The 112,424-nt window shown below is 67.9% G+C and carries 99 protein-coding genes and 1 pseudogene (2 of these 100 running past the window's edge); 43 read left to right on the plus strand and 57 right to left on the minus strand.

Translation table 11 applies throughout. The features are described from left to right. The 3 genes from AC27L4_RS29095 to ilvN all read left to right on the plus strand — a co-directional run. On the plus strand, positions 1-178 hold the 3' portion of the coding sequence (locus tag AC27L4_RS29095; protein ID WP_487146115.1) for a dihydrofolate reductase. 338 nt of this gene lie to the left of the window's left edge; the window shows 178 of its 516 coding nt (coding positions 339-516); its start codon lies beyond the left edge, outside the window; the stop codon is at positions 176-178. Positions 179-423: 245 nt separating this feature from the next. Then, complete coding sequence (locus AC27L4_RS29100; RefSeq protein WP_487146116.1) at positions 424-2,187, plus strand: acetolactate synthase 3 large subunit; 1,764 nt, start codon at positions 424-426, stop codon at positions 2,185-2,187. 101 nt (positions 2,188-2,288) lie between these two features. After that, positions 2,289-2,825: an acetolactate synthase small subunit gene (ilvN, locus tag AC27L4_RS29105; RefSeq protein ID WP_487146117.1), complete on the plus strand. Its 537-nt coding sequence runs from the start codon at positions 2,289-2,291 to the stop codon at positions 2,823-2,825. 74 nt (positions 2,826-2,899) lie between these two features. Here ilvN and AC27L4_RS29110 read toward each other — a convergent pair whose 3' ends face one another. Beyond that, positions 2,900-3,655, minus strand: a complete 756-nt coding sequence (locus tag AC27L4_RS29110) for an SDR family NAD(P)-dependent oxidoreductase (RefSeq protein WP_487146118.1) — start codon at positions 3,653-3,655, stop codon at positions 2,900-2,902. Positions 3,656-3,783: 128 nt separating this feature from the next. Between AC27L4_RS29110 and ilvC the strand changes: the two genes are divergently transcribed. Then, complete coding sequence (ilvC, locus tag AC27L4_RS29115; RefSeq protein ID WP_487146119.1) at positions 3,784-4,803, plus strand: ketol-acid reductoisomerase; 1,020 nt, start codon at positions 3,784-3,786, stop codon at positions 4,801-4,803. A gap of 467 nt (positions 4,804-5,270) precedes the next feature. Here the strand turns inward: ilvC and folP are convergent, their stop codons facing one another. The 10 genes from folP to flgF all read right to left on the minus strand — a co-directional run bounded on the left by folP (position 5,271) and on the right by flgF (position 15,145). Next, positions 5,271-6,566 (minus strand): dihydropteroate synthase, encoded by a 1,296-nt coding sequence (folP, locus tag AC27L4_RS29120; protein ID WP_487146120.1) that lies wholly within the window; start codon positions 6,564-6,566, stop codon positions 5,271-5,273. A gap of 3 nt (positions 6,567-6,569) precedes the next feature. Then, positions 6,570-7,400 carry an aminotransferase class IV gene (locus AC27L4_RS29125; protein ID WP_487146121.1) on the minus strand — a complete coding sequence of 277 codons (831 nt, stop codon included), beginning with the start codon at positions 7,398-7,400 and terminating at the stop codon, positions 6,570-6,572. Next, positions 7,397-7,981, minus strand: a complete 585-nt coding sequence (locus AC27L4_RS29130) for an anthranilate synthase component II (RefSeq protein ID WP_487146122.1) — start codon at positions 7,979-7,981, stop codon at positions 7,397-7,399. The genes AC27L4_RS29125 and AC27L4_RS29130 overlap by 4 nt, the downstream gene beginning before the upstream one ends. Then, complete coding sequence (pabB, locus tag AC27L4_RS29135) at positions 7,978-9,351, minus strand: aminodeoxychorismate synthase component I (protein ID WP_487146123.1); 1,374 nt, start codon at positions 9,349-9,351, stop codon at positions 7,978-7,980. Before pabB ends, AC27L4_RS29130 begins: the two co-directional genes overlap by 4 nt. 391 nt (positions 9,352-9,742) lie before the next feature. Continuing rightward, positions 9,743-10,951, minus strand: a complete 1,209-nt coding sequence (locus AC27L4_RS29140) for an MFS transporter (RefSeq protein WP_487146124.1) — start codon at positions 10,949-10,951, stop codon at positions 9,743-9,745. 14 nt (positions 10,952-10,965) lie between these two features. After that, positions 10,966-11,568, minus strand: a complete 603-nt coding sequence (locus tag AC27L4_RS29145; protein ID WP_487146125.1) for a TetR/AcrR family transcriptional regulator — start codon at positions 11,566-11,568, stop codon at positions 10,966-10,968. Between the two features lie 247 nt (positions 11,569-11,815). After that, positions 11,816-12,598 carry a flagellar basal body L-ring protein FlgH gene (flgH, locus tag AC27L4_RS29150; protein ID WP_487146126.1) on the minus strand — a complete coding sequence of 261 codons (783 nt, stop codon included), beginning with the start codon at positions 12,596-12,598 and terminating at the stop codon, positions 11,816-11,818. Between the two features lie 11 nt (positions 12,599-12,609). After that, on the minus strand, positions 12,610-13,575 hold the full coding sequence (gene flgA / locus AC27L4_RS29155) for a flagellar basal body P-ring formation chaperone FlgA (RefSeq protein ID WP_487146127.1): 966 nt from the start codon (positions 13,573-13,575) through the stop codon (positions 12,610-12,612). A gap of 10 nt (positions 13,576-13,585) precedes the next feature. Continuing rightward, positions 13,586-14,374: a flagellar basal-body rod protein FlgG gene (flgG, locus tag AC27L4_RS29160; RefSeq protein WP_487146128.1), complete on the minus strand. Its 789-nt coding sequence runs from the start codon at positions 14,372-14,374 to the stop codon at positions 13,586-13,588. Positions 14,375-14,386: 12 nt separating this feature from the next. Continuing rightward, positions 14,387-15,145 (minus strand): flagellar basal-body rod protein FlgF, encoded by a 759-nt coding sequence (gene flgF, locus AC27L4_RS29165; protein ID WP_487146129.1) that lies wholly within the window; start codon positions 15,143-15,145, stop codon positions 14,387-14,389. A 358-nt stretch (positions 15,146-15,503) separates the two neighbouring features. Between flgF and AC27L4_RS29170 the strand changes: the two genes are divergently transcribed. The 5 genes from AC27L4_RS29170 to AC27L4_RS29190 all read left to right on the plus strand — a co-directional run bounded on the left by AC27L4_RS29170 (position 15,504) and on the right by AC27L4_RS29190 (position 22,261). Then, a complete protein-coding gene (locus AC27L4_RS29170; RefSeq protein WP_487146130.1) occupies positions 15,504-16,031 on the plus strand; it encodes a flagellar basal body-associated FliL family protein in 528 nt (175 codons plus the stop codon). 1 nt (position 16,032) lies between these two features. Next, positions 16,033-17,232, plus strand: coding sequence for a flagellar motor switch protein FliM (gene fliM / locus AC27L4_RS29175; RefSeq protein WP_487146131.1), 1,200 nt, complete (start codon positions 16,033-16,035; stop codon positions 17,230-17,232). Positions 17,233-17,288: 56 nt separating this feature from the next. After that, a complete protein-coding gene (locus AC27L4_RS29180; protein WP_487146384.1) occupies positions 17,289-17,771 on the plus strand; it encodes a DUF6468 domain-containing protein in 483 nt (160 codons plus the stop codon). Then, the gene (locus AC27L4_RS29185) at positions 17,768-18,547 is read left to right on the plus strand and encodes a MotE family protein (protein WP_487146132.1); all 780 of its coding nucleotides are present in this window, start codon (positions 17,768-17,770) and stop codon (positions 18,545-18,547) included. Before AC27L4_RS29180 ends, AC27L4_RS29185 begins: the two co-directional genes overlap by 4 nt. A gap of 150 nt (positions 18,548-18,697) precedes the next feature. Then, entirely contained in the window at positions 18,698-22,261 is a 3,564-nt protein-coding gene (locus AC27L4_RS29190) for a hypothetical protein (protein ID WP_487146133.1), read from the plus strand. A gap of 10 nt (positions 22,262-22,271) precedes the next feature. On the opposite strand, the gene AC27L4_RS29195 is transcribed toward AC27L4_RS29190, so the two are convergent. The 3 genes from AC27L4_RS29195 to AC27L4_RS29205 all read right to left on the minus strand — a co-directional run bounded on the left by AC27L4_RS29195 (position 22,272) and on the right by AC27L4_RS29205 (position 26,142). After that, positions 22,272-23,438: a benzoate/H(+) symporter BenE family transporter gene (locus tag AC27L4_RS29195; protein WP_487146134.1), complete on the minus strand. Its 1,167-nt coding sequence runs from the start codon at positions 23,436-23,438 to the stop codon at positions 22,272-22,274. 92 nt (positions 23,439-23,530) lie between these two features. After that, positions 23,531-24,346: a flagellar type III secretion system pore protein FliP gene (fliP, locus tag AC27L4_RS29200; protein ID WP_487146135.1), complete on the minus strand. Its 816-nt coding sequence runs from the start codon at positions 24,344-24,346 to the stop codon at positions 23,531-23,533. A gap of 224 nt (positions 24,347-24,570) precedes the next feature. Next, positions 24,571-26,142 carry a hypothetical protein gene (locus AC27L4_RS29205; RefSeq protein WP_487146136.1) on the minus strand — a complete coding sequence of 524 codons (1,572 nt, stop codon included), beginning with the start codon at positions 26,140-26,142 and terminating at the stop codon, positions 24,571-24,573. On the opposite strand from AC27L4_RS29205, the gene AC27L4_RS29210 reads away from it, so the two are divergent. The 10 genes from AC27L4_RS29210 to AC27L4_RS29255 all read left to right on the plus strand — a co-directional run bounded on the left by AC27L4_RS29210 (position 26,135) and on the right by AC27L4_RS29255 (position 34,163). Next, positions 26,135-26,290 carry a hypothetical protein gene (locus AC27L4_RS29210; protein ID WP_487146137.1) on the plus strand — a complete coding sequence of 52 codons (156 nt, stop codon included), beginning with the start codon at positions 26,135-26,137 and terminating at the stop codon, positions 26,288-26,290. The two genes, AC27L4_RS29205 and AC27L4_RS29210, sit on opposite strands and share 8 nt — an antisense overlap. 248 nt (positions 26,291-26,538) lie before the next feature. Continuing rightward, a complete protein-coding gene (gene flgB / locus AC27L4_RS29215) occupies positions 26,539-26,946 on the plus strand; it encodes a flagellar basal body rod protein FlgB (RefSeq protein ID WP_487146138.1) in 408 nt (135 codons plus the stop codon). A 2-nt stretch (positions 26,947-26,948) separates the two neighbouring features. After that, positions 26,949-27,359 carry a flagellar basal body rod protein FlgC gene (gene flgC, locus AC27L4_RS29220; RefSeq protein ID WP_487146139.1) on the plus strand — a complete coding sequence of 137 codons (411 nt, stop codon included), beginning with the start codon at positions 26,949-26,951 and terminating at the stop codon, positions 27,357-27,359. A gap of 11 nt (positions 27,360-27,370) precedes the next feature. After that, entirely contained in the window at positions 27,371-27,694 is a 324-nt protein-coding gene (gene fliE, locus AC27L4_RS29225; RefSeq protein WP_487146140.1) for a flagellar hook-basal body complex protein FliE, read from the plus strand. Between the two features lie 110 nt (positions 27,695-27,804). After that, positions 27,805-28,071 carry a flagellar biosynthesis protein FliQ gene (gene fliQ, locus AC27L4_RS29230; RefSeq protein WP_487146141.1) on the plus strand — a complete coding sequence of 89 codons (267 nt, stop codon included), beginning with the start codon at positions 27,805-27,807 and terminating at the stop codon, positions 28,069-28,071. 9 nt (positions 28,072-28,080) lie between these two features. Beyond that, the gene (gene fliR, locus AC27L4_RS29235) at positions 28,081-28,845 is read left to right on the plus strand and encodes a flagellar biosynthetic protein FliR (RefSeq protein ID WP_487146142.1); all 765 of its coding nucleotides are present in this window, start codon (positions 28,081-28,083) and stop codon (positions 28,843-28,845) included. Positions 28,846-28,849: 4 nt separating this feature from the next. Further along, positions 28,850-29,929 carry a flagellar biosynthesis protein FlhB gene (gene flhB, locus AC27L4_RS29240; protein ID WP_487146143.1) on the plus strand — a complete coding sequence of 360 codons (1,080 nt, stop codon included), beginning with the start codon at positions 28,850-28,852 and terminating at the stop codon, positions 29,927-29,929. 54 nt (positions 29,930-29,983) lie between these two features. Next, positions 29,984-31,105 carry a PQQ-dependent sugar dehydrogenase gene (locus AC27L4_RS29245; protein ID WP_487146145.1) on the plus strand — a complete coding sequence of 374 codons (1,122 nt, stop codon included), beginning with the start codon at positions 29,984-29,986 and terminating at the stop codon, positions 31,103-31,105. A gap of 170 nt (positions 31,106-31,275) precedes the next feature. Further along, positions 31,276-33,849 (plus strand): cell cycle histidine kinase CckA, encoded by a 2,574-nt coding sequence (gene cckA, locus AC27L4_RS29250; RefSeq protein WP_487146146.1) that lies wholly within the window; start codon positions 31,276-31,278, stop codon positions 33,847-33,849. Positions 33,850-33,908: 59 nt separating this feature from the next. After that, on the plus strand, positions 33,909-34,163 hold the full coding sequence (locus tag AC27L4_RS29255; protein ID WP_487146147.1) for a hypothetical protein: 255 nt from the start codon (positions 33,909-33,911) through the stop codon (positions 34,161-34,163). Between the two features lie 60 nt (positions 34,164-34,223). On the opposite strand, the gene AC27L4_RS29260 is transcribed toward AC27L4_RS29255, so the two are convergent. Next, the gene (locus AC27L4_RS29260; RefSeq protein WP_487146148.1) at positions 34,224-36,617 is read right to left on the minus strand and encodes a transketolase; all 2,394 of its coding nucleotides are present in this window, start codon (positions 36,615-36,617) and stop codon (positions 34,224-34,226) included. A 162-nt stretch (positions 36,618-36,779) separates the two neighbouring features. Here AC27L4_RS29260 and AC27L4_RS29265 point away from each other — a divergent pair, with 162 nt between their 5' ends. After that, the gene (locus AC27L4_RS29265; RefSeq protein ID WP_487146149.1) at positions 36,780-37,244 is read left to right on the plus strand and encodes an Lrp/AsnC family transcriptional regulator; all 465 of its coding nucleotides are present in this window, start codon (positions 36,780-36,782) and stop codon (positions 37,242-37,244) included. A gap of 170 nt (positions 37,245-37,414) precedes the next feature. Here AC27L4_RS29265 and drmB read toward each other — a convergent pair whose 3' ends face one another. The 14 genes and pseudogenes from drmB to AC27L4_RS29335 form a co-directional block, all read right to left on the minus strand. Beyond that, positions 37,415-39,280, minus strand: coding sequence for a DrmB family protein (gene drmB / locus AC27L4_RS29270; protein WP_487146150.1), 1,866 nt, complete (start codon positions 39,278-39,280; stop codon positions 37,415-37,417). After that, positions 39,277-42,816, minus strand: a complete 3,540-nt coding sequence (drmA, locus tag AC27L4_RS29275; protein ID WP_487146151.1) for a DISARM system helicase DrmA — start codon at positions 42,814-42,816, stop codon at positions 39,277-39,279. The genes drmB and drmA overlap by 4 nt, the downstream gene beginning before the upstream one ends. Then, complete coding sequence (locus AC27L4_RS29280; protein WP_487146152.1) at positions 42,813-43,328, minus strand: hypothetical protein; 516 nt, start codon at positions 43,326-43,328, stop codon at positions 42,813-42,815. Before AC27L4_RS29280 ends, drmA begins: the two co-directional genes overlap by 4 nt. Before the next feature lie 7 nt (positions 43,329-43,335). Beyond that, positions 43,336-44,451 (minus strand): helix-turn-helix domain-containing protein, encoded by a 1,116-nt coding sequence (locus AC27L4_RS29285; RefSeq protein WP_487146153.1) that lies wholly within the window; start codon positions 44,449-44,451, stop codon positions 43,336-43,338. Positions 44,452-44,519: 68 nt separating this feature from the next. Then, entirely contained in the window at positions 44,520-45,176 is a 657-nt protein-coding gene (locus AC27L4_RS29290) for a hypothetical protein (RefSeq protein WP_487146155.1), read from the minus strand. A gap of 9 nt (positions 45,177-45,185) precedes the next feature. Continuing rightward, positions 45,186-46,052: a hypothetical protein gene (locus AC27L4_RS29295; RefSeq protein ID WP_487146157.1), complete on the minus strand. Its 867-nt coding sequence runs from the start codon at positions 46,050-46,052 to the stop codon at positions 45,186-45,188. Beyond that, a complete protein-coding gene (locus tag AC27L4_RS29300; RefSeq protein WP_487146158.1) occupies positions 46,049-49,942 on the minus strand; it encodes an Eco57I restriction-modification methylase domain-containing protein in 3,894 nt (1,297 codons plus the stop codon). The genes AC27L4_RS29295 and AC27L4_RS29300 overlap by 4 nt, the downstream gene beginning before the upstream one ends. Positions 49,943-49,947: 5 nt before the next feature. Further along, on the minus strand, positions 49,948-53,181 hold the full coding sequence (drmD, locus tag AC27L4_RS29305) for a DISARM system SNF2-like helicase DrmD (protein ID WP_487146159.1): 3,234 nt from the start codon (positions 53,179-53,181) through the stop codon (positions 49,948-49,950). 49 nt (positions 53,182-53,230) lie between these two features. Continuing rightward, positions 53,231-54,451 (minus strand): ATP-binding protein, encoded by a 1,221-nt coding sequence (locus AC27L4_RS29310; protein ID WP_487146160.1) that lies wholly within the window; start codon positions 54,449-54,451, stop codon positions 53,231-53,233. Between the two features lie 223 nt (positions 54,452-54,674). Beyond that, positions 54,675-55,097, minus strand: a pseudogene (locus AC27L4_RS29315) (DUF1284 domain-containing protein); the annotation flags it as partial. Further along, complete coding sequence (locus tag AC27L4_RS29320) at positions 55,094-55,660, minus strand: biotin transporter BioY (protein WP_487146161.1); 567 nt, start codon at positions 55,658-55,660, stop codon at positions 55,094-55,096. The gene AC27L4_RS29320 and the pseudogene AC27L4_RS29315, both read right to left, overlap by 4 nt. Before the next feature lie 203 nt (positions 55,661-55,863). Then, positions 55,864-57,276 (minus strand): calcium-binding protein, encoded by a 1,413-nt coding sequence (locus AC27L4_RS29325; RefSeq protein ID WP_487146162.1) that lies wholly within the window; start codon positions 57,274-57,276, stop codon positions 55,864-55,866. Positions 57,277-57,428: 152 nt separating this feature from the next. Continuing rightward, complete coding sequence (locus AC27L4_RS29330; protein ID WP_487146163.1) at positions 57,429-58,886, minus strand: pre-peptidase C-terminal domain-containing protein; 1,458 nt, start codon at positions 58,884-58,886, stop codon at positions 57,429-57,431. Between the two features lie 143 nt (positions 58,887-59,029). Further along, positions 59,030-60,448, minus strand: coding sequence for a M10 family metallopeptidase C-terminal domain-containing protein (locus AC27L4_RS29335; protein WP_487146164.1), 1,419 nt, complete (start codon positions 60,446-60,448; stop codon positions 59,030-59,032). A 259-nt stretch (positions 60,449-60,707) separates the two neighbouring features. Between AC27L4_RS29335 and AC27L4_RS29340 the strand changes: the two genes are divergently transcribed. Beyond that, on the plus strand, positions 60,708-62,324 hold the full coding sequence (locus AC27L4_RS29340; RefSeq protein WP_487146165.1) for a fumarate hydratase: 1,617 nt from the start codon (positions 60,708-60,710) through the stop codon (positions 62,322-62,324). 56 nt (positions 62,325-62,380) lie between these two features. Here the strand turns inward: AC27L4_RS29340 and AC27L4_RS29345 are convergent, their stop codons facing one another. The 5 genes from AC27L4_RS29345 to AC27L4_RS29365 form a co-directional block, all read right to left on the minus strand. Continuing rightward, positions 62,381-63,739 carry a calcium-binding protein gene (locus tag AC27L4_RS29345; RefSeq protein ID WP_487146166.1) on the minus strand — a complete coding sequence of 453 codons (1,359 nt, stop codon included), beginning with the start codon at positions 63,737-63,739 and terminating at the stop codon, positions 62,381-62,383. A gap of 143 nt (positions 63,740-63,882) precedes the next feature. Next, positions 63,883-64,890, minus strand: coding sequence for an arginase family protein (locus tag AC27L4_RS29350; RefSeq protein ID WP_487146167.1), 1,008 nt, complete (start codon positions 64,888-64,890; stop codon positions 63,883-63,885). Positions 64,891-64,941: 51 nt separating this feature from the next. Continuing rightward, positions 64,942-65,673 (minus strand): amino acid ABC transporter ATP-binding protein, encoded by a 732-nt coding sequence (locus AC27L4_RS29355; RefSeq protein ID WP_487146168.1) that lies wholly within the window; start codon positions 65,671-65,673, stop codon positions 64,942-64,944. Positions 65,674-65,694: 21 nt separating this feature from the next. Beyond that, positions 65,695-66,432, minus strand: coding sequence for an amino acid ABC transporter permease (locus tag AC27L4_RS29360; protein WP_487146169.1), 738 nt, complete (start codon positions 66,430-66,432; stop codon positions 65,695-65,697). Positions 66,433-66,460: 28 nt separating this feature from the next. Then, on the minus strand, positions 66,461-67,285 hold the full coding sequence (locus AC27L4_RS29365; protein WP_487146170.1) for a transporter substrate-binding domain-containing protein: 825 nt from the start codon (positions 67,283-67,285) through the stop codon (positions 66,461-66,463). A gap of 190 nt (positions 67,286-67,475) precedes the next feature. On the opposite strand from AC27L4_RS29365, the gene AC27L4_RS29370 reads away from it, so the two are divergent. After that, complete coding sequence (locus AC27L4_RS29370; RefSeq protein WP_487146171.1) at positions 67,476-68,063, plus strand: helix-turn-helix domain-containing protein; 588 nt, start codon at positions 67,476-67,478, stop codon at positions 68,061-68,063. A 14-nt stretch (positions 68,064-68,077) separates the two neighbouring features. On the opposite strand, the gene AC27L4_RS29375 is transcribed toward AC27L4_RS29370, so the two are convergent. Both AC27L4_RS29375 and AC27L4_RS29380 read right to left on the minus strand, forming a co-directional pair. After that, positions 68,078-69,382 (minus strand): NAD(P)/FAD-dependent oxidoreductase, encoded by a 1,305-nt coding sequence (locus AC27L4_RS29375; RefSeq protein WP_487146172.1) that lies wholly within the window; start codon positions 69,380-69,382, stop codon positions 68,078-68,080. Positions 69,383-69,626: 244 nt separating this feature from the next. Next, positions 69,627-69,974, minus strand: coding sequence for a hypothetical protein (locus tag AC27L4_RS29380; RefSeq protein ID WP_487146173.1), 348 nt, complete (start codon positions 69,972-69,974; stop codon positions 69,627-69,629). A gap of 255 nt (positions 69,975-70,229) precedes the next feature. Here AC27L4_RS29380 and AC27L4_RS29385 point away from each other — a divergent pair, with 255 nt between their 5' ends. The 4 genes from AC27L4_RS29385 (at position 70,230) to AC27L4_RS29400 (ending at position 75,991) form a co-directional block, all read left to right on the plus strand. Then, positions 70,230-71,345: an IS110 family RNA-guided transposase gene (locus tag AC27L4_RS29385; protein ID WP_487141059.1), complete on the plus strand. Its 1,116-nt coding sequence runs from the start codon at positions 70,230-70,232 to the stop codon at positions 71,343-71,345. Positions 71,346-71,859: 514 nt separating this feature from the next. Continuing rightward, positions 71,860-72,936 carry a recombinase RecA gene (gene recA, locus AC27L4_RS29390; protein ID WP_487146174.1) on the plus strand — a complete coding sequence of 359 codons (1,077 nt, stop codon included), beginning with the start codon at positions 71,860-71,862 and terminating at the stop codon, positions 72,934-72,936. 182 nt (positions 72,937-73,118) lie between these two features. Then, positions 73,119-75,770, plus strand: a complete 2,652-nt coding sequence (alaS, locus tag AC27L4_RS29395) for an alanine--tRNA ligase (protein ID WP_487146175.1) — start codon at positions 73,119-73,121, stop codon at positions 75,768-75,770. 2 nt (positions 75,771-75,772) lie between these two features. After that, entirely contained in the window at positions 75,773-75,991 is a 219-nt protein-coding gene (locus tag AC27L4_RS29400) for a hypothetical protein (RefSeq protein ID WP_487146176.1), read from the plus strand. 187 nt (positions 75,992-76,178) lie between these two features. Here the strand turns inward: AC27L4_RS29400 and AC27L4_RS29405 are convergent, their stop codons facing one another. Further along, positions 76,179-77,390, minus strand: coding sequence for an NADP-dependent isocitrate dehydrogenase (locus tag AC27L4_RS29405; RefSeq protein ID WP_487146177.1), 1,212 nt, complete (start codon positions 77,388-77,390; stop codon positions 76,179-76,181). Between the two features lie 140 nt (positions 77,391-77,530). Then, a complete protein-coding gene (locus AC27L4_RS29410; protein ID WP_487146178.1) occupies positions 77,531-77,767 on the minus strand; it encodes a hypothetical protein in 237 nt (78 codons plus the stop codon). A gap of 161 nt (positions 77,768-77,928) precedes the next feature. On the opposite strand from AC27L4_RS29410, the gene AC27L4_RS29415 reads away from it, so the two are divergent. The 4 genes from AC27L4_RS29415 (at position 77,929) to AC27L4_RS29430 (ending at position 81,661) form a co-directional block, all read left to right on the plus strand. Next, positions 77,929-78,705, plus strand: a complete 777-nt coding sequence (locus AC27L4_RS29415) for an RNA methyltransferase (protein WP_487146179.1) — start codon at positions 77,929-77,931, stop codon at positions 78,703-78,705. A 211-nt stretch (positions 78,706-78,916) separates the two neighbouring features. Continuing rightward, positions 78,917-79,735 carry a glutamate racemase gene (murI, locus tag AC27L4_RS29420; protein ID WP_487146180.1) on the plus strand — a complete coding sequence of 273 codons (819 nt, stop codon included), beginning with the start codon at positions 78,917-78,919 and terminating at the stop codon, positions 79,733-79,735. 186 nt (positions 79,736-79,921) lie between these two features. After that, positions 79,922-80,539: a 30S ribosomal protein S4 gene (rpsD, locus tag AC27L4_RS29425; protein WP_487146181.1), complete on the plus strand. Its 618-nt coding sequence runs from the start codon at positions 79,922-79,924 to the stop codon at positions 80,537-80,539. A gap of 387 nt (positions 80,540-80,926) precedes the next feature. Next, positions 80,927-81,661 carry a glutathione S-transferase family protein gene (locus AC27L4_RS29430; protein WP_487146182.1) on the plus strand — a complete coding sequence of 245 codons (735 nt, stop codon included), beginning with the start codon at positions 80,927-80,929 and terminating at the stop codon, positions 81,659-81,661. A gap of 99 nt (positions 81,662-81,760) precedes the next feature. On the opposite strand, the gene AC27L4_RS29435 is transcribed toward AC27L4_RS29430, so the two are convergent. Continuing rightward, a complete protein-coding gene (locus AC27L4_RS29435; RefSeq protein WP_487146183.1) occupies positions 81,761-82,708 on the minus strand; it encodes a LysR family transcriptional regulator in 948 nt (315 codons plus the stop codon). A 103-nt stretch (positions 82,709-82,811) separates the two neighbouring features. Between AC27L4_RS29435 and AC27L4_RS29440 the strand changes: the two genes are divergently transcribed. Beyond that, positions 82,812-83,708: a DMT family transporter gene (locus AC27L4_RS29440; protein ID WP_487146184.1), complete on the plus strand. Its 897-nt coding sequence runs from the start codon at positions 82,812-82,814 to the stop codon at positions 83,706-83,708. A gap of 105 nt (positions 83,709-83,813) precedes the next feature. Here AC27L4_RS29440 and grxD read toward each other — a convergent pair whose 3' ends face one another. From grxD to AC27L4_RS29460, 4 genes are all read right to left on the minus strand, one after another. Continuing rightward, the gene (grxD, locus tag AC27L4_RS29445; protein ID WP_487146186.1) at positions 83,814-84,155 is read right to left on the minus strand and encodes a Grx4 family monothiol glutaredoxin; all 342 of its coding nucleotides are present in this window, start codon (positions 84,153-84,155) and stop codon (positions 83,814-83,816) included. 30 nt (positions 84,156-84,185) lie between these two features. Then, entirely contained in the window at positions 84,186-84,422 is a 237-nt protein-coding gene (locus tag AC27L4_RS29450; protein ID WP_487146187.1) for a BolA family protein, read from the minus strand. A 22-nt stretch (positions 84,423-84,444) separates the two neighbouring features. After that, positions 84,445-86,691 (minus strand): phosphoribosylformylglycinamidine synthase subunit PurL, encoded by a 2,247-nt coding sequence (gene purL, locus AC27L4_RS29455; RefSeq protein WP_487146188.1) that lies wholly within the window; start codon positions 86,689-86,691, stop codon positions 84,445-84,447. Between the two features lie 161 nt (positions 86,692-86,852). Continuing rightward, positions 86,853-87,611: an outer membrane protein gene (locus AC27L4_RS29460; protein ID WP_487146189.1), complete on the minus strand. Its 759-nt coding sequence runs from the start codon at positions 87,609-87,611 to the stop codon at positions 86,853-86,855. Between the two features lie 490 nt (positions 87,612-88,101). On the opposite strand from AC27L4_RS29460, the gene AC27L4_RS29465 reads away from it, so the two are divergent. Beyond that, complete coding sequence (locus tag AC27L4_RS29465; RefSeq protein WP_487146190.1) at positions 88,102-88,338, plus strand: Lrp/AsnC ligand binding domain-containing protein; 237 nt, start codon at positions 88,102-88,104, stop codon at positions 88,336-88,338. 179 nt (positions 88,339-88,517) lie between these two features. Here the strand turns inward: AC27L4_RS29465 and AC27L4_RS29470 are convergent, their stop codons facing one another. The 6 genes from AC27L4_RS29470 to purC all read right to left on the minus strand — a co-directional run bounded on the left by AC27L4_RS29470 (position 88,518) and on the right by purC (position 92,038). Next, positions 88,518-88,982 (minus strand): hypothetical protein, encoded by a 465-nt coding sequence (locus AC27L4_RS29470; protein WP_487146191.1) that lies wholly within the window; start codon positions 88,980-88,982, stop codon positions 88,518-88,520. Between the two features lie 33 nt (positions 88,983-89,015). After that, positions 89,016-89,711, minus strand: a complete 696-nt coding sequence (gene purQ / locus AC27L4_RS29475; RefSeq protein WP_487146192.1) for a phosphoribosylformylglycinamidine synthase subunit PurQ — start codon at positions 89,709-89,711, stop codon at positions 89,016-89,018. Between the two features lie 31 nt (positions 89,712-89,742). Continuing rightward, positions 89,743-90,378, minus strand: a complete 636-nt coding sequence (locus tag AC27L4_RS29480; protein WP_487146194.1) for a hypothetical protein — start codon at positions 90,376-90,378, stop codon at positions 89,743-89,745. Positions 90,379-90,388: 10 nt separating this feature from the next. Continuing rightward, positions 90,389-90,631: a phosphoribosylformylglycinamidine synthase subunit PurS gene (gene purS, locus AC27L4_RS29485; RefSeq protein ID WP_487146195.1), complete on the minus strand. Its 243-nt coding sequence runs from the start codon at positions 90,629-90,631 to the stop codon at positions 90,389-90,391. 83 nt (positions 90,632-90,714) lie between these two features. Further along, positions 90,715-91,266 (minus strand): hypothetical protein, encoded by a 552-nt coding sequence (locus AC27L4_RS29490; protein ID WP_487146196.1) that lies wholly within the window; start codon positions 91,264-91,266, stop codon positions 90,715-90,717. A 7-nt stretch (positions 91,267-91,273) separates the two neighbouring features. After that, a complete protein-coding gene (gene purC, locus AC27L4_RS29495; RefSeq protein ID WP_487146197.1) occupies positions 91,274-92,038 on the minus strand; it encodes a phosphoribosylaminoimidazolesuccinocarboxamide synthase in 765 nt (254 codons plus the stop codon). 278 nt (positions 92,039-92,316) lie between these two features. On the opposite strand from purC, the gene AC27L4_RS29500 reads away from it, so the two are divergent. The 3 genes from AC27L4_RS29500 (at position 92,317) to AC27L4_RS29510 (ending at position 95,602) form a co-directional block, all read left to right on the plus strand. Beyond that, positions 92,317-92,640 (plus strand): DUF1476 domain-containing protein, encoded by a 324-nt coding sequence (locus tag AC27L4_RS29500; protein WP_487146198.1) that lies wholly within the window; start codon positions 92,317-92,319, stop codon positions 92,638-92,640. 254 nt (positions 92,641-92,894) lie between these two features. Next, positions 92,895-93,689: an HpcH/HpaI aldolase family protein gene (locus AC27L4_RS29505; protein ID WP_487146199.1), complete on the plus strand. Its 795-nt coding sequence runs from the start codon at positions 92,895-92,897 to the stop codon at positions 93,687-93,689. 65 nt (positions 93,690-93,754) lie between these two features. Continuing rightward, positions 93,755-95,602 carry an ABC transporter ATP-binding protein gene (locus AC27L4_RS29510; RefSeq protein WP_487146200.1) on the plus strand — a complete coding sequence of 616 codons (1,848 nt, stop codon included), beginning with the start codon at positions 93,755-93,757 and terminating at the stop codon, positions 95,600-95,602. 25 nt (positions 95,603-95,627) lie between these two features. Here the strand turns inward: AC27L4_RS29510 and AC27L4_RS29515 are convergent, their stop codons facing one another. Next, positions 95,628-96,179, minus strand: coding sequence for an RBBP9/YdeN family alpha/beta hydrolase (locus tag AC27L4_RS29515; protein ID WP_487146201.1), 552 nt, complete (start codon positions 96,177-96,179; stop codon positions 95,628-95,630). A gap of 42 nt (positions 96,180-96,221) precedes the next feature. Then, complete coding sequence (purB, locus tag AC27L4_RS29520; RefSeq protein ID WP_487146202.1) at positions 96,222-97,529, minus strand: adenylosuccinate lyase; 1,308 nt, start codon at positions 97,527-97,529, stop codon at positions 96,222-96,224. A gap of 351 nt (positions 97,530-97,880) precedes the next feature. Between purB and AC27L4_RS29525 the strand changes: the two genes are divergently transcribed. From AC27L4_RS29525 to AC27L4_RS29540, 4 genes are all read left to right on the plus strand, one after another. Next, the gene (locus AC27L4_RS29525) at positions 97,881-98,924 is read left to right on the plus strand and encodes an ABC transporter substrate-binding protein (RefSeq protein ID WP_487146386.1); all 1,044 of its coding nucleotides are present in this window, start codon (positions 97,881-97,883) and stop codon (positions 98,922-98,924) included. Positions 98,925-99,075: 151 nt separating this feature from the next. Further along, on the plus strand, positions 99,076-100,140 hold the full coding sequence (locus AC27L4_RS29530) for an ABC transporter ATP-binding protein (RefSeq protein WP_487146203.1): 1,065 nt from the start codon (positions 99,076-99,078) through the stop codon (positions 100,138-100,140). Next, a complete protein-coding gene (locus tag AC27L4_RS29535; protein WP_487146204.1) occupies positions 100,137-101,312 on the plus strand; it encodes an ABC transporter permease in 1,176 nt (391 codons plus the stop codon). Before AC27L4_RS29530 ends, AC27L4_RS29535 begins: the two co-directional genes overlap by 4 nt. Further along, on the plus strand, positions 101,309-102,133 hold the full coding sequence (locus AC27L4_RS29540; protein ID WP_487146206.1) for an ABC transporter permease: 825 nt from the start codon (positions 101,309-101,311) through the stop codon (positions 102,131-102,133). Before AC27L4_RS29535 ends, AC27L4_RS29540 begins: the two co-directional genes overlap by 4 nt. 16 nt (positions 102,134-102,149) lie before the next feature. Here the strand turns inward: AC27L4_RS29540 and AC27L4_RS29545 are convergent, their stop codons facing one another. From AC27L4_RS29545 to AC27L4_RS29560, 4 genes are all read right to left on the minus strand, one after another. Further along, positions 102,150-102,638, minus strand: coding sequence for a hypothetical protein (locus AC27L4_RS29545; protein WP_487146207.1), 489 nt, complete (start codon positions 102,636-102,638; stop codon positions 102,150-102,152). Beyond that, entirely contained in the window at positions 102,635-103,375 is a 741-nt protein-coding gene (locus AC27L4_RS29550; protein ID WP_487146208.1) for a DUF2259 domain-containing protein, read from the minus strand. The genes AC27L4_RS29545 and AC27L4_RS29550 overlap by 4 nt, the downstream gene beginning before the upstream one ends. A gap of 66 nt (positions 103,376-103,441) precedes the next feature. Beyond that, entirely contained in the window at positions 103,442-104,119 is a 678-nt protein-coding gene (gene rpe, locus AC27L4_RS29555; protein WP_487146209.1) for a ribulose-phosphate 3-epimerase, read from the minus strand. A gap of 116 nt (positions 104,120-104,235) precedes the next feature. After that, on the minus strand, positions 104,236-105,225 hold the full coding sequence (locus AC27L4_RS29560) for a P1 family peptidase (RefSeq protein WP_487146210.1): 990 nt from the start codon (positions 105,223-105,225) through the stop codon (positions 104,236-104,238). Between the two features lie 240 nt (positions 105,226-105,465). Between AC27L4_RS29560 and AC27L4_RS29565 the strand changes: the two genes are divergently transcribed. From AC27L4_RS29565 to AC27L4_RS29580, 4 genes are all read left to right on the plus strand, one after another. After that, positions 105,466-106,200 carry a cytochrome c biogenesis CcdA family protein gene (locus AC27L4_RS29565; protein ID WP_487146388.1) on the plus strand — a complete coding sequence of 245 codons (735 nt, stop codon included), beginning with the start codon at positions 105,466-105,468 and terminating at the stop codon, positions 106,198-106,200. Between the two features lie 318 nt (positions 106,201-106,518). Continuing rightward, positions 106,519-107,313 carry a DUF899 domain-containing protein gene (locus AC27L4_RS29570; protein WP_487146211.1) on the plus strand — a complete coding sequence of 265 codons (795 nt, stop codon included), beginning with the start codon at positions 106,519-106,521 and terminating at the stop codon, positions 107,311-107,313. A gap of 103 nt (positions 107,314-107,416) precedes the next feature. Continuing rightward, positions 107,417-107,818 carry a GFA family protein gene (locus AC27L4_RS29575; protein ID WP_487146213.1) on the plus strand — a complete coding sequence of 134 codons (402 nt, stop codon included), beginning with the start codon at positions 107,417-107,419 and terminating at the stop codon, positions 107,816-107,818. A gap of 155 nt (positions 107,819-107,973) precedes the next feature. Continuing rightward, positions 107,974-109,185, plus strand: a complete 1,212-nt coding sequence (locus AC27L4_RS29580; protein WP_487146214.1) for an IS481 family transposase — start codon at positions 107,974-107,976, stop codon at positions 109,183-109,185. A 276-nt stretch (positions 109,186-109,461) separates the two neighbouring features. Here AC27L4_RS29580 and AC27L4_RS29585 read toward each other — a convergent pair whose 3' ends face one another. Beyond that, entirely contained in the window at positions 109,462-111,192 is a 1,731-nt protein-coding gene (locus AC27L4_RS29585; RefSeq protein ID WP_487141143.1) for an IS1634 family transposase, read from the minus strand. A 141-nt stretch (positions 111,193-111,333) separates the two neighbouring features. Continuing rightward, on the minus strand, positions 111,334-112,424 hold the 3' portion of the coding sequence (locus AC27L4_RS29590; protein WP_487146215.1) for an IS701 family transposase. Its footprint extends 325 nt past the window's final position; only the last 1,091 of its 1,416 coding nucleotides appear in the window; its start codon lies beyond the right edge, outside the window; the stop codon is at positions 111,334-111,336.

A 112,424-nucleotide genomic window follows, 5' to 3' on the forward strand; every position in this document is an offset into this window, starting at 1 on the left:
CGAGGCGATGGCGCGGGCCGACATGCTGCTGATCACCGAGATCCAGCTGGAGGCCGAGGGCGACGCCATGTTCCCGCCGATCGATCCGACGCGCTGGCGCGAGGTCGAGCGCGTCCCGCATCCGCGCGGCGAGAAGGACGATGCGGCCTTCGACGTGGTGACCTGGCTGCGTCATTGACGCGCCGCGAAAAAAGCGTGGTCTGTCGCTTGACCCGCTGGCCCTGAGGCATTACAACCTCGCAACTTTCGCAAATGGGAGCGCTCGCGTGCGCAACATCCTTATCGTAGCTTTGGCGTCATCGGTGGAGCGGGGATAGGCCCCGGATCTCCAGAGATGACGCACATGGGCCCCTCGAGGGCCTTTTTTGTTGCCCGAACGACAGCTTGACGACGAAGCCTCAACGAAATCCAAGGACGACGACGATGTCGACGATGCAGATGACCGGTGCGGAAATGGTGGTGCAAGCCCTGGTGGACCAGGGCGTCGAGCACCTGTTCGGCTATCCCGGCGGCGCCGTCCTTCCGATCTATGACGCGATGTTCCAGCAGGACAAGCTGCGCCATGTCCTGGTGCGGCACGAGCAGGCAGCCGTGCATGCGGCCGAGGGCTATGCGCGCTCGACCGGCAAGGTGGGCTGCGTGCTGGTGACGTCCGGCCCGGGCGCGACCAATGCCGTCACCGGCCTGACCGACGCGCTGATGGATTCGATCCCGCTGGTGTGCATCACCGGCCAGGTGCCGACGCACCTGATCGGCTCGGACGCCTTCCAGGAGGCGGACACCGTCGGCATCACCCGTCACTGCACCAAGCACAACTATCTGGTGAAGCGGATCGAGGATCTGCCGCGCATCCTGCACGAGGCCTTCCTGATCGCCTCGAGCGGGCGCCCGGGACCGGTGGTGGTCGACATCCCCAAGGACATCCAGTTCAAGTCCGGCACCTATTTCAAGCCGACCGAGAACATCCACAAGACCTATCGCCCGCGCATCGAAGGCGACATGGACAAGGTGCGCGCCGCGGTGGCGCTGATCGCCGGCGCGAAGAAGCCGGTGTTCTACACCGGCGGCGGCGTGATCAATGCCGGTCCGCGCGCCTCGGCGCTGCTGCGCGAGTTCGCCAAGCTGACCGGCTATCCCGTCACCTCGACGCTGATGGGGCTCGGCGCCTTCCCGGCCGCCGATCCGCAGTGGCTGGGCATGCTGGGCATGCACGGCACCTACGAGGCCAACTGGGCGATGCACGACTGCGACGTGATGATCAACATCGGCGCGCGCTTCGACGACCGCATCACCGGCCGGGTCGATGCCTTCTCGCCGGGCAGCCGCAAGATCCACATCGATATCGACCCGTCCTCGATCAACAAGAACGTCAAGGCCGATATCGCCATCGTCGGCGACGCCGCGCATGTGCTGGAGCAGATGCTGACGGTCTGGCGCGAGACCAGGCCGACCGTGGACCGAGCCGCCCTGAAGGCCTGGTGGGACGAGATCAACCACTGGCGCGGCCGCAAGTCGCTGAACTATCGCCGGTCGAGTTCGGTGATCAAGCCGCAATACGCGGTCGAGCGCCTCTATGCCCTGACCAAGGACCGCGACCCCTATGTCACCACCGAGGTCGGCCAGCACCAGATGTGGGCGGCGCAGTACTTCCACTTCCAGGATCCGAACCGCTGGATGACCTCCGGCGGCCTCGGCACCATGGGCTACGGCCTGCCGGCGGCGATCGGCGCGCAGATGGCCCATCCCGGCGCGCTGGTGATCGACATTGCCGGCGAGGCCTCGATCCTGATGAACATGCAGGAGATGTCGACGGCGGTGCAGTATCGCCTGCCGGTGAAGATCTTCATCCTCAACAACGAGTACATGGGCATGGTGCGCCAGTGGCAGGAGCTGCTGCATGGCGGGCGCTATTCGGAGAGCTACTCGGAGGCGCTGCCCGATTTCGTCAAGCTGGCCGAAGCCTATGGCGGCGTCGGCATCCGCTGCTCGGATCCGGCCGAGCTCGACGCCAAGATCCAGCAGATGATCGACACGCCCCGCCCGGTGATCTTCGACTGCGTCGTCGACAAGCAGGAGAACTGCTTCCCGATGATCCCGTCGGGCAAGGCGCACAACGAGATGATCCTGAGCGACGCGGCCGAAGACATCGGCTCGATCATCGACGCCAAGGGCAAGCAACTGGTGTAAGGCGGTCCGTCTCCCCCGCCGCTGGCGGGGGAGACGGGTCGAAGCTGTTCCGAATGACCTTTCATACCCCTCTCCGCCGTTCACGACCGACTGGACAGAGCATGACCGGATCCGCCTATTTCATGGCTTCCTCCTCCGCCGCCCTCGAGACCCACACTCTGGTGGTCGAGGTCGACAATGAGCCCGGCGTGCTGGCCCGCGTGGTCGGCCTGTTCTCCGGGCGCGGCTACAACATCGAAAGCCTCACCGTGTCCGAGACGCAGCATGCCGAGCACGTCTCGCGCATCACCGTCGTCACCACGGGCACGGCCGGCGTGATCGAGCAGATCAAGGCGCAGCTCGAGCGCCTCGTGCCGGTGCACAAGGTGGTGGATCTGACGGCCGGCGGCCGGGCGCTGGAGCGCGAGCTCCTGCTGATCAAGGTGCGCAGCAAGGGCGAGGACCGCGTCGAGGCGCTGCGCCTCGCCGACGCCTTCCGCGCCCGCGTCGTCGACGCCACCACGGAGAGCTTCGTGTTCGAGCTGACCGGCAAGGGCGAGAAGCTCGACCAGTTCATCGAGTTGATGCGGCCGATCGGGCTGGTGGAAGTCTCCCGCACCGGCATCGCCGCGATCGCACGCGGACCGGAGGGGCTGTGACGACGCAGGCCCGGAAACGCGGATGGGCAGCCGGCAGCGCCGGCGCCCTGCGCGGTCCGGCTCGGGGCATGGCCTCAATACATCCCTATCCCGCCATTCACCTCGATGATCTCGCCGGTGAGGAAGCTCGCCGCGTCCGAGGCGAGGTAGAGGCAGGCGCCGGCGACGTCGGCCGGCGTGCCTTCGCGCTTCAGCGGCGTCTGGGCCACGGTGGCCTGGCGCTTGTCCGGCGTGGAGAAGCGATCGTGGAAGCGCGTGCCGATCAGGCCGGGCGAGACGGCGTTGACGCGGATGCCGCTGCCCGCCACCTCCTTGGCCAGCGCGCGGGTGAAGGTGTGGATGGCGCCCTTGGCCGCGGCGTAGTGGGCCGCGCTGGTGCCGCCATTGTGCGCGGCGATCGAGCCCATGGTGACGATGGCGCCGCTGCGGCGGGCGATCATGCCGGGCAGGGCGGCCTTGCATACCATCACGGTCGACAGCACGTTGACCTCGAATGCCTCCTGCCACAGCGCCATGGTGGTCTCGACGGTCGGCGCCCGGGCGATCAGGCCGCCGGCATTGGCGACGAGCGCATCGATATGGCCGAAGGTCTTTTCCGTCTCGGCGACGACGCGGGCGCATTCCGCTTCCTTGGTCAGATCCGCCTGCATGGCAAGGACGCGCCCGCTGCCGAAGGCGGCGGCGATCTCGGCCGCTCCGGCGGTGCTGGTGGCATAGGTCAGCGCCACCCGGGCACCTTCGCCGGCGAAGGCCTCGACGATGCCCCGGCCGATGCCGGAGGCGCCGCCGGTGACCAGAACGACGCGATCCTTGAAATCGAAAACGGACATCGGACGGCTCCACGACTTGGGGAATGGGTTTGGGCTGTTGCCAGCGGCACGGCGAACCGCTATTCGCCCCAGGACATTTCGAGACTCGGAAATTTTATGACAACCGCAGGCCTGGAAGGATAAGAACCATGCGCGTCTACTACGATCGCGATGCCGATCTCAATCTCATCAAGACCAAGAAGGTCGTCATCGTCGGCTACGGGTCGCAGGGCCGCGCGCACGCGATGAACCTGAAGGACTCGGGCGTCAAGGACATCGCCATCGCCCTCAAGGCCGGCTCGACCACGGCCAAGAAGGTCGAGGCCGATGGCCTGAAGGTGATGACCGTCGCCGAAGCCGCCAAGTGGGGCGACCTCATGATGATGGCCGCGCCGGACGAGCTGCAGGCCGACATCTACAACGACGAGATCGCGCCCCATATCCGCGACGGCGCCGCCATCGCCTTCGCCCACGGCCTCAACGTCCACTTCTCGCTGATCGAGCCGAAGAAGACCGTCGACGTCGTCATGATCGCGCCGAAGGGCCCGGGCCACACCGTGCGCGGCGAGTACCAGAAGGGCGGCGGCGTGCCCTGCCTGATCGCCGTCCATCAGGACGCCTCGGGCAATGCCCACGACCTCGCCCTGTCCTATGCCTGCGGCGTCGGCGGCGGCCGCTCGGGCATCATCGAGACCACCTTCAAGGAAGAGTGCGAGACGGATCTCTTCGGCGAGCAGGTGGTGCTGTGCGGCGGCTTGGTCGAGCTGATCCGCGGCGGCTTCGAGACGCTGGTGGAAGCCGGCTATGCCCCCGAGATGGCCTATTTCGAGTGCCTGCACGAGGTGAAGCTGATCGTCGACCTCATCTATGAGGGCGGCATCGCCAACATGAACTACTCGATCTCCAACACCGCCGAGTTCGGCGAGTATGTCACCGGCCCGCGCATCGTCACCGACGAGACCAAGGCGGAGATGCGCCGCGTGCTGAAGGATATCCAGACCGGTGCCTTCACCTCCGAATGGATCCGCGAGTGCCGCGCCGGCCAGCCCAAGTTCAAGGCCACGCGCCGCCTCAACGACGCCCATCCGATCGAGGCGGTCGGCGAGAAGCTGCGCGGCATGATGCCATGGATCGCCAAGAACAAGCTGGTCGACAAGGCTCGCAACTGATCGAGGTTTTCGGCGGGGCGCCTTTCCATGGCGCTCCGTCCGATTGCGGCTCGCGACCTGCGGTCAAGGCAAAAACCCTCTCCAGCCGGAGAGGGTTTTTGTTTGGAGTTATGTCGACGGGCTCCGAAAAGTCTGCGCGTTGCCACGCACAGTCCGAGACGGGGCGCTGATGGGCCTCCTCCGCCCAAGGCGGGGAAGGTGGCCCGACGAAGTCGTCGGATGGGGGCGGTCCGCAAGGCTTGGCCTTGGCCGCACCGCCGTCGCGCCATCTCTTCGAAGGCCGCGTCCTGCCCGCCGCACCCCACCCGTCGCCGCTTCGCGGCGACACCCTGCCCACCTTCGGTGGAGAGGGCTGGTCCGTGCCCGATCCTGCTACGGATCAGCGACGGCTTTCCTGCGACGAGCAAGGCGGCAGCCGGCAGAGAACACAAACTGTGCCGGGCACCCGTGCCCTATCCTCCGCGCCGCTACGCCATCGCCTTGCCTTCGATCGCGCTCCACACCGCCAACGCCTGGCGGGTCTCCGCCACGTCATGCACCCTGACCGCGTCGGCACCGCGGCCGGCGGCGGCGAGGGCGGCGGCGATGGATCCGCCGACGCGGTCGATGGCCGGGCCGTCGCGGTCGACCCGGCCGATGAAGCCCTTGCGCGAGGCGCCGACCAGCACGGGCTGGCCGAGCGCCTTGAAGCGCGGCGTGGCGTCGAGCAGGGCGAGGTTGTGCTCCAGCGTCTTGCCGAAGCCGATGCCGGGGTCGAGCCAGATGTCGCCCGGCCGGATGCCGTCGGCCACGGCCCGGTCTCGCGCCCGCGCCAGGGCGTCGGCGACCTCGGCGACCACGTCGGCATAGGTCGGGTCGATCTGCATGGTCTGCGGCGTGCCCTGCATATGCATCAGGATCACGGGAACTCCGGCATCGGCGACGATGCGGCGCGCCTCGGCGCCGGCCAGCGCGGTGATGTCGTTGACCATGGTGGCGCCGGCCGCGAGCGCCGCCCGCATCGTGGCGGGATGGCGGGTGTCGACCGAGACCAGGCGCCGGCGCCGGGCCGCCTCGGCCGCCACCGCGGTGATGACCGGCAGGATGCGGGCCTGCTCCTCACCCGGCGGGAGCGGGGCGGAGCCGGGGCGGGTCGACTCGCCGCCGATGTCGAGGATGTCCGCGCCCTCGCCGAGCAGGGCCAGCGCATGGGCTATCGCTTTGTCGGTGCTGTCGAAACGGCCGCCGTCGGAAAAACTGTCGGGGGTGACGTTGACCACGCCCATGAGGAGCGGCGCCGGCGCGAGGGCGCGGACATTGGCCCGGTCGGCGCGGGCGAGCAGCGTCTCGACCGTCTCTCCTGATACCGGATGGCGCCAGCCCGGCGCGATATCGGCCAGCGGCGCCAGCACGAAGGCGCGCTCGTGCATACGCGGATGCGGCAGGACGAGCTCCGGGGTGTCGAGACTGAGGTCGTGATAGGCCGCGAGGTCGAGATCGAGGGTGCGCGCGGCGTTGCGTTTGCTGCGCCGGCGCCCGAACAGGGCTTCCACCTCGAACAGCACCTGCAGCAGCGCCTGCGGCGAGCGATCGGTCTCCACCGCGATCATCTGGTTGGCGTACCAGGGCTGGTCCGAACGGGGCACCGGCTCGGTGAGGAAGACGCGCGAGCGCGCCGCGATGGTCAGCCCCCGCGCCGCGAGTTCGGCGACCGCGCGCCGGAGCGTCTCGCGCGGTGCGCCTTCGGACGAGGGGAGGTTGGCGCCGAGCGCGACGAGGATCATGGATCAGCCGTTGGCAGGAGGGAGCAGGATGTCGAGGAGGCGCGGCACCAGCGGCGACTGTGCCAGCGCAGTCCCGTCGATGGCGGTCACCGGCCGCAGGAAGCGTACCGAATTGGTGGCGACGACGGCGTCGGCGCCGAGGAGGTCGTCGAGACGGAGCGGCACCTCGATCGCGGCGAGGCCGAGCTTTCCGGCCGCCTCGACGAGGAGGCCGCGCATGATCCCGTCGAGGCAGCCTTCCCCGATGGGCGGCGTCAGGAGCCTGTCCCCCTTCAGGGCGAAGAGATTGGCGATGGTGGTGCAGGCGATGCGGCCCTGCGTGTTCAGGATCAGGGCGTCGTCGGCGCCGGCCGCGGCGGCCTCGCGCGCCGCGAGGATGGCGTCGAGATAGGCGAGCGACTTGATGCGCGACAGCGGCGATCGCTCGTTGCGCGGCGCCGAGGCGAGGATCAGCCGGGCAGGCTGGCCGGCCAGCCCGGGGCTCCAGGGCTGGGCCGTGACCAGCAGCGTCGGGCGTGCCGCCTCGGCCGGCCACAGGCCGCGCACGCCCTGGCCGCGCGTCAGCGTGGTGCGCAGGATGGCGTCCCGGCCGGCGAGCTCGGCCGTGACTTCGCCGATCGCCGCCTCGATCGCGGCTGCCGTTGCCGGAATGCCGATGGCGTCGGCGGCGGCGACGAGGCGGGCGACATGCCGGTCGAGGGCCAGCGCCGTGCCGGCCCGCACCGTCAGCGTGTCGAACACGCCGTCGCCGAGCTGCAGGCCGCGGTCCATGGCGCCGATGCGGGGCCCGCCGCCGCCGGCCGGCTCGATGATGCGATGAATCAGAAAACTCATGCAGCCCGCTGGAATATCTCGACCTGGTTCAGGAAGGCCCGGATCAGGGCATGGCCCTGCGGGGTCAGGATCGATTCGGGATGGAATTGCAGGCCGAAGGTCGGATGGCTGCGATGGGTGAGGGCCATGATCTCGCCGTCCTCGCTGCGCGCCGTCACATCGAGCGGCTCGTCGCCGTCGAGCTCGACGATCAGCGAGTGATAGCGACCGGCCTCGATCGGCGCGGGCAGGCCGGCGAACAGGCCGGTGCCGTCATGGAGGATGCGCGAGGGCCGCCCGTGCATCGGTGTCCTGGCATGCACCACCCGGCCGCCGAAGGCCTCGCCGATGCACTGGTGGCCGAGGCAGATGCCGAGGATGGGCATGCGGCCGGAGAAGGCCCGCACCAGCTCCAGCGAGGCGCCGGCGTCCTTGGGCGCGCAGGGGCCGGGCGAGAGCACCAGGCCGCAGGCGCCGGCAGCCTCGACATCGGCCGGCGTCACCGCGTCGTTGCGCACCACGCGGGCCGGCTCGCCCAGCTCCTCGAAATAGCGGGCGACATTGAAGACGAAGGAATCATAGTTGTCGACGAGGAGGATCATGCCGCGTCGTCCGCTGCTTCGCCGTCCGCCGCGAAGGCTGCGAGCACGCGCTCGGCCTTGGCCAGCGTCTCCTCATACTCCGCAGAGGGATCCGACAGGAGCGTGATGCCGCCGCCGGCGCCCACCGAGATCTCCCGGCCGTCATAGGCGAGGGTGCGGATGGCGATGTTGAGATCGGCGGAGCCGTCGAAGCCGATCCAGCCGATCGAGCCGCAATAGATGCCGCGGTCGCGCCCCTCCAGCTCGGCGATGATCTCCATCGCCCGGATTTTCGGCGCGCCGGTGATCGAGCCGCCCGGGAAGGTCGCGGCGATCAGGTCGAAGGCGTCGCGGCCTTCGCGCAGCCGGCCGGTGACGACCGAGGTGAGGTGGTGCACAGAGGCATAGGTCTCGACGCCGCAGAGCACCGGCACGGCGACGCTGCCGGGCTCGCACACCCGGGACAGGTCGTTGCGCAGGAGATCGACGATCATCACGTTCTCGGCCCGGTCCTTCTCGCTCTCCGACAGGAGTTGGGCCCGGGCGAAATCCTCGCGCGGATAGGGCGTGCGGCGGGTGGTGCCCTTGATCGGCCGGGCCTCGACGCCGCGGCCGTCGAGCTTGAGGAAGCGCTCGGGCGAGGATGAGGCGATGAAGCGGCCGCCATCGACCAGGAGGGCGGCGAAGGGGGCGGGATTGGCGCGGCGGAGCGCCCGATAGACCGTCACCGGGTCGGGCGCGGCCTCGGGTTCGGCGATGAAGCGGTGCGACAGGTTGGCCTGGAAGATGTCGCCGTCGCGGATGTACTGGATCACCCGAGCCACCTCCGCCTCGTAGGCGGGGCGGCTGCGGCTGTCGCGCCATGCGAAGGCCGGCAGGCGCCGGCGTGGCGGCGGCTCGGCCCGCAGCCTCTCGCGGAAGGCCGCGGCGGCCGCCTCGTGCGGCGCGACGACGAAGGCGCGGCGCTGCAGCCCGTCGAGGGCGAGCAGCGTGTCGTAGATCGGCAGGTCGACCTGCGGCATGGGCCGCGCGGCCTCGGTCTGCGGCAGGCGCTCGAACAGCAGGCCGGCCTCGTAGGCGAGCGCTCCGATCGCACCGCCCTGGAAGGGCGGGCCGCCATCGGCACGTTCGCGCCGGTGTCCCTCGATCAGGCGGCGCAGCGCCGACATCGGCGCTTCGTCCAAGGCCGTGTCGTTCCAGCGGGCGACGCCGTCCTGGACACGGAAAACCCCGACGGGGTCGGCGGCGACATAGGACCACCGGCCGAGCGTCGGATGCGGCATGGCGCTGTCGAGGAAGGCGAGGCGCGGGCGTGCAGACAGGCGCGCCGCCGCCTCCATGGGATCGATCCACGGAATCTCGATCAGAATCGGTGCTCGGGTCAGCTTCATATGCGCCGGATGCCGTCTCTCGATGGCCTTTGACAATACCCGCTGAGGGAAAGGGTGTGGAACGCGCCGACCGGTCCCTTGGCCCGACGCCGTCCCACCGCACCGATCTCGGCGCCCCGCGCTCCTCAACCCTGTGGGAGCGCCGCGGATGCTTATGCATAGCGGTTTTTGGCGCCGCTGTCCCGCACTTGTCGCAGCGTGACGTGCGGCCGATCCGGCCGTGAGCGGCGACCGGTCCGGGCGAGGGACGGGTGCGGCTTGTACCGGGCGTCAAGGGGCCGAGCGCCTGGGCGCCCGGGCGATGCGATCGCCGCGCCCGGCGCCGATTCCGGCGGCGATGTCCGCCTCGATCGCGCCGGACAGAAGGCCCGCCTCCGGCGCGGTGCCGCGTTCACGCCGGCTGCAGTTGCCGGCGCTGGCGCGGGAGCGGCGGAAAGGCGAGGGCGACGCCGGCGGCGCCGAGCCCGACCGCAACGGAGCCGATGAACAGCCACGCATAGTTGTGGAAGGTATCGAACACCCAGCCACCGGCCAGCGGGCCGATCGCCATGCCGAGGCTCGACAGCAGGGTGGCCGCCCCGAAGACCGCACCCATCCGGGCCTGGCCGAAATATTCGCGTGCCAGCACGGCGTAGAGCGGCATCACGCCGCCATAGGCCGCGCCGAAGATCGTCGCCAGGGCGTAGAACTCGCCGAGCCGGCTGACGGCGAGATAGGTGCCGATCGCCGCCGCCTGGACGGCGAGGCCGGCGACGAGGACGGGCTTGACGCCGAGCCGGTCGGCGAGCACGCCGAGGAGCACGCGCCCGCCCAGGCCGGCGAGGCCCTCGACGCTGTAGATGCTGACCGCGGCCATCGGCGAGATGCCGCAGATCATGGCATAGCTGACCATGTGGAAGATCGGGCCGGAATGGGCGGCGCAGCAGGCGAAGAAGGTCAGGCCGAGCACGAGGAATTGCGGCGAGCCCAGCGCCTGCGCCAGGGACGGGCCGGCCTCGCCCGATCCAGCCGCCGGCACCGCGTCGGCGGGCGCGGATTGCGGCGGCCGCCGGACGCACAGGGCGGCGGGGACCAGCAGGACCCAGGCCGCCACGCCGATGACCAGCATCGCCGTGCGCCAGTCATAGGCGCTGATGAGCCAGCGGGCGAAGGGCGAGATGGTGAGCGGCGCGACCCCCATGCCGGCGGAAACCAGCGACACGGCCAGGCTACGATGGCTGTCGAACCAGCCGGTGACGGCCGATATCATCGGCGCGAAGAAGGCGCTGGCCGCCATGCCGACCAGCACGCCGTAGACCAACTGGAAAGCGGTGAGGGCGGTGGCGCGGCTGGCGAGCACCAGGGCGAGGCCGAGCAGCAAGGCGCCCGTCAGCACGACCGGGCGAGGGCCGTAGCGATCGCTCACCGAGCCCCAGCCGAAGCCGCACACGCCCATCACCAGGAAGTTGAGCGTCATGGCGCTCGATATGCCGGCCCGGGACCAGCCGGTATCGGTCGACAGGGGATCGAGGAACACCGCCAGCGAGAACATGGCGCCGATGGCGACGCAGCCCATCAGCGCCCCGAGCCCGACGATGATCCAGCGGTACCGAATTCCCATGGCGTCCTCCCCGATCAGCTTGCCTGCGGACGGCGGAACAGCAGATCCACATATCGGCGCAGATGGTCGATGCAGTCGCGAGCCGCGTCGGCGCGGCCCTGCCCCTTGGCAAGGATGAAGGAACCCTGGACCACGGCCTGGATGTGCAGCGCCAGGCTTTCGGCGGTCCAGCCCGCAGCGATGCCATGCCGGCGGACGGCGTCGTCGATCCTGACGGCCAGCGCCGCGACATGTTCGGTCGTGACGCCCTGGCAGGCGTCCCGCAGGGCGGGGTGGGTCGTGTAGATCTCCTGGATCATCGTGCCGGAAAAGCAGGTCCACTGCGGCAGGTCGCCGGTCATCAACGACTTGCGCAGGTCGAGATAGGCCATGAGCCAGTCCAGCGGGTCGGCGTGTTCCTCGGCGTCGATCGCGACGAGCAGGGCGTCGGCTTGTTCGCGCCACCGCTCGACGGCGGCCATGGCGAGGTCGTCCTTGCTGTCGAAATGATGGAAGAAGCTGCCCTTGGTCACGCCCGCGGCGGCGCAGATATCGTCCACCCGGGCGGCGTTGTAGCCCTTGGTGCGGACGACGGTGAGGGCCGCGTCGATCAGCCTGGACTTGGACTGGCGATCCATGATCCCACCCCTTTGCCGAGACCATACCGATTGGTTGGTATGATGTCAAATGGAAGCCGGCTACGCGTATATCGGCGGGCTTGCCCGAGCGGCGGTATCGGCGCCCGAAGCGGGTGAAGCAGGACGGCGCGGGCCGGGGGGGGCTTCCGGCCCGCGCCTTGCGTCTGCCGCATGCCGGGGAGCGGGCGCGCGGCGTCGATCGGCAGGCTCGCCGGGAGCGGGCTTGCCTGCCGGGGAGCCCCGGGGATCAGAAGGGCAGGAGGATGTCCATCACCTGCTGGCCGTAGCGCGGCTGCTGCACGTCGGTGATCTGGCCGCGGCCGCCATAGGAGATGCGGGCCTGGGCGATCTTGGTGGATTCGATGGTGTTGTCGGATTCGACGTCCTCCGGCCGCACCACGCCGGCGACGATCAACTCGCGGATTTCGAAGTTGACGCGCACCTCCTGCTTGCCCTCGACCACCATGTTGCCGTTGGGCAGGATCTGGGTGATGACCGCACCGACATTGGTGGTGAGGGCTTCCGAGCGCCGCACCGAGCCGGCGCCGGTGCTGGAACTGTCCGAGGTGGCTGCCAGCATGCCGCCCGCGTCGGTGCCGTTCGGCACCAGGTCGCCCTCGACGCCGAACAGGCTCTTGGCGCCCAGGTTCTCGCTGTTGGCGCGCGAGCGAGAGGTGGTGTTGTTGATGTTGGCGCTGTCGCGGATCACCACCTTGACGGTGAGGATGTCGCCGACCCGCATGGCCCGCTGGTCCTTGAAGAAGCCGCGCGACCCAGAGCGCCACAGGGAGTTGGCCTGGAAGATCGGCTTTTCCGGCGTCGGCATCGGCAGCGACACCGGCTTGTAGCCGGGCTGGGCCGTCGGGTCGTCGATGGCGGTGAGGTTCGGCGCCTTGCCGACATTGGCGAGGCGGTCGGCGGCACCGCAGCCGGCAAGGGCGAGGGCGGCGAGGCCGGCGAGGCAGAGCCGGGTCGACAGGGCGCAGGCCCGGACCGGGCGCGAGGGAGAGGGGAGGCTGATCTTCGACATCGGTCCGGCTTTCAGTTGAGGGCGAGGCGGGCGCGGGTGACGGCCGAGACCCGGCCCGGGCCCGTGATGGTCGCCTGCACGATGCGGTTGGATTGCCCGTTGAGGACGGGGATGGCGTCGCCCTCGGCGCCTGTGTCGAGCGCCTTGGCGCGGACGGTCAGGACCATGCCCGGCACTTCGTAGGTCAGCGTCACGGCGTCGTTGCGGGCGATGATGTTGGGCTTGGTCAGGTCGTTCGCCTGCACGGGCTGGCCGGGGCGCACGGACCGGCGCAGCGCCTGGCCGATCGCCTCGGCGGGAGCCTCCACGGCGCCGCTCGCGGCCTGCGAGCGCGGCAGGCGCTCGACGACGACGTCGGTGCTGCGCAGCACCTCGCCGCGGTTGACGGCGCGGGCATAGACCGGGACGGCCAGGGTCTCGATGCCCTGGCCGCGGACCCGCAGCGGCGCGCGGGTCAGGAGGGGGGAGCCGGCAACCGTGAGCGTCGCGTCGAAGCGGCCGGTGACAGGGCTCCAGGCGAGCTGGGCCACTTCGAGGCTGCCCGTGGTCGTGGGCTCGATATGGGCGGCGGCGATGCCCGGATCGAGCGTCACCGTGAGGTCCGCCGCGTCGCCCAGGCCATTGCGGCGGGCGATGGCGCCGGCGACCGCCTGGCGGATCTCGTCGAGGTCGAGCCTGCGGCTGGCACGGGTGACGCTGACCTCGGCGAGCCCGTTGGCGTCGACCGCCGCGAGGCCCTTAGCGCGGGCGGCGGCGAGGACCCGTCCGGCCTGGATCGTGCCGGTGCCGCCGAGGTCGGGCGCGCGGAACACCGGCTCGGCGGCCGCGGTTCCGGCATTGTCGACGAGGTCGCCGAGCCGCACCAGCTCAGAGGAGACGGTGACATCGGCGCGCAGCGTCGGCTGCGGCGTCGTCTGCGCCAGCGCCGGGACGGCCAGGGTGGCGAGGAGGGTGCAGGCGAGGGCTCTTGCGATCATCGGCGTGCTCCTAGCGCAGCATGCTGGAGGTCGACTGCAGCATCTCGTCCGCGGCCGAGATGACCTTGGAGTTCATCTCATAGGCGCGCTGGGCGGCGATCAGGTCGGAGATCTCCGAGACCGAGTTGACGTTGGCCTGCTCCAGATAGCGCTGCAGCAGGTTGCCGAGCCCGTCGGTGCCAGGCGTGGCGGTCTGCGGCTGGCCGGAAGCGGCAGTCTCCAGGAACAGATTGTCGCCGATCGCCTCCAGGCCGGTCTTGTTGACGAAGCGCGAGAGCTGGATCTGGCCGAAATCCGTGGACGTGGTCTGGCCGGGCACCGTGCCCGAGACCACGCCCTGCTGGTTGATGGTGATGTCGCGGGCATTCTCGGGGATGGTGATGCCGGGATCGACGACATAGCCGTCGGCCGTGACGAGCTGGCCCTGGGCGTCGCGCTCGAACGAGCCGTCGCGGGTATAGGCGGTGCGCCCGTCCGGCATCTGGATGCGGAAGAAGCCTTCGCCGCGGATGGCGAGGTCCAGCTCCTTCTCCGTCGGCGACACGTCGCCCTGGCTCATCACCCGCGGCGTCGCCGCGGTGCGCACGCCCGAGCCGATCTGGATGCCGGCCGGCACCTGGGTGTTCTGATCGGAGGTGGTGGAGCCGACCCGGCGCAGCGACTCGTAGAGCAGATCCTGGAACTGGGCCCGCTGGCGTTTGTAGCCGGTGGTCCGCATGTTGGCGATGTTGTTGGAGATGACCTCGACGTTCAGCTCCTGGGCCATCATGCCGGTGGCGGCGGTGTGCAGGGCGCGCATGGCGTGGGCTCCTCAGGCGGGCAGGTCGGCGAGGCGCTCGACGGCGGTCTTCCGCAGTTCGTCGTTGCGCTGGATAAGGCTGGCGAGGGAGGTGTAGGCGCGGTTGATCTCGATCAGCCGCGACATCTCCAGGATCGGCTTGACGTTGGATGTCTCGACCATGCCCTGCGCCACGTTGATCTCGGCGGGGCCGAGAGCCTGCGGCGCCTGGCCGGCTTCGGCGCGGAACAGGCCGTCACCGTCGCGCTGCAGCCGCTGCGGATTGTCGAAGCGCACGACCTTCAGGCGGCTGCGGATGCCGTCCTTGTCGGAGACGGTACCATCGCGGGCGAGGTCGAAGGTCGGGTTGTCGGGGTCGAGGGTGATCGGTCCGGCCTCGCCGAGCACCGCCTCGCCGCTCGCCGTGACCAGGCGGCCCTGGGTGTCGATCTGGAAGGCGCCGTCGCGGGTGTAGCGCTCGCCCTGGCCGTCCGGCGCCTGCACGGCGAAGAAGGCGTCGCCCCGGATGGCAAGATCCAGCGGGTTGCCGGTCTGCTGCAGCGAGCCGGTCTCGAAGTCGCGATAGCTGGCCCGGTCCTGCACGTAGGAGAGGTGCCGGTCCGGCGCGGGAAAGCCGTCGGCCGATGCCGTCGGCATCAGGTACTCCGCGAACTGCACGGCCTCGCGGCGAAAGCCATGCGTGTTGGCGTTCGCCATGTTGTTGGCGACGACGTCGAGCTCGCGGCTCAAGGCGACCTGGCGCGACAGCGCCACAAGAAGCGTGTTCTCCATCGAACCGCCCCGCTCCCTTCGTGGAATCGGCGTGCCTCTCCCAAGGCCCTCCGGTTCCGTTGCTCCCCGATCCGGTCGCGTCTCCCAACGCATTCGGATCGTGTTAACCATGGCATGTGCCGTGCCACTTTGACGGATCGAGGAATATCAATGGGTTGCGGGGCCTGTCGGCTGCGAGGAGGGCAGGGCGATCACGCCGGCCGGCAAGTTCGACCAGGCAGATTTTGCCGCCCTGGGACAAGAATTAAACGGGCGTTAACCATTTGGGCCGAATGTCGATGCCAGCGCAGCCTCGCGCCGGTCCGACAGCCCGAGCGGCGTTTTCCACCAGTCACATACGCCCCCGGAGCCGGTCCCGATGGCCAAGAAACCCAAGAAGCCGGAGGCGGAAGCCGAGGACGGCGCCGAGCCCGGTGCCAGGCGCAAGGGCGGCCTCGCCGGCCTGCTGCGCAACAGGCTGGTGCTCGCGGGCTTCGCCCTCGTGGTGCTCGGGGGCGGCGGTTTCGCCGCCATCAAGGCGGACCTGATCGGCGGCCGTGGCGAGGAGCAGGCCGAGGCCGCGTCCAAGCCCGCCGCCGCCAAGCCGGTGCGCTACCTCGACCTGCCGGAAATGCTGGTTAACCTCGATGCCAAGGACAAGGTCCAATACCTCAAGGTCAAGATCTCGCTGGAGGTCGCGGACGAGAAGCTGGTCGAGGAGATCAGGCCGCTGATGCCGCGGGTGCTCGACACCTTCCAATCCTACATGCGCATCCTGCGCCCGTCGGATCTGGAAGGCTCGGCCGGCTTCTTTCGCCTCAAGGAAGAGCTGACCAAGCGCGTCAACGTCGCCGTGTCGCCGGCCAAGGTCGACGCGGTCGTGTTCCAGCAGATGGTGGTGCAATAGCATGGCCGGTCCCGGCAAGGACGACCTGATGGCCGAATGGGGCGCCGCCCTGGCCGAACAGCAGGGGGCGCGCGCGAACCAGGACGACCTCGCGGCCGAGTGGGGCTCGGCGCTGGCCGAGCAGGGCGTGTCGCCGCCGGGCGCCACCGACTGGGCGGCGATGGCCGGCGACGGCCCCGTTTCCAAGGGCGGCGCCGACCGCATCCTCAACCAGGACGAAATCGACAGCCTGCTCGGCTTCTCGGTGGAGGAGCTCGTCAGCGGCTCGCAGTCCGGCATCCGGGCGATCATCGATTCGGCGATGGTCTCCTATGAACGCCTGCCGATGCTGGAGATCCTGTTCGACCGCTTCGTGCGGCTGCTGACGATCTCGCTGCGCAACTTCACGTCCGACAATGTCGAGGTGTCGATCGACCGCATGACTTCGGTGCGCTTCGGCGACTACCTCAACTCCATCCCGCTGCCGGCGATCATCACCGTGTTCAAGGCCGAGCAATGGGACAATTTCGGCCTGGTCACCGTCGATTCCAACCTGATCTACTCGATCATCGACGTGCTGCTCGGCGGCCGGCGCGGCACCTCGGCGATCCGCGTCGAAGGCCGTCCCTACACCACGATCGAGCTCGGCCTGGTGCGGCGGATGATCGAGATCGTGCTGGCCGACGGCGAGCAGGCCTTCGGCCCGGTTTCGCCGGTCAATTTCACCTTCGATCGCATCGAGACCAATCCGCGCTTTGCCCAGGTCTCCCGCCCGGCCAATGCCGCCATCCTGGTGCGCCTGCGCGTCGACATGGAGGATCGCGGCGGCTGCATGGAGATGGTGCTGCCCTATGCCACCATCGAGCCGATCCGCGACCATCTGCTGCACAGCTTCATGGGCGAGAAGTTCGGCCGTGACCCGGTCTGGGAAAGCCATCTCGCCACCGAGATCTGGCAGGCGACGGTGGATGTCGACGCTGTGCTGTACGAGCAGGACCTGCCGCTGCGCGCGATCCTCGACCTCAAGGTCGGCGACACGCTGCCGATCACCATCAAGCCCGACACGCTGGTCAGCGTGCGCTGCGGCGACATCCTGCTGTCCGAGGGGCGCATGGGCCGCATGGGCGATTCGGTCGCGGTGCGCCTTGCCCGGCCGCTGAAGAAATCCAAGACCACCATGGCCATCTTCGACATGGCCGATGCGATGCGGAAGGACATGTGATGTCGACCTCGCTCATGGGGCTGGCGATCGAGGCTCTGGTTGCCGTTCTTCTCGCTATGACAATCGGTTATTGCTGGGTTCTCAACAAGAGGCTCACCAGGCTTCGCGCCGATGAGAGCATCTTGCGCAACATCGTTGCCGAGCTGGTCGGAGCAACGGAGCTGGCCGAGAGGGCCATCACCAACCTCAAGACCATGGCGACCGATTGCGACCGCGCGCTGACGCAGCGCCTGGCAGCTGCCGAGGGCGCGGCGGCCGAGATCGCCATCCAGATCCGGGCAGGCGAGACGGTGCTGAACCGCATTGCCCTGATCACCGAAGCCGCCCGCAACCAGCGGAGCCTGGCACAGGAGGTGGAGCCCGAGCTTGCCATGCCCCAGCAGGTCGCGCATGCGCCCGTGGCCTTCGCCATGCCCGAGGCGGCGCCGATGCATCCTCTCTACCGCGAGCAGAGCGGCGCCTCCGCCCGCGCCGCCGCGGCCGTCGCCGAGGCGCTGGCCCAGCGGGCTCGGGCCCGCACCCGCGGAGCCGCGGCATGACCCGGCTGCGGCTCCTGCCGATCGTGATCCTGGCGCTGGGCTGCCTGCTGGCGCTGAAGACGGCCGACATCCTCGGCCGCTTCGGCCTGGAGGTCGGCGGCCCGGTGGAGGCCCATGCCGGCGACGGCTTCGGCCGCGTCATCGCCGACGCGCGCAGCATGCCGCCCGACGTGACCGGGTCGGTCGGAGCCGGGAAGCCCGATGCGGCGCCCGAGACGGTGGCGGCTGCCGACACGCCGCCGCCCGCCTCCGCCTCGCCGGTGATCGAGTCGGCGGAGACGGCCGAGCCGCTGCTGCCGCCGGCCTCCGCATCGCCTTCCGAGCGGGCCGTCCTGGAGCGGCTGCAGCAGCGCCGCCAGCAACTCGACCAGATGCGCCACGACCTCGACATGCGCGAGAACCTCCTGAAGGCGGCGGAGAAGCGGATCGAGGACAGGGTGGAGGAGCTGAAGAAGCTCGAGGCCGGCATCGCCGCCGCCGAGCAGAAGAAAGCCGATGCCGATGCGGCCCGGGTCAAGGGCCTCGTCGTCATGTACGAGGCGATGAAGCCCAAGGACGCCGCCCGCATCTTCAACCGGCTGGACACCGCCATCCTGGTCGAGGTGGTCAGCGCCATGAAGCCGGCCAAGGTTGCCGACGTGCTGGCGGCCATGGATGCGGACGCCGCCCAGCGCCTGACCGTGGCGCTCGCCAGCAAGGATGAGGGGAAGCCGGGAGGCGACGTGCCCGCCGCTCTCGACCTGCCGAAGATCGAGGGGCGGCCGCCCAAAGGTTGAAGGCGTCCTGCCCGGCCGGGAGGGCGGCCGGCTTTTCGCGCCGGCGTTAATCCGGCATTGACGGGGCTTTCCTATGGTCGGGCCGTCCCCGACGCCGGGTCCGGTCGGGGACGCGCTTGGAGCGCCTTGCTCGCGACCTCAAGGGACGGCATGACCGGACGCGTCGCGCCACGTTCCGGCACTGCGACGCGCGTTTTCGCGCGGGATGCCGCGCGCCTCCTCGGCAGCCTCGGCCTGTGCGTGTTGCTCGCCCAGGCCCCGGGGCCAGCCTGCGCCGCGCCGTCCGGCACGGTCGCGACCGGCAGCGTCGAGGCCAGGCCGTCTTCCGGCTATCTGCGCCTGGTCTTCCAGTTCGACCACATGCCCGAGGTCACGACACGGGTCGCCAACAATATTCTGGTCATCGATTTTGCCGGAAGGGTCGCCGTGCCGCTCGAGCCGATCCAGGCGGCGATCGGCGACTACGTGTCGGGCATGCGCCTCGATCCCGACGGCCGGGCGGTGCGCCTGGCACTGTCGCAGCGTTTGACCGTCAACGCCATGCCGGCCGGCGAGCGCCTGTTCGTCGATCTGCTGCCGGCGAGCTGGCAAGGGCCGCCGCCGGGCCTGCCGCCGGAGATCGTCGCCGAGCTGACCGCCAAGGCCCGCGAGGCCGAGCGGCTGGAACGCGAGGAGCAGGCCCGGGTCGCCGCTGCCCGGAACCGGGTGCGGCCGATCGACGTCAGCGTCGCCCGCCAGCCGACCTTCACCCGGCTCGCCTTCGAGCTTGGCGCTCCGGTCCCGGTGCAGCTGGAGCGCAGCGGCCAGACGGCGAAGATCGTCTTCGACGCGGCGTTGAAGACGGACCTTGCCGCGATCAAGGCCGAGCTGCCGCCGAATCTGGCCGCGATCGACGCGACGGAGGGCGATGCGCACCTCGCCGTCAGGCTGCGCCTCGCCGACGGCGCCGACATGCGCACCTTCTGGGACGGTGGCGACTATGTCGTCGACCTGACGGGGGCCGCGGCGGCGCCCGTGGATGTCGCCGCAACCCTCGCCGCCGCGGCGGCGAAGGTCGAGCCGCCGGCAATGCCCGCGCCCGCTGTGCCGGCCAAGGCCGAGCCGCCCGCCGGCCCCATGCCTGCTGTTCCCGCCGAAACGCCGCAGCCGGCTGTGCCAGTCCAGGTGCCGGCCCGGCCTGAACCGGTGTCGCTGCCCGATCCGGCGCCCAGGCCGGCGGCGGTCGATTTCCCGGACGGCCCGACTACGCCGGCTCCGGCGGCACGTCCGTCGGTCGACCGGCCCGTGCCCGCGGTGGCGGAGCCGGCCGACACCGGCCCGTTGCGTCCGGTGGTGGCGCGGTCGGGCGAGACGGTGCGCCTCGCCTTTCCCTTTGCCGAGGCCACGCCCGCGGCGATGTACCGTCGCGGCGACACTCTCTGGCTGGTTTTCGACACCGGTCGCAGGATCGATGTCGGGGCGGTGGCGGCTGCGGCTCCGGATATCGTCGCCGCTGCGGCGGCCACCGCCGCCGACGGCGCCGTGATCGTGCGGCTGACGCTCAAGGTGTCGCCGCTGGTCACCACTTCGCCGGACGGCGCGGGCTGGACCGTGTCGATCGGCAACGACATCCTCGGTGCGGCGCAGCCGGTGGCTCTGCGACGCGCGACCGATGCCGGCGGCCGCACGGCCGTGACGGCGATCGTGGCAGGACTCGGCTCCGTCCATCGCATCGAGGATGGCGATGTCGGCGACACCGTCTTCGTCGTCACCGCCGCCGCGCCGGCGCGGGGCTTCCTCAAGCCGCAGTCCTTCGTCGAGTTCCGCACCCTGGTCACGGCGCACGGCCTGGCCTTCGTGCCGACCTCCGACGACGTCGTCGTCACCGCCGGCATCGACATGGTGACGGTCAGCCGGGACGGCGGGCTGACCCTGTCGGCGAACGGCGTGCCGGCGGCGCCGGCCGCCGATCCCGGCCATCGCAGCTCGGTCGTCGATACCGGCCAATGGGCGCGGGAGATCGAGGCGCCGTTCGAGGCGCGCCAGCAGGTCCTGCTCAAGGCCGCGGCCGAGGCGTCCGAGGCCGGGCGGCTGGCGGCGAGGACGGACCTCGCCCGCTTCTATCTCGCCAAGGATTTCGGGGCGGAGGCCGCTGCTGTGCTCGACGTGGCCGGAGCCGAGGACAAGCGGGCGGGGCGCGACCCGGAATTTGGCCTGCTCCGGGCGGCTTCGCTCGTACTGATCGGCCGGGGCGAGGAGGCGACCGCGCTGCTGGCGGAGCAGGGACTGGCCGCCTCGCCCGAGGGCGCGCTCTGGCAGGGGCTGGCGGCGCTGGCCCGCCATGACCTCCCGGCGGCCCGCGCCGCCTTCCAGCGCGGCGAGGGCGCGATCAGCCTTTATCCCAGGCCGGTGCAGGCACGCTTCCGGCTCGGCGCCTACGAGGCGGCGATCGCCGCTGGGGACGCCGGCGATGCGCTGGCGCAGAAGCAGGCGCTGGACGGGCTCGACGTCGAGGCAGCGTCCGGACCGCGCCGTGAGCTGCTCGACGGGCGCTTCGCCGAGCTGACCCAACGCAAGGCCGAGGCACTGGCATTCTACGACAAGCTCGCCGACGGTCCGGCCTCGGCGGCTGCGGCCGAGGCCCGGCTGCGTGCCCTGCCGCTGCGCCGCGACGTGGGCAAGATCGGCGACAAGGGGCTGCTCGACGGGCTCGAGACCCTCGCCGCGACCTGGCGCGGCGACACGGTCGAGGTACAGACCCTGAAGGCGCTGGCCGACGAATATCTCAAGGCCGGCAAGGACCGGCAGGCTTTCGACACCATGCGCGTGGCGCTGGAGCGCTTCCCGCTGTCGGAGGCGACGCGCAGCATGCAGGATCGGCTGCAGCGTCGCTTCGTCGAGCTTTTCCTCGACGACGGCGCGCTGAAGCTGCCGCCCGTCGATGCGCTGGCGCTGTTCTACGATTACCAGGACCTGACCCCGAGCGACCGCCGCGGCGACGAGATGATCCGCCGGCTGGCCGATCGGCTGGTCGAGGTCGATCTGCTCGACCAGGCCGCCGAGCTCCTGCAGCACCAGGTCGACAACCGCCTGAGCGGCGCAGGGCGGGCGCAGGTCGCGGCCCGCCTGGCCATGATCGACCTGATGAACCGCAAGCCGGTCCAGGCGCTGCAGGTGCTTGCCGCCACCCGCCAGCCCGGCCTGCCCAAGGACTTGATGACCGCCCGGGTGCTGCTGGGCGCGCGTGCGCTGGCCGAGACCGCCCGCTACGACCTGGCCCTGGAGATGCTCGACCAGCTCGACGGCCCGGACGTGGCTCGCGTCAGGGCCGATGTGCTCTGGCAGGCCAGGCGCTGGCCGGCAGCAGCGGAAGCCTTGGAGAACCAGCTCGGCGACAGCTGGCAGGGCCCTGGCCCGCTCACCGACGTGCAGCGCAACAGCGCCCTGCGCGCCGCCATCGCCTATTCCCTGGCCGACGACAGGATCGGGCTCGACCGGTTGCGTTCGAAGTTCACCGCCCGCATGGCCGATTCCGCCGATGCCGCGAGCTTCGAGGCGGTGACGGCGCCGATCGAGGCGCGGGGCGCCAATTTCTCCGACATCGCCCGCGGGATCGCCGCGGCCGACACGCTCGACGCCTTCCTGAAGGATTATCGGGCGCATTACCTTGCCGCGCCGCTACCGGCCGAGCCCTCGGCCGCCGTGGTCGACCCGCAACGGCCCAACGCGGGCTGAGCGCCGCCGTTCAGGCCTCGTGCGGGCGCCGCGCGGCATAGATCATGTGCACCGCGACCCCGGCGATCAGACCCCAGAAGGCCGAGCCGATGCCGAAGGCGCTGAAGCCGGAGGCGGTGACCAGGAAGGTCATCAGGGCCGGCACCCGCTCCTTCTCGTCCTGCACGGCGCCGTGCATCGCCGAACCGAAGGCACCCGTCAGGGCCAGGCCCGCCACCGCCTCGACCAGGATGGGCGAGGCATGGGTGACGAGCACCGTCGCGACCGCGGCCAGCGCGGCGAGGGCGACATAGGCGAACCCGGCCACCACCGCGGCGACATAGCGGCGCCTGTGGTCGGGATGGGCATCCGGTCCGGCGCAGAGCGCGGCGGTGATGGCGGCGAGGTTGACGGTCGGGGCGCCGGCAAAGGCGCCGAGCGCCGAGGCCGCGCCGGTCAGAAGGAAGATCGGGCGGGTCGGCGGCCGGTAGCCGAAGGTGGACAGCACAGTCAGGCCCGGGATGTTCTGCGAGGCCATGGTGACGACGAACAGCGGCAGGGCGATCGAGACCATGGCCTGCCAGTCGAACACCGGGGTGACCCATTCGAAATGCGGCAGCGCCGCATAGGACATGCCGCCCGGCGAGGTCAGGGCCAGGGCGGCGATGGCGACCACCAGGGCGGCCGGAGCCGCCCAGAGCCGCCAGAAGCGCCCGACCACCACCCAGACCACGATCACCAGCAGCGCCACGCTTGGCACCTGCGTCAGGGCCGCGAAGGGGGCCAGGCATAGTTTCAGCAGGATGCCGCCGAGCATGCCGTTCGCCACCGGTCGCGGGATCATCCCGATGAGCCGCCCGAGCGGCGTCCACAGGCCGGTGAGCATGATCAGACCGCCGGTGGCGATGAAGGCCCCGACGGCGGCCGGAAAGCCGCCCGGCAGGACGCCCAGCGTCGTCAGCAGCGCCATGCCCGGCGTGGACCAGGCCGCCGAGATCGGCATCCGCGTCCACAGGCTCAGCACCACGCCGCATAGGGCCTGGGCCAGGCACAGCACGGCCAGGCCGGAGATGATCTGGCCTTCGCTGGCTCCGACGGCCGAGAGGCCGTGGATGACGACGGCCACGGTGGAGGCATAGCCGACGATGGCGACGAGCATGCCGACGCCGATGGACTGGGGAGATGCGTCGGAAACCATGGCGCGGGCAGGGAGCGGAGGGACGGGCGCGAACCGGCGCATCGCGCCGGAACGGAGGGGAGGCTCCCGTGTGCCGGCCGGGCCGGCGCCTGTCAATTGCCGAAGCTCCGCACCAGGGAGCCTGCGACCAGATTCCAGCCGTCGACGAGCACGAAGAAGATCAGCTTGAACGGCAGCGACACCGTCACCGGCGGCAGCATCATCATGCCCATCGACATCAGCACCGAGGCGACGACGAGGTCGATGATCAGGAAGGGCAGGAACAGGAGGAAGCCGATCTCGAAGGCACGCCGCAGCTCCGAGATCATGAAGGCCGGAATGAGCACGCGCAGGCTCACGCCCTGCGCCGTCTCCGGGCGCGGCTCCTTGGCCATGTCGAGGAACAGCGCCAGGTCCTTCTCGCGCACATTCTTGAGCATGAACTCGCGGAAGGGCTGCGTCGTGCGCTCGAAGGCCTGGGTCTGGTCGATCTGCCGGGCAAGAAAGGGCTGGATGCCTTGGTCATAGGCCGCCTGGAAGGCCGGAGCCATGATGAAGCCGCTGAGGAACAGCGCCAGCGACAGCACCACCGCGTTGGAAGGCGCCGTGTTCGTGCCGATGGCTGTGCGCAGCAGCGACAGCACCACCGCGATGCGGGTGAAGGAGGTCACCATCACCAGGATCGACGGGGCGATCGACAGGACGGTGACGAGCGCCACCAGCTGCAGCGCGCGCTCGGTGACGCCGGTGCCTTCCGGCAGGCTGAGGGTGAGGCTTTGCGCCGCCGCCGGCCCGGCCAGGAGGAGCAATGTCAGCAGGCTGCAGCCGGCGATGCGGAACGCGCCGGCCCGCCGCTCGCCCACCCCGGCGCGATGGCCGCCGGCGCTGCATGCGTCCGGGCAGGCAGGCTGCCGTTCAGGCCTCACCATGGCCGCGAGCATCTGCAGCCGCGCGGCAAGGCCCTGGCGCTCCGGCGCAAATGGCCGACCGCGCCGGCATGGCCGGATGAGGGACCTTCACAGCGCATGCCGACCGGCCGGCGACCCTGCATCGAACATTGCCCCATCCCGACGCCTGTTGGAGAGGCCCGGCCGTGATTGCGGAAGGTTGCGCCCCGCCGCGGGATTGCCGCGAGGCGCCGATGGCCGGCGACCTATGACTTGGGCGGACCCGGGCTGCGGCCGAGCAGGCTCGCCATCTCTTCCTCGAGGCTGGCGAACGGGTCGGGCGCGGGAGCCGGGGCCGGCTGGGCGGGCGGCTTGGCTGCGGTCTCGGCCGGCGGCTCGCGCCGGAATTGCGGGATCGGCGGCAGGGTCGGACGGTTCGGCTTGACGGGTTCCGGCGTCGCTGGAGCGGCAGGCGGCGCCGGCGGTTCTGCCGGCGTATCCGGCACGGGCTCGATCCGCGGGGTCGGGCGAAGCTGCGGCAGCTTCAGATCCGGCAGCTTGAGGTCGGGCAGCTTCAGCTCCGGCACCCGCAGTTCCGCCAGGGCGGGCTTGGCAGGCTGCTGCGCCGCGGGGACTGCGACTTGAGGAGGGGCTGGCTGAGAACCCGCCGGCGCCGGAGCTGCCGGCGTCGCAGCAACCGGTGCCGGCGCGGCCGGCGCCGGAGCAGCTTGCTCGGCCGGCCGGGCCTGGGGGGGCGCCGGCCGTACCAGGGTTGGCTTTGCCGGCGGGCTGGCGGGCTTCTGCCCGCTGAGCTGCGGCGGGGCCGGCCTGGCGGGAGCCGGCCGGGCCGCAGCGGGCGCCGGCTGGTCCTGGGCTGTGGCCGGCGGCGCCGGCCTGACCGGCGGCGCGGGGCGGGCCGACGCAGGCGGTTCCTGAGCCGCAGCCGCGGCCGGTGCAGGCCTGGCCGGCTGGACGGGCGGGTGGGCGGGAGCGGCCGTCTGCTGGTCCTGGGCCGCCGGAGCCGCGCGCATCGCCGCGACGCGCCCGGGCGCCGGCCGTGCCTGCGCGGATTGCTCCTGGGTTGCCGGGGGGGGCGACGCCGGCCTGGCGGGCTGCGGCGCGGGCCTGGCCGGCGCCGGCGGGACCGGTTGCTCGGCGACGGGCGGAGCCTGCGGTTCCGGCTTGTCGGTACCGGCCGTCCGCGTCTCCAGTGGCAGGTCGAACTCATCCTGCATGGTCTCGGCTGGCTCGATCACCGCCGGCTCGGCGACGGGCGACTTCGCCATGGCCGCCGGCCTTTCGGCCACAGGCGGCCTTTCCGCCCGCGGCGGCGGCGCCGGCTCGTCATCGGCGAACAGGGCGGCTTCGAGGTCGGCGGTGTCGATCACCGGACCCGCGGCAGCGGCTTGCGGCGGCGGCGTGTCTTCCGGCCGGGGGGGGCGGGCCGCGGCCGGCGGCATCGCCGGAGGCGGCGCGGGCCGGCGCGCGCCGTCCTGGGGCCGCTCCAGCCCGCCGAGCTCGAGCGGGCGCTCGGCCCGTGGCGGCATCTCGGCCGGCGCCGCCTCGGGGCGCAGCTGCTGCGGCGGACGGGCGCGTGGAATGGTCGATTCGATGACGACGTCGTTCGGGCCGCCGATCATGATCAGATGCTCGACATTGTCCCGGCGGATCAGCACCAGCTTGCGCCGTCCGTCCACCGAATGCGCATCGAGCACGCCCAGGCGTGGCTGACGCCCGCGCGCGCCGTTGCCGGCGAGCCGGGGACCGGGCAGGAGGAAGCGCACCACGAACCAGAACAACCCCAGCAGCGCGAAGATCACGACGAATGCGATGAGCATCTTCGCCGATGTCGGCAGGGATGTGCCGAACAGTGAATCCAACAAGTCCATCGAACACGTCCTTCAACAGGCCGGCAGCCGTTTAGACGGAAAGCTCGGCGATTTTGCGTACAATCCCGCAGAATCGGCGTCCCTAACAAATGCTTAAACACGAAGAATCGTCGCCCCGTAAGAGCCTTGTCCACGAACCAATCCATGGACGCCGTCGCCGCACCGACGGCAGGGTCTCTCATCTCTTGGATGCGATGTTTTTTGTAATTTATTGATATTGATGTTTTTTTCAAAAATTCCCTGCGCTGTCAATGCCGAAATCGGACACGGGATTAACCTGGGATTAACCATGCGGCCGGCATTTTTTGCCGACCGGATCGAGGGGAATCCGGTGGGGAGGAAGCCATGACGTTCGCGGATATTCCGCTCGTCGACATGCTGAAGACCAGGATGCGCTGGCTCGAATCGCGCCAGAAGCTGCTGGCGGAGAACGTCGCCAACGCGGATACGCCCGGCTACGGCCAGCGTGACCTCAAGCCGCTCGGCTTTGCCGAGCTGCTGGCGGGCGGCGGCTCGTCGGGGCAAGTCCTGCCCGTCCGGACCAGCGCCATGCATATCGCAGCCGCCGGCACCGGCGACGCCCGCTTCGATCCGGTGCGCGAGCACAGCTTCGAGACCACGCCCGACGGCAATTCGGTGGTGGTCGAGGACGAGATGATGAAGGTCGCCGAGACCCAGCAGGACTATCAGCTGGCATCGATGCTCTACGCCAAGAGCCTCGGCCTCCTGAAGATGGCGGTGAAGCGGGGCTGACCATGGATCTGATGCGCTCCATCGGCATCGCCGCGTCCGGCCTGAAGGCCGAATCCGGCCGCATGCGCGTGATCGCCGAAAACCTCGCCAACGCCGATTCCACCGCCGCCACGCCCGGCGGCGATCCCTACCAGCGCAAGGTCGTGACTTTCGGCTCGATGGTGGACCGCGACCTCGATGCGACCGTGGTGACGCTGGGGCGCATCCGGCGCGACGAGTCGGCCTTCAGGGTCGAGCACGAGCCGGGCAACCCGGCGGCGGACGACAAGGGCTACGTCAAGCGGCCCAATGTCAATCCGCTGATCGAGCAGATGGACATGCGCGAGGCGCAGCGAGCCTACGAAGCCAATCTCAACGTCATCGGCGCGGCGCGGCGCATGATCGCCCGCACCCTCGATATCCTGCGCGGCTGAGGAGGCCGACGATGACCGCACCCGCCATCGCCGCCGGCGCCTATGCCGCCGCAGCGCAGAAATATGCCGCCGCCGCAACACCGGCGCAGAGGCCGGCAACGGCCGGCGCCGGACCGGACACCTCCTTCGCCAGCCTGCTCGGCCAGGCTCTCGGCACGGTCAGCCAGATCGGCCAGACGGCCGACGCGGCCGCGATGAAGGCGACGGCCGGGCGTACCGACATGATCGACATCGTCACCGCCGTGGCCGAGAGCGAGACGGCGATGCAGACGCTGATCAGCGTGCGCGACCGGGTGATCTCGGCCTATGAAGAGATCATGCGCATGTCGATCTAGGCCCGATTCGGGACGGCGGTCCCGAGGCCGGGCGGGGATCGCCGATGCGCCGTGGATGGTCCCGGCACGCCGGTCGGGATCGGGCAGGAGCCGCGGCAGCGGGGCATGGCATGACGGGTCCGGAAGTCCTCGACATCTCGCGCGACGCGATCGTCACGCTGCTGAAGGTCGCGAGCCCGATGATGATCGTCGGCCTGGTGGTCGGCGTCGCCATCTCGCTGCTGCAGGCCCTGACGCAGATCCAGGAGCAGACGCTGGCCTTCGTGCCGAAGATCCTGCTGATGTTCGTGGCGTTGATCCTCATGCTGCCGTTCATGAGCGACGCCCTCGGCGGCTACATGACCCGCGTGGCGGCGCGCATCGCCGCCGGCGGCTAGGATGCGGCGGTGACGCTGACCTTCGACCTCCTGCCGCAGGTGGCCGCGGTCTTCATCCTGATGCTGGCGCGCATCGGCACCATGACCATGCTGATGCCGGCGCTGGGCGAGGCCAGCGTGCCGTCGCGGATACGCCTGGCCGTCGCGCTGATGCTGACGCTGCTGTTCTTCCCGCTGGTCAACGCCTCCTACCGGATCGAGATGCAGCTGCCGGTGCTGATGCGCCTGCTGGCCGCCGAGCTCGCCGTCGGCTTCGTCATCGGCGCCGCCGGCCGGCTGCTGATGAGCAGCCTGCAGACCGCCGGCACCGTGATCGCCAACCAGCTCGGCCTCGGCTTCGTCACGACGGTCGACCCGACCCAGGGCCAGCAGGGGGCGATCTTTTCCGGCTTCCTGGGCCTGCTGGCGGTTACGCTGATCTTCGCCAGCGACCTGCACCATCTCGTCATCGCCGCGCTCTTCGACAGCTATACGCTGTTCGCGCCGGGGACCCTGCCGCCGGCCGGCGACGCCGCGCAGATGATCCTGCAGACGGTGGCGGGGGCGTTCCGCATCGCCATCCAGATCTCGGCCCCCTTCCTGGTGTTCGGGCTGATCTTCAACGCCGGCCTCGCCGTCCTCTCCAAGCTGATGCCGCAGATGCAGGTGTTCTTCATCGGCCTGCCGGCGACGATCATGCTGGGGCTCCTGCTGCTCGCCCTGGTCATCGCCGCGATGATGGCGGTCTGGCTCGGCTATCTACAGGACGGCCTGCAGGCCTTCGCGGGGCGATGAGGCCATGGCCGACAGTGACGACGCCGGCGAACGCACGCTCGAGCCGACCCAGAAGAAGCTCGACCAGGCGATCGAGCGCGGCGACGTCGCCAAGAGCCAGGAACTGAGCACCTGGTTCGTGCTCGGCGCCGGCACGCTGGCCTTCTTCCTCTTCGCCAAGGGCGCCGCGTACGACCTGGCGCAGGCCATGCGCGGCTACCTCGCCAATGCCGGGCGGATCGTCGTCGAAGGGCCGGTGCTGATGGCTGCGGCGCGCCAGCTCCTGCTGGCGGCGGGGGCCGCGATCGGCCTGCCGCTGCTGATGCTGCTGGTCGCCTCCATCGCCGGCAACGCCGTGCAGCACCGGCTGGTGTGGAGCTACGACCCGATCACTCCGAAACTGTCGAAGATTTCGCCGATGGCCGGGTTCAAGCGCCTGTTCGGCCAGGCCGCCTGGGTGAATTTCGGCAAGGGCCTGGTCAAGCTGGCCGTGGTCGGCGCCGTGCTGGTCTTCGTGCTCTGGCCGCAGCGCGCTTCGGTGGCCGGCCTGCTTTCGGTCGACGTCGCCGGCATCGCCCCCTTCGCCTTCGGGCTGACGCTGCAGCTCCTGTCCTCGGCGCTGGTCATCCTCGCCTTCGTCGCCGTCGCCGACTTCGTCTACCAGCGCCATTCCTGGTACGAGCGCCAGCGCATGACCGTGCAGGAGCTCAAGGAGGAGTTCAAGCAGAGCGAGGGCAATCCGGAGGTCAAGGCCAAGATCAAGCAGCTGCGTCGCCAGCGCGCCTCGCGGCGCATGATGGCCAACGTGCCCAAGGCCACCGTGGTGATCACCAACCCGACCCACTTTGCGGTGGCGCTGCAATACGAGCCCGGCATGGCCGCGCCGGTGTGCCTGGCCAAGGGCGTGGATGCGGTGGCGCTGCGCATCCGCGAGGTCGCGGCCGAGCACGGCGTCGCCGTCGTCGAGAATCCGCCGCTGGCCCGCGCCCTGCACGCCGGGGTCGAGGTCGACCGCGAGATCCCTGCCGACCATTACCGCGCGGTGGCGGAGGTCATCTCCTATGTGATGAAGCTGAAGGCACGCCGCGGCTGGCGTCCGGCTTGACCGGCGGGCCGGCAACCCCACTTCCTGGGAAGCCACCCCGAACGGAGACCGACCATGCGCCGCTTCGCCCTCGCCGCCGTGCTGTTCTCGGGCCTGTCCGCCACGGCCGCCGCCGGCGAGACGATCGCCACCGTCGGCGACGCCGCCAAGGTCGCGGTCTTCGCCCAGGGACTGGAGCATCCCTGGGGCCTCGCCTTCCTGCCGGACGGGCGCGCCCTGGTGACCGAGCGGCCCGGACGGTTGCGCGTCGTCGGCAAGGACGGCTCCCTGTCGGAGCCGCTGCGAGGCGTGCCCGCCGTCTTCGCCGAAGGGCAGGGCGGCCTGCTCGACGTGGCGATCGGCCCCGATTTCGCCGCCAGCCGCCGGATCTATCTCTCCTTCGCCGAGGCCGGTCCGGGCGGGGCCGGCACCGCGGTGGCCAGCGGCCGGCTGGCGGACGCCCGGCTCGAGGATGTCAAGGTGATCTATCGCCAGGTCGGCAAGGTCGACAGCAAGAACCATTTCGGCTCGCGCCTGGCCTTCGCGCCGGACGGCACGCTGTTCGTCACCCAGGGCGACCGTTATTCGCAACGCGAGCGGGCGCAGGATCTGTCGAGTCTTATCGGCAAGATCGTGCGCATCAATCCGGACGGGTCGATCCCCAAGGACAACCCCTTCGTCGGCAAGTCGCCGGCGCGCCCGGAAATCTGGTCATACGGCCACCGCAACGTTCAGGGCGCGGCGATCGATCCGAAGACCGGAAGGCTGTGGACGGTGGAGCACGGCGCCAGGGGCGGCGACGAGCTCAACCACCCCGAGGCCGGCAAGAACTACGGCTGGCCGGTGATCACCTATGGCCGCGACTATTCCGGCGCCAAGATCGGCATCGGCACGGCGGCGCCGGGCATGGAGCAGCCGGTGTTCTACTGGGATCCCTCGATCGCGCCGTCCGGCCTGATGTTCTACACCGGCGACCGTTTCCCGGCCTGGACGGGCAGCCTGTTCGTCGGCGCGCTGAACGGCCACCTGCTGGCCCGTCTCAGCCTCGACGGCGACAAGGTGGTGCGGGAGGAACGCCTGCTCCAGGACCTCGGCCGGCGCATCCGCGACGTCCGCCAGGGACCGGACGGCCTGATCTATCTGCTGACCGACGAGGAGGACGGCCAGATCCTGCGCATCGAGCCGATGGCCGGCTGAGAGGTCGCGCCAAGGCTTGCGCAAGCAAGTCGGGCCGGCGGCGTCAAAGTTCAAACGGCCTTAACCGATTCTGAATCTTGTCCTGACAATGCTCTTGCAGTCTATTCCGATCCGCCGCGACGAATCATGGTCTTGCGGATATTTCTGGAACGTCTCGGCGAGAGGTTGTCATGGCGAACGGCGAGGGCGGTGGCGGCCAGGGCTTCGCCATCGACCGCAGCGAGCGGGCGAGCAGGATCAAGCCGGCGCTCGTGGCGGCGCTTGCCGCCGCCTTGCTGACGGCCCTCGCGGCCTCGACCTTCCTGGCCAAGGAGCAGGCGGAATCCCTGGTGCTGGGCCTGCTGGCCATCCTGGCCGCGGTCGGAGTGGTGTCGCTGTGCATGCACGCCTTCGGCTTCGTGCATTTCGGCGGCGACGGCCAGGCGCGCAACGACCTGACCAAGGACCTCGCGGACGACTCGCCCGAGGGGCTGGTCGTCACGGACCGGGAAGGCCGGGTCGTCTACGCCAACGCCACCTACCTGAAGATGACCGGCGCCAATGACGACAAGGACGTGCGGCCGGTCGAGCGCGCCTTCACCGGCGATCCCGACGTGTCCGAGCCGGTCTATCGCCTGGCCCAGGCGGCGCGCGGCGGCCAGAAGCTGACCGAGGAGTTCCGCATCGCCGCCACGCCGCCGGCGGGCAGCGCCTCCTGGTACCGGGTGCGGGTGCGCCCGATGAGCCATCCGGCCCGGGCCGGGACGACGGTGTGGAACGTCGCCGACATCACCCGCGAGCGCGAGCGCCAGGAAAACGCCTTCCTGGAGTTGCAGCACGCCATCGACTATCTCGACCATGCGCCGGCCGGCTTCTTCTCGGCCGAGCCGTCGGGCGACATCGCCTACATGAACGCGACGCTGGCCGGCTGGCTCGACTTCGACCTGGCCCAGTTCGGCAATGGCGGCCTCAGGCTCGCCGACATCCTGCCCGGGCACACCGGCGCGCTGGTCGCCGCCACCACGGGCGAGCCCGGCAGCGTCAAGACCGAAATCATCGATGTCGACCTGCGCCGGCGCAACGGCACCATCCTGCCCGTGCGCCTGTTCCACAAGATGGCCTTCTCCGCCGACGGCCATCCCGGTGCCTCGCGCACGCTGGTGATCTATCGCGGGCCCGGCGGCGACGTTTCGGAAGGGTTGCGCGCCGCCGAGGTGCGCTTCGCCCGTTTCTTCAACAACAGCCCGCTCGCCATCGCCACCATCGACAAGGAAGCGCGCATCATCCGCACCAATGCCGCCTTCATGCGGCTGTTCCGCGGCGCCATCAAGGGCGAGGCGCAGGGCAGCGCGCTGATCGAAGGCGTGGCCGAGCGTGAGCGCGAGGCGCTCGGCGGCCTGCTGCGCCAGGCGACCGCCGGCCATGGCGGCCTGGAGCCGCTGGAGGCGGTGCTCGCCGGCGAGACGGCGCGCTCGGCCCGCTTCTGGTTCGCGCCGGTCGACGGCGGCGAGGAGGACCGCGAGGCGGCGATCGTCTACGTCGTCGACACCAGCGAGCAGCGGGCCCTGCAGGAGCAGTTCGCCCAGAGCCAGAAGATGCAGGCGGTGGGCCAGCTCGCCGGCGGCGTGGCGCACGATTTCAACAATGTGCTCGGCGCGATCATGCTGGCCGCCGACTTCCTGATCGCCAGTCACGGCCCGGGCGACCCGGCGTTCCAGGACATCATGTCCATCAAGAGCAACGCCAACCGCGCCGCCAACCTGGTGCGCCAGCTCCTGGCCTTCTCGCGCCGCCAGACCCTGCGCCCGCAGGTCCTGAACCTCAATGACGCGGTGTCGGATCTCTCGCTGCTGCTGCGCCGCCTGCTCGGCGAGAAGGTCTCGCTCGATGTCGTGCACGGCCGCGACCTCTGGCCGGTCAAAGCCGACGTCAACCAGTTCGAGCAGGTGGTGATGAACCTCGCGGTCAATGCCCGCGACTCCATGCAGAACGGCGGCAAGGTGCTGATCCGCACCCTCAACCTGCCCGCGGCCGAGGCCGCGGCCTATGAGAAGAACGACCTGCCGCGGGCGGATTTCGTGGTGGTCGAGGTCGAGGACAGCGGCACCGGCATCCCGCCCGCGATCATGGACAAGATCTTCGAGCCCTTCTTCACCACCAAGGAGGTTGGCAAGGGCACGGGCCTGGGCCTGTCGACGGTCTATGGCATCGTCAAGCAGACCGGCGGCTGGATCCTGGTGGATTCGGTCGAGGGCAAGGGCACGACCTTCCGCATCTTCCTCCCGCGTCACATCGAGACGGTGCAGCCGGTGCTGCTGCCCGAGGAGGGCGTGCCCGCGGCCGCGGCTGCCGAACTGCCGGCCGCCGAGAAGCCCAAGGAGATGACCGATCTCACCGGCCGTGGCCGCATCCTGCTGGTCGAGGACGAGGATGCGCTGCGCGCTCTCTCGGCCCGCACCCTGGTGGCACGCGGATTCGAGGTGATCGAGGCGAGTTCCGGCATCGACGCGCTGCAGGCGCTGGAGGACGCCGGCGGCAATGTCGACCTCGTGGTCTCCGACGTGGTCATGCCCGAGATGGACGGCCCGACCCTGCTCAAGGAGCTGCGCAAGCGCAACGCCAGCGCCAAGATCATCTTCGTCTCCGGCTATGCCGAGGAAGCCTTCGAGAAGAACATGCCCAAGGGCGAGGTCTTCGCTTTCCTGCCCAAGCCCTTCTCGATGAAGCAGCTGGTCGAGGCGGTGAAGTCGAACATGGTGGCGTGACGGGGGAGCTTCGGCTCGCCCGACGCCCCATGCCTCCCTTGCCGAAGACGGACCGCACCATGACCCATCGCCTGTATGAGCTGCTGCAGGAACTCGATCGGCTTAGCCTGTGGTACCGCCTGGACCGGCATAGGCCGGACACCGTCATGGTGACGGTGACCGCCGTCGGCGAGCGTCTGGAGGTCGACGTTTTCGAAGACGGTCACATCGAGTTCTCGCGCTTCAGCGGCGACGAGGGTTGCGCAGGCGGATGCGAGGAACTCCTGGAGTTGCTGGCTTGCTTGGCTGCGGACGAGAGCCCGGGGACGAGCTGAGAAGGCCGTGCGCCTTGTCCTGCCTCTCCGTCGCCCCGCTACGCGTCGTCTGAACCGGAGTTACGGCAGCGCTCGCAGATGCCGCACAGGGCGGCCGGCGGCCACCGCCTGGGCGGCGTGGGCGATGGCGTTCTGGTCGATGCCGAAATGGCGGAACAGGTCCTGCACCGTGCCGGTCTGGCCGAAATGCTCGACGCCGAGCGCCTTGACGCGGTGGCCGTAGACGCCGCCGAGCCAGGCGAGCGTCGCGGGATGGCCGTCGAGCACCGTCACCAGGCCGCAATCGCGCGACAGCGGCGCGAGCAGGCGCTCGACATGGCTCGCCGCATGAGCGGCGCCGCGCTGGCGGGCATGCTCGGCCGCGTGCCAGCCGGCGTTGAGCCGATCGGCCGAGGTCACCGCCAGCACGCCGACGTCGCGGCGATCCTCGCCGATCAACCCGGCCGCCGCGATCGCCTCCGGCGCCACCGTGCCCTGGTAGGCGATCACCACCTGGGCGTTCGGCCCGGGCCGGCGCAGCCAGTAGCCGCCGTTGACGACGTCGGCGGCAAAGTCCGCATCGGCGCCGCGCCGGACCTGGTCGATCGGTCGGGTGGAGAGGCGCAGATAGACGGAGCCGCCGGTGGCGTCGCGTAGCCAGGTCCTGCCGTCCGGCTCGCGGTCGCCGTCGCGCTGCATGTAGTCGAAGGCCCAGCGCATGATGATGGCGAGCTCGTCGACGAAGGCCGGCTCGAAGGCCGCCAGCCCGTCCTGGGCCATGCCGATCAGCGGCGTGGCGATCGACTGGTGGGCGCCGCCTTCCGGCGCCAGCGCCACGCCCGACGGCGTCGCCACCACCATGAAGCGGGCGTCCTGGTAGCAGGCATAGTTCAGGGCATCGAGGCCGCGCTGGATGAAGGGATCGTAGAGCGTGCCGATCGGCAGCAGCCGCTCGCCGTTGATGGAATGCGACAGGCCGAGCGCCGAGAGCAGGATGAAGAGATTCATCTCCGCGATGCCGAGTTCGATGTGCTGGCCCTTTGCCGAGAACTCCCAGGCGAAGGTCGAGGGGATCTTCTCCTTGCGGAAGATGTCGGCCATCTCGGTGCGCGCGAACAGGCCGCGGCGGTTGACCCAGCCGCCGAGATTGGTCGAGACGGTGACGTCGGGGGCCGTGGTGACGACCCGGTCGGCCATGGGATGGTCGGTGGCGGCGAGGTCGTTGAGGATGATGCCGAAGCCCTGCTGGGTCGACATCACGGGGGCGGGGCGATAGGCCAGCGCCTCGGGCACCGGCACCTTCGCCGCGGCGAGGCGCCGGCGGCCGCGCTGGACGAAGGGCACGCGCTCGAGGAAAGCCTGCATCTCGCCGGGCGCGACGTCGAGGCCCTCGAACCGCTCCCACTCGTGGCCGGGCCGGATCGCCATCCTGTCGCGCAAGGCGTCCATCTGCGCCGTCGTCATCAGGCCGGCATGGTTGTCCTTGTGGCCCTGGAAGGGCAGGCCGAAGCCCTTGATGGTGTAGGCGATGAAGCAGGTCGGCCGGTCGTGCCGGCCGGCCGCCTCGAAGGCCTGCAGCAGCGCCGGCTGGTCATGGCCGGCGAGGTTGGTCATCAGCCGCGCCAGCTCCTCGTCCGAACGGGCGTCGATCAGGCGCGTCACGGCGCCCTGGTCGCCGATCTCGTCGGTCAGGCGCTTGCGCCAGGCCGCGCCGCCCTGGTAGCACAGCGCCGCATAGAGCTGGTTCGGGCAGCGGTCGATCCAGGCGCGCAGCGCCTCGCCGCCGGGCTCGCGGAAGGCGGCTTCCAGCAGCGAGCCGTATTTGAGGATGACCACGTCCCAGCCGAAATTGCGGAAGATCGACTCGAAGCGCTCCCACAACCCCTCGCGCACGACCGCATCGAGCGACTGGCGGTTGTAGTCGACGATCCACCAGGTGTTGCGAATGCCCTGCTTCCAGCCCTCCAGCAGCGCCTCGAAGATGTTGCCCTCGTCCATCTCCGCGTCGCCGACCAGGGCGACCATGCGGCCCTCCGGCCACTCGCCCCAGCCCTTGGCCTTCACATAGTCCTGCACCAGGGCGGAGAACAGCGTCTGCGCCACGCCGAGGCCGACCGAGCCGGTGGAGAAGTCGACGTCGTCGGCGTCCTTGGTGCGGCTGGGGTAGGACTGCGCGCCCTGATAGGCGCGGAACGCCTCCAGCTTCTCGCGGGTCTGCTGGCCGAACATGTATTGGAGGGCGTGGAAGATCGGCGAGGCATGCGGCTTCACCGCCACCCGGTCCTGCGGCCGCAGCACGGCGCCGTAGAGCACCGTCATGATGCCGGCGAGCGAGGCCGACGAGGCCTGGTGGCCGCCGATCTTCAGACCGTCGGCGGAGCCGCGGACATGGTTGGCGTTGTGGATCATCCAGGACGACAGCCACAGCGCCTTGCGCTCCAGGGCCGCGAGGAAGGGAAGCGACGAGGCATTCATGGCAGCTGTCCCGCAGGGCCGGCATGCTCGCCGGAACCACATCGCCGCAGGATCCCACAAGCGCCTGCCGATCTCAACTCGACGGCGTGGCGGTTTCATCCTATTTCATGTGCGAAGAGAAGCTGGATTGGCAGATTCCACCAATAGCGGGGAGGGCGGCGCGTGCAGCTCGATCGGGCGGACAAGAAGATCCTGGCGTCCCTGCAGGCCGACGGGCGCATGACCATCCAGGCGCTGTCGGAGGAGATCGGCCTGTCGCCGTCGCCCTGCCTGCGCCGGGTGCGGATGATGGAAGAGGCCGGCGTGATCCGGGGCTATGTCGCCCTGGTCGACCAGCAGGCGGTCGGCCTGCCGGTGTCGGTGTTCATCTCGATCAAGCTCGAGCGGCAGAAGGACGAGGAGCTCGACCGCTTCGGCGCCGCGATCCGCGCCTGGCCGGAAGTGCTCGAATGCTACCTGATGACGGGCCAGCGCGATTTCCTGCTGCGCGTCGTCTGCGCCGACCTGGCGGCCTATGAGACGTTTCTGCGCGAGAAGCTGACGCGCATCGACAATGTCTCGTCGATCGAGTCGAGCTTCGCGCTGGGGCAGGTGAAATATACCAACGTGCTGCCGATCGCGCCGTGAGGTTCGCTGGAGGTCGAGCCTTCTCTCCTTGGACATACTGCGGCCGAGGGGAGGCCTATCATCGACTCCCTGTCTCGCCCGGGATCGGACGCGGTGGGCAGCCCGGCGTCCGCTGTCCGGCCGGTGGCACGTCTTCGCCGAGATGGTAATCTCGGCAGCATCAGAAGACATCAATCAAAGAAATTCGATTGATGGCCTGCCATGGTTTGAACCAGGAGGCTCCTGTCGAGAAAGAGGTTTCGCATCTCGCAGCTCGTTTCCGCGATGAGCAGACATCCGTGACAAGCTGCGCCGTGAGTCGCCCGATCTCCGCTTCGACCATCGGGTTCATGGTCCGCGCAAACCGGGTCGTTCGAACAGATCAGAAGCCGATCGAGCGCGCTTCGCAGAATGCTGGAGAAGCGCGATCCAGCCGCAACAAGTCCGCCCAACGTGCCCTGCGCGCCGGGGGTGGCCGTGTAGATCAGGATTCCGCATTTGAGGGGAGCGCCGCCATTGCGAGCGTCGCTGAGCGCGTAGATGCGTTCCTTCAACGAACTCGCGGGATATCCGCTGTCGAGGGCGATTTCAGCCATCAGCACATGCGAGAGACTGTGCAGCAGCGTATAGGCCATTCCCGGATAGTTCGGAGCCCGTCCGGAAAACCTGGTCCGCCAATGACCATAACCGCGGAGCAGGCCTGCCTGGCGCTTGACGACATCGGGTGCCTGGAGCCAACGGTTTACGGCCTGCTCGTCGATGTGGATGAACAGCCCTTCGCCAAACTGTTCGATGGCCGGCAGCCAGTCGGCTCCGCGCGAGATCGGCGCCCCGCGAACAGCCAGTTGGATGTCCTCGATGTCGCCGTCGGAACTCGTGGGCGCGGCTTCAAATCGCGTGAAGCCGTACAGGCTCGACACCTCTCTCAGGCGATGAACGGCGACGAGGTTCTTTATGGCCGACGTGTTGACATCGACGCCCGGGTCAACCCATGCCGTTCGAGGGAGCGTCTCCGCATAGAGCTTCGCCGTCGGGTGATTTTGCCCGATCTGTTGGCGGCCGCTTGCGAATACGTCGAATTCGGACACCTTGGGAGACCGGGACGCGTCGGCCCTTACTCCCTCTCTAAGCCGCTTGAGACGCTCGAAAATCTCGATATCCGGATAAGCACCGAGTGAGACGGAGACCTTCGGATTGAAGCGTTTGGCCTGGGCGACGTCCTCGATCGTCTGGACGTTCGCCAAGTCTCCCGACAATTCGTCGACCAGACGGGTCAAATCGTCCTCTTCGCTCGGCAACGAAATGACCGTGTAGACCTGAGGGAAATAGGTGTTCGTGGCCGTCCGCGTGAGAAGCTTCAGGTTGTCCCCGCACCCGTCAGGATCCCGATCGAGCAGCCAAGGCCGCTCGCCGCGGCATTTTCCTAGCCGTCCTGGTTGGAAGGCATCCTGAAGCGAAAGGCGGCGATCGCAACCGCATACCACGCTGGTATCCGCAGGGTCGGCGCTGGTGCCTTTCTCCTCGACCCACAGCGGTTCCTGGCATTGAACCGCCCCATGCACGACCCATCGCCAGTCGATGTCCTGCAAATGTCCCTTTTCACAGGCGCAGACAAACCGAATCGGAGTCACTTCCGATTTTCGACCGTCGTCGAAAACGAACCTGCGCCTTCCCCTTGTGTCGAGGTCCTGCCAGCGCACGAGTCGCCGTCTTCGAAGCGTTCCGGTCGTCGCGGTCGATGCCTCGACCTGTTCGCAGACGAACCATGTTGGAAAAACCGGCGCCGTAACCCCGGCCGGAATTCCACTCGCGTTGTCGCCGGAGACCGGCGGTGTGCGCAGTGACAGGTTGATATTTGGCTCCAGCCGCCCCTGATCCTTCAAGAGCTGCTCGAGCCGGGCGGTCAGGCGCGGTTCGGGGATCGTCGTAAAAGAGTTGGCCCACATGTCCCAGAATTCGAGACCCGTCACCACCACGGACCTGGTTGGCAGGTCGATCATGGCGCCGGGACCGAAGGTCGAGATCAGTTGGCTCAGCCGTTGCACGTTCTTGGTCATGCGAGATCGTCCGCGTTTGCGATCTGGTTACCCCAGAGATCCCGGACCTTGAGCGCGACGCTGGGTTCCACATCCCGCATGGACCGCCCAGCGACAAAGCGCCGATGATTTTCCGTGAGGTTGGCCAAGTCGGGCTCGAGCGGCATATGCAAAAGGCGATGAGGGCTTTTCCTTTGCGCATAAGCGAAGGTGTTGCCTCCTGCGGCCTGATCGTCGGCGGTCGAAATCCACGCGTCGGCGATGGCGTCTATCGCCGCCGCCAGTGCGGTGCTGCCGCCCGCGATCATATGCGCCGGAGCTCGGGCAACAATCGCATCGCGGACGGTGTCGCGCACTGCCGGATTATCCTTGAAGGCGATGACAGCCGTCTCGGGCGTCAGCGCTGGATCGACATGACGTGCCGCCGCGACGACGACAGCCGCGAGGGCGCGGTCCAGCGCGCGAGCGGCCCAGGGCGTCACGCTCGTGGCTTCGACCGATCGATAGAAGGTTCGGTGAAACTGACCGAATTGCTCGAAGTGCATGCGGTCGCGAGGCTTGTGAAGGTTCAGTACCGCGACGACCAATCCCGGACGCGAGGGATCGCGCCCCACGCGGCTGGTAGCCTGGATGTATTCTGCAGCCGTCTTCGGTTGTCCCTGGACGATCATGAGACCAAGGCGCGTGATGTCGAGGCCGACGGAGATCATGTTCGTGGCCAGGGCGACATCCACGGGATCTGTTCCGTTTCCGAACCGTGTTTCGAGCCGCTGCTTGGCCTTGGCGACCTCATCCGTCGACACGCGTGAGGTCAGCTCCAGAGGCTCCTTGATGAGCCGATCCGCAAATGGGTTTCCGGGAGGGGCGACCCGGTACCGCTGGGTTCCGTAGCGGGCCGCTCGATCCCGAACCTCGTCTTCGACGATCCGACGCGCGCCGCCCAGCTCTCGCAGCGCGTTGAAATAGCAAACCGCCGTCATGTACGGATCGACGGGATTGGCGCTTCCACCGACGACAGGGGCGTTAGCCTTGAACTCAGACTGCGCCGCCGCGAGCAGGGTCGTGAGAGACCGCAGGAAGACGAGCTTCGGTCCCCGCCCCTGGGCCGCGATGCCCATGTACATCCGGGCTGGATCCTTCGTTGCCGGCACAGTCCGTGCGAAAAAGCTGTCAGAACGATCTACGCCGGGCGGCGGGAAGATGCTGGTGATCCGGCGGTCGAAGAGGGCTTCGATCTGGTCCGTGGCCCTGCGAACCGTCGCGGTCGAAGCCACGATCTTCGGCCGTACGACTCGCTCGCCGGCTCGACGGGACGCCAATTGGTCGATCGCTGCTTCGTAGAGCCCCGCGACCGTTCCGAGCGGACCGGAAATGAGGTGAAGCTCGTCCTGGATGATCAGGTCTGGCGGGTCGAGCGACCAGCCATTGCCCAAGGGCCGCCCCTCGCCAGGTTCAGCCGCACCGTAGAACCCAACGCCATCCTCGAAGCGATCGACATGACCGAAGAAGGCGCCAGTCTCGCCGACCCAGGGCAAGGCCGCGAACTTGTCCACCGTCGCGATCAGAAATGCGGGCAAACGCCGATAGATCGGCTCATCGACCGTGAGGACCGGAAGCGGTCGGTTGCGACTGAAGTCGCAATTCGCATTGGCGCAGCGGATCTCGAGGTTCGTTGGCGCGTGCTCGTTGGGCATGCAGGCGAAGGACGACGGCGTGAACTCCGTGCTACACCATGGGCATGCTTTCAGCGGCGCCGGTGCGCGCTTGTCGCGACCGTTCCGGAAACGCCGCACGCGACCGACCGCTGTGGTTTCGTCCGACTTGCCACGTCCCCCGAGCCTGTTCGGCGACGCATCGGAACCCACCCACAAGCCGATTTCGATCGGCCAATCGCCAAGCGTACGGCGGCCTTGCTCGTCGGTGTTGGTCGGATCGGTGCGCATCAATTCGAGGGCGCACACCACGCCGGCGGCACGGGTCAACTGATCGAGCGTGAGCAGCCGCAGCGTGTAGCGCATGATGACGGCCACACCGGCTCCAAGCACGCCCCCACTCGTCAGTCGCCGGTAGGCGATGACGAAGGCAGCGAGGCCTAGATAGGCTTCCGTCTTGCCCCCGCCCGTGGGGAAGAAGAGGAGATCGGCGATTTCCCGGTCGGGGTGAGCCCGATCAGCCAGCCCCGAGATGTTGAGCAGGATGAAGGCAAGCTGGAAAGGCCGCCACTCTGGCGCAGACACAGACAGAGGATCGCCGGAAGCGCCAGCCGTTCGCCGACGCGCAGCCATGGCGACGGCCAGATTCATGAAGCGGAACGCCGCCCGCGCCTTCGCATTCTGCGCAAGCAGCTGAATGCCATCGGCGATGCGATTCTTCGCCGTCTCCATCTCGGAGATCAGGCGCTCGCCCGTTTCCCGCCGACGCTGGGGCAAAGACACCAGCTTGTGGCGTTCCGCATCGATCCAGAGCGTGTAAAGCTTCGGAAGCTCGGTGAGCGCCTGCACCAGAGCAGCGCCGCCGGTATCGGCAGCTTGCGCCAGCGCCTCCATGCCGAACGTCACCCGCGCTTTCAGCTCAGCATCCTCGTTAGGCGCGACACGCTCGACTTCGGCTGTCGGCAACGGGTCGGTCCAGACCCGCGTGACTGGACCGTTCTCGTTGGTCTCCCAGCCCGCGGCCGCGTTACGCCCCACAGCCCACTCGAAGACGTCGCGGTAGTGAAGGTCCGCGATCCGCAGATCCCAATCCTGCGCGCGGTATCCTGACAGATCGCGACGCGGCCGGAAGCCTTGCTCGCAATGGAGTTCGAGTCGCGCCTGAAAGGCGTAGCTGACGTCGGAGTAGAACCGATGCACCGTCGCGCGGCGGTTCACCAGGAATACGGTCAGCGCCCGAACCTGCTCGGTATGGCCTTCCGGCGTCTCGTAGCTGAACAGCCGAGAATGTGTTTCCAACGTCAGCCCGCCGCCGCGGCGTTGCTCAGCAGCGCTTTCGGGGACAAGCACGGGCTCGCCTCGACCATCCCGGATTTGCAGCCGGACGGTCCGCTCCTTGGGGGTCCGAACCCAATCCACTATCGGCCGTGTTGCCCGCTTCGGCTTCCCGTCCTCACCGATTTCCTCGGGAAGCGGCTCCGGCAGCAGGACCGTCTCCGGCAGTGGAGGTTCCGTCCGGTAGTCGCCCCAGGAAACGCGAGCCTCGATCTCCTTGACATCGTGCGACAGCAGCACCGTCAGTCCGACGGACGACGGAAGAAACCGGCGCCTGGTGTTCGGCGTCTCCGGCTCCTCATTGTCGCCGGCCGCCCCTCCGGCGCCGTCGGCATCCGACTCCTCGACGTCAATCTCCATCTCCTCCTGGGCCGATGGATCGTCGTTATCATCCTCGCCTTCGAGGCCGAGCGGATCCTCAGCCGGCGCAAGGAAGCCGGTCAGATACCAGCGCGAGGGGCTCTCGTTCAGCCGCTCGTTCGCAAGATCGGCATCCTGCGGATCGGGACCGATGAGATCGCGGCGGAACAGATCGACGAGGTGGGCGCGAATATCGACTGAGCTTGTCATGTTCGGCCCGCTCCTTCCGAAAGGACGAGCTCGCCAAGAGTCTTCTCCAGCCACTTGCTCGTGTACGGCAGCTTCAGAGGCACTTTCGGCCGGTAGCCTGCTTCTTCGAGAAGCCGCTCAAGCGCGACGAGCCGGTCGCGATGGCCGAGCCGGACGCCGAAGCGCAGGCTGGCCTTGTCCGGCCCGCACAGGATCCAGCCGTCGGTCCGTGTCAGGGCGTGCGCCCAGAGCGAGCGTTCGCCGATGTCCAGCGCGATGTCGGGTGCTCTAACGACCGCCGCTGCGATCTCGCGGTCTCCGGGTGCATGAATCGCCTTCAGCGATGCGCGCAGGACTGCCGCATCAATCTGCTGCTCCGCTCTCCGCCGCTGGAAGCCCGTCTGGGTTTCGATCACGCAGTCCTCCACCGTCTCGACCGGATAGCCGCCGGTGAGCGCCGCCCATGCCCCGATCCGGTGGGATTCGAGAATGACGTTGGTATCGACCAGAACTTGCCCGCGGTGCCGCGCCATGGCCGCCTCATAGCTCGGCCGGGGGCTCGACCCCGTGCGCAACGAAGAGGTCCGTCAGATCCTCGACGGTGAGATCGAGCAGGCTGGCGGCGCGACGGGTGGATATCCGGCCTTCGTCGACCGCGAGGCCGATCACCTCCATGAAAGGCTTCGAGAAAAGAAGCGGCGGAACGGCCTTGGGCGCTTCGCGCCCGACGTGTCCGTTGTTCCGCAATGCCGCGTCGGAGATCGCGCGTGCGCGCGCTGGCTTCAGCCAGTCGAGCGCGACCAACCGCCATTTCAGCGCGGAAGCCGTGACCAGCAATTCATCGGCGACGGCATTGAGCCTCGCGATGAGGCCGTCGTCTGCAAGCTCTGCCCATTCGCCATAGCGGGCGAGCACGGCCTTCGGCATTAGCACCGCCGACGCGAAATTGTTGGCGAGCTGCTCGACGCGGTTGCCGCCGGTTTCCCGGGCTTCTTCCGAGTGCTCCGGCGGCATCGCATCCCAGGTGAGGATGTGGAACAGCTCGTGTGCCAGGTCGAAGTGGCGCCGGCCTACTACTTCGTGGCGATTGATCAGCACGACGTCCAGCTCCGGCAGACGACAGGCGGCGCCCGAGATTCCCTCGAAGGCGTCGACCATGAGCACGAGAATTCCGAGTTCGCGCTCCATTACCTCGGCCAAGCGCCGCGCCGGCACGTCACCAAGATCGAACTCGGCCGCGAAGCGCTCGCCCGCCTCCATCGCGTCCTCGAAGCGCGAATGACGCGTCAGGCCGAGGGCGCGGCGCAGCAATGGGCTCGCGCGGCCGACCTGGGGGGCGATCGACCGGAATGCTGCAATCCATCGGCCCGCATTGCGCTCATAGGCGCCGAGAACAACCGAGCCGACATTGGTCTGCCGCCAGGAAAAGCGGCCTTCGCCGACCAGCAGAAAGGGATCGGTGAAATAGTCGAGCGGCGCCCCGAGCTTCTCGACGGCAAGCAAAAGCTCATCCGCCGTGACGCGGCGCTCCCCGGTCTCGATGGCGGAGACGGTCTGCCGGTCCTTGAAGCCGAAGACGCGCGCAAGATCGTCCTGGGAGAGGTTGCGTTCCTCCCGCAGAGCCTTGATCCGCGCGCCAATGAGTTGCGTCGCCATGGGAACCTCCACGGCATGGATATAATCTTGCGAATGAGATATTGCAAGATTATATTGCGAATAGAGACCTAAGCCGTCTGGGCTGCTTCGTCGATCCGCGCCGTCCCCGCTTCCTTCTCGAAATAGCGGTTCCCGCCGCTCAACGCCTTGCAGAAGAGGTCGGCAAGGACGCCTCCCATCCGGCGCATGTCGGCATCGAAAAGGTCGAGCGTCAGTTTGCGCGTCGCACCCCGCTCGGCTTCGAAGACGATATGGAAACCGGCAAGCAGCGTCTTTCCGGTGCGTGGCGACACTTTGTGCATGGGGCGGATCGTCCGGCCGTCACCGTGCGCGAGCGCATCGCGGAGCCATTTGAAGAAGTCTTCCGCCGTCATGGCCTCGAAGTCTCTGTTGACCGGCCGCTGAGGGTTGGCCGGCTCGTCATCGCCATAGACCAAGGCGATCCGGGGCGTCACCAGCGTGAGGTCCCAGGGCGCTTGCGTGATTAGCCTCCCGCGCATCGCTTCGCGGACATCATGCGCGCGACGGTCGGCCGGATCGTCCCAGTCGCGCCGCAGGCCACGATTCCCCGCCACCCATGCCCGGTTCTTGGTCCACAGCAACACGCTGCTGAAGAGTGCAAAGCTCTGCGTCACGTTGAACGTCGTCTTCGGTGGCTCGTCCATCATCGCTTTCAGGCGATTCACAATCGCCCATTCGACGTGCTCGTCAGAGATGCCCCCCATGCGAGAATCCTATTCCGAAGTTAGGGCCAGATGGCCTTCGACAATCTTTTCCAGGCGTGAACTTCTGCTCCGGATCGTCTCGCAGCCGACGTTTTGTCCACACCCCGAATGGTCGTCAGACGTATTGAGCTGACAGTTGTGCCGATTGCGCTGCGTACCAGACGGGTGATTGATGCCCGGGAGCACGCGCCCGGAGTCGATAACCCCACGGGTGGCCAGTTCGGCGAGAGCCGTTGCAGGAACGGATCCAAATGGAATCAGCCACGCAGTCCGGAACTGGGCTATCTCCGTTTCGAAATGTTCGGCGGCCAAGCGTCGCAAAAGCGGCTCGGAAAACGCGGCATCCCCGCCGCTGAAATCGAACCAGCCTGTCTCATTCGAGCTGTTCCGCTTCTTCTTGGTTTGCCAGTGCAGGACGGGATAGCGCAGCAGAGAGGTGTAGTGCGCCCGGCGGCTGGCGCCTCCAAAAAGCTCGGCGGAATCGTCCAGCCCGAAAAGCCTGTGCAGGTTGAACCGGTTCATCAGCTGGGCTGCAATTCGGCGCATCTCGCCATCGAACGATGCGGCTTGCTTGGCGATCCTCGCAGCCTCCGCGGGTGGCAAGCCTGCGCGAAGCGCACCGCGGAGCGACTTCAGCGCCGATTTCGCCTGCGACCTCCCGGGGGTTATCCCGATCAGCACGATATCCGCCTCATCGTTGATCCAATCGAACGGGGCGTAGAAATGGCCGAACTTGCCCTTCACCTCTGGTGAAAAACCCGAATCTTCGAGCACGTCACCCCCATCGATCAGTCGGTCGATGACGTCATCGCCAAGAGTGAACAGACGCGGTGCTATTCGCTCGATCTTGTCCAGGTATGAAGGCGAGATGGTCACGCGGCTTCCCCTTCGTCATCCCGATCCTCACCGTCGTCCACGGCCAGGCCGGCGGCGCGCTCGGCTTCGGCGCGTTCGGCGTTGAGGGCGAGGAGGCGGGCGAGGACTTCGTCGCGGAAATCGGAAGGCCAGAACAGGCGGCCCTGATAGGTGTGGTCGTCCTCGTTGGACTCATCGAGGAAGACCGGCGCTGCGCGTTCGGCGAGATCGCGCCAGCCATAGGCTTCGAGCACCGCACGATCCATCGCAGCATGCAGCTCGCGCAGGCGCACGATGTCTGTGGCGGTTTCGCTCCGGTCGTGGAAGCGATTGTAAGTCTTGGTCATGCCCTCATTGCGGGCGACCATCAATGCTGCGCGATGGTCGTGGTAGACGCAGCCAGTAGTTTCAAGGGTACAAGAGGCTTCAAAACCAAGCGGGAAAGGAAAGTTTCTCATGCAGTCCGTCGGGGCGTAGTTAACGTCATCCTTCAACGACGACGTAAAGTATCTTGCCCAACACTCGTGAGTTCTGCTGCTCAAGACAGAAAGAGCAGAGTCCACATCAAAAGGAAAGACAACAACTTTATCGCTATAAATCATAGTTGAAGGCAAGAAAGTGAAGCTTATATGTGGGCTCACCCGAGCCAGTGCCAAAACTCGACGCAGATCTCTAATTGCTGGATAAAGAGCGGCCCGTCTCTCTCCGAACCTCCACCAGTACCTTCTATAAATTTCTCTCTTGTCCAGTTTGCGGGCTGGCCTAACTCTCTCTTCGACAAGAGACATCAAATCTGGCCACTTCGTTCGAACTGTATCCTCAGAAAAATCGTCAAAGTCTATTACGTAGCGATGGTGAGAGTGAGTGGGGCTATTATTGATTTCTTCACCACCGATATATGGAAATATCCGATCAGAGTTTCTGGGATTCTTAGCAACGAGCATCGCCATATCGGTCAAAGTGGCTGTTGAACCGGGCGACGACTGGTCATCAAAAGTAAAACCTATTCCAAGTATTTTGGTGCCTTCGAACGACTTTCCACTGTTCGCCGCTAGCCGCGCCGGTGCGCGGTCGAGATCCCCCTCGACTAGATAAGCCGAGATGCGTCGCACTTGCCGGCCATCGATGATCGGAGAGCGGACGACGCCTCTGACGACATGGACTACACTCACCACAACCGCGGCTTCGCCTGGCCATTTCAGCCGCCGGGTCGCCCGCGCGATGGCACCACCTTGGCCGATGATTGCGGCGAGGCCGGTGTCGCGGGTGTCGCCTTGGCCGATCGTGTTCGTCGCAATCAGGCCCGAGACACCGCCTTGCCGCAGCAGCCCGAATGCGCGTCGGAAAAAGTGCGCTACCAGATCAGCATTGCCATGCGCACCGATATGAAGCGTTTGAAGCCATGGCAGATAGTTCTTCCGGTTTCCCGCGATGATCGTGTTCTTGCCGGCAAACGGCGGATTGCCGACGATCGCATCGAACCCCGCATTGTCCCGCCCAAAAACTTCGGGGAACTCGACGGTCCAATGAAACGGCGTCAGCGGATGCTCGCCGACGTGTAGGCTTTCAGCGGCGACCGTGAGTTCATTCCACTTTGTCGACCCAATACCAGTAACCCAGCTTTCGACCGTGGCGCGGCGCTTCTCGCGCGCCTTCGGCTTGTCATCCGCAAAGAAGGCGGAAAGCATCGCGTCGCCGAGCACGCGCACATGCTCCACGCGGCTTTCCACGAACTTGTGCTTCTGCTCCAGGATGGCGCGCAACGTATGATCGGGCGCCGACCGGATTTCGGCGCGCGCCTTCGTCGCTTCGGCCACGCGATCCGCCACGAATTGGCGGAACAGCGGCAGCCCAGGTTTCGACGTGTCCCAGTGCATCGCCGCGATCTGCGCCGCGTCGAGCCCCACGAGGCTGTCGCCGCATTTCAGCGCATGATCGAGGAAGGTGAACTCGTGATCCTTGGCCAGCGTCGCAAGCCACAGCGAAAGCTTCGCCAGATCGACGGCACGCGGGTTCTTGTCCACCCCGTAGAGGCAGCGTTGCGCGACAAGGCGGCGGGCGTGCAACTCCTCGTCTTCATCGGCCGGAATGACCGGCCGCGTCTCGGGCCAGCGCACCCACGCCGCCACCAGCCGGGTCGCGATGGCGCGGCAGGCCTCGACCAGAAAGGCGCCCGAGCCCATCGCCGGGTCGCAAACCTTGAGATCGAGAATCTGCTCCGGCGTCGCATCCGGCCCCAGCCGCTCGAAGGCCGGCTCGAGCGCATGAGCGACGATCGGCTGGGTGAGGCTCCGGGGCGTATAGTGGCTGCCAGTGCGGCGACGCTCGCCGGTCGGTTGGAGGATCGGCGTCCCGGCCGGCGCCATGGCATGGCGCGGCGATCCGCGCTCATCCACCATGCTCTCGAAGGCGGCGGCCAGGTCCTCGACGCTCTTCGCCGCTTCGACAGGCTTCGCCTGCGCGGCCGTGAGCGAGCGGCCGACATTCTCCTTCAGGTCCTTGATCCTGTCCTTGCCCTTGCGGGCCAGCAGCTCGTCGAGCGCCACGAACACCGGCGTGCGGTTGTTCTTGCCGGCCTTGATCGCGAGCACGCTGCTCCTGGCCACCTCGACGGTGAAGCCCATCACCGTCTCGTAAACCGAGCCGATCTGCTCGACGTCCAGCGTGCGGTAGGACAGCCGTTGGCGCTCCTGACCGCGTAGTTTGAGGGTCATCAGCCCTTCGAGGATGCGCAGGATGCAGCCGTCCGAGACGTTCAGGATGCGGGGCTGGTCATCCTTGGCCTTGCGGCCTTCCAGAAAGGAGAACTCGTCCGGATCGAACAGCTTGCCGCCGCGCGCCTGCACGAAGTGCGATGGATGCCCCTTGTGGATCAGCCGGAAGAGCGCAAGCAATTGCCCCCAGCCGCCGCGTCGCTCATCCATAGTGTCGGGGTTGAGCGCGGCATCCTCGGCGAGCCTCGCGTAAAGGCCCCGGACCGAGTAGCTGGTCTCGTAGATCGTCCGCGCACGGGCGTCGGCGCGCGACGGCAGCAGATCGCGATCCTCGGCGTAGAGGATGAAGACCAGCCGCATAAGGACGGTGAGCAGCCCCTCATAGAGGTGGCCGGGGCTCGAGTGCGCCAATTCCCGGATCAGATCGGCATCGGCCGTGTCGAGGCCGCGCAGCAGCTCGTGCAGCGCGCCGAGGACCTGACCGGCGAGCTCGGTCGAGACCGACGCCTGGGCGTCGCGGCTCTTCTTCAGGAGTGCCGGAAGGCGGTGCGTGTCAGCGGCCGTGAACAGAGACGAGCTATCGAGGAGAAGCTTCAACCCGCCCAGCATCGGTCGCCCGGCCACCATGCCGAGCGGGCGCAGCGGGAAGGACAGATAGCCCGATGTCTCGCCGCGTGGGGCATAGACGAGACGCAGCTCCCGGTCAGTGATCAGCACGCCGGCGAATACACCGGTGTCTCTCAGCAGGCGCTCGAAGCGTTGATGCGGCGAGGCTTCCCAACCATCGAGCTGGGCTCGGCCATCCGGTTCGATGCTCGCCGCTTCGATGCGGACGAGAAGCTGCCACGGCTGGCCAGTCTGGCCGAGTTCGGCCACTGCCCATGTAGGCGCCAGCGTTGTCCCATGCTCGGGCAGGCTCACCAGCAGGGTGTCCGGCAGTTCCGGTCCGCCTGGCGCTCCTGCAACATGGGCGGCGTTCCAGCCGAGCACCTTCTCCATGAAGACCCAAGGGTCGGGCAGCGCCGGCCCGGGCACATCCGGATTGAGGTACTCGGCGGCCTCGGCCGTATCGATTGGGCTCTGATGCAGCGGCGTCAGGCCCAGTTCCTTGAGAACGCTCGGCGCAACGACCAGCCCGACCGGCTGGACGTGATCGAGCCATTCGATGTCAGGGTCGCGGTAGAGAACGTCAGCCATCGCGCTCACCCCGACACCGGCCAGAGATAGACGATGCCGACCGGCTCCAGCCGGTGAGCCTTGACGTCATAGGAGTCGCGCAGACGCTTCGGCTCGTCGCGAAGCTCCTGTTCAAGACGCGAGAGGCGCGTTTGCCAGTGCCGCCGGTCGGCTTCGCGCTCTCGTCGTTCCTCGGGTACGAGGTCGAGGGTGAGTTGCTCCGGATTGAACTCCTGGGACGCCTTGGCGATGCGTTTCTGCTGCTGCTCCAGCAGGCTCGCCAAGGATCGCGCCTCCTCCTCTCCCCGCTTGGCAAGCTGGGCCTTGACCTCGCCAAGGCGCTCGTTCGCGATTGCTTCGAGCGCCGGGGTCAGGTCGGCGATGTCCTGGGCGACGAGCGACTGAATCCTTGCAACTACCGAAGCGGGAGCCTCGCGCGCGTCGCGCAACGCCTCCTCGAGCTGGTTCAGCGTTCGTTCTTCGCCGCTCTCTCCCAGTGCTCGGAGCGGCTTTCTGCCCCGTTCGGATTCCGTCCAGATGGCCGTGATCGGGATGATCTCCTCATGCAGCCGCGCCGCGCCGGCGCCATAGACGGCCAGGCGGCCCATCAGCACGACGCGCGGCTGAGCGCCGGGACCGGTGATGACCGAGAGCCGAGACAGATTTGACTGGAACCCCTGACTCAGAAAGCGGGAAATCAGACGCCGGACCAGGCGATGCTCCAGATGCACTTGCACGACATCGGTGGCGTCGCGACCGTCGCCGAGAACCGGAGGCTCGAACGCGATAGACCGGATCGGAGCGTTGCGCCGCCAATCGCCGAGGCGCTCGCCGCGCTTGCGCGGCCGAACCCGCAGATCATCGAAGGCGTCATCCCACCCGGCGTCCCTGGAGAAGGCAGGATCGGACGGGTCCAGTCGATAGGTGACGGTCCTGCCGACGCTCTCGCCGCGCGCACTATTGAGGGCGAAGCCTGCCCGCGACAACGCCGCGGCAGCGACCCGCTCAAGATCGTCGGGATCGACGCCGACCCTTTCCCGGGAGCGTTCGAGGATACGCCTCAGGTCGTCCTGTTCCTTCAAAAGACGCTCGTGACGGACCTTCTCCTCATCGTCCATTTCGGACTGGGCCTTGCCGAGCCGCTCCGTGTCGTTCTCATCGGAGATTGCGCGAGCGAGCGCCTTCCCCTGTCCACGCGCGATACCGTCTTCGGCCAGCCGTTTGGCAATGCGATCTTCGATGACCTGGCCGACGGAGCCGAGTTCCTCGCGAATGGTCTCGGTCTTCCAGACCAGCGCATCGAGAACAATGTCCGCCTCGCGCTGCTCGTATCGGAAATAGCGGCAGAAGGCCTGCTTCGCAGGCTGGAGCTTGCGATCGATGCGGCCGTTCCGCTGCTCCAGGCGTGATGGATTCCACGGCAGATCGAAATGCAGGAGATCCGAGCAGTAGGATTGAAGGTTGATGCCCTCCCGTGCTGCGTCGGTGCAGATCAGAATCCGCAGGGGCTCACTATCGGGATCGGCGTTGAAGGCGTGCTTGATCTGCTCGCGGCGATCCGCCCCCGTGGCACCGCTGAAGACGCCAATCCGATCGTCAATGCGATCGGTATCGGCCAGCCCTTCCCGCAACCGCCTTTCCAGCCAGCGCCTCGTATCCTCCCACTCGGTGAAGATGATCAGCCGGCGCCGATTCCACTGTTGGCCGTCCAACATAGACTTGCGGATCCACTCAACCAGCCAGCTCACGCGCGCGTCAGGCCGCGCGGCATGCTTTTCGGCCAGCGCGAGCATCTCGTCGACAACCGCCAGTTCGGCGCGCAGGTCCTCCAGCGTGGCGTCGACGACGCCGGCCGCGGAAGCGGTGGCCGCTTCCGCTTCTTCGTCGGCGGCCATGGCTTTTTCGGCATCTTCCTCTTCCAGGCCCAGCTCGGCGTTGTCCTCCGGTGTCGGTGCGGCCACGAACGCGGTCGCGGCGGCCGTCGCGCGCGCGACCTCTTCGCCATCCAGCACCTTTTGCAGGGTGACGCGGTGGGTCTTCAGCGTTCGAGCGAATGCGGCGATCGATGACAGAAGCCTCTGCTGAAGGCCGACAAAGGCCAGTTTGGCGAGTGCCGCCTTCTGACTGCTGAGCTTCGCGATGCGATTCATGCGCAGCTCGCCATAGGCGGCGAGCAGCCGTGCAAGCGCCAGTTCGGGAGCATCCTCCGGCAGGCCGTCGATCGAGATCGGCTCGACGACCCGTTCCGGGAACGCCTCGCCGAGACGGCGGAGATCGGCCTTCAACCGGCGCACCATGACCGGCTCGAGATCGCGCGGCCGGACCTCGACACCACGCGTGAATCGCTGCGGGTCGAGCATCTCGAGGAGGGCGGAGAAGCTGTTGGAGTGCCCATTATGGGGCGTGGCGGTCAGGAACAGCCGATGCTCGAAGCGTTCCGCGAGTTCCCTGACCGCTTTCGTGAGCTGACTGGAAACGGCGTATTGCGTGCCCGCCGACGGAGCGGCGTGGTGGGCCTCGTCCAGGATGAACAGGGCCCGCGCACGAAACTCCCCGAGGACATCGCGCAGGCCCGCGGCGTAGGTCTCGTCGGTCAACAGGCGATGCGACACGATAAAGCGCGAACCCGTGGTCCACGGATTTACTGAGAACCCCCGTAAGCGCCGCAGTTCGCTGATGCGGTCCCTGTCTACGATCTCGAACGAAAGGCCGAACTTCGCCTCCAACTCATCTTTCCACTGCACCGTCATCGCCGGCGGCGCCGAGATCACGATGAAGTCCACTCGGCGTCTGAGCAGGAGTTCCCGTGCGACAAGACCCGCTTCGATCGTCTTGCCGAGACCGACATCGTCGGCGATCAGCAGGTTGACCCGCGGCAGACGCAGCGCCTTGCGCAGAGGGAGAAGCTGATAGGCGTCGAGCCTGATTCCCGCGCGGAACGGTGCCTGCAGCAAATCCCGATCGGCAGCCGTCGCCGATCGCCATCTGACCGCTCGGATATGCGCAGCCAGAACGTCAGCGCTGTCTGGACTGCCGACGCCGACACTTGTCCATCGATCCTCGTCGAGGATCCTCTTACCGATCTCGGCATCCCATAGAACCTCGAGCTGTTCGCCTTGGGCATCGTCAGAAATGCAGGACAAGCTTAGTGCGGGAAGGCCGCCATCCTCGCCGGTCAATTCTTCCACAAGCCACGGTTTACCCCGCACTTCGACGAAGGTGCCTGGCTGAATGTTCGAGTGCGCCCTGCCGCCGTTCATTCCATGCCCCGCTCGATCAGTCTTACTGCTTTTGCCCGGCCCATCACGCTCAGCCCCACAAGCTCGACAACGGCACCGCTGCTAGCTTGTCGCCGAACGGCACGACATCGGTGCTGTCATAGAGGACGGCGCCGAAGGCGAAGCGGTCCCCACAAGCTTCGGCCAAAGCCCGGAGGCCTCCGAAGTCACCGGCCCTGACCGTGGCGCTCGCCTTGACCTCGATCCCTGCGATCATGCCGTCATTGCGCTCCAGCACGATGTCCACCTCGCTCATGTCCCGATCGCGGAAATGGTGGGGCGCCAGCCGAAGGTCCGAGGCCGTCATCAGCTTCAGCACTTCGGAGAACACGAAGCTCTCCAGCAATGCGCCGAACGTGCCGCGATCCGCCTTCACCCGATCGAAGGTCAATCCCCGCACGGCTGCCAGCAGGCCGGAATCGAGGAAATGCAGTTTTGGCGTCTTGACGATCCGCTTCAACGCGCTGGTGAACCACGGCTGCAACGTCGCGATCAGGAACACCTGTTCGAGCAGCCCCACATAACGCTGCCCCGTCTTGTGGCTGACGTTGATGCCGGCCCCGAACTGCGAATAGTTGACCAACTGGCCGGAATGCTCGGCCAGCAGCCGCACGAATCTGGGAAGCTCGGTCAGCTTCTCCACATCGGCGATGTCCCGCAGATCACGCGTGAGGATCGCCGTGAGATAGGAACGTAGCCAGTCCTGCCGCCGCCGTTCGCTCTCGCGGCTGATCACTTCGGGGAAGCCACCGAGCAGGACGAGCCGGACCAGATCATCGCCGACGAGCACGTCACGCTGGCTCCGTAGCGTTCCCTCGAAGAGGCGCTCCAGAAAGGTCGGCGTCCGGCCTTCGACTTCGGCCCTCGCCAGCGGCAGCATCCGGATGGTCTCCATCCGGCCGGCGAGGCTGTCGGCGACCCGCGGCAGGGTTAGGACATTCGCCGAGCCGGTGAGCAGGAACCGGCCCGGACGATAATCTTCGTCGACCGTCTTCTTGATCGCCAGCAGAAGGTCGGGCGCGCGCTGGATCTCGTCGATGATGGCGAGGTCCAGGCCACGGATGAAGCCGACCGGATCGGATCTGGCGGCCTCGAGCACCGTGTGATCGTCGAGCGTGATATACGTGCGGCCGGCTTCCGCCATCTTTCTGACGAGCGTGGTCTTGCCGGCCCGGCGAGGTCCCACGATCAGGACCACCGGTGTATCGACAAGAGCCTCCTCGGCCCGCCGCTCCACGAACCGTGCGAACATGCCATCCCCGAATGACGGACTATCGGAACTATTCATGTCGGCTGATTGGAAGTCAACAATCCGCTGATTGGAATTCCGTCTGCCGCGATCTGGAAATGCGAGAGGGGAAGTCCCTTCACTCGGTCGAGTCGGGAGTCCTCGCAGCACCCTGCGGGAGGAGAGGGCGGCCGGAATGTCCGGGACGGGTCGATGGCCTGGAGAGGAACTCACCGTGACCTGAAGGTCCGGCAGTCAGGCGCGTCCCGGCGAAGTTCTCGGCCGCGATGCCGGTGCACAGCGCGGCCCATTCGCAGCCGGTGCAGGCGGTGCGCGTGGTGCCGGCGGTGAAGTTGGCGCGCAGGGTGGCGATCCCCGAGGCATCGAGGCGGAGGGAACTGCCGGGGGCGAGGGGGAGTTGCAGGATGGCGCCGGTGGCAGCCAGGGCATCGGCGTCGCGCCGGGCGGCGCTGGCCTTGAAGCAATGCGGCTCGGCCTCGCCGAGCAGCGGCGCGCAGACATCGTCGGGACCGGCGACAAGGAGGATGTCCTCGCCGGCGCCGATCCGCGTGACGATACGGTCGAAGGTCTCGATGAAGGCAGGGGTGTAGCCCCTGCCGGCATAGGTCAGCATGCAGAGCAGGTGGTGGCCCCGCAGCCGGACCGTCATGCGCTGCGGCGGCCGCGGCGCGCGGCTTCGACGGCGGCGACGGCGAGGGCCGACTTCAGCACCGAGCCGAACAGGAAGGGCGTGACGCCCTTGGTGACGGCGATCTCGGCGCCGAACAGATACCAGAGCCAGGCGGCGCCGAGGGCGAAGATGACGACGTGGCCGAGCACCATGGCAAGGGCGGACAGGGCGAGGTTGCCGCTGGTCCAGCGCCGCTCGGCCAGCCAGCCGACCAGGGCGGCGGCAAGGACGAAGCCGGCGAGATAGCCGAAGGTGGTGTGGACCATGTAGAGGGTCTTGAACTCGGCCAGCACCGGCAGGCCGATCGCCGCTTCGCCGAGCCAGGCCAGCACGGTCAGGGCGCCGAGGCGCCAGCCATAGAGCGCGCCGATGGCGAGCACCGCGAAGGTCTGCATGGTCATCGGCACCGGCACCATCGGGATGGTGATCCAGGACGAAATCGCCAGGAGCAGCGTGCCGGCCAGCACCGCCACCGCCTTGTGAAGCAGGGGTTGGCCGTCGAGGCGCAGGGGGACGAAGGCTTGGGTAGCGGCGGACGCCATGGAAATTCTCCGATGCAGGACAGACGCGAGTCCGGATGCGACCCTGTCATGTCGGCGCGACGACGTCCAGATGCACGAGCCCGCTGCCCGGCGCCTTTCCCGGGTGGACGGCGATGAAACCCGCCGGCCCCTTGTCGTCGCGGCCGGAGCGCCGCGCGGCCGGGCCCGGAGCAGGGCCGCCCCCGTTGCCCGCGCGACGGCGACTACAGGATGAAGTCGCTCGCCAGAACCGCCGCGATATGCTCGACCTTGACCGAGAAATCGGCCGAGCCGTCGCCGTCGATGTCGCCATAGACGTAGCTGTTGCCGTTCAGCGTCTGGAAGCGCAATTCGCCGGCGTGATGGCTGAAGGCGGCGGTACCGATGAACTCGAAGGCCTGGTCGCCCGCCACGGTGGTGGCGGCATCGATGGCGTGCAGGTCGATCCTGTCGCCCTGGGCGCGGTTGAAGTCGAGGATGATGTCGCGGCCGGTGGCCGAGGCCGGGCTCTCCGACGCGGCGTTGAAGACGAACAGGTCGGCGCCCAGCCCGCCGGTCAGGCGGTCGGCGCCGGCTCCGCCGATCAAGATGTCGTTGCCGCCCCGGCCGTCAAGGCCGTCGCTGCCCGCGGCGCCCTTCAGGGTGTTGGCGCCGGCGTTGCCGTAGAGGTGGTTGTTGAGGGCGTTGCCGGTTCCGGCGATGTCGGCGGCGCCGACCAGCACCAGATCTTCGACCTCGCCCTTGCAATGGATGGGGTCCGACAGGCGGAAATTGATCGAGGCGTACACCTTGTCGGCGATGCCGGTGGCGCCGGTTTCGTCGACGATGTCGCTGTTGTTGTCGACGTAGTAGGTGTCGCTGTCGTTACCTCCGGCCATCTTGTCGGCGCCGGTGCCGCCGCTCAGCTGATCGGCGCCCCAGCTTCCCACGAGCGTGTCGTTGCCGGCGCCGCCCCAGAGAGTGTCGCTGCCAAGTCCTCCGGCGAGCATGTCGTTGCCGCTATCGCCGTACAGTGTGTCTCTGTCCGTTCCCCCGACGATCCAGTCGTCGCCGTCGCCGCCATAGACGATGTTGCCGTAGTCGCGGGTTTCGAACTTCGGGTCGGCTTCCTCCGGACCGGCATAAATGGTGTCGTTGCCGGCGCCACCGAAGATGATGTCCGCCACCCGGTCCCCGTCGCGCTTGTCGATCATGTCATCGTCGGGGCTTCCGGACGTGAACATCCGGTGGATGTCGTGGCCGGCGTCGACGATGCCGATGTCGGTGACGATCGCCCCCTGGTAACGGCCGTTGACCGCACTGATCGTATAGTGGTCCGTCGGACTATCAAGGTTGGTCGCGGCGATGAAGTAGGATCCCGTCGTCGTCGCGGTGAATGTCAGGGAGGCGAGTTCATCGCTGACGCTGTTGCCCTGGGCAAGCTCGGTTCCATCGGCGGCGAGCAGGCTCAGGCTCAGGTCTATGGTCGATGTCCAGTTGTCGGTGGCGAAGAAGCGGTAGGTTTCCCCCGCGACCAGGTCGAGCCTGATCCAGTCGACATCCCCTGGTCTCTCGAAGGTGCCGGAGTAGGACGCGACGGTCCCAAGATCACCTTGGAATGTGGCTTTCGTGGTGGCATTGCCAGGAATGTCGACCATGACGGAGCCTCGCGCTTGTCGGACATGTTCACCCCTGGAGTGGGGCCAGCCGGTGCCATTATCAATGACGTACCGTCATGTGCAAGCGGCAATTCCGTGATCATTGCCGTCGGCATGCGCGCGGCAGTGATGCCGGAGGCGGAGCGGGGCGCCTACAGGACGAAATCTCCCGCCTGGAGCGATGTCAGGCCCTCGACCTTGATGGAGAAGTCGGCGGCGCCGTCGCCATTGAGGTCGCCGTAGAGATAGAGATTTCCGTTCACCGCCTGGTAGCGCAGCTCGCCGGCGTGGTGGGTGAAGGCGCTGCTGCCGAGGAACTTGAAGGCCTGGTTGCCGACGGTCGCACTGTTGGCGTCGATCTCCTTCAGGTCGATCCTGTCGCCCTGGGCGTGGCTGAAATCGAGGATGGTGTCGCGGCCCGAGGCCGTCGTCGTGCTGTCCGACACGGCGGTGAAGACGAACCGGTCGGCACCGAGCCCGCCGGTCAGCTTGTCGGCGCCGGCCCCGCCGACCAGGACATCGTTGCCGCCCCGGCCGTCGAGGCTGTCATTGCCGTCCACGCCCTTCAGCGTGTTGGCGCCGCCGTTGCCGAACAGCCGATTGGCGAGGGCATTGCCGGTGCCGTCCAGATCCGCGCTGCCGAACAGGACGAGATCCTCGACCCTGCCCCTGACGGTGGCGGACTCGGCCAGCGAGAAGCTGACGGAGGCGTAGACCTTGTCGATGCCGGAAGCGAGCCAGCCGCCGCCGAGGGTTTCGTCGACGACATCGCCGATATTGTCGACATAGTAGATGTCGCTGAGGTCGCCGCCGGCCATGGTGTCGGCGCCGGTGCCGCCGCTGAGGGAGTCGCGGCCGTAGCCGCCGCTGAGCGCATCGTTGCCGGCGCCACCCCAGAGCATGTCGTCTCCGACGCCGCCGAAGATCCTGTCGTGGCCATTGTCGCCATACAGGACGTCGTTCTGGTAAGCGCCGTGGATTTCATCGTCGCCGTCCCCGCCATAGGCGGTGTTGTCGGCGTCGCGGTAGCCCCATTTGCGGTCGAGGTCGTCCAGGCCGACATAGATCGTGTCGTTGCCGGCGCCGCCGAAGATCACGTCCGCCGTCAGGTCGGTCTGAAGATCGTTGACGCCGGATGTCCAGTCGATGACATCGTCGCCCGGTCCGCCGGAGGTGAAGCGCTGGCCGCCGGTGGCCCCGGCCTGGCCGGCCTCGAGGAAGCCGTCGACGTAGATGGCGCCGCCGAAGCGGGCATCGATGACGTCGACGGTGTACTGCCCCCGCGCGCCGTCGACGTCGTTGACGGCCGCATAATAGGTGCCGGTCGTCGGCGCGGTGAAGCTGAAATAGGAGTTCTGCTCGCTGGCGCTGTTATCGTCCCCGGCCAACTCCAGGCCGTTGGCATCGTACAGGCGCAGGAAGGTGTCGCCGCTGACGCCCGGAGCCGTCTCGTCGTTGGCATAGAAACGATAGGTCTGTCCCCCGATCAGATCGACCTTGATCCAGTCGCTGTCCCCCGTCGTCTCGAAGACGCCGGAATAGGACGCGCCGGTGAGCAGGTCGCCGCGGACGGCGGCTGTCGTGGAGGCATTGTTCGGGAGGTCGGCCATGGCAGGGGCTCCAGGTCATCTCCGACGCAGCTTAAGGCCGGCGGCCGGGCCGGCGCAACCGATAATGACGCAACGTCATTCGTGGAGCCCGGACAGGACCGGCACCTCCCGTGCATCGCATGGCAGGTGCCGGCCGGCGCGCCCTAAAGCACGAAGTCCGCCGCCTGGAGAGAGGCCACGCCCTCCACCCTCACCGAGAAGTCGGCGGCGCCGTCGCCGTTGACGTCGCCGTAAACGTAGAGGCTGCCGTTCACTGCCTGGCAGCGCAACTCGCCGGCATGATCGGTGAAGGCTCCCGAGCCGAGGAACTTGAAGGCCTGGTTGCCGGTGGTGGCGCTGTTGGCGTCGATCTCCTTGAGGTCGATCCTGTCGCCCTGGGCGTGGCTGAAATCGAGGATGGTGTCGCGGCTCGCGGCCGTGCTGTCCGACACCGCGGTGAAGGTGAACCGGTCGGCACCGAGCCCGCCGGTCAGCTTGTCGGCGCCGGCCCCGCCGACCAGGATATCGTTGCCGCCGCGGCCGTCGAGACTGTCATTGCCCGCAAGGCCGGCCAGCCTATTGGCGCCGCCGTTGCCGAAGATCTGGTTGGCGACCTCGTTGCCGGTACCGTCGAGTGCCTGGGAGCCGATGAGGACGAGGTTCTCGACCGTGCCCTTGCAATGGGCGGGGTCGGACAGGCTGAAGCTGACCGACGCATAGACCTTGTCGAGGCCGCTGGGGAAGGAGCCCGTTTCGTCGACGATGTCGCCGATATTGTCGACATAGTAGGTGTCGTTGCCGGCATTGCCGGCCATCGTGTCGGCGCCGGTGCCGCCCCTCAGCACATCGTTGCCGGCGACGCCCAAGAGGGTGTCGTCGCCGGCGTCGCCCCGGAGCACGCAACCGTAGAGACTGCCGTAGACAATATCGTTCCCTGCCCCGCCATGCAGGGTGTCGCCCCTGTAGCCGCCGTAGATGATGTCGGCACCATCCCCGCCATAGACCGTGTTCGGAGCGTCATACCCCCCTGAGTGCGGATCCGTGCCGGAAAAACCGGCATTGATCTCGTCATTGCCGGCGCCACCAAAGATAATGTCGCCATACCAATCGATCTGATAGTCGTAGTAAATATGATCGTCTCCCGCGGTGCCGGACGTGAAGCGTTCTCCCGTGGAGCCGACATTGATCGTCTCTCCATCGACGATCACCATGCCATCAAAATTGCTGCTGACGACGTCGACGATATACTGGGCCACAGCATTTCCGACGTCGTTGACGCCGACGAAATAGGTGCCGCTCGCCGTGGCGGTGAAGCTGAGATAGGCGTTCTGCCCGCTGCCGCTGTTGTCGTCGGCGGCGAGCTCCACTCCGGCGGCGTCGAACAGGCGGAGATAGGCGTCGCCGCTCGCGCCGCCCGCGATTTCGTCCCGGGCGAGGATGCGATACGTGGTGCCGGCGACCAGATCGAGCCTGATCCAGTCGCTGTCTCCCGGCCGCTCGAAGGTGCCCGAATAGGATGCGACGTTTTGCACATCGCCCAGGAAGGTGGCGGTCGTCGTGGCGTTGCCTGGAAGGTCAGCCATGTGGAGAATTCCCCTGCGATCTTGCCTGCCGTACGATAGTGCCGGTAGCCATCTCTGCATAGGAGCAGATGGGCCGGACTCGTCGGCGTGCGACGGGGCGGAATGATGCGTTCCGGCGAATGCGGGACAGCTGCCGACGCGCCGGCCTTCCTCCGCCTGCGAAGGAGGATTGCGGGCGCGATGCGGCGCCTGCCGTCTTTCAATGCCTGCCCGCTCCGCTTAGAAGGGTTCGCATCCGTCTTGGCCAGGTCCGATCGTCATGCCCTATCCCCACGTCCCGCTGTTCCCGCTCGGCAAGGATGAGACACCGTTCCGCAAATTGACATCGGAGGGCGTGCGCGTCGAAACGCTCGGCGCGCGCGAGATGCTGGTGGTGGACGGGGAGGCGATGCGGCACCTTGCCGAGCAGGCCTTCATCGACATCAACCATCTGCTGCGGCCCGGGCACCTGGCGCAGCTGCGCAAGATCCTCGACGACCCGGAGGCGACGGACAATGACCGCTTCGTCGCCTACGACCTGCTGAAGAACGCCAATATCGCCGCCGGTGGCGTGCTGCCGATGTGCCAGGATACCGGCACCGCCATCGTCATGGGCAAGAAGGGCCGCTTCGTGTGGACCGACGGCGAGGACGAGGGCGCCATCGCCCAGGGCATCCGCGATGCCTACGAGAAGAAGAACCTGCGTTATTCGCAGCTCGCCCCGCTGGCGATGTTCGAGGAGAAGAACACCAGGACCAACCTGCCGGCGCAGATCGAGATCAGCGCCGAGGGCGACGAGGCCTACAAGTTCCTGTTCGTCGCCAAGGGCGGCGGCTCGGCCAACAAGACCTTCCTCTACCAGGCGACGCCCTCGATCCTGACGCGCGAGCGCATGCTCGCCTTCCTGAAGGAGAAGATCCTGACGCTGGGCACCGCGGCCTGCCCGCCCTACCACCTCGCCGTGGTCATTGGCGGCACCTCGGCCGAACTGACGCTGAAGGCGGTGAAGCTGGCCTCGGCCCGCTACCTCGACACGTTGCCGACGCAGGGCTCCGAGCTCGGCCATGCCTTCCGCGACCTGGAGATGGAGGCCGAGGTGCACAAGCTGACCCAGGCGCTCGGGGTCGGCGCCCAGTTCGGCGGCAAGTATTTCTGCCACGACGTCCGGGTCATCCGCTTGCCGCGCCACGGCGCCAGCCTGCCGATCGGCCTCGGCGTCTCCTGCTCGGCCGATCGCCAGGCGCTGGGCAAGATCACCCGCGAGGGCGTGTTCCTGGAGGAACTGGAGCACAACCCGGCCCGCTTCCTGCCGGAGATCGACGAGACCAAGCTCGGCGGCGAGGTGGTGCGCATCGACCTCACCCGGCCGATGCCGGAGATCCTGTCGGCCTTGTCGCGGAATCCGATCCGCACCCGCGTCTCGCTCACCGGCCCGATGATCGTCGCCCGCGACCTTGCCCATGCCAAGCTGCGTGAGCGCCTGGAGGCGGGGGGAGGGCTGCCCGACTACATCAAGAACCACCCGGTCTATTATGCCGGCCCGGCGAAGACCCCGGCGGGCTACGCCTCCGGCTCCTTCGGCCCGACCACCGCCGGGCGCATGGACGCCTATGTCGACCAGTTCCAGGCGGCCGGGGGCTCGATGGTGATGCTGGCCAAGGGCAACCGCTCGCGCGAGGTGCGCGAGGCCTGCGCCAAGCATGGCGGCTTCTACCTCGGCTCGATCGGCGGCCCGGCGGCGCGCCTGGCCCGGGACTGCATCCGCAAGGTCGAGGTGCTGGAATATCCCGAGCTCGGCATGGAAGCCGTCTGGCGCATCGAGGTGGAGGATTTCCCGGCCTTCATCGTCGTCGACGACAAGGGCAACGACTTCTTCAAGGAGCTCAACCTCGGCTGACCGCGTCCGCGGCCGGCCTTTGTCCGGCTGCGGGACGCTCGCCGCCGCGGCCTTGCCTACAGGAAGAAATCCGAGGCCTGGATCGCGGTGAGCCCGGCGACCTTGATCGAGAAGTCGGCCGCGCCGTCGCCGTTCACGTCGCCATAGACGAAGACGCTGCCGCTCACCGTCTTGTACTGCAACTCGCCGGCGTGACGGGTGAAGGCGCCGGTGCCGAGGAAGTGGAAGGACTGGTCGCCGGCGGTGGTCGTGTCGGCGTCGATGCCGCGCAGGTCGATCCTGTCGCCTTCGGCGCGGTGGAAGTCGAGGATGGTGTCGCGGCCGACGGCCGATACCGCACTGTCCGATGCGGCGTTGAACACGAACCGGTCGGCGCCCAGGCCGCCGGTCAGCTGGTCGGCGCCGGCGCCGCCGACCAGGACGTCGTTGCCGCCGCGGCCGTCGAGCCGGTCGTTGCCTTCCAGCCCCTTCAGGATGTTCGCGCCGGCATTGCCGAACAGCCGGTTCTCGAAGGCATTGCCGGTGCCGTCGATGTCGTGGACATTGGTCAGGACGAGGTCCTCGACCTTGCCCTTGCAGTGGCCGGCATCGGACAGGCTGAAGCTGATCGAGGCGTAGACCTTGTCGAGGCCGTTGCCGTTGCTCTCGTCCACGATGTCGCCGGCATTGTCGACATGGTAGGTGTCGCTGCCGCGCCAGCCGGTCATCGTGTCGGCGCCTCTGCCGCCGTTCAGCAGGTCGGCCGCGTATCCTCCGAAGATCACGTCGTTGCCGTCGTCACCGAAGAGGTCGTTGCCGTTGTAGGATCCATAGATGCGGTCGGCGCCGTCGCCGCCATGGACGATTGTGTAGCCGTCGCGAGCGCCGATCTTCGGATTAGGGCTCGCAAAGGCGTTGATCGTGTCGTCACCGCCGCCGCCGAAGATGATGTCGTCGACCGTGTCGAACTCGTCGACGCCGATGACATTGTCTCCCGGGCCGCCGGAGGTGAAGCGCTTGCCCAGGTCTCTCCCCGCGTCGACGGCCTCGTCGCCGAGGATGACGATGCCGCGGAAATTGCTGCCGACAACATCGACCGTGTAGTCGCCCTTTGCGCCATGCAGATCCTCGACGCCGATGAAGAAGGTCCCGCTGGTCGCAGCGGTGAAGCGGAGCGCGCTATACGTCCCGCTGCGGTTGCCGCCCTGGGCCAGCTCGACGCCGTTGGCGTCGAACAGCCGCAGGTCCGGCGTGCCGCCGACGCCGTCCGCCGTCAGGTCTCGGCCGAAGAAGCGATAGGTCGTGCCGGCGACCAGGTCGAGCCTGATCCAGTCGCTGTCGTTCGTGCTCTCGAACACGCCGGAACAGGAGGCGGCCACCTGCACATCGCCCACGAACCTTGCCGTCGTGGTGGTGTTGCCGGGGATGTCGACCATGGCATGCTCGCTCTGGAAATGGGCGGTCGCCTCCGCCCCACCGGGGGAGGCGATCGATCATGGCGAGCTATTTTCGCTGACGCTGCGTCATTTGCAAGCGGCAATCCGGCGCAGCCGGCATGGCCGGGCGGCGCCGGCCGGCCTCACGCTGCGGCCGCGGTCCTGCGGCGGTCGGCCATCAGGCAGAGCAGCTCGAACATCACCACCATGGCGTTCATCGCGGTGATCTGGTTCGGGTTGTCCTTGGTCGGCATGATGCAGACCACGTCGGCGCCGACCAGGTTCAGGCCGCGCAGGCCCTGGAGCATGCGCATGGCGTCGCCGATGCGGATGCCGGGATAGCCGGGCTCCAGGTTGGAGACGCCGGGCGCGTCCGCCGGATCGAGGCTGTCGAGGTCGAAGGTGACGTAGACCGGCAGGTCGCCGACGCGCTCGCGCACCGTCTCGACCACGCCGGCGACGCCGCGCTCCTCGATCTCGTCCATGCCGATGATGCGGTAGCCCAGTTCCTCGCTGGTGTTCTTCGATCCGGGCGTGCCGACATTCGGCCGGATGCCGATCTGGGTCGAGCAATGGGCGTCGACATGGCCCTCGGCCACCGTATAGCTCGCCCAGTGCGCCGAGGAGCGGCGGCTGCCGAGCCAATGGGGCAGGTGGTTGTAGCTGTCGGTATGGGCGTCGAAGTGCACCAGGGCGACCTTGCGCCCGTCGGTCAGGCGCGAATGCGGCCCGGCCACGGCCTTGAGCAGCGGCCCGGTGATGCCGTGGTCGCCGCCCATGGCCACGATGCGTACGCCGGCATCGTTGAAGCGGCGGGCATAGGCCTCGATGTGCTCGACGGAGACGTCGTTGACCATGGCCTCGGGCAGCGGCACGTCGCCGGCGTCGTTGATGCGGCAGATGTCCCAGGGCGTGATGCCGAAGCGGCCATGGCTGCGCCGGTACTGGGCCGAGACGTGGCGCACGGCCCGGGGGCCGAGATGCTGGTCGCGCTCGGTCGAGCCGTTGCCGGAGGAGTGCGGCACGCCGAGCAGGGCGATGTCGCTGTCGGCTGGGTTTTCGGTCCAGGGGCAGCGGAAGAAGGTGGGGATGCCCCACCAGTACCAGCGGCCCATCTCCTTGCGGGCAGCGTCGAAATCGATGTCGGTCATGGCAGTCGTCCAGTTGGGAAGGCGTGCTCGTGCGCCGGCCGGGGCGGCCCGTCAGTGCCGCAGCTGCGACAGGAAGGCCTGCGCCCGCGCCGACTCCGGCGCGGTGAAGAATTTTTCGGGCGGGGCGACCTCGACGATGCGGCCGCGGTCCATGAAGACGATCTCGTCCGCCACTTTGCGGGCGAATGCCATCTCGTGGGTGACGCAGACCATGGTGATGCCGTCGCCCGCGAGCTCGACCATCACGTCCAGCACCTCGCCGACCATCTCCGGGTCGAGCGCCGATGTCGGCTCGTCGAACAGCATCACCTTCGGCTCCATGCACAGCGCCCGGGCGATGGCGACGCGCTGCTGCTGGCCGCCGGAGAGCTGGCGGGGATATTTGTGCGCCTGCTCGGCGATGTGGACGCGGCTGAGGAAACGCTGCGCGAGAGCCTCGGCGCGGGAGCGCTCGAGCCGTCGCGCCTTCATCGGCGCCAGGACGCAGTTCTCCAGCACGGTGAGGTGCGGGAAGAGGTTGAAGTTCTGGAACACCATGCCGACCTCGCGTCGCATGGCTTCGACGGCCCGACGCCCCTTCGGCTCGACGCCGTCGATGGCGACGAGGCCGCTGTCATGGGGAACGAGGTGGTTCATGCAGCGGATCAGCGTGGACTTGCCCGAGCCGGAGGGCCCGCAGATCACCACCTTGGCGCCCCGGGCGATGCTCAGGCTGACGCCGTCCAGGGCCTGGAAGTCGGCATAGGCCTTCCGGACATTCTCGATGCGGATCATTTCGGACATGGGATCACCGGTCTCGGGCGGTCAGGAGCGGCGGGTGAAGGCGAGAGCCTGCTGCACCAGGCCGGGGCCGGCGGGCGCGGCCGGGGCGTTCCAGGCAAGCCGGCGCTCGAGGAGGCCCTGCAGGAACACCAGCGCGTAGACCATGACGAGGTAGTAGACGAGCGCGGCGGCGTAGTACTCGGTGAACTGGAAGGTGGTGGCGACGGCCCGGGAGGTCACGCTCAAGAGCTCGGACAGGGAGATGACCGAGGCGAGCGAGGTGATCTTGAGCAGCGTGATGAACTCGTTGGCCGTCGGCGGCAGCGCCACGCGCGCGGCCTGGGGCAGCAGCACGTGGCGCAGGATCTGCAGCCGGGTGAGGCCGAGCGCGATGCCGGCCAGCTTCTGGTCGGGGTCGACGGCGCCGAGCGCCGCCCGGTTTATCTCGGTCTGGTAGGCCGCCTCGTTCAGGCTGAGCGCGATCCAGGCGGCGAGGAAGGGCGAGAACCAGGGCTCGCGGAAGATCGGAAAGAACTGCGGCAGCGCGTTCCAGACGAAGAGCAACTGGAGCAGGGTGGGGGCGCCGCGCAGCATGCCGAGAAAGCCCTTTACCAGCCAGCGCAGCGGGCCGGGCGGCCCGCCGACATAGAGCGCCGCCGGGATGGAGATGGCGATGCCCACCCCGTGGGACAGGATGGCGAGCGCGACCGTCACCAATGCGCCTTGCAGGAAGGCCTGGGAGAACAGGGCTCCGAGGAAGACCGAGACATCGAAGCTCATCGCGCCGTCTCCATGCCGGGCGCGGGCGTCACGGGCGCGAGCCGGGAACGAGGTTGTCCTGCGACAGGCCCCATTTGCGCGCGACCTCGCCCAGGCTTCCGTCCTTGACCAGGGCCGCGACCGCGGCGGCGACCGCCGCCTCGTCGCCGTCGGCGCGGCGGATGAAGACGGCGAAGTCGGCCGCGTCGGGGAAGGTGTAGATCGTCTTGAACCGGCCGGCGTTCTGCAGGCTGCGATAGGCGAGCTCGGTGTCCTGCGACACCGCCGCTTCGGCGCGGCGGACCAGCACCTGCTGGATGACGTCGGTCTGCTTGGGATAGGTCTGGATGCGGATGGCGGGGCGGCCGGCCGCAGCCAGCTCCGCATTGACCTTCTCCAGCCGGGCGAGATAGCTCGTGCCCGCCTGCACGGCGACGACCTTGCCGGAGAGGTCGGCCGGTTCCTTGATCGCGAGGTCGGAGCCGGCATCGGTGAACATCAGCACCGCCGTCGAGAAATAGGGGATGCCGGGATAGGACTTGGTTCGCTCCGGCGTCATCAGGATGCCGCTGATCACCGCGTCGCAGCGCCCGGCCTCGAGGCCCGGCAGCAGGCCGGTGAACTCGGAGACGATGACCCGCGGCTCGACCTGCCAATGGGCCGCCAGGGCCTTGGCGAAGTCGATGTCGAAGCCGACGGGTTCGGCATTGCCGGCGGATTCGAAGAATTCGAGCGGCGGAAAGGTCGCGTCCGTGCAGACGGTCAGGGTCTTGTCCGCGACGAAGGACGGCGCAGGAGCCTGCGCGGCGGCGGCGTGGGCCGACAGGGCCAGAGCGACGGCGCCGGCAAGGCCGGATTTGAACAGGCGCGACATGGAGCGATTCCCCGATTTTCTGGTGGGCCCGGAGCTCGGCCGAACCTTCCGGCCGATGGCCTCGACGCCGGCTTCCTCCGCCCTGTTCGCCATATGGGGAAAAAGTTCGTATATAGTCAACTAAATTCGTTTATAGAGAACTTGCGCCTTGTGCTATGAGGCGCGGGATCGATCATGCCCAGGAGCGCCGATGCGCAAGGACCCGCCGATTGCCAGTCCCAGGCCCCACCGGCCGCCGGTGAAGTTCGGCCACCTCATCCGGGAGCGCCGCCGCCAGCTCAACCTGACCCTGGAGAGCGTCGCCGAGACGGTGGAGCTGACCAAGAGCTTCCTGAGCGACATCGAGAACGACAAGACCTCGCCCTCCGTCGCCTCGCTGGTGCGGCTGTGCGACGCCCTCGGCCTGTCGATCGGCGACCTGTTCAACTCCACCGCGTCCGCGGTGGTGCGCGCGGCGGAGCGGCCCGGCATCGGCTTCGGGGGCACCGGCGTGCGCGACTCGCTGCTGACGGCCAGCAACAGCACGCGTCTGCAGGCCTTGTGGTCGGAGATCGAGCCGGGCGGCACCGGCGGCGACAAGCTGTACTCGCTGCGGGCGGACGAGGAGTTCATCCTCGTGGTCTCCGGCCGGCTCTCGGTGAGGGTGGAGGCCGAGACCTTCGAGCTTGAGCCGGGGGATTCCATGACCTTCGACCCGCGCCTGCCGCACACTTTCTTCAACCCCTCGCAGACCGAGAAGACGGTTGCGATCTTCGTCATGACGCCGCGCCCGTCCTGAGGCGGGCGGCGTCCTCAAGGCCGGGGGCCGGCCGGGCGATCGAGCCGGTCGAGGAAACGGTAATATTCCCCGACGATCGGGATGAACCAGGGATTGCCGGTATAGCCGGGCAGCGTCCGGGCCGGGTTCGCCGCGAAGGCGCTGGGCTCGCTCCCCCCGAGGATGTCGCCGGCCAGGCAATGGCCGAAATGGCTCATCAGCGCCACGCCCTGGCCGCAGCAGCCCATGGCGAAATGGATGCCCTCATGCGCGCCGAGATGAGGCAGGGAATCGAAGGTGAAGGCGACCGAGCCGGTCCAGCTGTGGGTGATCCCGGCGTCCGCCAGGCTCGGGAACACGTCGCTCATCGACCGGCGCAGGCGCCGGGCGCTTTCCACGATGCTGATCGGACGGAAGCTGGTGCGGCCGCCGAAGATCATCCGCCGGCCGTCGGGCGACAGGCGATAGTAGTAGAGGTTGCGCTTGGTGTCCTGGATCATCCGGCCCGCGGGGATGAGAGCGGCGAGGCGCGCCGGATCGAGCTCCTCGGTGGCGATGATGTAGCTGCCGATGGGGATGACGCGGCGGCGGAACCAGGGCAGGGCGCGGCCGGTATAGGCATTGGTAGCGACGACCACCCGCTCGGCGCGCACCGGCCCGCCGGTCGTGGCGAGGCGGAAGCCGCCGGCCTCGCGTGCCAGCGCCTCGACGCGGCAGCGGCTGGCGAAGGCGACGCCCGCCCGCTCGCAGGCCCGGACCAGCCCGGCGTGATAGCGGGCCGGATGCAGCCCGCCGGCGAATTCGGTGATGCGGCCACCGTGGTAGAGCTCCGAGGCGACCTCGGCCGCCTGATCGGCCTTCGCCACCATGCGGGTCTTGACCCCGAGCGTGTCGAGGCGGGCGGCCTCCTCGGCCAGGGCGTCGAAATGCCTGGGTGCATAGGCGGCGAAATACATGCCGCTGCGGCGGTAGGCGCAGTCGATGTCCTCCTCGGCGATCAGCCGCTCGAGGAAGAGCACCGAACTCTGCGCCTCGAAGAACATCCGGTCGGCGGCCTCGCGGCCGAAGCCCCGGACCATGTCGGGATGGGAGACCTTGAGCGTGCCGGACACCATGCCGCCATTGCGCGTGCTGGCGCCTTCGCCGAGGTCGCCGGCCTCGATCACCAGGACGCGAGCCCCGGCCTTGGCCAGGCGCAGGGCGGCGTTCAGCCCGGTATAGCCAGAGCCGATGACGGCAGCGTCGACCGGCGCGGCGGGCAGGGGCTGCGCCTCGCCGCGCAGGCGATGCTCCCACCAGTAGGGTTCCTGCGAGAGCAGGGGATCGGGACCGGGCTGCACGGCCACTCCGCCGAGTATGTTGCGAACAAAGTTCGTCTATAACGAATTTGATGTGGCCGCAAGCAAGCCCGACGGCGGACATGGAAGCGTCATCGGACAGAAAGGGCGTCATCCGGCGAAATAGCCGGGTTTGGATGGACCGTGCCGGATTTCGCGGGATAGGACCGGACCACGAACAGCCGAGAGCGATAAGGTCATCGGCGAAAATCGGACGCTCGGTGCCTTTGAGGATGGTGGAGGACGCTCAGTCGATCTTAGAGCGAGCGGCGTGCTCAATCAGCGCCCGGCATGCTGCATGCACTCCGGGTGTCATATCCGCCTCGGCTTCGCTCCATTCGGCTCGCTTGCGCTCCCGGACGTCCGGATGCCATCGCTCGATGTCCCAGTCGGTAAAGCCGACCTGATCTGCTCTATCATCGGCCAAATACAGCGCGACGAGCGGTCCTTTCGATCCATTCAGTTCGTCCCAAACAGGATGCGAGATGTTTACGAGGCACACCATCTCCCGGGCAGCTTGCATCGCGGTAATCCGGCCGCCGATACAAGCCTGAGCGACGTCGATAGCCCTTTTGAGCGCTGCTGCATGGTCCATGTCGGCAAATGTCGCACGTTCGTCTGCGATCAGCCAGACCGGCGGCCGTCGTCGGGCAGCAAGCAGCCGATTTACCAGGATCGATCGATGCCGTGTCGCCCGGCGTGGTGGAGTTGTCGGTGGAAGATGTGGCCATCTCCCCCTCGAATACGAAAGGCTGAGACGCTATGTCCATTTGGGCGGCCCGTTCCGCGGCATGCAACAACGAGGGTTGACCGGCTTTTCGGTCAGAGCCTCATGCATGGGGAACGGGCCATGGACCAAAATACAACGACTTTCGTGGCGATGGATACGCACAAGCGGACGATTTCGGTGGCGATCGCCGAAGGTGGGCGGCGAGGCGAAACACGGTTCCTGGGCGAGATCACGAGCCGTCCGGAGGCGGTCGCCAAGCTGGTGGAGCGGCTCTCGAAGAAGCACGCTCAATTGGCGTTCTGCTATGAGGCCGGGCCTTGCGGCTACGGGCTCTATCGGCAGATCGTCGCGCTCGGCCACGAATGCGTGGTGGTGGCGCCGTCGCTGGTGCCCACTCGGCCCGGCGACCGGGTGAAGACGGATCGCCGCGATGCGGTGACCCAGGCCTCGCTGTTCCGGTCGGGCGAATTGACACCGGTCTGGGTTCCCGACGAGGCGCACGAAGCCATGCGTGACCTATGCCGCGCCAGGCAGGCGGCGGTGGAGACCTTGCGGCGAGCACGCCAACAGGTGACCGGCTTTCTTCTGCGGCACGATCGGGTCTATTCAGACGGCAAACATTGGAGCGGCAAATATCGCAAATGGCTTGCTGGCCAGCGGTTTGATCATCCCGCGCGGCAGATCGCATTCGAGGAGCTTGTACAGGCAATGGAGGAGGCGCTGGCGCGACGCGACCGGCTGGCCAAGCAGATGCAGGAGCTTCTGCCCTCCTGGTCGCTTGCGAAGGTCGTCGCGGCCATTCAAGCCTTGCGCGGCATCGCCGCGATTTCGGCGATGACTTTGGTCGCCGAAATCGGCGACTTCCGCCGCTTCTCCAACCCGAGGCAACTCATGGCTTATCTCGGGCTGTGCCCAAGCGAGCGGTCGTCCGGCGCCAAGACGGCGCGTGGCGGCATAACGAAGGCGGGCAACACGCGCGGGCGGCGCATGCTCGTCGAAGGCGCCTGGACATATCGCTCACCAGCGCGCGTCGGACTCGCGATTTTGGAGCGCAACGAATTCCTGCCGCAGTCTGTCAAGGAAATCGCCTGGAAGGCGCAGGTGCGGCTGTGCGCGAGATATCGTCGACTTGCGAAGGCTGGAAAGCCGATCAATGTCGTCTGCGTCGCCATCGCGCGCGAACTCGCCGCATTTGTTTGGGCCATTGCGACAAATCCCGCCATCACCGCCGCCTGAAAGAAGACAGGCTGCCGAAAAGAGGGAGAACTGTCGAAATCCGTCGTTGAACATCTGCTCATCGCCGGAGGCGGAGGCACGGTAGGGCAATCCTCGCTGTGATTCTGTGGCCGATCGAAAGGTCGACGCCCGGCTTGAGACAGAGGCAGGCCCGAGACGAAAACGCGGTCTTGCGGTAGCCAACCCGCGCATCAGAGTCTGATCAACCGTCGTCTCGAAGCCTTCGCCTCCGGCTATGCGCAGGACAAACTGAATAGGCCGCTGCCGCGGAACAGATCTGCTTGCCAAAGCCTCTTGAAAATGGACATGAGAATCACAGGCTGACCTGACAGCCATAGCCGTGAACGGTCCGCGTGAGCGGGGCAACCCCATTCTTGCCTCCGACCCGATGGTCAGATTTGCTTCATATTTTGGAAATTTTCGAGAACAAAAAAAGAACTTGCGTCAGAAAGAACAAAATGCGTACATGTCGGCACGTGACGAATCCGTTCATGCTTGTTAGGGAATCGAGGCGATGAGTCAGGCGCAGTTGCGGTTGGTCGAAGGGATTTCCATGGACAAGACGAAGGCGCTCGACGCGGCCCTTTCCCAGATCGAGCGTGCGTTCGGCAAGGGCTCGATCATGCGGCTCGGCAAGAGCTCGAAGACGCTGGAGATCGAGACAATCTCCACCGGCTCGCTCGGCCTCGACATCGCCCTCGGCGTCGGCGGCCTGCCAAGGGGCCGGGTCATCGAGATCTACGGGCCGGAATCATCGGGCAAGACGACGCTGGCGCTGCATTGCATCGCCGAGGCCCAGCGCAAGAGTGGCGTCTGCGCCTTCATCGACGCCGAACATGCGCTCGACCCGGTCTATGCCCGCAAGCTCGGCGTCAATCTCGACGATCTCCTGATCTCCCAGCCCGATACCGGCGAACAGGCGCTGGAGATCTGCGACACGCTGGTGCGCTCGGGCGCGGTCGACGTCATCGTCGTCGACTCGGTCGCGGCGCTGACGCCGAAGGCCGAGATCGAGGGCGAGATGGGCGAGGCGCAGCCCGGCCTGCAGGCCAGGCTGATGAGCCAGGCGCTGCGCAAGCTCACCGCCTCGATCGGCCGCTCCAACACCATGGTGATCTTCATCAACCAGATCCGCATGAAGATCGGCGTGATGTATGGCAGCCCGGAGACGACGACCGGCGGCAATGCGCTGAAGTTCTATGCCTCGGTGCGGCTCGACATCCGTCGGATCGGCGCGATCAAGGAGCGTGACGAGGTCATCGGCAACCAGACCCGGGTCAAGGTGGTCAAGAACAAGGTGGCGCCGCCGTTCAAGCAGATCGAGTTCGATATCATGTACGGCGAGGGCGTCTCGAAGGCCGGCGAACTGATCGACCTCGGCGTCAAGGCCGGCGTGGTGGAGAAGTCCGGTTCCTGGTTCTCCTATGAGAGCCAGCGCCTCGGCCAGGGCCGCGAGAACGCCAAGCAGTTCCTGAAGGACAATGCCGACATCGCCGACCGGATCGAGAGCGCCATCCGCCAGAACGCCGGACTGATCGCCGAGCGTATCCTCGAGAACATCGATCCGTCCGAGGCCGACGCGGACGACTGAGCCTGGCCTGGGCGGCGCCGGGCGCCCGAGGCATCCCCGACATGTCTTTTGGAACCCGCCGGGCCGCCTCGGCGGGTTCCGGCGTTGCGACGATCCTCGACAGAGGCGAGGTGCGTCGCTACAACGCGCTGCTTTCGACCCATGAGGACCGGCGCGTCCGGCACGAACAGGCATAACAGGCGATGAGCGGCGTCAACGAGATCAGGTCCACCTTCCTCGACTATTTCGGGCGCAACGGCCACGAGGTCGTCGCGTCCTCGCCGCTCGTGCCGCGCAACGACCCGACATTGATGTTCACCAATGCCGGCATGGTGCAGTTCAAGAACGTCTTCACCGGGATGGAGAAGCGCTCCTACCAGCGCGCCGTCACCAGCCAGAAATGCGTGCGCGCCGGCGGCAAGCACAACGACCTCGACAATGTCGGCTACACCGCGCGCCATCACACCTTCTTCGAGATGCTGGGGAACTTCTCCTTCGGCGACTATTTCAAGGAGCGGGCGATCGAGCTGGCCTGGAACCTGATCACGCGCGACTTCGGCCTGCCGAAATCGCGCCTCCTGGTCACGGTCTATTCCGAGGACGACGACGCCCACGCCCTGTGGAGGAAGATCGCCGGCCTCTCCGACGACCGCATCATCCGCATCCCGACCTCGGACAATTTCTGGCGCATGGGCGACACCGGCCCCTGCGGCCCGTGCTCGGAGATCTTCTACGATCACGGCGAGGGCATCTTCGGCGGGCCGCCCGGCTCGCCCGACGAGGATGGCGACCGCTTCATCGAGATCTGGAACCTGGTCTTCATGCAGTTCGAGGAGCAGGCGGGCGGCGGGCGCATCGACCTGCCGCGTCCCTCCATCGACACCGGCATGGGCCTGGAGCGCGTCGCTGCGGTGCTGCAGCACAAGCACAACAACTACGATATCGACCTGTTCCAGGCGCTGATCCGCGCCTCGGTCGAGGCGATCGGCGTCCCGGCCGACGGCCCGCATGCCGCCAGCCATCGCGTCATCGCCGACCATCTGCGCGCCTCCTCCTTCCTGGTCGCCGACGGCGTGCTGCCCTCGAACGAGGGGCGCGGCAACGTGCTCAGGCGCATCATGCGCCGAGCCATGCGCCATGCCTCCCTGCTCGGCGCCAAGGACCCGGTGATGTGGAAGCTGGTGCCGGCGCTGGTGCGCGAGATGGGCGCCGCCTATCCCGAGCTGGCGCGGGCCGAGGCGCTGATCGCCGAGACGCTGCGGCTGGAGGAGAAGAGCTTCCACCGCACGCTGGAGCGCGGCCTTGCCCTGCTCGACGCCGAGGCGGCCAAGCTCGGCGACGGCCAGGTGTTCTCCGGCGAGGTCGCGTTCACGCTCTACGACACCTATGGCTTCCCGCTCGACCTGACGCAGGACGCGCTGCGCTCGCGCAACATCATCGTCGACGAAGCGTCCTATCGCGAGGCGATGCAGCGTCAGAAGGACAAGGCCCGGGCGGCCTGGGCCGGTTCCGGCGATGCCGCCACCGAGGCGGTCTGGTTCTCCCTGCGCGAGAGCGCCGGCGCCACCGAGTTCCTCGGCTACGAGACCGAGACGGCTGAGGGCGTCGCCCTGGCGCTGGTCAGGGACGGCCGCCAGGTCGAGGCCCTCGCCGCCGGCGAGAGCGGGTTCGTCGTGCTCAACCAGACGCCTTTCTACGCCGAATCGGGCGGCCAGCAGGGCGACACCGGCCTGATCTCCGCCGCTGGCCTCAAGGTTCGCGTCACCGATACGCACAAGAAGCTCGGCGATCTCTTCATCCACGCCGCCACGGTCGAAGAGGGGACGCTCAAGGTCGGCGAGGCGCTCGAGCTTGCCGTCGACCATGCCAGGCGCACGGCGATCCGGGCCAACCATTCGGCAACGCACCTGCTGCACGAGGCGCTGCGCCTGACGCTCGGCGATCATGTCGCCCAGAAGGGATCGCTGGTGTCGCCGGACCGGCTGCGCTTCGATTTCTCGCACCCCAAGCCCATCACCGACGAGGAACTGGCCGAGATCGAGGATCTGGCCAATGCCATCGTGCTGCAGAACGGGCCGGTCACCACCCATCTGATGAGCCAGGAGGACGCGATCGCCTCCGGGGCGCGGGCGCTGTTCGGCGAGAAGTATGGCGACGAGGTTCGCGTGGTCTCGATGGGGCAGGGGCTGCCGGGCTCCAACAAGGCCTGGTCGGTGGAGCTGTGCGGCGGCACGCATGTGGCCCGCACCGGCGATATCGGCCTGGTGCGCGTGGTCTCGGAAGGCGCCGTCGCGGCCGGCGTGCGCCGGATCGAGGCGTTGACCGCCGAGGGCGCGCGCCGTCACCTCGCGCAGGAAAGCCGGCTGCTGCGCGGTCTCGCCGACCTGTTGCGCGTGCCGGTGCACGAGGCCGGCGAGCGCCTCACCACCGTGCTCGACGAGCGGCGCAAGCTGGAACGCGACCTGGCCGAGACGCGCAAGAAGCTGGCCATGGGCGGCGGGACGGCCGCGGCCGAGATCCGTACGGCCGGGCGCTTCAAGGTGATGGCGCGGGCGGTGTCGGGCGTCGAGCTCAAGGATCTGAAAGCGCTCGCCGACGAGGGCAAGAAGCAGGTGGGATCCGGCGTCGTCGCCATCGTCGCCACTGCCGAGGACGGTCGTGCCGGGCTGGTCGTCGGCGTCACCGATGATCTGACCGGCTCGCTCAATGCGGTCGAGCTGGTGCGCAAGGGCTCGGAGGCGCTGGGCGGCAAGGGCGGCGGCGGCAGGCCGGACCTGGCTCAGGCCGGCGGCCCGGACGGCTCGAAGGCCGAGGCGGCGCTCGAGGCCATCACTGCGGCCGTGGCGGCGGCCTGACCATGGCCAGGCCGCAGCAGCCCGTTCCGAACTGGATGAAGCCGCTCTGGGTGCGGCTGCTGTTCTCGCTTGCGCCCGGCGTCTGGGCGGTGTTCGAGTTCCTCAACGCCCAGGTCGGCTGGGCGGCGATGTTCGCCGCCGCCTCGGTCTGGGGTTTCTGGTCGCTGGTGGTGAAGTACGATCCGGCCGAGGGGGGCAAGGGCGACACGCCGGAGGCGTGACACGCGCGTCTCCGGCCAGGTCATCCACCGGACGGAGCCTGGCCCGACGCGTGGTCCAGGAAAGGGCTCGAAAAAGCCGTGACCTGACCCTCTGAACGTAGAAGCCCGGCTCTCATGCGAGGCCGGGCTCTGAAATCGTCGATCGGGAGAGGCCGGCACCGTGGGCGCCGGCCGTCGAGGGCGAGGATCAACCCATCGCCTTCTTGAGGTTCTCGTCGATCTTGTCGAGGAAGCCGGTGGTCGAGAGCCACTTCTGCTCCGGGCCGACCAGCAGCGCCAGATCCTTGGTCATCGAGCCGTTTTCGACCGTGCTGACGCAGACGGTCTCCAGGGTCGAGGCGAAGCGGGCGAGCTCGGCATTGTCGTCGAGCTTGGCGCGATGGGCGAGGCCGCGCGTCCAGGCGAAGATCGAGGCGATGGAGTTGGTCGAGGTCTCCTTGCCCTTCTGGTGCTCGCGATAGTGCCGGGTGACGGTGCCGTGGGCCGCCTCAGCCTCGACGGTCTTGCCGTCCGGGGTCAGCAGCACCGAGGTCATCAGGCCGAGCGAGCCGAAGCCCTGGGCCACGATGTCGGACTGCACGTCTCCGTCATAGTTCTTGCAGGCCCAGATATAGCCGCCCGACCACTTCAGCGCCGAGGCGACCATGTCGTCGATCAGGCGGTGCTCGTAGTGCAGCTTGCGCTTCTCGTACTCGGCCTTGAACTCGGCCTCGTACACCTCGGCGAAGACGTCCTTGAAGCGGCCGTCATAGGCCTTGAGGATGGTGTTCTTCGTCGAGAGATAGACGGGATAGTTGCGCTGCAGGCCGTAGTTGAACGACGCCCGGGCGAAGTCGCGGATCGAGTCGTCGAGGTTGTACATGGCCAGCGCCACGCCGGAGCCCGGCGCCTTGTACACCTCCTTCTCGATCACCTGGCCGTCCTCGCCGACGAACTTGATCGTCAGCGTGCCCTTGCCGGGCATGCGGAAGTCGGTGGCGCGGTACTGGTCGCCGAAGGCATGGCGGCCGACGACGATCGGCTGGGTCCAGCCGGGCACGAGGCGCGGCACGTTCTTGCAGATGATCGGCTCGCGGAAGATCACGCCGCCGAGGATATTGCGGATGGTGCCGTTCGGCGACTTCCACATCTCCTTGAGCGAGAACTCCTTCACGCGCGCCTCGTCGGGCGTGATCGTGGCGCACTTCACCGCCACGCCGCAGCGCTTGGTGGCCTCGGCCGCTTCCACCGTCACCCGGTCGTTGGTGAGGTCGCGATTCTGGACGCTGAGGTCGTAATAATCGAGGTTGATGTCGAGATAGGGGAAGATCAGCTTGTCCTTGATCTGCTGCCAGATGATCCGGGTCATCTCGTCGCCGTCCATGTCGACGACCGGATTGGCCACCTTGATCTTCGCCATCGTGCTCGCGCCTCGCGCCTTGGGGGAATGCGCGGGCTATAGCATCGCCCCGCCGGCTGGGGAAGCGGCCGCGCCCCGGTCTCCCGACGCGCGCAGGCCGCCGGCGCGTGCCGGCGGCCCGGTGGGAAGCCGTGCCGCGATCAGCGGCAGACGACTTTCTTGCGATAGACCCAGCCATAATAGGGGTCGTAGACGCGGAACACCTTCTTGAAGCAGTAGCGGCCATAGCCGTAGCCATAGCCGGAATTCCAGTAGTGGGGGCCGCCCCAGTAGCCGCCGCCGTAATAGCCGCCGCCGTAATAATGGGCTTGCGAGCCGGTGGCGGACAGGCCGAGGGCGCCGGCCGCCAGGACGAGGGCGAGAATGGTCTTGCGCATGGTCGTCATCCCTGGGTTGGGACACGGGCAATGCCGTGCCGATGGGGAAAGACTAGGCAGGGACCGGCCGGCAGGCCGTGCGAAGCGTCACGGGGTGAGGTGGCACCGGACGGGACGATCCTGTAGAGCACGTGATCCGTCATTGGGAGTTGGTGAGGCCGATGCCGCCCGTCGTGATCCTCGTGCGTCCGCAGCTTGCCGAGAACATCGGCATGTGCGCCCGCGCCATGTTGAATTTCGGCCTGACCGAAATGCGCCTCGTCGCTCCGCGGGACGGCTGGCCGAAGAAAGGCGCGCGCCAGGCGTCCTCCGGCGCAGCCTCGGTGCTGGACGAGGCCCGCCTGTTCGACACCACCGAAGCTGCGATCGCCGATCTCAATCGCGTCTACGCCACCACGGCGCGCGAGCGCGGCCAGCTCAAGCCCTGCCTGGCCGCCGACGAGGCTGCCGCCATGATGCGGGGCCTGCCGGAGGGGGCGCGGGCGGGCGTGCTGTTCGGGCCGGAGCGCATGGGCCTGTCCAACGACGACGTGGCTCTGGCCGACACCATCATCTCCTTTCCGGTCAATCCCGAGTTCTCTTCGATCAACCTGGCGCAGGCCGTGCTGCTGGTCGGCTACGAATGGTGGAAGCTCCAATCCGGCGGCCAGGCGCCGATCGCGCCGACGCGGGTGCCGCCGCCGGCCGAGCGCGGCCACATGCTGTCCTTCTTCGACTATCTGGAGCGGGAGCTCGATGCGACCGGCTTCCTCACCCCGCCGGAGAAACGCCCGCAGATGGTGCGCAACCTGCGCAACATCTGGCACCGCCTGGCCATGACCGAGCAGGACGTGCAGACCATGCGCGGTGTCGTCGCCGCCTTGGTGACGGGCCGGCGGGGCGGGCGGTCCGGGCGGGAGAAGGCGCCGCCGGCGGGGAGCGACGGCACGCCGGACTGACCGCGCCCAGGCGATCGGCCCGGACGCGATTTTTCCGGTTCTGGAAACCCTTCGTTCACCCTCTTCGCGTTGAATGGACCCCGAGCCCGATTGGGTATTGCGTACGGGCGCAAGTTTCATGCGGCGGTTGGTCCAGTCTCGCAACGATGGGCTGGGGAGGCGGCCCTCCGGGGTCGACCTCCTGGCCGGAACGGTCTATGCAGCGGCGGTCATGCCCGTTCGCGCGCCTTCCGTCCTCGTGTTCGATTCAGGCCTCGGCGGCCTCACTGTGTTTTCCGAGCTGCAGAGGACGCTGGCCGGGGCGCGCTTCGTCTATGCCGCGGACGATGCGGCCTTTCCCTATGGCGGGCTGCCCGAGGAACGGCTGATCGCGCGCGTGGCCGCGGTCATGGATCGTCTGATCGACCGCCATCGTCCCGACCTGGTGGTGATCGCCTGCAACACCGCCTCGACCCTGGTTCTGCCGGCGCTGCGACAGCGATTCTCCGTACCCTTCGTCGGCACCGTACCGGCGATCAAGCCGGCGGCGACCTTGACGCGCAGCGGCCGCGTCGCCGTGCTGGGAACGCCGGGCACAGTGACGCGCGACTATACGCGGGCTCTGATCGATACCTATGCCGCCGGTATCGAGGTGACGCTGGTCGGCGCCACGGGGCTGGCGGCGTTGGCCGAGGCGCATCTCAAGGGCGAGGCCGTCGCCGACCAGGCCGTGCTGGCGGAGATAGCACCCTGCTTCGTCGACAGGGACGGGCGCCGTACCGATGTGGTGACGCTCGCCTGCACCCATTACCCGCTGCTGCTCGATGCCTTGCGCCGTGTCGCTCCCTGGCCCGTCACCTGGCTCGATCCGGCCCCGGCCATCGCCCGCCGCGCGGCTGACCTGATCGGACCGCGTCCGCCGGCGCCGCCGGCGGAAGGTCTGGCGGTCTTCACCAGTGGTGCCGCCGTGACGGATGCGCTGCGCGCCGCGCTCGCCGGCCGCAGCCTGCCCGAGGTGACGATCGAGGCCATGCCGCTTGCCCTGCATTAGCGGCGATGTCGCAGATTTGACATCCGGGCGTCTTTGCACTAATGCCACGCCGTCGCGCGGGGCCTTCGGGTCCCGCGTGGTATTTTACGCACCCGCGATGCGCCGGCTTGCCGGAGCGTCTGTCGGCCGGTTTCCGGCAGAGGAGGGCGCGTTCCTCACCTGTTTCGCAATTCCCGAGAGGACGCGATGTCGAAGCGCCACGCCGCCAAGTACAAGATCGATCGCCGTATGGGCGAGAATATCTGGGGCCGCAGCAAGAGCCCCGTCACCCGCCGCGAGTACGGCCCCGGCCAGCACGGCCAGCGCCGCAAGGGCAAGCTGTCGGATTACGGCACCCAGCTCAAGGCCAAGCAGAAGCTGAAGGGCTATTACGGCTCGATCTCCGAGAAGCAGTTCCGCGGCGTCTATGCCGAGGCGATCCGGCTGAAGGGCGACTCTTCCGCCAACCTGATCGGCCTGCTCGAGCGGCGCCTGGACGCGGTGGTCTACCGCGCCAAGTTCGTGCCGACCGTGTTCGCCGCCCGCCAGTTCGTCAACCACGGCCACATCAAGGTCAACGGTCGCCGTGTCAACGTGCCGTCCTTCAAGGTCAAACCCGGCGACGTGATCGAGGTCAAGTCCGCGTCCAAGCAGCTTGCCCTGGTGCTCGAGGCCTCAGCCTCCGCCGAGCGTGACGTGCCGGACTATATCGAGGTCGATCATTCCAAGATGACCGCCAAGTATGTCCGCATCCCCACCCTGCAGGACGTGCCCTATCCCGTGCAGATGGAGCCCAACCTGGTGGTCGAGTTCTACTCGCGCTAAGCCAAGCGCGTTCCTATCGTCGATGACCGGCCGCCGCGGCAACGCGGCGGCCGTTGTCGTCTGTGGCCCTGCAGGGCCGGGCCGGCGATGATCTTCCGGACGCGCCGGAAATCCAACGCAAGAAGAGCCTGGCAGAAAGCGGGACGGGAGGGCGACATTGCGCCCGGCTTGACCGTTTCTGACGGACAGGGCGGATATTTTTCCTGTTATTCGCTCAGCAGGGGCGCTGTCCGATTGGCTTTTTCCGGAATTTTTGCGATGCATCTTAATTATTGTGCGTCGCAAACAAGTTTATCGCCGGCCGGAATTCTGATCATTTCGAGTAATTCTTGTTGAGTTCAATCCCTGGTTGTGCCGGGTGAACTATTCGCAACACTCAAGCCTGCTATGCGAATCGCAAAAGAAGGGTCTCCGGCCTTTTCTTTTCTAGCTCTTCGGCTCACTTTGCCGCCGGGAGGGACAGCGATGGTGTACACGCTTTGGGGAGAACCCGGATCGGGTTCCTTCATGATCGAGGCGGCCCTGGCGGAGGCCGGGCAGAGCGTCGAACTGATCGACCTGGATCTCGACAAGGACGAACATCGCTCGGAGCAATTCCTCGCCATCAATCCTTCCGGCAAGATTCCGGCCCTGCGCTTTCCCGACGGCGAGGTGCTGGTGCAGTCTGCCGCCATCTTGCTGGCGCTCGACGAGGCCCATCCCGAGGCGGGGCTGATGCCCAAGCCCGGAGCGCCCGACCGGCGTTTCGCCCTGCGCTGGGCGATGCATATCGCCTCGGAGATCTATCCGCTGATCGAGGTGTCGGATTACCCCCTGCGCTTCGCGCCGCCCGAGACATCGGAGGTCGGCATGCGCTCCCTGGTGCGCCGACGGATCCGCGAGCGCTGGATGCTGATGGAGCATCAGGCGGCGGGCGAGGGCAGCTTTCTGCTCAGCGGCTTCTCGGCCATCGATCTGGCGATCGCCGTGATCAGCGACTGGGCGATCGGCCCGCAATGGCGTGGCAAGGAATGCCCCAAGCTCGACGCGATCGCCAAGGCCGTCTCCCGGCGCGACAAGATCGCGCCAATCTGGCGGCGGCATTTCCCCGAAGACGTTGTGGCCGGCGAGCGCCAAACCTAAGCAGCTTCTCGCGGCTCTCGCCACGATTGATTTTGCATTTTCAATGCAGAACCAACGCTGCTCAAACTTACAGGTGCAAGCAGGTTCGAGAGAACCTGGCTATGGATTGGCGCTCCGCTCGGCCCGAAGTTGCGGCGGAGCGACGAAGGCCGCGACCGCCGCCTCCTCGACGCCGGCGGCCTGCAGCAGACGTCTGGCGATTTCGGCCGCGGGAGCGCGTAGCGGCTCGTCCGGCCGGATCAAGTGGAAGGCGACGGGGTTGCGGGCTGTGCGCGGATCGAGCACCACGACCTTGCCGGCCTCGATCGCTGCCTGCGCCAGCGCCGGGCGAGCCAGCGCCAGGCCCAGTCCCTGGATGCAGGCGTCGATCACGAGATTGTAGTCCTCGAAGCGACGGTCCTTGGGGCGCGGCGCGTAGCCGAGGCCCGCACCGGCAAGCCAGAGGCGCCAGCCCTCGATGTTGGAATCGTGCAGGAGCGGCCAGTCCAGCAACCGGACGGGGGACGGCGGCGATCCGATTCGTGCCGCGAGCGCCGGCGCGGCGATCGGCACCATGTCTTCCCGCCACAACTGCACGCTGCGGATGCCGGCCCAGGGGCCGCGGCCGCAACGGACGGCAAGGTCGATGCCCTCGGCAAAATCGGCAAGGCGGTGCTCCAGCACCAGGTCGACGTGAAGGTCCGTCGCCTCGATGACGTCGAGCCGGGAGAACAGCCAGAGCGAGGCGATCGACGGGGTGACCGAAAGCCGCACCACCGCCGGCCCGCGGCGCGGGATCCAGCGGTCACCGTCCCCTCCGAGCAGCGCCAGCGCCTCCTCGGCACGGCTGAAGAAGCGATGCCCGTCAGGCGTCAATGTCACGCCCCGTGACGCGCGCCGGAACAGCTTGACGCCCATCCAGCGCTCCAGGCGCGACACCTGCCGCGATATCGCGCCGTGGGTCAGGCCGAGCCGCTGTGCGGCGGCGGAGAAGGAGCCGCTGCGAGCTGCGTGGGCAAAGGCCTCGAGCGTGTCGAGCGGTGGCAATTCGACGGAGCTGTGAACCATGCTCACATCTGATCCGCGATCGCCGAGCTTTTCAACCCAGTTCGTCGGCCCTATGCCGCTGGGAGGAACCGGCGCGGACCGGGCGGAAGCAGGCGGAGAGCACATGACGGCTGTGACAGCGACCGACAATCGGCAAGGGGTCGACGCGGTTGCGCTCGCCTGCATTGGCGTGACCGTCGTGACCTGGGCGTCCTCCTTCGCCGCGATCCGCGTCGGCTTGCGGGCCCTGTCCCCGCTCGACCTGGCTGCGGCGCGCTATCTCGGCGCCGCGGTGCCGGCGGGCCTCTACCTGCTGGCGATGCATCGGACCCTGCCGGATCGCAGGACCCTGGCGCGGCTCTCGATCGTCGGTCTCCTGTTCGTCACCGGCTATGCCATGCTGCTCAACATGGGCGAGATGACGGTGCCCGCGGGGGCCGCGAGCTTCATCATCAACACCATGCCGGTGTTCGTGGCCCTGATGGCGGCGCCGTTGCTGGGAGAGCGCTTCGGCCTCGGCGCCTGGGCCGGCACGGCGATCTCCTTTGCCGGCGTCGGCCTGATCGCGGTGAGCACCGGCGGCAGCATCAGCCTCGACACCGGCGCGTTGCTGATCCTGGGGGCGGCGCTCTGTTCGGCCATTGCCAATATCCTGCAGAAGCCGGTGCTCGGCGCCATGCCGCCCCTGGCGGTCACGGCCTGGGTGCTGATCCTCGGCGCGGCGCCCTTCCTCGTCGCGATACCCTCGGCGGCAGCCAGTCTCGCCGCGGCGCCCGAGGATGCCGTCCTGAGCGTCGCCTATCTCGTGCTCGTGCCGACGGCAATCGGCTATGCCACCTGGGCCGTGGCGCTCAAGCGCCTGCCCGCCGGCCGCGCCGCCAACTTCCTCTACTGCGTGCCGCCGACGGCGACGCTGATCGGCTACGCCTGGCTGGGCGAGACCTTGACCAGCCTCGGCGTCGCCGGCGGTGCCATGGCGATCGGCGGCGTCGCTGTGGTGAATTTGACCCGGGCGCGCTGAAAGATGCGCTGTCCTCCGCGGGTGCGGGGTGGCACAAACGAAAAGCGGCGTGAAGGCCGTAACCTTCACGCCGCGCGTTTCATGCGATGATAGGGAGGAAACCGTTCAGGCGCCGGCAGGCAGCTTGACCGGAATGCCCTTCTCCTGGAACAGGCTGGCCAGTTCGCCCGACTGGAACATCTCGCGGGTGATGTCGCAACCGCCGAGGAATTCCCCCTTGACGTAGAGCTGGGGAATGGTCGGCCAGTTGGAGAAATCCTTGATGCCGTTGCGCAGCTCGGGATTGTCGAGGACGTTGTGGTCCTTGTAGGGGACGCCGAGATAGTCGAGGATCTGCACGACCTGGCCGGAGAACCCGCACATCGGGAAAGCCTTTGTGCCCTTCATGAACAGCACCACGTCGTTGCTGCCGATCTCGGATTGGATGAAGGCGTTGATGTCGCTCATGTCGTGATGTCCTGTTGGCGTCCCCCTATATTAGGGAGCTGGCACGCCGGTTGTAAGGGCCAGTGCATGCAAAACGCCGCCCATATTGCCCTTGAGCGCGGCATAGACCATCTGGTGCTGCTGGACGCGCGACTTGCCACGGAACGCCTCGGAGACGACGGACGCAGCATAGTGGTCGCCGTCGCCCGCCAGGTCCCGGATTTCGACTTGTGCATCGGGGAAGGACTGCTTGATCAGCGCCTCGATGTCGGCGGCTTTCATGGCCATGGCCGGAAGATCTCGTCTGTTCCTATGCGGCTTCGCGCCGGCTCGACATCAGGGTGGGCAGGAATCCTTCATGCCGAGCCTTCAGCTCGGCAACGAGGATGGGCTGTTCTTCCGGCAGGATCAAGGCGTCGCCTCCGGTTGTGCCCAGGACCAGGGCGGGCACGCCGGCGGCGCGAGCCTGCGCCATCACGCCGGCGGCGGCGTCCGCCCTGGCCGTGACGACGTAGCGCGCCTGATCCTCGCCGAACCAGAAGGCGTGGGAGGGGATGCCGGCTGCGCCGCCGATCAGGTTGACGCCGATGCCGCCCGCCATCGCCATCTCCGCCAGGGCCACCAGCAGGCCGCCGTCGGACACGTCATGGCATGCGGTGACCTCGCCGGCGCGGATCAGGTCGCGCACGAGATCGCCGTTGTGCTTCTCGGCGGCGAGGTCGACGGGCGGCGGGGCGCCTTCCTCCCGGCCGGCGATCTCGGCCAGCCAGATCGACTGGCCGAGCCAGCCGGTGGTCTCGCCGAGCACGATCACGGTCTCGCCGGCGGCCTTTATGGCGATGGTCGCCGTGGCCGCGACGTCGTCGACAAGGCCGACGCCACCGATCGTCGGGGTCGGCAGGATGCCGCGGCCGTTGGTCTCGTTGTAGAGCGACACATTGCCGGAGACGATCGGGAAGTCGAGTGCCCGGCAGGCTGCGCCGATGCCGTCCAGGCAACCGACGAACTGGCCCATGATCTCCGGCCGCTCCGGATTGCCGAAGTTCAGGTTGTCGGTGACCGCCAGCGGCTGCCCGCCGACGGCGGTGATGTTGCGCCAAGCCTCGGCCACCGCCTGCTTGCCGCCCTCGAAGGGATCGGCCTCGCAATAGCGCGGTGTCACGTCGCTGGTCATGACCAGGCCCTTGGGGCCGTCCAGCACGCGGATCACGGCGGCGTCGCCGCCGGGAGGCTGCACGGTGTTGCCGAGAATCAGGTGGTCGTACTGCTCCCAGACCCAGCGGCGCGAAGACAGTTCGGGCGAGCCGATCAGGCGCAGCAGCGCCTCCGATTCGGGCACGCTCCTGTCCACCTCCGCGCCGGTGAGGACCGGCCTTGCCGGCGTCGGCACATGCGGGCGGTCGTAGACCGGCGCCTCGTCGCCGAGTTCCTTGATCGGCAGGTCCGCCTTGACCTCGCCGTGGTGCAGGATGCGGAAGCGCAGGTCGTCGGTGGTACGGCCGATCACCGCGAAGTCCAGGCCCCATTTGCGGAAGATCGCCTCGGCCTCGGCTTCCTGGCCGGGCTTGAGCACCATCAGCATGCGCTCCTGGCTCTCGGACAGCATCATCTCGTAGGCGGTCATGCCGTCCTCGCGGGTCGGCACCTTGTCGAGGTCGAGCTCGACGCCGAGGTCGCCCTTGGCGCCCATCTCGACGGCCGAGCAGGTCAGGCCCGCCGCGCCCATGTCCTGGATGGCGATGATCGAATCGGTCGCCATCAGCTCCAGGCAGGCCTCGAGCAGCAGCTTCTCGGCAAAGGGGTCGCCGACCTGTACGGTCGGACGCTTTTCCTCCGACTTGTCGTCGAACTCGGCCGAGGCCATGGTCGCGCCGTGGATGCCGTCGCGGCCGGTCTTGGAGCCGAGATAGACGATCGGATTGCCGACGCCTGAGGCCTTGGCATAGAAGATCTTGTCCGCCTCGGCGAGGCCGAGCGCGAAGGCGTTGACCAGGATATTGCCGTCATAGCGGCTGTGGAAGCGCACCGAGCCGCCCACGGTCGGCACGCCGAAGGAGTTGCCGTAGCCGCCGACACCCGCGACGACGCCCGAGACCAGGTGCCGGGTCCTGGGGTGGTCCGGCGCGCCGAAGGACAGGGCGTTCATGCAGGCGATCGGCCGGGCGCCCATGGTGAAGACGTCGCGCAGGATGCCGCCGACCCCGGTGGTCGCGCCCTGATAGGGCTCGATGAAGGAGGGGTGGTTGTGGCTCTCCATCTTGAAGACGGCGGCCTGCCCGTCGCCGATGTCGATGACGCCGGCATTCTCGCCCGGGCCCTGGATGACGCAGCGCCCGGTGACGGGCAGCTTCCTCAGGTGCAGGCGCGAGGACTTGTACGAGCAGTGCTCGTTCCACATGGCCGAGAAGATGCCGAGCTCGGTGAAGGTCGGGCGGCGGCCGATCAGCTTGAGGATGTGCTGATACTCGTCCGGCTTGAGGCCATGCTGGGCCACGAGCTCCGGCGTGATCTTGGGCTCGGTCTGGGTCTTGGGCTCGGCCTTGGCGGAGGCTGACATGCGACGCTCGGCTCCCTCGGAACGGTCAGGGGAGGCGATAGGGCGTCAGGCGCGGAATGTAAACGGGCAAACGCTGCGCCCCGTGCAACCCCGGGCCCCGGACATGAAAAAACCGGAGAAGCGAGCTTCTCCGGTTTCGTATGCGACTGATCTGGAAGGGATCAGAACTTGTAGTTGATGCCGAGGGTCACCGAGTTGAAGGCCGGGGTCTCCTGCGTGCTCACGGTACGGGCACCGAAACCGCCACCGATCACGTTGCTCGAAACCCTGTCGCTGCCGAGGTTGACGTACTTGTACTCGATCTTGGCGGTCCAGTTGTCGGTGAAGGCGTATTCGACGCCGGCACCAGCGGTCCAGCCAACCCGGGTATCGCTGTTGTCGATGTTGAAGGCGCCGCCGTTGGTGGTAACGCCCTTCAGGTTGTAATCGACGCCGCCGTAGGCGAGACCGCCGGTGGCGTAGATCAGGGCCCGATCCCAGGCGAAGCCGACGCGCGGACGCAGGGTGCCGAACCAGTTCGTCTTGGTGGAGCCCTTGTAGGCGAAGCCGCGGGGGATGGCGGCGGTGGCGCCGCTGATGTCGTCGTCGATGGCGGCAGCCTGGATGTCGGTCTCAATACCGATCACGAAGGAGCCCATCTGGTAGTTGTAGCCAGCCTGGAGGCCGCCGAGCACGCCCGAGTTGTCGAACTTGTCGAAGTCGTTGCGATAGAGAGCGCCCTGCACGCCGACCTTGTCGTCGCCGGAGAAGCCGTAGCCGATGTTGGCGCCGACATAGAAGCCGGTCCAGCTGAAGGCGTAGGGGATCGGAGCGGCCGGCTCGACCGGAGCCACAGCCAGGTCAGCCGCATTCGCCACGGCCACGCTGCCGATCAGGGCCAGGGCTGCAGTGGTGATCTTGAAGGTGTTCCGGATGTTCATAGGTCCTGGTCCGTTCATGAAAGATTGAAAACTAAGCTACCGAACGTGCCGTCTTGAGACTGCCGCAGCCACCCCTGACGCAACCCTCAGCACATGATCAGTGTGTACCATCATTGTTTGGAGGCTGGAAGGGCGGGGAAGCCCGAATTGGCCCCGGAGCGGCAGATCAGATGAGGTTGTTGCATATGGGTAACAGCGCGGCACCGCGACGTTTTCCCTGCAACGCCTGACGAGATTCTAAGGAATGCCGGGCTGCCGTTTCATTCCGGCACGGCCGTCTTCTCTTAAGAAATCGTAAATTGCCCGGATTGCTGCCAGCTTTCCAGCATACTCAGGTGGAATAAGCCGGCCTTTATGAATCGAACCTTACTGTCTCGTGGCTCTATTCAGCGGCAGGGCACCGCGCCTATGATTGATCCTGCAGTGGCGGAACGCCATCCCGACGCAATATGATCCATCGCCGGACGGGTCCGGTCAGCGGAACGAATCCATGCAGACATTCTTCGTCCAGATCAAATGTGCCCTCGGCCGCACCTACGAGGTGGCCAACGCCCTCGCCGAATCGGAGATCGCTTCGGAGATCTACTCGACGGCCGGCGACTTCGACATCGTCGCCAAGTTCTATGTCGGCGACGACATCGATATCGGCCATTTCGTCGGTGAGAAGGTCCAGACGATTCCCGGCATCGCCGACACCAAGACGACGATCACCTTCCGCGCCTTCTGATCGTCAGGGAGAGACGGCGCCGGCCGGGCGGGGCTTCGGGGCGGAACGCGGGGCCGATTCGTCGATTCGGAGAATCCTGCCCATAGCCTGGCGATTCGCAGGACTTCTAAAAGTCGTCTTGCGAAGGAAGTCCGAAAGTCCTGCGCGGGCGAATCCCGCGCAGGGATCGCCATGCGGCTTCAGCGGGCCGCCACCGCCTCGTCGAGCGGCAGCCATTGCACGACGCGCCCCGGATCGCTGCAGCGCTTGGCGGCATCGGCGCCGCGGACGACGTCGCCGGTGCCAGCCCCCCTGCCGCCGCCGGACTTGACGATCATGAAGGTCTGGGTGCCGCCGGCCGTGACGGCGCTGACGCAGGCGGCATAGTCGTCGGGCGTGGTCTGGGCGCTCGCCGCCGTGCGCCAGGCGTTGGAGATCTTCGCCTCGAGAATCGGTCCCGGCACCAGCGCGCGCAGGCGCTCGCTGAAGAGGGCCCGGCCATTGGCCGGGACGGCGAACTGCTGGATGCCCTCGGCGGTGGTCACCGGTGCCATCGGGGCCTGAGGCTCCGGCCGCGAGCTGAGCGTGCTGCCGGTGCCGCAGCCGCCGAGCAGCAATGCGGCCATCCCGGCCGCGGCCATGCCATATCGAGCCTGTTGCTTCATCGATTCGCTCCCTCCTGCCTGTCCCGCGATGATTCAGGCCGGCACGAGGCCGGCAACCAGACTCTCGAACAGGGCCAGGCCGTCGGTGCCCCCGGCGAGAGGATCGATCAGGTTCTCCGGATGCGGCATCATGCCGAGCACCCGCTGATTGCGCGAATAGATGCCGGCGATGCCGTTCAGCGAACCGTTCGGGTTGGCCTGCGGCGTGACGTTGCCGTCGGCGTCGCAATAGCGGAAGGCGATCAGCCCTTCGTCCTCCAGCCGCTTCAGCGTCGCCGGGCCACAGAAATAATTGCCTTCGCCATGGGCGACGCAGACGTCGATGGCCTGGCCCTGCCGGTAGGCGCTGGTGAAGGGGGTGTCGGTGCGTTCGACCTTGAGATGCACCCGCTTGCAGATGAATTTGAGGTCGGCGTTACGCATCAGCACGCCGGGCAGCAGGCCGCCATCGGTGAGGATCTGGAAGCCGTTGCAGATGCCCAGCGCCATGCCGCCGCGCCGGACGTGGTTGCGCACCGCATCCATGATGCCGGCCCGCGCCGCGATCGCGCCGCAGCGCAGATAGTCGCCATAGGAGAAACCACCGGGCAGGACGACCAGGTCGGTGCCGGCGGGAAGCTCCGTGTCGGCATGCCAGGCCGCGACGACCTCGGCGCCGGCCTTGCGCAGGGCCTTGGCCACATCGCCTTCGCGATTCGAGCCGGGAAAGGTGATGACGGCTGCCTTCATGAGTGTCCGGTCGCTATGGGATCCCGGGCCGTTATGGTTGCCGGGCGCCGGGAAGGTCAAGAGGCTTGCCGTTTTCGCGATCCCTTGGCGTTGCACCTGTGTCCTCGGGCACAGGCTCCGGCCGGCCGGAGCGCAGCGCTGCCAGCACGGAGGCGAAACGCTCCTCGAGCCGGGGCGTGATCCGGCTGGCCGCAAGGCGGACATGCAGCGTCGCGTCGCCGAACGGCACAAGCACCGCAAGGAGCTCGCTTCTGGCCAGGGCGCGATCTTCGACCTGGTAGCGAGCTCGATAGCCGGAGACGGACCCGAGGCCGACCGGCTCGGCCGGGGCCTCGGCCCGGAGGCGCCCGCCCGGCGTCAGGCTCTGCGCCCGCAGATCCACCAGGGCGGCGGACACCGCGCCGGGCGTGAAGGCGCCGGCGCCGGGCCGGGGCAGGGGCCGAGGATCGAGCACGAAAGTGAGCTGGGTATCCGGCGGACAGTCGGCCGCGGCGCAGGTGAGCGCCAGTGCGACCGGCGGCGCGGACGGCCTTTCCGTCCAGACCGCATCGTCATAGGCCAGCGCGAAGCCGGGGCGCTCGACGGTCCGGGCCGCGGCCTGCGCAGATGCGCCGAGCGCCGCGGCGAGGGCGACGCCGAGCAGGCCCGTCCGGACCGGCGAGATCACGGCCGGCTGCTCACGCCTCCAGCGTGACGGAAAAATTCTCGATCACCGTGTTGGCGAGCAGCTTCTCGCAGGCCGCCTTCAGCGTCGCCTCGGCGGCATGGGCGTCACTTTCGGCGATCTGGATGTCGAAGACCTTGCCCTGGCGCACGCCGGTGACGCCGGCAATCCCGAGCGAGGCCAACGCCCCTTCGATCGCCTTGCCCTGGGGGTCAAGCACGCCGTTCTTCAGGGTGACGACGACACGGGCTTTCATGGGGGCCTCATCGAAACAGAACCTGCGCAGCGCTTAGAGCATGCGCGGCCGCGGTTCAATCGCGGATGCGCGGCGGCGCGGCCTCAGCGCATCATCGCGCGGGCGAGGGTGTCGGTCACGCCGGGGGAAGTGGAGACGACGATGGCGACAGCGAGCTTCTCCCCATCGCGGCGGCCGGCGATGAGGCCGTACATCTGATGCTGGCGGGTGCCGCCGGCCATGTGTACGCGCCGGCCGGTCCAGCCGCCGGCCGCTACGGGCGTGGCATCGACCCGCAGCGGCGGCGTCTTGGCGCCCGGGACGTGCTTGCGCAGCAGCGTCACCAGGCCGCTCGGATCGGCGAGGGTCGCCTCCAGCCGCTCGGCGGCCTCGCCCTCGGCGTTGAAGCGCGCCACGACGGCATCATAGCCGCAGCGCGCCTTGGTGCAGAGCTCCATGGCCTCGACATGCACCGGCGACTGGCTGACCAGCGCTCGCAGCGGCAATGCCTGCCAGGAGGAGGCCTGCGGCAGCATCGGCACACGGTCGCCGAACCACAGGTCGCACCCGGCCAGCAGCAGGACCATGCCGACAAAGAGAAAGGCTCGCGCGGCGAACCGGGCGAGCCTGTCGTCTGCGGACGCGGGCCGGGGCATGCGCGGCTCACTGAACCAGCGTCGGCCCCTTGCTCACGACGTTTTCCATCTCGTTCAGGATACCGAGGCGGCGCGCCACCTCCGAATAGGCTTCGACCAGGCCGCCCATGTCGCGGCGGAAGCGGTCCTTGTCCAGCTTGTCGTTCGACTTGATGTCCCACAGCCGGCAGCTGTCGGGGGAGATCTCGTCGGCGAGAACGATCCGCATCAGATCGTTCTCCCACAGGCGGCCGCATTCGATCTTGAAGTCGACCAGGCGGATGCCAACCCCCAGGAACAGGCCGGTCAGGAAATCGTTGACGCGGATGGCGAGCGCCATGATGTCGTCGATTTCCGGCGGGCTGGCCCAGCCGAAGGCGGTGATGTGCTCCTCCGACACCATGGGGTCGTTGAGCGCGTCGTTCTTGTAGTAGAACTCGATGATCGAACGCGGCAGCTGCGTGCCTTCCTCCAGCCCCAGGCGCGTGGCGATCGAGCCGGCGGCGACATTGCGCACCACGACCTCGAGCGGAATGATCTCCACCTCGCGGATGAGCTGCTCGCGCATGTTCAGCCGCCGGATGAAGTGAGTGGGCACGCCGATATCGTTCAGGTTCTGGAAGAGGTATTCGGAGATGCGGTTGTTCAACACGCCCTTGCCGTCGATGACCTCGTGTTTCTTGGCGTTAAAGGCGGTCGCGTCATCCTTGAAATGTTGGATCAGCGTGCCGGGCTCGGGTCCTTCATAGAGGACTTTCGCCTTGCCTTCGTAGATGCGGCGGCGGCGGTTCATCGGGATGTACCGTGGTTTGAGAAAATCCGTCAAAGGGCCGAGGCTCCTCGAAAGTGTTCCGTGGGCCGGCTGGCGGGCGATTCGGCGCGCGGATCGCGCCGGACACGATCGGCAGCCTAGCCGATCGTTCGCTCCGGCACAACGACAGCGCCGTGGCACCAACAGACACCGGGGGCGGCGCCCGAACGCGCCACACTCGATCTGTTGATTTGGGAATTGCGCGCCTATATGCAACGGCCAAGCCCCGGAAACAAGTCCAGGACCAGCAGGAAACAGCGATGACGACGTTCGACAAGCGCGAGGAAGGCTTCGAGAAGAAGTTCGCCCATGACGAGGAGTTGCGCTTCAAGGCGACCGCCCGGCGCAACAAGCTGCTGGGTCTATGGGCCGCCGAGAAGCTCGGCAAGGCCGGTGCCGAGGCCGAGGCCTATGCCAAGGCCGTGGTCATGGCCGATTTCGAGGAAGCGGGCGACGACGACGTCGTACGCAAGGTGAAAGGCGACTTCGAAGCCGCCGGCGTGGCCCAGTCGGAACACCAGATCCGCCGCACCATGGACGAACTGCTGGCCCGTTCGGTCCGGGAGATTCAGGCGGGCCACTGAACGGCGGAGCGTCGAGACATCCTCGTCGAGGATCGCTGCCGGTCTCCCTGGCGGGAGGCCGGCCCGGTCTTTTCGAGGGCAGCGAAGGCCCCCTGCAGGACGGCTCGGGCCGGTGCGCATGCTGCGATATGCCGCGGGCTGGACCGGCCGCCCCGCGGCATTTGCCGGCCCGAGGCTTTCCATTTGCCCGCGGACATGATCGGATGACGGCGGCGCCTCCGCGCCGTCCTGCCTGTCAATCGCGTGGTTTGCCCATGTCCGGTTTCACCCTGAAGTCCCGTCTCGCCAAGGGCGAGCAACTGTTCGCGGCCTGGGTATCCTCCGGCATAGCCCGCAACGCCGAAGCCGCGGTCAAGGTCGGCTTCGACCTGGCTTTCTTCGACATGCAGCACGGCGAGGGCGGCTTTGCCGAGGCACGCGACGGCATCGCGGCGGTGCGGCGGGCGGGCAGGCCGAGCGCCGTCCGCGTCGGCCTGGAGGGCTATGGCGAAGCGGCGCGGCTTCTCGACGTCGGGGCGGAAATGGCGGTGCTGCCGATGGTCAACAGCGTCGAGGATGCGCGCCGCCTCGTCGACACGCTGAAATATCCGCCCCTCGGCGGCCGCAGCTGGGGGCCGACCCGCGCCATCGACATGCTCGGGCTGACGGCGGAGAGCTATCGCACCGGCGCCAACGACAACGTCCTGGTGCTGGCGATGATCGAGACGCGCGCGGCGGTCGACGCCCTGGATGCCATCCTGGACGTGCCCGGCCTCGACGGCGTCTTCGTCGGGCCGAGCGACCTGTCGATCAGCCTGTCCAACGGGGCGAGGCTCGACCATCGCATGCCGGAAGCGGTGGCGGTGATGCAGCAACTGGTCGCCGCCGCCCGCCGGCGCGGCAAGGTCACGGCCATCTTCTGCGCCGGCGGCGAAGCGGCCCGGCGCAATGCCGAGCTCGGCTTCGACGTGCTCGCCGTCGGTGCCGACATCGGTTTCCTGACCGACGGGGCCAAGGCCGCGCTGGTTGCGGCGCGCGGGACGGCCGGGGAGGGCGGGGCACGCTACTGAGCGGCTCCCGGAGCGGAGGGACGCCCTTCCATAAAACCGCCGCGCCAGCACCGTAGCTGGACGCCATGTTCCATTATTTCGAGCGACTCGTAGCGCCGACCGCGGCCGGTGCCGACGATCCCCCGCCGGCCGGGCTGCTGCGCTTCTATTGGCACTTCGTGCGCCAGACCAAGGGTCTGTTCGTCGCCCTGTTCTGCGCCGGCCTGGTCGTGGCAATGATCGATGCCTCGATTCCCTGGTTCATCGGCCACCTCGTCCGCCTGATCACCACCACGCCGCCGGCGGTGTTTCTCACCGAGCACTGGCCGTTCCTGGCGGCCATGGCCGGCGTCGTCATGGTCTGCCGGCCGCTGGCGATCGCGCTGCAGGGGCTGATCTCCAATTCCGGCATCACCGCCAACGTCACCAGCCTGGTGCGCTGGCAGAGCCACCGCCATGTCGTGCGCCAGAGCTGGCCGTTCTTCCAGAATGATTTTGCCGGCCGTCTGGCGGCGCGGGTGATGGAGACCGGCGGATCGCTGCGCCAGAGCACGGTCAGCACGATCACCGCCGTCTGGGGCATCCTCGTCTACGGCGTCAGCGCCCTGGTCCTGCTCGGCGCCGTCGACCTCCGGCTGACCGTGCCGATCATCCTGTGGTTCGCCGCCTACGGCCTGCTGCTGCGGGTGTTCGTGCCGCGCGTGCGCGACCGCTCCAAGCGCAACTCAGAGGCCCGCTCGATGATCGTCGGGCGCATCGTCGACAGCTACACCAACATCCTGACGCTGAAGCTCTTTGCCAGGCTGGAGCAGGAGGACGCCTATGTGCGCGAGGCGATCGACCGCCACACCGGCACTTTCCGCCACCAGCTCAGGGTGATCACCGGCCTGGCCGTGTCGCTGCAGACGCTCAACGCCGTGCTGCTGGTCAGCGAGTCGGGACTGGCGATATGGCTCTGGATCCACGGCGCGATCGACGTCGGCGTCATCGCCATGGCCATTCCATTCGCCTGGCAGATCGCCTCGGTGGCCGGTTCGGTCGCCATGCAGGTGACGGACATCTTCGAGGCGGTCGGCACGGTGCAGGAGGGCATGCTCACCATCGCCAAGCCGATTGCACTGACCGACCGGCGCGGCGCCGACGAACTGCATGTCACCCGGGGCGGCATCCGTTTCGAGGCCGTCTCCTTCGGCTATGGCCGCGAGGCCGGACTGATCGACAAGCTCGATCTCGTCGTCCGGCCCGGCGAGAAGATCGGGCTGGTCGGCCGCTCGGGAGCCGGCAAGACCACGCTGGTCAACCTGCTGCTGCGCTTCTACGACCTCGAAGGCGGCCGCATCCTGATCGACGGGCAGGACATCGCCGGCGTGACCCAGGAGAGCCTGCGCGGCTCCATCTCCGTGGTGACGCAGGACACGTCGCTGCTGCACCGCACGATCCGCGACAACATCGCCTATGGCCGCCCCGACGCCGACGAGGCGGCGATCGTCGCGGCGGCGAGGCGCGCCCAGGCGCACGACTTCATCCTGGCGCTGGAGGACTGGCTGGGCCGTAAGGGCTATGACGCCCATGTCGGCGAGCGCGGCGTCAAGCTTTCGGGCGGCCAGCGCCAGCGCATCGCCATCGCCCGTGTCATCCTGAAGGATGCGCCGATCCTGGTGCTGGACGAGGCGACGTCGGCGCTCGACAGCGAGGTCGAGGCAGCGATCCAGGACAATCTCGCCGAATTGATGGCCGGCAAGACGGTGATCGCCATCGCCCACCGCCTCTCGACCATCGCCCATATGGACCGGCTGGTGGTGATGGACCGCGGCCGGGTGATCGAAACCGGCAGCCACGACGAGCTGATGGCCCGCGGCGGCGTCTATGCCGGCCTGTGGCGGCGGCAGTCCGGCGGCTTCATCGATGCGGAAGGTCAGGTGGCAGCCCAGTGACGGGAGGCCGTTCCGGCCTCGGGCGTCACTTCAGCGTCGAGAGGAAGCCGGCGAACTTCATCAGGCCTTCCGGCCAGGGGCCGTGGCCGGACTCGGCGTTGATGTGGCCGGCCTCGCCGGCGCTGACGAACTCCGAGCCCCAGGCCTCGGCCAGGTCCGAGGCCTTCTGGATGTCGCAATAAGGATCGTTGCTGCTCGCCACCAGCACCGAGGCAAAGGGCAGGGGCTCGCGCGGAATCGGCGCGAAGTCGTGCACGACGCCGGGCAGGAGGTCCGGCTTGTCCCAGTCCGACGGGCCGACGAGGAAAGCGCCGGCGACGCGCCCCTTCAGCCCCGGCGCGGCATGAGCGGTGGCGGCAACGCCGAGGGAATGGGCGACGATGATCACCGGCCGGCTCGCGGCCTGCGCGCCCTCGGTGATGGCCCTGACCCAGGTGGCGCGGTCGGCCTGGTTCCAGTCGGCCATCTCGATCGTCCGCGCGCTCGACAGCCGGGAACGCCAGCGTGTCTGCCAGTGGTCGGGCCCGGAATTGCCGAAGCCGGGAACAAACAGGATATCGGTGTCGGAAGCCTTCATGCCTCGTCCGTCTCCGCTCGACCGGCCGCGCTGCCGCCAGGCTCACGCATGCCCGAACACGCGCTGGAAGATCGTATCGACATGCTTGAAATGGTAGCCCTCGTCGAACATCGCTTCCAGCTCGGCGTCGGACAGCCTGGCGGACACCTCCGGATCGGCCTTGAGGAAGGCGAGGAAGTCGCCTTCGCCGCGCCAGACCCGCATGGCGTTGCGCTGCACCAGGCGGTAGCTGTCCTCGCGGCTCACGCCGGCCTGGGTCAGGGCCAGCAGCACGCGCTGCGAATTGTGCAGGCCGCCGAGCCGGTCCAGGTTGTGGCGCATGTTCTCCGGGTAGATCAGCAGCTTGTCGACGACGCCGGCGAGGCGCGCCAGCGCGAAGTCGAGCGTCACAGTCGCGTCCGGGCCGATCATGCGCTCGACCGAGGAATGGGAGATGTCGCGCTCGTGCCAGAGCGCCACGTTCTCCATGGCCGGCAGGGCATAGGCGCGCACCATGCGGGCTAGGCCGGTGAGGTTCTCCGTCAGCACCGGGTTGCGCTTGTGCGGCATGGCGGACGAGCCCTTCTGGCCCGCCGAGAAGAATTCCTCGGCCTCCAGCACCTCGGTGCGCTGAAGGTGGCGGATCTCGATCGCGAGCCGTTCGATCGAGGAGGCGACGACGCCGAGCGTGGCGAAGAACATGGCGTGCCGGTCGCGCGGGATCACCTGGGTCGAGACGGGCTCGACCGAAAGGCCCATCTTCTCCGCGACATAGTCTTCGACGCGCGGGTCTATGTTGGCGAACGTGCCGACGGCGCCGGAGATGGCGCAGGTCGCAACCTCCCTGCGCGCGGCCGCCAGGCGCTCGCGGCTGCGGGCGAACTCCGCATAGGCCTGCGCCAGCTTCAGCCCGAAGGTGACCGGCTCGGCATGGATGCCATGGCTGCGGCCGATGGTCGGGGTCAGCTTGTGCTCGAAGGCGCGGCGCTTCAGGGCGGCGAGGAGAGCGTCGACATCCTCGATCAGGAGGTCGGCGGCGCGGGTCAGCTGCACGGCGAAGCAGGTGTCGAGCACGTCGGAAGAGGTCATGCCCTGGTGCAGGAAGCGTGCCTGCGGGCCGACGATCTCCGAGACATGGGTGAGGAAGGCGATGACGTCGTGCTTGACCTCGCGTTCGATCTCGTCGATGCGCTCGACGTCGAAGACGGCGTTCCCGGCCTTGGCCCAGATCGCCGCCGCGGCCTCCTTCGGCACCACGCCCAGCTCGGCGAGGGCATCGGTGGCGTGCGCCTCGATCTCGAACCAGATGCGGAAGCGCGTCTGCGGCTCCCAGATGGCCGCCATCTGCGGCCGGCTGTAGCGAGGGATCATGGAGAAGGCCTTCTGTTGCGCGCGCGTCGTAACAGAGGGGGCCTGTCGAGGCTAGCCCGGAATTTCCGGGCAGAATGCCCTGACGGCGCGCGATTCGATCGGCGGCGCGACGGCTGCGCCGGGTTGCGGGACGGCCCGCCATGGCCGGCGCCGCGGCTGCCCGCCATGTCCCGCAGTCATTTTTTTTCTTGGGCCCCGCCTTGCCATTGCCATCGGCCGTCCAGTGCGTTCCGATAAGGACAATCGGCGCGGCAGTCCCGCCGCGTGCGACACGACGGAACGGGCTGGCGATTTCAGCCGGCCGTGCAACGTCGCCAGAGCAACGAAACAGTGGGGAAGACCACGATGCGTATCCGACATGCCCTCCTCGCGTCCTGCGTCGCCATCGGCACGGCGCTGGCCGGCGTCACCGCCGCCTCCGCCCGCGACCTGACGGTCGTCTCGTGGGGCGGCAACTACCAGGACGCCCAGCGCAAGATCTATTTCAAGCCTTTCTCGGAGAAGATCGGCAAGCCCGTGCTCGACGAGGCCTGGGACGGCGGCATCGGCGTGCTGCAGGCCAAGGTCAAGGCCGGCACGCCCAACTGGGACGCGGTGCAGGTTGAGGCCGAGGAACTGGCGATCGGCTGCGCCGACGGCATCTACGAGCCGCTCGACTGGTCCAAGCTCGGCGGCAAGGACAAGTTCATCGACAGCGCCGTCAGCGATTGCGGCGTCGGCGCCATCGTCTGGTCGACGCTGCTGTCCTATGACGGCGACAAGCTGAAGGATCCGCCGAAGTCCTGGGCCGATTTCTGGGACACCAAGACGTTTCCCGGCAAGCGCGCCCTGCGCCGCGGTCCGAAATACACGCTCGAGTTCGCGCTGATGGCCGACGGCGTCGCGCCCAAGGACGTGTACGCCACGCTGGCCACGCCGGAAGGCGTCGATCGCGCCTTCAAGAAGCTCGACCAGATCAAGGGCGATATCGTGTGGTGGGAGTCGGGCGCCCAGCCGCTGCAGCTGCTCAAGTCAGGCCAGGTCGTGATGACCTCAGTCTACAATGGCCGCGTCACCGGCATCAACAAGACCGAGGGCACGCATTTCAAGGTCGTCTGGCCCGGCAGCATCTACGCGGTCGACAGCTGGGTGATCCTCAAGGGCAGCCCCAACAAGGACGAGGCGATGGACTTCATCGCCTTCGCCAGCCTGCCGGAGAACCAGTCGAAGCTGCCCCAGGACATCGCCTACGGACTGCCCAACAAGGCGGCGGCCGCGGCGGTTCCGGCCGATCTCGCCGCGGACCTGCCGACGCTGCCCGCCAACATGGCTGAGGCGATCCCGATCAACATCGAGTTCTGGAACGACAACATCGAGGACCTGACCAAGCGCTTCAACGCCTGGCTCGGCCAGTAGCCGCCCGGGACGAGCCCGCCGCCGGCGCGCCCGCGTCGGCGGCGGCACAGGTTCCGTCGCAGCAAGCCGAGCCGGACGGGCCGGCCTTGTGCATCCCGGCGGCATGGCCTGCCTCTGCCGGCCGTGCGTCCAGAGGGGGATCTCGGGGACTATGGATTCCTTCATTCAATTCGAGGCCGTCACCAAGTCCTTCGGCTCGATGACGGTCGTCGACAATCTCGACCTCGACATCGGGCGCGGCGAGTTCGTCAGCCTGCTCGGGCCGTCCGGCTCCGGCAAGACCACGCTCCTGATGATGCTGGCCGGGTTCGAGGCGCCCACCAGCGGTGCCCTGATGGTCGATGGGGCGCGCGTCGAGGCACTGCCGCCGCACAAGCGCGACATGGGCGTCGTGTTCCAGAACTATGCCCTGTTCCCGCACATGACCATCGCCGAGAATGTGGCGTTCCCGTTGAAGATGCGCGGCGTCGGGCGGGCCGAGCGCGAGAGCCGGGTGTCCAAGGCGCTCGATCTCGTGCGTCTCGGCCACGTCAAGGGCCGCAAGCCCTCCCAGCTCTCCGGCGGCCAGCAGCAGCGCATCGCCCTGTCGCGCGCCCTGGTCTACGAGCCCAAGGTGGTGCTGATGGACGAGCCGCTCAGCGCGCTCGACAAGCAGCTGCGCGAGCATATGCAGCTGGAGATCCGCGAGCTGCACCGCAAGCTCGGCCTGACCGTGATCTTCGTCACCCACGACCAGGGCGAAGCCCTGACCATGTCGGACCGGATCGCCGTGCTCAATCTCGGCAAGATCGAGCAGCTCGACACCCCCTCCGGCCTGTACGACCGGCCGCGCACCCGCTTCGTCGCCGAGTTCATCGGCGAGACCAACCTGCTGGAGGGCACGTTCAGGTCGAGCGCGGACGGCCTGGCGATGGTGGATCTGGCGCTCGGCGCCAGGATCTCCTGCCGCACCGACCGCGCTCCGGACCAGGAGGCGCCGGTGCTGATCTCGGTGCGGCCGGAGCGGCTGCACGTCGACGATACCCCGAGGTTTCCCAACAGCCTGCCGGTGCAGGTCGAGGACGAGGTCTATCACGGCGACCATGTCCGGCTCCACCTGGCCATCGGCGGCCGTCGCCTCGTGGCGAAGGCCGACCGGCGTGCGGCCGGCCGCGCGGTCGGCACCCAGCTCCACGCCGGCTTCGCGCCGGACGACTGCACCCTGGTCCTGCCATGAGTACGGCGCCGCGGCTGAAGGCCGCCCTGCTGGTGCTTCCCCTGATCGCCTTCCTCGGCATCTTCTTCCTGTGGCCGCTGGGCATGATGATCGTCACCGCGGTGCAGGGCGGCACGGTGCGCCAGGCCTTCCCGCTCACTGCCGAGGCAATGACGAGCTGGCCGGGCGAGGGCCTGCCGCCTGCCGAGGTCGAGGCGGCGCTGGTCAAGGACCTGCGCAACGCCATTCCACAGGAGCAGTTCGGCGACGCCGTCCGGACGCTCAACAGCCAGCAGGCCGGCTTCCGGACGCTGCTGCCGAAGACCGCCACGGCCGTCCGCAATGCCCCCGAGGGCAGTCCGCCGGCGCTGGCCGGCATCGATCCGCGCTGGGGCCAGCCGCAGTTCTGGCTGGCGATGAAGCGGGGCATGCCGGCCTACACCGATGCCAACCTGCTGGCGGCAGTGGATCTCAAGCGCGCCGACGACGGCAGCATCACCGGCGTGCCCGAGGGCATGGCCGTCAACCGCATGATCATGGTGCGCACCTTCATGATCGCCCTGCAGGTGACGCTGCTTTGCGCTGCCATAGGCCTGCCCTTCGCCATGCTGATCGCGGGCACCTCCGGCTGGACGCGCAATCTCCTGCTGCTGGCCGTGCTGCTGCCTCTGTGGACCTCGCTGCTGGTGCGAACCGCCGCCTGGATGGTGCTGCTGCAGGAGAACGGGCTGATCAACCAGACATTGAAGGCGCTCGGATTGATCGAGAGCTCGCTGCCGCTGATCTACAACCGCACCGGCATCCTCATCGCCATGACCCATGTGCTGCTGCCCTTCATGGTGCTGCCGATCTATGCCAGCCTCGTCGCCATTCCGCGCAACCTGATGCCGGCCGCCGCCTCGCTGGGGGCGCCGCCGCTGCGGGCCGTCCGCCATGTCATGCTGCCGCTCGCGATGCCGGGCCTGCTGTCGGGCTCGCTGCTCGTCTTCATGGTGGCGCTGGGCTACTACATCACGCCGGCGCTGGTCGGCGGTCCGAACGAGCAGATGATCTCTTCCGTCATCGCCTTCTACGCCACCGGCACGGCCAATTGGGGCATGGCGGGTGCGCTGGGCATCTTCCTGCTGGTGCCGACCATGGTGCTCTATCTCATCTATGGCCGGCTGTCTCGTTCGCCGATGGTGCAGCCATGAGGGCCTGGCGCAAGCCCTTCAACGCCGCGCGCCTCGCCTTCGGGGCGCTGGTCGTCGCCTTCCTGGTGCTGCCGCTGGCGGCGATCCTGCCGCTCGCCTTCACGGACAGCGTGTTCCTGACCTATCCGATGGCGGGGCCGTCGCTGCGCTGGTTCGAGACGCTCGCCACCAGCGACGCCTGGCAGCGCTCGATCATCAACAGCATGATCGTCGGCACTGGGGCCACGGTGCTCTCGACCGTGGTCGGCACGCTGGCCGCCCTCGGCCTCAGGCGCAACCTGGTCCCGGCCTCCGGATTGCTGCGCTCGATCTTCCTCCTGCCGATGGTGGTGCCGGCAGTGGTGCTCGGCGTCGGCATGCAGATCCTCTATGCGAGACTGGGCCTGGCTTCCTCCTATGCCGGCGTCATCATCGCCCACGCCGTGCTGTGCGTGCCCTTCGTGCTGGTCAACGTCTCCGGCTCGCTCGCCAGCATCGATCCGGTGCTGGAGCGGGCGGCGTCGAGCCTGGGCGCCTCGCCCGCCACCGTGTTCCGGGCGGTGACCTTTCCGCTGGCCCTGCCCGGCGTGCTCACCGGCGCGGCCTTCGCCTTCGCCACCTCGCTCGACGAGGTGGTGATCACCCTGTTCGTCGCTGGCCCGAACCAGACCACGCTGGCGCGGCAGATGTTTTCCTCGCTGCGCGAGAACATCAGCCCGGCCATTGCTGCCGCGGCCTTCCTGATCATCGTGGTGACGCTGGTCCTGGCGCTGGCCGTCAAGGGCGCCGCCATCCTCGCCCTGCTCGGGCGGCGCAAGCAGGTGCTGCCGGCCGAGGAATAGGGCGGCCGGCGCGACGCTACAGCCGGTGCGTGGCGAAGAGGAAGGCGGCGACGGCGCTGGCCGCTGGCAGCGGCCAGGAGAGCAGCAGGTTCCAGTCGCCGACCAGCATGAGATAGGCCAGCGCCCCGTGCCCGTACATGAAATGGATGATGCCGTCGGCGCGGCCGAGGTCATCCATGTCGAACTGGCCGAGGATGTCGCGGACGAGAACGCTGTAGAGGCCGCCGGCGATGAACAGGGTGCCGCCGGTGAGGCCGACGGCCATGGCGGCGAAGCGCCAGAATGCCGGCCAGCGCCGGGCCAGCCGGCGGCCGATCCAGGCGGCGATCACACCGGCGACGGCGGCGCCCGACACGAGAACGGCGAGGACGCAGGCGTTGCGCTGGTTGAAGCTCTGTTCGATCAGGACGATGCCCAGCGCCAGCGCCAGGCCGGAAAGGATGGCGAAGGCTAGCCCGAACAGCAGGGCGGATCGCGGCGGAGGCGGCACGGTGTCGCCGGTCATTCGCTGCCTCCGGCTTCGGCCGCGGGTGGCCGGGCGAGGTCGGCGACGAAGGCAAGATAGCGCCGCTCGGTCTTGTCGAGCCGCGGCCGATCCATGCCGACGATCAGGGCCAGCACCGGCGGCTGGTCCGGTCGCGTCAGCAAGCGGATCTCGGTCAGGGCGTAGCCCGTCGGGCATTGGCGCCCGGCGGGCGGGCTGCGCTCCTTGTGGATGGTGCGCAGGGTTTCGCCCTTCTCGTCCAGGAGACGGACGGCAAGGGCCTTCACGGTGGCGCCCGTCGGGTCGCAGCCGACGGATTTGACCGGCACCGCCTCCAGCTTCACGGTCAGCCGGCCGAGGCCCGGCGCATCGAAACTGGCCTGCCCCGCCGCGGTGTCCCTTGGATCGCCCGAGGCCCGCACGACAACCGTGCCGGGATCGCCGATGTCGAAGTCGGCCAGGGCCTGCCGGGCCGCAGTATAGACCATCGCCCGGGCGCTGTCCTGCGAGGCGTCCTTGTCGGCGATCACGGCCGTGAAGGGCGAGCCGGCGGCGCTGGCACCGGTGGCGGCGAGCAGGATGGTCAGCTCCGAATAGGGATCCTGGGCGCCGGTCTGCCAGCCGAACTGCTCGAAGGCGAAGGCCGAGCCATCCTTGGCGAACCCCAGCACCGCGAGCTTGGTCCCGCCCTGCGCGCCGGCGGGCGGCGCGGCGAGCAGCGTGGCGAGGAGGGCGAGGGGCGGCAGGCAGGAGCGCATGGTTCGGCCTCGATGAGACGCGATCCTACGCTGCAGGTGTTGCCGAAGCGCCAACGGCGGCAAGGCTCAGGCGGCAGCGGCCGATTGCGCGGCCGAGCGGATCGCGGCGATGTTGGCGGCATAGCCGGCCGGGCCGTCCTTGAACACGGCCGATCCCGCGACCAGCACGTTCGCCCCGGCGGCGACCACCGCCGGCGCGGTCTGCGGCGTGATGCCGCCATCGACCTCGACGTCGACCGGGCGGTCGCCCAACATCGCCCGCACCCGGGCGATCTTTGCCACGACGGATGGCAGGAAGGCCTGGCCGCCGAAACCGGGATTGACGCTCATCACCAGGACGAGGTCGACGAGATCGAGCACATAGCCGATCGCATCCTCCGGGGTGGCGGGGTTGAGGGAGACGCCGGCGCGCTTGCCCATCGCCCGGATCGCCTGCAGCGAGCGGTGCAGATGCGGGCCGGCCTCGGCATGCACCGTGATGGTGTCGGCGCCGGCCTGGGCGAAGGCCTCCAGATAGGGATCGGCCGGCGCGATCATCAGATGCAGATCGAGATGGGTGCGGCAGTGCGGCCGCAGCGCCGCGGTGATGCCGGGGCCGAAGGTCAGGTTGGGCACGAAATGCCCGTCCATCACGTCGACATGGACCCAGTCGGCGCCGGCAGCCTCGATCGCACGCACCTCCTCGCCCAGCTTGGCGAAGTCGGCGGAAAGGATCGAAGGCGCGATGATCAGGGGGCGGGGCATGGGATATCCGATGGCGGGAGAGGCGTGCGGGCGCCGGGCAATGCCGTGTCCGGCCGATTTGCGATCATCACGCCCTAACATGCGAGCGGAGCCGGCGAAAGGCCGGCATCCACCGGTCAGGCGTCTGCGAACCGGTCGCGCCAGGCGACCTGGCTGCCGGGGTAGGGCAGGGCCTGCGCCTCGTGGACGGCGCGAGCGCAGGCCCGCGCCAGGGCCGCCGCGGCTGCGCTGCCGATGGCGATCATGTCCTCCACCGGGTCGGCGAGCGGCAGCCGCCCCGTGGCGGCAGCAAACACGGTGTCGCCGTCGAGCGGGGTGTGGACGGGGTGGACGGCGCGGGCAAGGCCGTCCTGCGCCATCACGGCGAGGTGCCGGACCTGGACCTTGCTCAGCACCGCGTCGGTGGCGACGACGGCGATGGTGGTGTTCTCTGTCCGGCGCGACTTGGTGCGCGGCGCGTGGGCGTCGGGAGGCAGCGGATGAGGCAGGCCGAGGCCGCCGAACTCGCCGGCTTGTTCCCAGGGCGCTGCCCAGAAATGCGGGCCGTCGGCGATCGTCGCGCTGCCGAGGGCGTTGAGCGCGACGATCGCGCCGACGGTGAAGGCGCCGGCACGGGCGGAGGCGGAGCCGAGGCCGCCTTTCCAGGTTGCGGTGGTCGCTCCGGTGCCGGCTCCGGCCGTACCGAGGACGAAGTCGGCGCCGGCCACGGCCGTGGCACGGTAGCCGAGCTCGCGATAGGGCGGGTAGCGCCCCCACGCCTTGTCGCCGCCGTTGAGGAGATCGAACAGGATCGCCGCCGGCACGATCGGCACCCGCATCGGGCCGATGGCGAATCCTCGTCCGGCCTCGACCAGGAAGGCCATGGCCCCGGCCGCGGCATCGAGGCCGAAGGCCGAGCCGCCCGACAGGATGATCGCATCGACCGCCGGCACGGTGCGCTCGGGCAGCAGCAGATCGGTCTCGCGCGTGCCCGGTGCGCCGCCGCGCACGTCGACCGAGGCCACGGCAGGCTCGGCGAAGACGATGGCCGTGACGCCGGAGCCGACGGCCATGTCCTCGGCCTGCCCGACCAGGACACCCTCGACGTCGGTGATGAGATTGCGCATCGGTTTCTCCGCCCCTTGCCGCACCGTCGTCGCCGAGAAGGCCGCCAAGCCGGCGGCGCGTCAAGCGCGCTCCGGCTTCGCCCGTCGATCACGAGCGATCACGAGATGATGATGCGGCATTGCGGAGCTTGGGGCGGGCCGGCGGGCAAGCTAAGCAGGGGCGCGGACCGCCTCTGCCCGGTTCGCGGCGTCCCGCGTCGCCGTCGCGACCGGCCGACCCCGCAATGCCCATCCGGATCGATCATGGCCGACATCACGCTCCCCGTCATCTTCCTCGCCGGCCTTGCCTCGTTCCTGTCGCCCTGCGTGCTGCCTCTGGCGCCGCCCTACCTCACCTACCTCGCCGGCACGACGCTCGACCGCCTCTCGGCCGACACGGTCGATGCCTCCGTGCGCCGCCGCGCGGTGGTCGCGGCGATGCTGTTCGTGGCCGGCTTCGGCACCGTGTTTGTGCTCCTGGGCGCGACCGCCTCGGTGTTCGGCCAAGTGCTGCGCCAGCACCTCGACCTGCTCGGCACGGTGGCGGGCGTGATCATCATCGTCATGGGCCTGCACTTCCTCGGCCTGTTCCGCATCGGCCTGCTCTATCGCGAGGCGCGGTTCCACGGGCCGTCCTCGAACGGCACCTGGAGCGCCTATCTGATGGGCCTGGCCTTCGCCTTCGGCTGGACCCCCTGCATCGGCCCGGTTCTCGCCACGGTGCTGGCCGTGGCCGGGCGGGAGCAGAGCGTGGGCCAGGGCGCCTTCATGCTCGCCGTCTATTCCGCCGGCCTGGGCGTGCCCTTCCTCGTCGCCGCCTTCGCGATGGGGCCGTTCGTGCGCTTCCTCCGGCGTTTCCGGGCCCATCTCGGCACGGTCGAGAAGGTGATGGGCGGCGTGCTGGTGCTGGCCGGCGTCGGCTTCCTCACCGGTACGATGGCCAATCTGTCCTTCTGGCTGCTGGAGACGTTCCCGGTGCTCGGGCGGCTGGGGTAGGTGCGGCGAGGCCGGCCGGAGACGTTCGTTCCGAGGCATTCGGCGAGAGCCTGCTTCCCGCAGCGGCAAAGGACTGCGTGGCCGATCCGGCCCGGATCCCGCACGCGGCGGCTCGATGGCGGGAAGCGTCCGGCCGCTTCGGGCTGATGCGGCCGGGAGCGACGGTCCCAGCCGAATACCGCCACACTTGTTACTCCCTGCCCTTCGGCGTCCGGTGCGATGCTTCCTCCAGGCAGCAACGCGCCATGAGCCGTGGCTGGACTTGCGCCTCGACCGCGAAGCGCAGGGACAGGCCCGAATGAGGAGGTTTCGACAGCCATGAACACATCAGCAGAGGTTCGACGCAAGGACGGACAGCCTGCCATGCACACGCCGCCGGTCGTGTCGCCGCAGGCCTGGGAAACCGCCCGCCGGCAGTTGCTCGTCAAGGAAAAAGCCCAGACCCGCGCCCGCGACGCCCTGGCCGCCGAACGCCGGCGCATGCCGTGGATGGCCGTGGAGACGGCCTATGCGTTCGAAGGCCCGAAGGGCAAAGTCAGCCTGCTCGACCTGTTCGAGGGCCGCCGCCAGCTGATCGTCTATCGCGCCTTCTTCGAGCCGGGTGTGTTCGGCTGGCCCGAGCATGCCTGCCGGGGCTGCTCGATGGTGGCCGACCAGGTCGCGCATGTCTCGCATCTCAACGCGCGCGACACCACGCTGGTCTTTGCCTCGCGTGCGCCGCAGGCCGACATCACGCGGCTGAAGGCACGCATGGGCTGGCACATGCCCTGGGTCACCATCACCGATAGTTTCGATGCCGACTTCGGCGTGCATGAATGGCACGGCACGAACGTGTTCTACCGTGACGGCGACCGTGTGTTCCGCACCTACTTCATCGACAATCGCGGCGACGAGCAGATGGGCGGCACCTGGAACTACCTCGACATCACGCCGCTGGGCCGCCAGGAGCTCTGGGAAGATTCGCCCGAGGGCTATCCCCAGACCCCGACCTACAAATGGTGGAACTGGCACGACAGCTACGTCGCGGACGCCGAGCCCGACAAGAAATGGGTCGAGGTGTCGGATGCCGGAGAGGCGGCGTTCCGGAACCGGCCTGCCGGGACGAAGGCCTGAGCCGGGGCGTTCCGGAAGCATCCGGCGGGCCGCGACGCGGCCCGCGCGGGTGAGGCCCCGTTCAGTGTCGACGCCGGCGGCGCCCACCAGCAGGAAAGAGACGATGACCACGCTCTATGCCGGCGGATGCGCGTGCGGTGCGCTCCGCTACGAAACGCGCAGCGAACCCATTTTCGAGAATGATGGCGAAGGTCTCGACCGCGACCAGCGAGGCGACATCGGGCATGGACCCTATCTGACCTTCCCCCGGCGAGCCGATATGACGATCATGGGCGCAGTGAAGACCTGGCGAGCCGCAGACGACAAGGTCCACGCCTTCTGCCCGACCTGCGGAACGCCGGTCTATCTGACCTTCGCTGCAATGCCGGAGGTCGTGGCGGTCCATGCGGCGAGCCTCGACGATCCAGGCCAGCTCCATCCGCAAGTCGTTCCCTACGGCGTTCGTGACCATGCGTGGGACACGATGGATGCTGCCTTGCAGGCATTCGAGAAAATGCCCGGCTAAGGGTCCGTCGGACAATAAGAGAATCGGTCGCGACGCCTGCCGATCCCTTCCCCCTTGTGGGGAAGGGTAAGGGATGTGTGCGGACCGGATAGATAGGTAACAGAACGGACCGGAAAGATAGGTGACAGTTCTCTGTCGGCTGGGAGGAGCAGCCGATGCCGTGGAAAGAGAGCTGCGCGATGGATCAGCGACTGGGCTTTGTCAGCGAATATCTGTCTGGGGATTGGACGGTGACGGAGCTTTGCGAGCGCTACGAGATCAGCCGAAAGACGGGCTATAAGTGGATCGATCGCTATCGGCTGTTGGGCGCGTCCGGCTTGGCGGAGCGGTCGCGTGCGCCGCACGAGCATGGGCGGGCGACGCCGGAGCACCTGGTGGAGGCGATCCTCGGCTTGCGGCGCAAGCGGCCGAGCTGGGGCCCTCGGAAGCTTCTGTTCACGTTGTCGACGGCGGAGCCGGCCCAGGACTGGCCCTCGGTGTCGACGGTCGGGGCGCTGCTGAAGCGGGCCGGGCTGGTGAGCGATCGGTGTGTTCGGCGCCGTGCGCCACCGCGGGTGGGAGAGCTGACGGTGCCGCAGCGCGCCAACCATGTCTGGGGGGTGGATCACAAGGGCTGGGTGCGGCTTGGCGATGGGAGCCGGGCCGAGCCGTTGACGATGACGGACGGGTTCAGCCGCTATGCGCTCAGCGTGACGGCGACGGGCAGCACCGCGCACGAGGAGGCCAAGCCATTGTTCGAACGGGCTTTTCGGGAGTACGGCCTGCCCGAGGTGATCCGTTCGGACAACGGCGTGCCGTTCGCCTCGACCGGGGTGGGCGGGCTGTCGGCACTGTCGGTCTGGTGGATCAGGCTGGGGATCAAGCCTGAGCGGATCGACCCGGGCCATCCGCAGCAGAACGGCCGGCACGAGCGTTTCCATCTGACGCTGTTGGAGGCGATGCGGCCACCGGCGCGGAACCGGGCGGCGCAGAACCGGCGCTTTGCGGCGTTCGTGCGCGACTACAACGAGGAGCGGCCGCACGAGGCGCTCGGCCAGCGCACGCCGGCCAGCGTCTACCAACCCTCGCCGCGTCCGATGCCCCGGCGCCTGCCCGAGCCGGCCTATCCGAGCGAGGCTGCGGCGCGCCGCGTGCGCTCCAACGGCACGATCAAATGGCAGGGCGACCTGGTGTTCCTTGGCGAGGCGCTCGTCGGCGAAGCCGTCGCCGTGGAGGAGACCGAAGACGGCAGCTGGCAGGTTCGCTTCTTCGACGTGCCGCTCGGCTGGATCGACCGCGGCAAGACAAAATTGCGCCGCCGCGCCGCCCCCGGGGCGGCGCGGCGAAGACCGAAACGTGAACGAGTGTCACCCATGTATCCGGTCTAAAATGTTACCTATGTTTCCGCTGGACAGATGGGGGGCGTGCAGGACGAGTTCCATCCTGTGGGATCCCCACCTCGTACTCCTCCCCACCCATCTCGGGTGTTCCCGAGATGGGCGGAGCAAGAAGGCAAGTCGGAAACATCCGACTTGCCGGGGGAGGAGAGTGGCCGGCGCCGCGTTTGACGCATTTATTCGTCGACGCGTTCTAATCGGAGCTTCTTTCTTTCGCAGAGCGCAAGCATTTGATCTTGCGAGCTAAAACCGGATCGACGGACGTCTCTACTGGGTACGGGCGACGGCGAGGAGGTCGAAGGCCTTGGCCTGGATCGGCGTCGGGCGGGCGGCGATGGCGAAGGGCATGCCCGGCGCGGTGGCGATCTCGACGGTGTTGCGGGTGAGGGTGGCGAGATCGGCGATCAGGGTGTGGAAGCTGTGCACGGGCAGGCCGTCCGGGGTGAGGCCGGTGGTCTGCTTGGTGACGGCGGCGGGCGAGCGCTGGGCCTTGGCGACGACGCTGGGGCGCAGCGCCTCGGCGGCGTCTTTGTCGGTGTCGTCGTAGAGCATGGGCGCCAGGCGCCGGCGCATGTGCCATTCGAGATAGTAGCCGAGCATGCACAAGAAGACGTGAGCGCGCACCCGCTCGGGCAGCCAGTGGTAGACCGGACGCACATGCAGATCGACGGTCTTGATCGAGCGGAAGGCGCGCTCGACCAGGCTGAGGGATTTGTAGGCTTTGACCGTGGCGGCATCGTCGAGCGTCGAGGCGGGCAGGCTGGTGCGCACGGCGTAGAGGCCATCGAGGGCGGCCTCGGCGGCGATCTCGGCGGTCTTGCGGGCGAAGGTGAAGCTGGTGTCGGTGATCTGAAGCTCGAAGTGCTTGGCCATCTTATGCCGGTCGATCACGGCGCCGACGGCCAGGCCGATCTCGGCCTGGCCGCGCAGCGGCTCGCGCTTGCGCCGCACCGCGGCGGCGATAGGAGCGAGGTGGCGCTCGGTGGCGCGCAGGAGATCCTCGCGCTTGCGGGCGCGCTCGGCGGCGAGCGCCTGATTGCGGCAGACGATCAGGCGCTCGCCCGGGAAGTCCGGTGAGGTGATGGCCGCCATGTCGCGATCGTCGAACAGCGACATCTGGAAGGCGCCGCCCTCGAGCAGGCCGCGGATCGCCGGGGCGCGCAGCGCCGTGATCCAGTCGAGCCCGGCCGGCCTGATGTCCTCGGCGATGCGGGCCTGAGTGATCATGCCCCTGTCTCCCACCAGCACGACATGGTCGAGGCCGAAGCGCTGCTTCAGCTTGGCGACCTGGTTGCCCAGCGTGGAGGGATCGCCGGTCGAGCCTTCGAAGACCTCGACAGCGACCGGGCAGCCGTCAGGGGCGCAGAGCAGGCCGTAGACGATCTGCAGCTTGCCCTTCTTGCCGTCGCGATTGTAGCCGAACTGGGCCAGCGGGCAGCAGCGGCCCTCCATGTAGCTCGACGTGACGTCGTAGAGCACCAGCGTGCCGCCGGCGAGATGGCGCCGGGCCAGTGCCGTCTCGATCGCCGCCTGGCGCTCCGCCAGCCAGTCGAGAGCGCTGTAGAGGTCCGCCTCGTCCACCGGCCCCAGCCCGAGCTCGGCGCCGAGGCTGGAGGCGGCGGTATCGGGTGACAGTGCCCGCGCCGCCGCGAGCTTCGAGCTTGGATCGAGGATGCGGCTGACGATCAGTGCCAGGACGAGATCCCGGCAGCGGTTGCCGGCAGGCCCGAGCAGCCGGTCGAGACCGATCTTGCGGGCGGTGCCCAGCGCCGCGGCGACATGGCCGTGCGGCAGGGCGCGCACAATGCTGATCGCCTCCCGGTCGGGCGGAAGCACCGTGCCGCCCTTCAGCAGCATCCTGAAGCCGGCGATGCGCTCGGTCGGCCAGTCGGACAGGTTGAGCAGCGTGCGCTTCTTGATCTTGCCGCCCTCGCGATAGCTCTCGCGCAGCAGGATGGCCGGCGGGGAGTCGCGGTTGGGGACGGATTCGATGTACATGGCGCCATTTTACGGCACAATCTCATTCAAAACAAGCCGAAATTACCAGTTTACATGGCTACATTATGAGCACACAGAAGCAACCTTCTGCCGAAAAATCAGGCGCTTGGCGCGGTCGGAAGAAGGAAGCTCCGTCTAATCTTACTGCGTCACAAGCGTTGTGGGACAGTCGGTGGCTTGCGCGGTGCGTTGCAGCAGGGACAGCGCTGCAGGCTGCCGGCGAGAGCGACGGTGAGGCGTCGGCGCATGGAGGCGATCGAGTTGGGCATGTGCCGTTCGGGCCGGGTCGGCGGCGCCTCGGGGTCGATAATCGTCGGGAAGGGCAGGTTGCGGGAGGTTCGCGGCGGTGCCCGGTCCGGAGGGGGGAATCGTCTCCCTTTCGGAGACCAGGAAGCCGTAGGCGGCGATGCACAGGGTGGCGTGATGGTGGAAGCCTCGCCAGCCTCGCCCTTCGTAGTGGCCGAGCCCGACCTCCTGCTTGAGGTCCTGGTGGTCGCGTTCGATGCGCCAGCGCAGCTTGGTGACATCGACCAGGTCGGCGAAGGGGATGGCCTCGGGCAGGGTGGAGAACCAATACTTGACCGGCTCCGCCTCGCTTTCGGGCCATTCGATCAGCAGCCATTCTTCCGGGCGCGGCTGGGTGAGCTGCTCGTCGCGGTGGGCCGGGCGCACGCGCACCCTGGCGTAGCGCGAGCTCAGCCAGTCGGCCGCGCCCTCGCGCCAACGGATGGTTTCCCAGGCCGAAGCCGGCAGGCTGAGCGCCAGGGCCTTGACCGTGACCGGCCGATGCTCGGCATCCCGGCGCAGGCGCGTGCCCGGCCGGCCCCGGCCGCTCCGCTCCCTCGGCGGCAACGGCCCGGTGCCGGGCGGCCACACCGTCATGGTCGACGTCAGGCCCGCTGCGTAGCGAAGGCCGAGGGCGGTGATCTCGGTGCGCAGGCGCGTGTCGACGCCATAGCCGGCATCCATCAGCACCGTCCCTCGTGGAAGACCTGCCGCACACGCCGCCCGCAGCTGGGCCAGCGCGATCTCCGGCCTGGTCGCAAACGCCACCTCCGGCGGCACGCCCGCCTTGGCCCGCCGCAGCGGATCTGCCGCCCAATCTTCCGGCAGGCTGGCGGCATGGCTGGCGATCGACAGGCTCACCGCCACCTGGCAGTTGTCCTGCTTGCCGAGCTGGCCGCAATCTTGCCGCGTCACCCCGACCGAATGACGCCCCTTCTTCGGAAAGC

This window comes from Labrys sp. Lb11 (assembly GCF_057554225.1).

Excerpts from the sequence above, each read along its gene's own strand:
- cckA (WP_487146146.1), top strand. The coding sequence starts at position 31,276 with ATGGCGAACGGCGAGGGCGGTGGCGGCCAGGGCTTCGCCATCGACCGC.
- ilvC (WP_487146119.1), top strand. The coding sequence starts at position 3,784 with ATGCGCGTCTACTACGATCGCGATGCCGATCTCAATCTCATCAAGACC.
- AC27L4_RS29440 (WP_487146184.1), top strand. The coding sequence starts at position 82,812 with ATGACGGCTGTGACAGCGACCGACAATCGGCAAGGGGTCGACGCGGTT.
- fliQ (WP_487146141.1), top strand. The coding sequence starts at position 27,805 with ATGACGGGTCCGGAAGTCCTCGACATCTCGCGCGACGCGATCGTCACG.
- AC27L4_RS29450 (WP_487146187.1), bottom strand. The coding sequence starts at position 84,422 with ATGGCCATGAAAGCCGCCGACATCGAGGCGCTGATCAAGCAGTCCTTC.
- purC (WP_487146197.1), bottom strand. The coding sequence starts at position 92,038 with ATGAACCGCCGCCGCCGCATCTACGAAGGCAAGGCGAAAGTCCTCTAT.
- fliM (WP_487146131.1), top strand. The coding sequence starts at position 16,033 with ATGGCCGGTCCCGGCAAGGACGACCTGATGGCCGAATGGGGCGCCGCC.
- fliE (WP_487146140.1), top strand. The coding sequence starts at position 27,371 with ATGACCGCACCCGCCATCGCCGCCGGCGCCTATGCCGCCGCAGCGCAG.
- AC27L4_RS29490 (WP_487146196.1), bottom strand. The coding sequence starts at position 91,266 with ATGCCCCGGCCCGCGTCCGCAGACGACAGGCTCGCCCGGTTCGCCGCG.
- AC27L4_RS29100 (WP_487146116.1), top strand. The coding sequence starts at position 424 with ATGTCGACGATGCAGATGACCGGTGCGGAAATGGTGGTGCAAGCCCTG.
- rpsD (WP_487146181.1), top strand. The coding sequence starts at position 79,922 with ATGTCGAAGCGCCACGCCGCCAAGTACAAGATCGATCGCCGTATGGGC.
- AC27L4_RS29435 (WP_487146183.1), bottom strand. The coding sequence starts at position 82,708 with ATGGTTCACAGCTCCGTCGAATTGCCACCGCTCGACACGCTCGAGGCC.
- AC27L4_RS29360 (WP_487146169.1), bottom strand. The coding sequence starts at position 66,432 with ATGAGCTTCGATGTCTCGGTCTTCCTCGGAGCCCTGTTCTCCCAGGCC.
- AC27L4_RS29570 (WP_487146211.1), top strand. The coding sequence starts at position 106,519 with ATGAACACATCAGCAGAGGTTCGACGCAAGGACGGACAGCCTGCCATG.
- alaS (WP_487146175.1), top strand. The coding sequence starts at position 73,119 with ATGAGCGGCGTCAACGAGATCAGGTCCACCTTCCTCGACTATTTCGGG.
- AC27L4_RS29370 (WP_487146171.1), top strand. The coding sequence starts at position 67,476 with ATGCGCAAGGACCCGCCGATTGCCAGTCCCAGGCCCCACCGGCCGCCG.
- AC27L4_RS29575 (WP_487146213.1), top strand. The coding sequence starts at position 107,417 with ATGACCACGCTCTATGCCGGCGGATGCGCGTGCGGTGCGCTCCGCTAC.
- AC27L4_RS29550 (WP_487146208.1), bottom strand. The coding sequence starts at position 103,375 with ATGCGCTCCTGCCTGCCGCCCCTCGCCCTCCTCGCCACGCTGCTCGCC.
- AC27L4_RS29170 (WP_487146130.1), top strand. The coding sequence starts at position 15,504 with ATGGCCAAGAAACCCAAGAAGCCGGAGGCGGAAGCCGAGGACGGCGCC.
- AC27L4_RS29500 (WP_487146198.1), top strand. The coding sequence starts at position 92,317 with ATGACGACGTTCGACAAGCGCGAGGAAGGCTTCGAGAAGAAGTTCGCC.
- AC27L4_RS29310 (WP_487146160.1), bottom strand. The coding sequence starts at position 54,451 with ATGTTCGCACGGTTCGTGGAGCGGCGGGCCGAGGAGGCTCTTGTCGAT.
- purS (WP_487146195.1), bottom strand. The coding sequence starts at position 90,631 with ATGAAAGCCCGTGTCGTCGTCACCCTGAAGAACGGCGTGCTTGACCCC.
- folP (WP_487146120.1), bottom strand. The coding sequence starts at position 6,566 with ATGATCCTCGTCGCGCTCGGCGCCAACCTCCCCTCGTCCGAAGGCGCA.
- flgH (WP_487146126.1), bottom strand. The coding sequence starts at position 12,598 with ATGTCGAAGATCAGCCTCCCCTCTCCCTCGCGCCCGGTCCGGGCCTGC.
- AC27L4_RS29285 (WP_487146153.1), bottom strand. The coding sequence starts at position 44,451 with ATGGCGACGCAACTCATTGGCGCGCGGATCAAGGCTCTGCGGGAGGAA.
- flhB (WP_487146143.1), top strand. The coding sequence starts at position 28,850 with ATGGCCGACAGTGACGACGCCGGCGAACGCACGCTCGAGCCGACCCAG.
- AC27L4_RS29430 (WP_487146182.1), top strand. The coding sequence starts at position 80,927 with ATGCGAATCGCAAAAGAAGGGTCTCCGGCCTTTTCTTTTCTAGCTCTT.
- AC27L4_RS29290 (WP_487146155.1), bottom strand. The coding sequence starts at position 45,176 with ATGGGGGGCATCTCTGACGAGCACGTCGAATGGGCGATTGTGAATCGC.
- AC27L4_RS29110 (WP_487146118.1), bottom strand. The coding sequence starts at position 3,655 with ATGTCCGTTTTCGATTTCAAGGATCGCGTCGTTCTGGTCACCGGCGGC.
- AC27L4_RS29340 (WP_487146165.1), top strand. The coding sequence starts at position 60,708 with ATGCCCTATCCCCACGTCCCGCTGTTCCCGCTCGGCAAGGATGAGACA.
- AC27L4_RS29405 (WP_487146177.1), bottom strand. The coding sequence starts at position 77,390 with ATGGCGAAGATCAAGGTGGCCAATCCGGTCGTCGACATGGACGGCGAC.
- AC27L4_RS29180 (WP_487146384.1), top strand. The coding sequence starts at position 17,289 with ATGACAATCGGTTATTGCTGGGTTCTCAACAAGAGGCTCACCAGGCTT.
- AC27L4_RS29460 (WP_487146189.1), bottom strand. The coding sequence starts at position 87,611 with ATGAACATCCGGAACACCTTCAAGATCACCACTGCAGCCCTGGCCCTG.
- recA (WP_487146174.1), top strand. The coding sequence starts at position 71,860 with ATGAGTCAGGCGCAGTTGCGGTTGGTCGAAGGGATTTCCATGGACAAG.
- AC27L4_RS29335 (WP_487146164.1), bottom strand. The coding sequence starts at position 60,448 with ATGGCTGACCTTCCAGGCAACGCCACGACGACCGCCACCTTCCTGGGC.
- AC27L4_RS29400 (WP_487146176.1), top strand. The coding sequence starts at position 75,773 with ATGGCCAGGCCGCAGCAGCCCGTTCCGAACTGGATGAAGCCGCTCTGG.
- AC27L4_RS29380 (WP_487146173.1), bottom strand. The coding sequence starts at position 69,974 with ATGGACCATGCAGCAGCGCTCAAAAGGGCTATCGACGTCGCTCAGGCT.
- AC27L4_RS29195 (WP_487146134.1), bottom strand. The coding sequence starts at position 23,438 with ATGGTTTCCGACGCATCTCCCCAGTCCATCGGCGTCGGCATGCTCGTC.
- AC27L4_RS29580 (WP_487146214.1), top strand. The coding sequence starts at position 107,974 with ATGCCGTGGAAAGAGAGCTGCGCGATGGATCAGCGACTGGGCTTTGTC.
- AC27L4_RS29365 (WP_487146170.1), bottom strand. The coding sequence starts at position 67,285 with ATGTCGCGCCTGTTCAAATCCGGCCTTGCCGGCGCCGTCGCTCTGGCC.
- flgF (WP_487146129.1), bottom strand. The coding sequence starts at position 15,145 with ATGGAGAACACGCTTCTTGTGGCGCTGTCGCGCCAGGTCGCCTTGAGC.
- AC27L4_RS29245 (WP_487146145.1), top strand. The coding sequence starts at position 29,984 with ATGCGCCGCTTCGCCCTCGCCGCCGTGCTGTTCTCGGGCCTGTCCGCC.
- AC27L4_RS29325 (WP_487146162.1), bottom strand. The coding sequence starts at position 57,276 with ATGGTCGACATTCCTGGCAATGCCACCACGAAAGCCACATTCCAAGGT.
- AC27L4_RS29410 (WP_487146178.1), bottom strand. The coding sequence starts at position 77,767 with ATGCGCAAGACCATTCTCGCCCTCGTCCTGGCGGCCGGCGCCCTCGGC.
- AC27L4_RS29345 (WP_487146166.1), bottom strand. The coding sequence starts at position 63,739 with ATGGTCGACATCCCCGGCAACACCACCACGACGGCAAGGTTCGTGGGC.
- AC27L4_RS29145 (WP_487146125.1), bottom strand. The coding sequence starts at position 11,568 with ATGGATCGCCAGTCCAAGTCCAGGCTGATCGACGCGGCCCTCACCGTC.
- drmD (WP_487146159.1), bottom strand. The coding sequence starts at position 53,181 with ATGAACGGCGGCAGGGCGCACTCGAACATTCAGCCAGGCACCTTCGTC.
- AC27L4_RS29190 (WP_487146133.1), top strand. The coding sequence starts at position 18,698 with ATGACCGGACGCGTCGCGCCACGTTCCGGCACTGCGACGCGCGTTTTC.
- flgA (WP_487146127.1), bottom strand. The coding sequence starts at position 13,575 with ATGATCGCAAGAGCCCTCGCCTGCACCCTCCTCGCCACCCTGGCCGTC.
- AC27L4_RS29350 (WP_487146167.1), bottom strand. The coding sequence starts at position 64,890 with ATGACCGACATCGATTTCGACGCTGCCCGCAAGGAGATGGGCCGCTGG.
- grxD (WP_487146186.1), bottom strand. The coding sequence starts at position 84,155 with ATGAGCGACATCAACGCCTTCATCCAATCCGAGATCGGCAGCAACGAC.
- AC27L4_RS29320 (WP_487146161.1), bottom strand. The coding sequence starts at position 55,660 with ATGGCGTCCGCCGCTACCCAAGCCTTCGTCCCCCTGCGCCTCGACGGC.
- AC27L4_RS29535 (WP_487146204.1), top strand. The coding sequence starts at position 100,137 with ATGAGTACGGCGCCGCGGCTGAAGGCCGCCCTGCTGGTGCTTCCCCTG.
- AC27L4_RS29465 (WP_487146190.1), top strand. The coding sequence starts at position 88,102 with ATGCAGACATTCTTCGTCCAGATCAAATGTGCCCTCGGCCGCACCTAC.
- flgC (WP_487146139.1), top strand. The coding sequence starts at position 26,949 with ATGGATCTGATGCGCTCCATCGGCATCGCCGCGTCCGGCCTGAAGGCC.
- AC27L4_RS29505 (WP_487146199.1), top strand. The coding sequence starts at position 92,895 with ATGTCCGGTTTCACCCTGAAGTCCCGTCTCGCCAAGGGCGAGCAACTG.
- AC27L4_RS29585 (WP_487141143.1), bottom strand. The coding sequence starts at position 111,192 with ATGTACATCGAATCCGTCCCCAACCGCGACTCCCCGCCGGCCATCCTG.
- AC27L4_RS29470 (WP_487146191.1), bottom strand. The coding sequence starts at position 88,982 with ATGAAGCAACAGGCTCGATATGGCATGGCCGCGGCCGGGATGGCCGCA.
- AC27L4_RS29210 (WP_487146137.1), top strand. The coding sequence starts at position 26,135 with ATGAGCATCTTCGCCGATGTCGGCAGGGATGTGCCGAACAGTGAATCC.
- AC27L4_RS29280 (WP_487146152.1), bottom strand. The coding sequence starts at position 43,328 with ATGGCGCGGCACCGCGGGCAAGTTCTGGTCGATACCAACGTCATTCTC.
- flgG (WP_487146128.1), bottom strand. The coding sequence starts at position 14,374 with ATGCGCGCCCTGCACACCGCCGCCACCGGCATGATGGCCCAGGAGCTG.
- AC27L4_RS29355 (WP_487146168.1), bottom strand. The coding sequence starts at position 65,673 with ATGTCCGAAATGATCCGCATCGAGAATGTCCGGAAGGCCTATGCCGAC.
- flgB (WP_487146138.1), top strand. The coding sequence starts at position 26,539 with ATGACGTTCGCGGATATTCCGCTCGTCGACATGCTGAAGACCAGGATG.
- rpe (WP_487146209.1), bottom strand. The coding sequence starts at position 104,119 with ATGCCCCGCCCCCTGATCATCGCGCCTTCGATCCTTTCCGCCGACTTC.
- AC27L4_RS29560 (WP_487146210.1), bottom strand. The coding sequence starts at position 105,225 with ATGCGCAATCTCATCACCGACGTCGAGGGTGTCCTGGTCGGGCAGGCC.
- AC27L4_RS29260 (WP_487146148.1), bottom strand. The coding sequence starts at position 36,617 with ATGAATGCCTCGTCGCTTCCCTTCCTCGCGGCCCTGGAGCGCAAGGCG.
- purB (WP_487146202.1), bottom strand. The coding sequence starts at position 97,529 with ATGATCCCTCGCTACAGCCGGCCGCAGATGGCGGCCATCTGGGAGCCG.
- AC27L4_RS29130 (WP_487146122.1), bottom strand. The coding sequence starts at position 7,981 with ATGATCCTCCTCGTCGACAACTATGATTCCTTCGTCTTCAATGTCGCC.
- pabB (WP_487146123.1), bottom strand. The coding sequence starts at position 9,351 with ATGAAGCTGACCCGAGCACCGATTCTGATCGAGATTCCGTGGATCGAT.
- murI (WP_487146180.1), top strand. The coding sequence starts at position 78,917 with ATGCCCGTTCGCGCGCCTTCCGTCCTCGTGTTCGATTCAGGCCTCGGC.
- AC27L4_RS29385 (WP_487141059.1), top strand. The coding sequence starts at position 70,230 with ATGGACCAAAATACAACGACTTTCGTGGCGATGGATACGCACAAGCGG.
- AC27L4_RS29185 (WP_487146132.1), top strand. The coding sequence starts at position 17,768 with ATGACCCGGCTGCGGCTCCTGCCGATCGTGATCCTGGCGCTGGGCTGC.
- AC27L4_RS29300 (WP_487146158.1), bottom strand. The coding sequence starts at position 49,942 with ATGGCTGACGTTCTCTACCGCGACCCTGACATCGAATGGCTCGATCAC.
- drmB (WP_487146150.1), bottom strand. The coding sequence starts at position 39,280 with ATGACCAAGAACGTGCAACGGCTGAGCCAACTGATCTCGACCTTCGGT.
- purL (WP_487146188.1), bottom strand. The coding sequence starts at position 86,691 with ATGTCAGCCTCCGCCAAGGCCGAGCCCAAGACCCAGACCGAGCCCAAG.
- AC27L4_RS29540 (WP_487146206.1), top strand. The coding sequence starts at position 101,309 with ATGAGGGCCTGGCGCAAGCCCTTCAACGCCGCGCGCCTCGCCTTCGGG.
- AC27L4_RS29510 (WP_487146200.1), top strand. The coding sequence starts at position 93,755 with ATGTTCCATTATTTCGAGCGACTCGTAGCGCCGACCGCGGCCGGTGCC.
- AC27L4_RS29330 (WP_487146163.1), bottom strand. The coding sequence starts at position 58,886 with ATGGCCGACCTCCCGAACAATGCCTCCACGACAGCCGCCGTCCGCGGC.
- AC27L4_RS29515 (WP_487146201.1), bottom strand. The coding sequence starts at position 96,179 with ATGAAGGCTTCCGACACCGATATCCTGTTTGTTCCCGGCTTCGGCAAT.
- AC27L4_RS29205 (WP_487146136.1), bottom strand. The coding sequence starts at position 26,142 with ATGCTCATCGCATTCGTCGTGATCTTCGCGCTGCTGGGGTTGTTCTGG.
- AC27L4_RS29140 (WP_487146124.1), bottom strand. The coding sequence starts at position 10,951 with ATGGGAATTCGGTACCGCTGGATCATCGTCGGGCTCGGGGCGCTGATG.
- ilvN (WP_487146117.1), top strand. The coding sequence starts at position 2,289 with ATGACCGGATCCGCCTATTTCATGGCTTCCTCCTCCGCCGCCCTCGAG.
- drmA (WP_487146151.1), bottom strand. The coding sequence starts at position 42,816 with ATGACAAGCTCAGTCGATATTCGCGCCCACCTCGTCGATCTGTTCCGC.
- AC27L4_RS29255 (WP_487146147.1), top strand. The coding sequence starts at position 33,909 with ATGACCCATCGCCTGTATGAGCTGCTGCAGGAACTCGATCGGCTTAGC.
- AC27L4_RS29545 (WP_487146207.1), bottom strand. The coding sequence starts at position 102,638 with ATGACCGGCGACACCGTGCCGCCTCCGCCGCGATCCGCCCTGCTGTTC.
- fliP (WP_487146135.1), bottom strand. The coding sequence starts at position 24,346 with ATGGTGAGGCCTGAACGGCAGCCTGCCTGCCCGGACGCATGCAGCGCC.
- AC27L4_RS29415 (WP_487146179.1), top strand. The coding sequence starts at position 77,929 with ATGCCGCCCGTCGTGATCCTCGTGCGTCCGCAGCTTGCCGAGAACATC.
- AC27L4_RS29530 (WP_487146203.1), top strand. The coding sequence starts at position 99,076 with ATGGATTCCTTCATTCAATTCGAGGCCGTCACCAAGTCCTTCGGCTCG.
- purQ (WP_487146192.1), bottom strand. The coding sequence starts at position 89,711 with ATGAAGGCAGCCGTCATCACCTTTCCCGGCTCGAATCGCGAAGGCGAT.
- AC27L4_RS29125 (WP_487146121.1), bottom strand. The coding sequence starts at position 7,400 with ATGAGTTTTCTGATTCATCGCATCATCGAGCCGGCCGGCGGCGGCGGG.